This window comes from Mangrovimonas aestuarii, from assembly GCF_028767185.1.
Taxonomy (GTDB): Bacteria; Bacteroidota; Bacteroidia; order Flavobacteriales; family Flavobacteriaceae; genus Mangrovimonas_B; species Mangrovimonas_B aestuarii.
The window spans coordinates 1-115,343 of the sequence record NZ_JARACK010000005.1 but is presented as its reverse complement, the minus strand read 5'-3'; the positions used below and the strand labels follow the sequence as shown (position 1 = coordinate 115,343).

Here is a 115,343-nt window from a genome sequence, read left to right as displayed (position 1 = left end):
ATCCATCAAAGATACACTTTGGAGCATTACGTGTATTGAATGATGATACGATTGCTCCAAATATGGGGTTTGGGGAACATCCTCATGAAAATATGGAAATAATCACTGTACCATTGCAAGGAGTATTAAAACATAGAGATAGTATGCATAATGCTTGGCAAGAGGTAAAGCCAGGAGAAGTGCAGGTCATGTCAGCTGGAACAGGAGTTTATCATTCGGAAATCAATGGATCTCGTGATGAGAGTTTAAAGCTATTTCAAATCTGGATTATCCCAGATAAGCAAGGTGTTGAGCCAAGATATGATCAGAAAGCATTTGAAATCAATGAAAGAGATAACCAATTACAGGTTTTGGTGAGTAGTATGGATGATGGCCATAACGGGAGTTTGAGGATTCATCAGGATGCCATTTTATCTAGAATCAATTTAAGTAAAGACAGCGATTATGATTATCAAATCAAATCGAAAAATCATGGCGTTTATGTTATGGTCATTGATGGGAATATTACTGTTGACAACCAGGATTTAAAAAAACGAGATGCCATTGGAGTTTGGGATGCAGAGAGTTTTAATATTCAAGCTAAAGGGGATTCACAAATATTGTTCATTGAAGTTCCTATGCTAATTTTATAGCAAAATACTGATAATGACTAATTAAACATAAAAGCACCTTTGTGGTGCTTTTTTTATATAAATGTTCGATATTTGTGCTTCAATATAAAAAAGGAAATAAAACCACTTAAACCTATTGAAATTCAATAAACTAAGTAGGTAAAAGAAACAGTGTTATGGCAATGAACAAGAATACAGTACTGGCATGGGCCACATTCATTATGATATTATCAGGTATCGGTTTAATTGCTTTGGGAGCTTTTGTGTATGATGATGTTGCCGGTTGGGGATTTGGAGCAGTTGGTATTGGCTTCTTTGCAAATGCATGGGTGTTTAACGCATTAAAAGGACGTGTATAATGAGCGACGACAAGAAAGTTATTTTTTCAATGTCTGGAGTAACAAAAACCTTTCAAGGTGCTAATACTCCAGTTCTTAAAAACATTTATTTGAGCTTCTTCTATGGAGCTAAGATTGGGATTTTGGGACTTAATGGTTCAGGTAAATCCACATTATTGAAAATCATCGCAGGTGTTGATAAAAACTATCAAGGTGATGTAGTATTTTCTCAAGATTATACTGTTGGGTATCTTGAACAGGAACCAAAACTGGATGACAATAAGACCGTGCTGGAAGTTGTTAAGGAAGGTGCAGCAGAAACAGTAGCTATTCTTGATGAATACAACAAAATAAACGATATGTTTGGTCTTGAAGAAGTTTATTCAGATCCAGATAAAATGCAGAAGTTAATGGATCGTCAGGCCGTACTTCAAGATAAAATTGACGCTAGTAATGCTTGGGAATTAGATACCAAACTTGAAATTGCTATGGATGCTTTAAGAACTCCAGATCCAGATAAGAAGATTGGTGTTCTCTCAGGTGGTGAGCGTCGTCGTGTAGCATTGTGTCGTTTATTGCTTCAGGAACCAGACGTGTTATTGTTGGATGAACCTACAAACCACTTAGATGCCGAGTCGGTACATTGGTTAGAGCATCACTTAGCACAATATAAAGGAACTGTAATTGCTGTAACCCACGACCGTTATTTTTTGGATAATGTAGCGGGTTGGATATTAGAGTTGGATAGAGGTGAAGGTATTCCGTGGAAAGGAAATTACTCATCTTGGTTAGATCAAAAGTCTAAACGTATGGCTTTAGAGCAAAAGCAAGCGAGCAAGAGACAAAAGACATTAGAGCGTGAGTTGGAATGGGTAAGAATGGCACCAAAAGGACGTCAGGCAAAACAAAAAGCCCGTTTGAACAATTACGATAAATTAATGAGCCAAGATCAAAAACAACTCGACGAAAACCTGGAAATCTATATCCCTAATGGACCTCGTTTGGGAACAAATGTTATTGAAGCTGTAGGTGTAAGCAAAGCTTATGATGACAAGTTGCTTTATGAGGATTTGAATTTTAAACTACCTCAAGCTGGAATTGTTGGTGTTATTGGGCCTAACGGAGCAGGTAAGACCACTATTTTCAGAATGATTATGGGAGAGGAAAATCCAGATAAAGGAGAATTTAAAGTAGGAGAGACGGCCAAGATTGCTTATGTAGATCAATCACATTCTAATATAGATCCAGAAAAAACCATTTGGCAAAACTTCAGTGATGAGCAGGAGTTAATTATGATGGGTGGACGCCAGGTAAATTCACGTGCTTATTTAAGTCGTTTTAATTTTTCTGGAAGTGAACAGAACAAAAAGGTTAATTTGTTGTCTGGTGGTGAGCGTAACCGTTTACACTTAGCTATGACACTTAAGGAAGAGGGGAACGTTTTACTTTTGGATGAGCCAACAAATGATCTTGATGTAAATACATTGAGAGCTTTGGAAGAAGGTTTGGAAAACTTTGCTGGATGTGCTGTTGTTATTTCTCACGACCGTTGGTTCCTAGATAGGATTTGTACCCATATTCTAGCTTTTGAAGGAGATTCGCAAGTATATTTCTTTGAAGGTAGTTTTAGTGATTATGAAGAAAACAAGAAAAAGCGTTTGGGAGGTGATTTAATGCCTAAACGAATTAAGTATAAAAAGCTTGTTCGATAGAGTTAAAAAAAATGCCGGGAAATTTACCCGGCATTTTTTATGATTTTTTCTCATACATGTGGTTGCTTCCTAAATCTGGGTGTTTTTCTTTTTCAAAGCCATCCAGAGAGTGTAAATTACTTATACGATTGTTTTCTACTTTGAGCTTGTATGTTTTAATAGCTCCCGAAATAAGCAAGATTAATAAAAAGACTATTGAAATGATAAGCATTGTGGTGATGGCATCAATATCCTTCACAGCAGGATGGGGTTTAACAGTTAGCATTTGGGGGGATTTTAAATGTTAATAACAATTTAAAGATACAGTTTCGCAATTGTTATGCAAGAAAAAACTGTATTATTTTTTTGAATACCAGTCTAATAGAAAAACTTTGATGTCTTTATTGTTATTATTGACAATATCTCTAAATGTATTAACATCACTTAAACCATCAGCTCCTCTGTAATGATATGGGTAAACAACTTTTGGTTTAAATTCCAATACAGCATCTGCAGCCGAATTGACCGTCATTGTATAGGGTAGGTTCATACAAACAAAAGCAATGTCTACATCTTTTAGTCGGCGCATTTCAGGAATATCTTCGGTATCTCCAGAAATGTATATGTTTTGTCCTTTCAAGTGAATCAAATAGCCATTACCACGACCTTTAGAATGAAACTTTAAAGCTTCTTCTCTTAAGTTGTACATTGGTATTGCAGTAATTTCAAATTTGTCATGAATCTTTTTAATATCATCATTATTCATGACTATAATGTTTTCTGAAAAATTTGAAGGTATAAGATCAGCAACTGCTTGTGGCACCATTATTGGAATATTTTCGAGGCTTAAGGCTTTAAGTGTCTCTAAATCATAATGATCACCATGTATGTCAGTTATCAATACTAATGTTGGACGTTTCTGTCCTGAAAAGGCTTCGGTTCCACCTACAGGATCTATGTAAATAACATCGTCTCCTTTCTCTAAAACCATAGTGGCATGGTTAATTGGAAAAATTTTTAAATCAGAATCTTGAGCTATTACATAATTATTAGTGGATTTGTCCTCAAGTTTACCTAAGGAGTTTTTATTTTGTTTGCAGCTAAAACAAATTATGGAAGAAATGATAATAAAACTTAGTAGTCGTCTCATGATAAATTTTTATTTGATGATATACTAAGTTAGTGATTTACAAAAAGCTATTTTAAACTCAACCTCATTTTAATGTTACCTCTTACATATGGTGAATGAGTTTCGATTGGTTCTTCAACGAACCCGTATTTACGATAAATGTATATGGCATTTTTTAGTTTGGTATTTGAATATAGTAAAAGAGAACTGTATCCTTTATCTCTTGAAAAATCTATAGAATACTGCATTAATTGTTGACCTATGTTTAGTCCACGATGCTTTGGAGCTACCGCCATTTTTGTAAGCTCAAGAATTCCAATTTTATTGGTTGGCATTAAAGCAACCGTTCCAACAATTTCTCCGTTATACTCGGCAAAAAAAATGTGACCGCCTTTACTAATAATATGTTTATCAGGATGGCTTAAAATTTCTTTATCAAATGGTTCTACATGAAAATAGCTTTCTAGCCATTCAATGTTCAAATCGTAAAAATCCTGGGCAAAATCACTTTTATAAGGTAAAATTTTAATTTTCATGAGCTCTGATAAAATCGGTTATTAAATATGTTATGAGTTTGCCAACTTGGCTTGAAGTATCTAATGTTGGGGCTGCTTCACAAATATGAAAGTATTTTACGTTTGGATGTTTGCCCATAAAATGGACAAACTGTCTAGCCTTGGTTGAGCTAAATCCACTTGGAGTCATAGCACTGCTAGGTACATTAATAATAGCATCGCAATCTAGTTCAAGGCCGAAGGGAGCATTACATACATGGTCAAGACCTCGGCTTAGTTCTGAATTGAATTTTAGTTCTTCACGTACTTTGATAGCCTCAAAAGTATTGTAAGCAATGGCTTTGACTTTGTCTAATGTTTTAAAAATGGTCTGGGAGGTATAGTTTTCATGAAGTCCAAACATAAAGTATTGCTTTAAAAAACCTTCAGCATATGCATATGAGAAGCCATTTCCACTATGGCGGCCTTCTTCAGCACGAAAATCTGTATGGGCATCAAAATTAATCGCATTAATTGGGCTATTTAGAGCTAATGATGCTCCTTTGATATTTCCATAAGAATTATTGTGGCCTCCACCAACAATAATTGGAATTTTACCAGCCTTTACAATTTGATATATTAGGTGACTTACCTGTTTATCTATTTTTTCAACAAGTTTTCTGGCTTTTTGAAGATCTTTTTTCTTGTTTGCGTCAAGTTCTCCAATTTTTTTAAGGTATTTTTCAAAATTTATATGGCCGAGAATTAGAACTTTTTCAGCATGTGTTAAATGATTATTTTGAATATTTAACAAAACTTTAAGACATGCTTCCCAGGCAGTCGAAGTCCCTGTTTTTCCGAGGTTTGAGAAAACGCCTACATCTTCAGGCAACCCTACGATAACATAGTCGACATCTAAACCTACAAGTTGTTCGTATATATTTGTGACATTGGATAATGTTTTTACTTGTTCCCCAAATTTAGTTTCACCGGGACGTTTGTTGATTAAGGCTTTTAAGTTGCTATTGGTAAGTAATACAAGATTATCCATTTATTATTTAATAATTTTAGTTTAAAAGTACATTATTTAGTTCTGTTACATTTTTAAAATGTAGCTATTTATATGTAAAATTAATAATTAACTCAATCTCTAAAAAACGGAATATTTAAAACTAGTAATTATGGAAAACAGTAAAAGCAACACAGGTTTAAAAGTAGGTTTAGGTATAGCCTTGGCTTTATTTTTAGGAGTGACCTTTTATACCACTTCTCTTTATAACGAAAAGAAGAAAAATGAAGCTAAATTAGTTGCTGAAAAAGAATTGATTTTAAAAGACTTAACTAATTCTTATGATCAATTAAAGAAGGCAAATGATGATAACGAAATAAAAAATGCGAAACTTGAAGAGGCCCAATCAAGAATTCAAGGACTTATAGATTCTTTGAAAATTTCCGAAAATAACGTTCAAAGTTTATGGAAATATAAACAAAAATACATTTCGTTACAGAAAGAGATGAATGCTTTGCTAGATGAAAACGAGACTCTTAAAATAGAAAATTCATATTTGGCAGCTACCTTGGATAGTACCAATATGAATCTTGAAAACCAGAAAATGTTTAACGATTCATTATTGGTACAAAATACAGCTTTGGCAGAAGTCATGGAGAATGCAGCTGTTTTAGGAACAGTTGGGTTAAAAGGTTTTGGCGTTATTGAAAGATCGTCTGGAAAATTGGTGCCTACAGAGCGTGCACGTCGTTCAGATAAGATCCGTGTATGTTTTACCGTAGCAAAAAATAATTTGGTTCAAGCTGGTGAGCAGGAACTCTACGTTCAAGTTATTGATCCAAAGAATAATATTTTAGGTGCTAATGAACAGGTTGCTTTTGATGAAGAGACTTTAAATTATAGTGTCATTAGCAAGTTTAACTATGAGAATGCAAATCTCAATGTTTGTGAATTCGTTACTACACAGGCAGAAGAGTTTGAGAAAGGACGTTACATTGTAAACGTTTTTAATGAAAAGCATTTGGTATCAACTTCCGAATTCACATTGAAGTAAGCCAAATTGATAGATTAAATAAGAATAAATTATCACAACTAAAACCCCGTAAGCATAAAACTTACGGGGTTTTTATATTATATAATTTCACCGTTGATGATAACTTTTTCTAAGTGGTTATCTCCAAAAGCATAAGGTAAGAAGTTGTAACTAGGTATTTCTTTAGTAATTATAACATTTGCTTTTTTTCCTTTTGTAATACTTCCGTAAGTATCACTAAGTCCCATTGCATATGCTCCATTTAAGGTAGCTGCGTTAATTGCTTCCTCTGGTGTTAGCTTCATCTTTATACAAGCGGTGCTTACTACAAAATTCATGTTTCCGCTAGGGGTAGATCCTGGGTTATAGTCTGTTGCTAATGCTAAAGGTAATCCAGCATCTATAAGTTGTCTTCCTGGTGTGTATGGAATGCTTAAAAAGTAAGAGCAGGAGGGAAGAGCTACTGAAATTGTGTTACTTCCTTTTAAGGCTTCTATATCATTAGCGTTCAATTCTTCCAAATGATCAACAGATAAGGCATTATGCTTTACCCCTAATGCAATTCCTCCGAAGGCATTAAATTGGTTTACGTGAATTTTAGGTATCAGTCCATATTGAGCACCAGCTTCCATGATAGCTGCTGTATCTTCTAGGTCGAAATACCCTTTTTCGCAAAACACATCAATATAATTGGCAAGGTTTTCTTCAGCTACTTTAGGTAGCATATCTTCAATGATGTGCTTTATATATGCAGATTTGTCATTTTTGAATTCCTTTGGAACAGCATGGGCACCTAAAAATGTTGCTTTTACAGGAATATTGAAATTCTCTTTTATTCGTTTGATTACACGGAGCATTTTTAATTCGGCTTCAGTGGTAAGGCCGTACCCGGATTTTATCTCCAAAGCGCCTGTTCCCATTTTCATAACCGCTTTTACTCGTCCTATGGATTGCTCATATAAATCATCTTCTGAAGTATTCTGAAGTTTTTCAGCAGAATTCAAAATACCACCACCACGATTGGCTATCTCTTCATACGATAATCCGTTTATACGATCTACAAATTCCTGTTCACGGTTTCCAGCATAAACAATGTGTGTATGGGAATCGCACCAGGTTGGCAGGACTATTTTACCAGATGCATCGATCACTTCGTTTGCCGATTGATTGGTAAGCTCCTCCATCCTTCCATAATCTACAATGGTATCGTTTTCAATTCGCAAGAAGGCATTTTCAATATAGGGAAGGGTTTTCATTTCTTCTCCACTAAGTACTCTTACATTGTTTTCCCTTATTTGTATGAGCTGTTTTATGTTGGTTATAAGTAGTGACAAAATAAAATTGTTTTAAGTTTAAATATTCAACACAAAAGCGCCAACTAAACAAGATGGCGCTTTTTGAAATATATAATCAAGTAAGTTTTAAATCGCTTATTTCAAGCCGCCAACCATATCTTCTGGTTTTACCCACTCGTCATATTGTTCGGCTGTTACATAACCCAATCGAATAGCTTCTTCTTTAAGGGTTGTTCCGTTTTCGTGAGCTGCATTTGCTATTTCTGCCGCTTTGTAGTAACCAATTTTAGTATTTAAAGCCGTAACCAACATTAATGAGTTGTTCAATAATTGTTTGATAACTCCATGATTCGGTTCGATTCCTATTGCACAGTTTTCTTCAAAACTAACACAGGCGTCACCAATCAATTGAGCAGATTGTAACAGGTTAGCGGCCATCATTGGCTTGAACACGTTAAGTTCGTAGTGACCTTGAGTTCCTCCAACAGTTACAGCAACATCGTTACCCATAACTTGAGCACATACCATAGTAAGCGCTTCACATTGAGTTGGGTTTACTTTTCCTGGCATAATAGAACTACCTGGTTCGTTGGCTGGAATAATAATCTCTCCAATACCACTACGAGGACCAGAAGCCATCATACGGATATCGTTAGCGATTTTGTTAAGCGCTACCGCCAATTGCTTTAATGCACCGTGAGTTTCTACAATAGCATCGTGGGCAGCAAGTGCCTCAAATTTATTTTCAGCAGTAATAAATGGTAGCTCTGTAAACTTAGCGATGTACTCAGCCACAAGCTTGTCGTATCCGTTAGGTGTGTTCAATCCAGTACCTACAGCAGTACCTCCAAGAGCCAACTCACTTAAATGAGGTAAAGTGTTTTTCAAGGCTTTTAAACCATGGTCTAATTGAGAAACATAACCAGAAAATTCCTGACCTAAAGTTAAAGGTGTAGCGTCCATCAAATGTGTACGCCCAATTTTAACTACATCTTTAAATTCCTGAGCTTTTTTGTGTAATCTATCTCTAAGCTGCATTACTCCTGGAATGGTCACTTCAACTACTTTTTTATAAGCAGCAATATGCATTCCTGTAGGGAATGTATCGTTAGATGATTGCGATTTGTTTACATCGTCGTTAGGTTGGATGGTTTTTTCTCCTTCACCTATGGTTTTACCGGCTAGTTGATGAGCACGGTTGGCAACCACTTCGTTAACGTTCATGTTACTTTGTGTTCCAGAACCTGTTTGCCAGATAACCAAAGGAAACTGGTCGTCGTGCTTTCCTTCAAGAATTTCATCACAAACTTGTGCAATTAAGTCACGTTTTTCAACTGGTAAAACACCTAATTCACAGTTAGTATAAGCAGCGGCCTTTTTTAAGTAAGCAAAACCGTAAACTACTTCTAAAGGCATAGAAGCAGGAGCTCCTATTTTAAAGTTATTTCTTGAACGTTCGGTTTGAGCTCCCCACAATTTATCTGCAGGAACTTTAACGTCGCCCATAGTGTCTTTTTCTATTCTATAGTCCATATAGTGTTTTTTTTAAAGGAGAGCAAATTTAATGTTTTTAGGGGTCTTAAAAAATCATTAGATAGCCTTTTTAAAATGAAATATTCATTGTTTTTCTAATCAGCCTTAATACTCACGATTTGTTAATCTGTTTATTTTTAAAGTGTAAGGATGGAGAAGGAATACCGTAAATTCTAGTTGTTAACAAATCTTAATTTAGGTGTTGTATAACAGAAAGTATTGCATTATCTTTGACGGCAGTAATAAAAGCAATTACCAATCATGTTTGAATTTGATCAATATTTAGGATTTTTAGCGTTTTTAACCATTTTAACCATCGGATTTTGGTTAATGATTTTCTTGTTAACTTTTGTTGTTCCTTATTGGATAGGTGGAGCACTAATTGAAAGATTTAAGGAAATGCGTGAAGAGCGTAAAGCAAAGCGTCAGCAGGCTTAATTCTAAATTTCATTATATACAAAAGGAAGCTATTATAGCTTCCTTTTTTTGTTTTATAAGTTTATTATTCAATTGGATTTCTAAAGGAATAATTTTAAAAAATAAAAACGGAAACCAATAACGGTTTCCCTTTTTATACTTGTTGGAATAAGGTTTAATTTTATCCGAAGTCCATGTCATCTCCGTTACCTCCTCCATTGTTTTGTCTATCACGACGTCCCTTACCATTTTTAGGCTGGTTGAAGCGGTATATAAATGATAGAGTAAATTGACGTTGTCTCCATTGGAATTCACTATCAGACGAAAAGTCATCTGTTAAAGTATAGGATTGTCTCTTTCGTGTGTTAAACAAATCGCTGACATTTAAAGATAAGGTTCCTTTGTCTTTAATTATATCTTTACTAAACGCCATATTCATGCTGAATATTCCCTCAGATTCTGTTATTGCATTTTTTTGTGGGCCTGAGTAGAATGCTGAAGTCTGCCATTGTACAGAAGCGGGAAGCGTTACTTTAGAGCTGAATCTACCAAACCAACTTGTGTTTTCAGCTCCATAATCCACACCGTTAAATTCTCCGTCGGTTTCAGATCTAAATAAGTTGAAGCTACCATTAAACCTTAATTTCTTTGTAGGGTTGTACATTAAGCTGAACTCACCACCGTAGCGGTTGTTTGTCGAAAGGTTTATAGGAATTGTTCTAATAATTTCAACATCATTGGCATTGAACACACCAGTTCCTTCTTGAATTCTTTCAAATGAATTGGTTTCATGCTGAAAATAAACTGAAGTAGATAGTGTGATTTTTTTCCATTGTTTTAAATAGCCTAAGTCAAAAGCATTAGCATAAGCAGGGTTTAGATTAGGATTTCCTTGCCAAACATTGGTGTTACTTGACCTTGAAGGAAAAGGATTTATATACCATCCACGAGGACGGTTAATACGTCTATTATATCCTAATGAAATGTTTTCTTCTTCACCTAATTCGTAAATCAAGTTTGCAGTAGGGAAAAGACCTAAGTAGTTTTTGTCAAAATCAGATACAACATCAATAGCAAAATCGGCATCATCACTGTAATCCAATTGTCCTTTAAGGTTTGTATTTTCCAATCTTAACCCTAACAAGAAAGAGAATTTACCGATTTTATTTCCGTATTGTGAATATACGGCTGTAATATTCTCATCATAGGTAAATATATTATTGAGGTCAGTATAGGGTAAATATTCGTTTGTGTTAATGTTTAAAGTATCCAAATTGTAATCGGTAACCTCTCTTTCGTAGTTTCCTCTAAAACCAGCTTCAAATTGAGCATCTCCCATTGGGCGAACATAATCGGCTTGAATAAGGTATTCAGTTTGCTTTTCTGTTTCGAAAATTTTCTCGATTGGGAGGATTTGATTTTCAAAACCGGGTTCGTTTGGAATGGAACTAATTATAGTTGGTCTATCTTCTAAGTCGTATGAAAACTGAAAGTCTGCAGTTAATTTATGGCCTTCATTGTTGAAATTGTTGATATAATTTAAAGAAGTCTGATAACTGTTGTCTTTTTCTTTTTCAGTTTGGTTTCTAGGAGTTACTCCTAAATACTCATCCTCAAAATAAGCTTCAGTTTTATTAGTTGTAATATCTTCATCGTCTCCCCAACGCCCAAAAATACTTCCTGTGATTGAAGATTTTTCAGTTAGGTAATATTCCATTCCAAAATTTGTATTGATACCAGTCCTTAACCTGTCATAATCACGATCTTCAATTGTTCTGTCAACAGTCACAGTTTCTCCAAAATATCGATTATCAAAGTGAGCATTACCTAAAAATTTTCTGTAGTATAATCCGGTGGTATTAAAAATATTGAATTTGTCAGTTCTAAGGTTAAGGTTTACAGTAGCAGAGTGATTGTCAGGAATTCCTGTGTTTAGGGATATTGATCCGTTAAACCCTAAAGTTTTTTCTTTTTTTAGAACAATATTAAGTATTCCAGCGGTACCCTCAGCATCGTAACGAGCAGATGGACTAGTAATTACTTCAATTCGTTCAATAGCTTCTGCAGGAATTTGTTGTAATAAATTAGTATCTCCAAAACCAGCCATCGCGGAAGGTTTTCCATTTATCAATATACGTACGTTTTCATTTCCTCGGAGACTTATAGCTCCTTCCACATCAACATTCACAGAAGGTACGTTGGCCAAGGCGTCTGTTACCGAAGCACCTTGGGTGGTGAGGTCTTTACCAATGTTATATATTTTCTTGTCGAGTCTGATGTCTACAGTGGTTCTTTCGGCAACAATTTCAACTTCATCAAGCGACGCTAAGTCTATTTCCAGTTTAACGGCTCCCATTTCATAATCCTTTTGAAGAGAAATATTAGGGAGTTTTAATGTTTTAAAAGATATATATTCCACAGAAATATCGTAGAGACCCATTGGAACCTTGATATTAAACTTACCATTTTCATCTGTAATAGATCCTGTGGTAGTTTTATTTTCTTTTTTATTGAAAAATGCTATGGTAGCATATTCAAGAGGTTGATTGGTTTCTTTATCTAGTACGGTTCCTGATACCGTGACTTGTTTCTGTGCCCATGAAGATAAGCTACAGATTAATAAAGCGAGTAGAGTTAGTTGTTTTAGGTTCATGCAATTTTTTTCAAGTGAGACGCCAAAAATAGAGGATGGTTTATTCCTTCTTGGTTAAAGCTTTGTTAAATAGATGTGGTGTGGGGTTTACTGTGAAATTCCTCTTTTTGTTTTTGAATATTTTAGGACTTATTTTTTTGTAATACAACACATTAGGGTATGCGTAGGAATAGTTTTATATCTTTACCATGTTTAATCAATAATTTCTAAACCAATGGGACAATATGGAAGTAAAATAACGAAACAAGAAGCTAGAGACTTAACTAATAATTGGCTTGGAGGAGGTCATAATCTGACATCAGTGACATTTGATATTAAAAGGCTTATAAACTATCTTTCTGAAATGGAAGAAAAGGGTGCGAATAATGTTATTGTATTCTTTGGAAGGAAAATGCCTAATCAAGGGCCGCCAGAAGAAACTGTTGTTTTTGCGCCTGCCATTGGCAACCCGGAATTATTAGATGCGCCTCCTTACAATGAAGGAGGTGGAGGGAACCTAAAATATAACATATAATACAAGACTTACTTGGTGAATTAAATGTTTAATTTTCCATAGTTAAATAAAAAGCTCCAATTAGGAGCTTTTTTGTTATATAATACTATTTATTTTTTCTGGCGGTCTTCCTATTACGGCTTTTCCTTTGTTTACTACAATAGGCCTTTCAATAAGTTTTGGATTTTCAACCATAGCAGTAATTACTTCTTGGTCGCTTAAATCTTTCCCTTTATAGTTCTCTTTCCAAATAGTCTCGTTTTTTCTAACTAAGTCTATTGGTTTAATGTCAAGTTGTTCAATAATGTTGCTTAATTCATTAACGTCCAATTGAGAGTCTAAATACTTCACAATTTCGAACTCTTTCCCCGATTCTTCTAAAATACTTAATCCTTGACGTGATTTACTGCAACGTGGATTGTGATATATGGTAATCATCTTACTTTATTTTATAAGGTGTTTTCTGTTTCTTTTTGTCCCATCATCATGAGGTATGCCTTCAGGAATTCTTCAATTCCACCGTCCATAACCCCATCAACATTTGCTGATTCATGACTTGTTCTTACATCTTTTACAAGTTTGTAAGGGTGCATAACGTAATTCCTTATTTGGCTTCCCCATTCAATTTTCATTTTCCCAGCTTCAATATCGTCTCGAGCTTCCTGCTGCTTTTTTAACTCTATTTCATAAAGCTGAGAGCGAAGCATTTGCATGGCGCGTTCACGGTTATCATGTTGTGAGCGTGTCTCTGAACATGAAATTTGAATGCCTGTTGGTTTATGGGTTAATTGTACCTTGGTTTCTACTTTGTTTACATTCTGCCCCCCAGCACCGCTTGATCGAGCCGTTGTGATTTCAATGTCGGCAGGGTTGATTTCAATTTCAATAGTATCATCAACCAAAGGATAAACGTATACGGAGGCAAAACTAGTATGACGTTTCGCATTACTATCAAAAGGGGAGATACGCACCAAGCGATGCACACCATTTTCACCTTTTAGCCAGCCAAAAGCAAAGTCGCCTTGTATTTCCAATGTTACGGTTTTTATACCGGCAACATCCCCTTCTTGGTAATTAAGTTCCTTGACTTTGTATCCGTTTTTTTCAGCATACATTAGGTACATACGCATAAGCATACTGGCCCAATCACAGCTTTCTGTACCACCGGCACCTGCAGTAATCTGTAGAACAGCACTCATGTTGTCACCTTCATCAGAAAGCATATTTCTAAACTCAAGGTCCTCAACAAAAACTATGGTTTTTTTATAATGCTCTTCAATTTCTTCTGCTTCTGCATCTCCTTCTTTGTAAAAATCGTAGAGAATTTCAAGCTCATCAATAAAGTTTTTGGCCGTTTTGTAATCGTCTACCCATTTTTTCTTTTCACGTAGACTTCGCATAACTATTTCAGCAGCCTTAGAGTCGTTCCAAAAATCGGGAGCAAAGGTTTTTTCTTCTTCGTTTTGAATTTCGATGGTTTTAGCATCTACGTCAAAGATACCTCCTTAACGCACCAAGGCGTTCAATAAGATCTTTTACTTGATCTGTAGTTATCATAAAGTGTAATTTTTAGCAAAAATAGCATATAAAGACCGCGAATGAAACAATTGTTTCCATAATTTAGGGCTTTAAAATCGTTTGACATGATAATAGATTTAAGGAGTGATACCATAACCAAGCCAACAAAAGGAATGTTGGAAGCGATGATGCAAGCTAAAGTAGGTGATGATGTTTATAAAGAAGATGAAACGGTAAACATTCTAGAAAAGAGAATCGCAAAAATGTTCGGAAAGCCAAAAGCTCTTTTTTTTCCTAGTGGAACTATGGCTAATCAAACAGCCATAAAGCTTCATACAAACCCTGGAGAACAGGTAATATGTGATAAATATGCACATATTTTCAATTATGAGGGAGGAGGAGCTTCGTTTAACAGTGGTGTGTCTTGCAGGTTAATAGATGGTAATCGAGGTATGTTTACGGCTATGCAGGCTGAAGAAGCTATTAATTCACCTGATTTTTACCATAGTCCATTGACGAGTTTAATTGCAGTTGAAAATACTACAAATAAAGGTGGTGGCGCTTGTTGGGATTTGAATGAACTTAAAGCCCTGAAAACTATTTGTGAAAAACATGGTTTAGGGTATCATTTGGATGGTGCGAGATTATGGAACGCTCTGGTGGCTAATGCTGAAAGTGCTAAGCAGTATGGGGAGTTGTTTGATACTGTTTCTGTTTGTCTAAGTAAGGGATTGGGATGCCCTGTAGGATCTGTTTTAGTGGGGAACGAAGATATTATGGAAGGTGCTATCAGGGTTAGAAAAATCTTGGGAGGAGGAATGCGACAGGTAGGATTCTTAGCTGCAGCCGGACTATATGCATTGGATAATCATATTGTTCGTTTGGCAGAAGATCATGGCAAGGCTAAAGACATTGCTGAAGCTTTAAAAAAACTTCCATTTGTAGCTCATATTGATCCTGTTGAAACCAATATAGTTATTTTCAATCTCGATAGCAATTATAATCAACAAGCCTTTTTAAAAATGCTGGATGATAATAAGATAAGAATAAGCAATATGGGGCAGGGAAAATGGCGTGTGGTTACTCATTTAGACTATACAGATGAACAACATCAACAATTTATGGATGTTTTGAGTGGTTTGTAAAAACAAAAAAGAAGCATCATGAGCTTCTCTTTTTGTCTTCTTGTATCTATCGTCCAGAGTCAGCTTACTTAAACATATCCATTCCTGGGATGTTCGGCATTCCCTCCTTAGCTACGGCAGCAATTTCAGTTTCGTTTACTTGAGTTGCTCTTGCAATTGCTTTATTTAATGTAAGAATTAAGTAATCTTCAAGTTGCTCTTTATCTTCTAAAAGTTCGTCACTGATGTTGATTGATCTGATTTGTCGGTTGGCAGTTAAGCTGACTTCCAATAAACCATCGTTGCTTTTTTCATCAATAATTACGGTATCAAGACGTTTTTTTGTTTCTTCTACTTTTTGTTGGGTTTCTTTAATCTTACCCATCATGCCCATAATATCTCCAAACATAATTTTAGGTTTTAATGATTCGGTACAAAACTATTTAATTTTATACTTTTGACGGCATTTAATTCAATTTTAAACAATCAATATTCTTGAAAACTTTGACTCAAATACCAAAGGCGGATAAAAAACCAAAAGTATTACGTGTTCATGATCATGAACGCATAGACAATTACTATTGGTTGAATGATAGGCAGAATCAAGAGGTGATAGACTACCTTAATGAAGAGAACGAGTATACGAAGTCTTGTTTGAAACATACAGAAGAATTACAAAAGTCGCTTTTTGAGGAGATGAAAGGACGTATCAAGGAGGATGATACTTCTGTGCCGTATTTGTTGAATGGATACTGGTATATTACCCGGTATGAAAAAGGAAAAGATTATCCTATTTATTCAAGAAAGAAAGGTAGTTTAGATGCTGAAGAGGAAATTATGTTTGATTGTAATGAAATGGCCAAGGGTCATTCTTATTTCAAACTGGGCGGAATCTCGGTTAGTCCAGATAATACATTGGCTAGTTTTGCAGTTGATACAGTTAGTAGAAGACAGTATACTATTTACATCAAGCACCTTGCTACCGGTGAGGTTTACCCAGATAAAATAGTTAATACAACAGGGAGCACAACGTGGGCGAACGATAATAAAACGCTATTTTACACTAAGAAGGATAGAGTAACTTTACGCTCACATAAAATTTTTAAACATCGTTTAGCAACTGATGCCAAAGACGATGTTTTAGTTTTTCATGAAAAGGATGATACTTTTAATTCTTTTGTTTATAAAACAAAATCAAGAAAGTATATTGTAATAGGTTCTTCGAGTACTTTAACAACAGAATATCGTTTTTTGAATGCCAATACACCTGATGGTAAATTTACAGTTTTTCAGGAGCGTGAAAGAGAGCATGAATATTCTATTGCTCATTTTGAAGACCATTTTTATATTTTAACAAATAAGGATAAGGCAGTTAATTTTAAGTTGCTTAAAACATCAGAAAAACAAACTTCTAAAGAATTTTGGGAGGAAGTTTTACCGCATAGACAGGATGTTTTGTTAGAAGATATTGAAATTTTCAAGAATTATCTTGTAGTTAGTGAACGCGAAAATGGTTTGAATAAAATCCGCATTATGAGTTGGGACGGTAATGAAGATTATTACCTGCCATTTGAAAGTGAAACTTATACAGCTTATACTGGAAATAACCCTGAGTTTAACAGTGATGTGTTGCGATTTAGTTATAACTCTTTAACTACTCCAAGTTCGGTTATTGACTATAATTTTAAGACCAAAACAAAAGACGTTAAGAAGGAACAGGAAGTTCTTGGAGGGAAGTTCGATAAGAATAATTACACTTCTGAGCGTATTTGGGCAACAGCTGCAGATGGTGTTAAAGTACCAATTTCATTGGTTTATAGAAAAGGAGTGAAATTAGATGGTACTGCACCGTTGTTTCTTTATGCCTATGGATCTTATGGGTCGACTATAGATCCCTATTTTTCCAGTATTAGACTTAGTTTACTCGATAGGGGATTTATTTATGCCATAGCTCATATACGAGGCGGAGAATATTTGGGTCGTGATTGGTATGAGAAAGGTAAGTTGTTGGAAAAGATGAATACTTTCACCGATTATATTGATTGTTCGAAGTATCTAATTAATCAAAAATATACATCGGCAGAACATTTGTATGCCTACGGAGGATCTGCAGGAGGGCTTTTAATGGGGGTTGTAGCTAATTTAAGTCCTGAGCTTTACAATGGTATTATTGCTGCTGTTCCCTTTGTTGACGTAGTGACAACAATGTTGGACGATACCATACCATTAACCACAGGAGAGTATGACGAGTGGGGTAATCCAAATGATAAGGAATATTACGATTATATTCTGATGTATTCTCCGTATGACAACGTTAGAAGCGGACCATACCCTAACATGTTAGTTACGACGGGGCTACACGATTCTCAGGTGCAATATTGGGAACCTGCAAAGTGGGTAGCTAAGCTCAGGGAATTTAAAACAGATACAAATAAGCTATTATTTCATATAGATATGGATTCAGGGCATGGCGGAGCATCTGGGCGTTTTGAGAGCCTTAAAGAGGTGGCCATGGAGTATGCCTTTTTGCTAGATTTGGAAGGAATTGATAGCTAATTAAAAAAAATCATTATTTTTGCAAGGTTTTAGTTACTTTTATCTATAGAAGTAAGTACCTCTAAAAAACACTTATGGGACATAACAATCAAGTTTTTGATAACATATTAGATTTAGTGGGAAATACGCCCCTAATCAAACTAAACAAAATTACAGCTCCCTTCAATGGCAACTATTATGCAAAAGTAGAAGCCTTTAATCCGGGACACTCTTCCAAAGACAGAATAGCACTTTACATAATAGAACAAGCCGAAAGGCAGGGTATTATAAAACCTGGTGACACAATCATAGAAACGACTTCTGGAAATACAGGTTTTAGTATTGCTATGGTTAGTATTATTAAAGGTTATGACTGTATTTTGGCGGTAAGCTCGAAGTCTTCGGCAGATAAGATTGATATGTTGAAGACAATGGGTGCTAAAGTATATGTATGTCCTGCACATGTAAGCGCTGATGATCCAAGATCGTATTATCAGGTAGCCAAAAGATTGCATGATGAGATTAAAGGGTCTGTTTATATCAATCAGTACTTCAATCAATTAAATATAGATGCTCACTACAATTCAACCGGACCAGAGATTTGGAAACAAACCGAAGGTAAAATTACTCATTTGGTAGCTTGTAGTGGAACAGGAGGAACTATTTCTGGTACGGCTAAATACTTAAAGGAGCAAAATCCTAATATCAAAGTAATAGGTGTAGATGCTTTTGGATCAGTTATTAAAAAGTATCACGAAACAAGAGAGTTCGACGAAAAAGAAATATACCCATACCGAATTGAGGGTTTAGGTAAAAACTTGATTCCTTCAGCTACTGATTTTGACATGATTGATGAATTTGTAAAAGTTAGTGATGAAGAAAGTGCTCATACAGCTAGGCATATAGCTAAAACAGAAGGTTTGTTTGTTGGCTACACCTCTGGTGCTGCCATGCAGGCGATAAAACAGCTTAATGAGGCTGGCCGTTTTGGTAAGGATGATTTAGTAGTCGTTGTTTTTCCAGATCATGGTTCACGATATATGAGTAAAATTTATAGTGACGAATGGATGAGTGACCAAGGCTTCTTCGATACAGTTAATGCAGAAGCAGCAGAGCGTATTCAGTATATTAACGAGTAATTAAAAACTCTAATGTTCAGGAAGAGGCTTTACGTTTTAATAACGTAAATCCTCTTTTTGTTGTTAATAATAGTACGTTAAAGCATTATGTTAATTAAGATATTTGTATAATTTTGCATCAAATTAAAAAGAATAATAACTTACATGAAAGATTTATTTGAAAAGATATACAGAGATAAAGGACCTTTAGGAAAGTGGGCTTCTCAGGCTGAGGGGTATTTTGTGTTTCCTAAATTAGAAGGTCAAATCTCTAATAGAATGAAGTTTCAAGGAAAAGATGTTATTACCTGGAGTATCAATGATTACTTAGGTTTAGCAAACCACCCTGAAGTACGTAAGGTAGATGCAGAGGCTGCTCAACAATATGGGTCTGCATACCCAATGGGAGCGAGGATGATGTCTGGTCATACTGATCTTCATGAAAAGTTACAAGATGAATTAGCTGATTTTGTTAGTAAGGAAGCAGCTTATTTATTGAACTTTGGTTACCAAGGAATGGTATCTACTATTGATGCTTTGGTTTCTAAAGATGATATTATCGTATACGATGTAGATGCTCATGCTTGTATTATTGACGGTGTGCGTTTGCACATGGGTAAGCGTTTTACTTACAAACACAATGATGTAGATAGTTTAGAAAAAAACTTGGAGCGTGCTACTAAAATGGCTGAGCAAACTGGTGGAGGAATCTTAGTGATTTCTGAAGGTGTATTCGGTATGCGTGGTGAGCAAGGTTGTTTAAAGGAGATTGTTGCTCTTAAGGAGAAATTTAACTTCCGTTTATTGGTTGATGATGCTCACGGTTTTGGTACATTAGGTAAAACTGGTGCTGGAGCAGGTGAGGAGCAAGGAGTACAAGATAAAATTGATGTTTACTTTGCGACTTTTGCTAAATCATTAGCCAGTACTGGTGCTTTTATTGCTGGAGATAAAGAAATTATCGACTATTTAAAATATAATCTACGTTCTCAAATGTTTGCTAAATCATTGCAAATGCAATTGGTTGTTGGAGCATTAAAACGTTTGGAAATGTTGCGTACAATGCCTGAGATTAAAAACAAGCTTTGGGAAAATGTAAATGCATTACAATCTGGTTTAAGAGATCGTGGATTCGATTTAGGAACAACTCAAAGTTGTGTGACTCCAGTTTACTTAAAAGGTAGTATTCCTGAAGCGATGGCTTTGGTTAAGGATTTACGTGAGAATTTCGGAATTTTCTGTTCTATCGTTGTGTATCCTGTAATTCCAAAAGGATTGATCTTGTTAAGAATGATTCCTACTGCTACTCACACAATGGAAGATATTAATGAAACTCTGGACGCATTCTCAGCTATCCGTGAACGTTTGGAAAATGGAACTTATAAGCGTTTATCTGCTGCAGTTGCTGCTGCAATGGGAGAGTAAACATTAGTAAGATATAAAATTAAAAACCCACTTTTTTTAAGTGGGTTTTTTTATGTTTTTGTTTAAATGGATTTCTTATAGGTTCTCCTTCTTTTAGTGATAGGCGAGTTAAAGTTTTTCCATAATTGATGGATTGCCATATTTTCGTCTAATTCTGGAGTGCGTATGCAGCGTTTAACCCCACTTTTCTTGAACGATTTGTAATATTCGTTAAAAATTAATGCAGTTACCCCTTTGTTTTGATACTCTGGTCTTATACCAATAAGGTAAAAAACAGCTTCATCGCTGTGTTTTTTTGCTTTTAACAAGTGATAGAATCCAAAAGGAAATAGTTTTCCGTTTGCTTTTTGCAACGCTTTTGAAAAAGAAGGCAACACTATCGAAAAAGCAATGATATTATCATCTTCATCCAAAACAAACTTGATATATTCTGGATTTACCATAGGGATGTACTTCTTTTTGAAATAGGCCTTTTGGTCATTAGAAATAGGGACAAAAGAAGCAAGTTTGGCATAAGTTTCGTTAAACAGATCGAACATCTTATCCACATACGGAATAACTTCATCTGTACTTGTAAAGTTTAACGGTCTAATGCCGTAACGCTTGGAAATTAATGGCACCATTTTTTTGTATACTTCAGGTTTAACCTGATCTACGTCAAAATAGCCCTCAATGAATTCCTTTTGCTTTACATAACCCAACTTTTCTAAGTGAGTGACATAATATGGGTAGTTATACCAGGTAATCATAGTACTTAATTGATCATACCCTTCAGTTAGCACGCCCACTTTGTCAAGATTAGAAAAGCCCATAGGGCCTTCAATGAATTCTAAATTATGAGCATGACCGTGTTCTATAACTTTATCGAGAAGAGCTTTGGTAACTTCAATGTCGTCTATAACATCAAACCAACCAAAACGCACCTTTGGTTCTTGAGCCTTAACTTCGGTCCAATTAATAATAGCGGCAATACGGCCAACTATTTTATTGTTCTTATAAGCTAAATAAAAGGTAGCTTCTGCGTGTTTAAATACTGGGTTGATATCTGGATCGAAACTATCAATTTCATCCTTAATAATTGGTGGCACCCAGTATTTATTGTTTTTATAAAGTTCAAATTGGAATTTAACAAAAGCTTTAAGCTCTTTTTTTGTGTTTACTTTTTTAATGGTGATCATGAAACAATCTCTACATTAATCTTTTAGCGTTAAAAATCTGTGTTTCTCTGTGGTTGTGGCTCTGTACCGCTTCCACGTTGTTTATTGGCGCGACGCTTAGCTTCTTGGTCGGCCGAAGTATTATTATCTACTTTATCTTTATGAAAATCTAAACGGTATGACACGCCTAGACCTACGTTGAAAACAGATGGTGTGTCCTTTGTATTGAACGTAAGAGAAGTGTCCAATTGTAGGTTTCTATTCCATAGGTAGGCACCTCCTAGACGAAATAAATTATCGGCATAAAAATCGCTTTTAATACCTTGGGTTTCTCCAAACGCTACCCATTTTGCGCTAAACGCTTTGGTAAGTGTGAAAATATACTGGAAGTCAGATTGGTCTGTTCCAATTCTATCCATTACGAGGTTCATAACAAAAACCCATCCACTAGGAAAATTGTTTTGGGTGGCTAACATAATTGTTGGGCTAAAACCTTCAATGCCTGCTGCAGTGTATGGATTGTTTTTTGAATCGAAATTAGCCCCGGCATAAAGGCTGATGGCAGGAATTAAATCTTTCCAATGAAAACTGTGGTTGGCATTCCAGCTGTACAAGTTTGGTTTTTTGTCTTCAAGCCCCTTGTAAGGGTCATAAACCAAATATTTAGCACCTATAAGAAAATGTCTAAAATTAGAACGGTCGTTTTCGAATGGTATTGACGAACTATAAATCGTTTCTGTATCATTTTGATAATTTCCTTCAACGATAATTTCCAGTTGCTCGAATAACAATCCGTAGCGAAGTGCAAAATCCAATCCAAAACCTTTAACTTCTCTTTCAAGCGGAGTATGTTCTTCTTTAAGATACTTGGCCCCAAACTCACCTTGAATGACATTTGTTCCTACAGAATATGCACTTCTAGAAACACCTGGTCTGTTTGAGTTTATAACATCGGTATATTGTCCATATGATATAGTGCAAAACAGGAGGAAGGCCAGTTGCAATAATTTAGTGGATAGCTTCATAATTCAAGTTATGGTTGTTAGCTGGGTAACTATTGGTGTAAATCACTCAATAGGGTTAAGCCCAAAAGGAAATTCAAATATATTGATTTTATATATTTTTTATAATTAATCAGTCTTTTTTAAGAGACGAGAATCGTAATTTTGTCTAAAACAAATTTTCATGCTACAATACGCATCGGTACAAGGTTTAGCAAGAACCATATTAATAGTTTTAGCAATTTATTTTTTGGTGAAAATTTTAGCCAGATTGTTTGCTCCCGTATTGGCTCGATATGTTATTAATAAAGCGGGAGAGAAGTTTGGGCAGCAGTTTCAGCAGCAATACCAACAACACCAATCTCAGAATAATAGCAATGAGGGTGAAGTGACAATAGATAAGATGCCCAACAGCAAATCGTCAAATAAAAATGTAGGGGAATATGTAGATTACGAAGAAATTGACTAATTTTCGCATTCATTTCGTAAAACATTTTCATGCAGTTTTCATTTAAAAGAATACTACCGCACCTACTTGTACTAGTAGGTTTTGTTTTTATTTCATTAGCCTATTTTAGCCCCGTACTTCAAGGGGAATCTATTTTCCAAAGCGATATAGTTCAATATATTGGAATGTCCAAACAGCAAACCGATTTTAGGGTTGACACTGGAGAGGAAACCTATTGGACAAATAGCGCTTTTGGAGGAATGCCAACTTACCAATTAGGGGCAAAATATCCACATAATTATATTAAGAAATTAGACCTAGCGTTAAGGTTTTTACCACGCCCTGCAGACTATCTGTTTCTGTATCTTTTAGGGTTTTATTTATTGATGCTGACCTTAAAGGTAAATTTTAAGTTGTCTGCGTTGGGAGCTGTAGCCTTTGGGTTTTCTACATACTTAATAATTATCTTAGGGGTTGGGCACAATGCCAAGGCACATGCTATTGCATATATGCCTTTGGTTATAAGTGGAATTCTCTTGGTATTTCAAAAACGTTATTTGCTTGGGTTTTTAGTTACAGCTATTGCTATGGGATTAGAGCTATGCGCTAATCACTTCCAAATGACTTACTACTTGTTGCTTCTGGTAATTGTTTTGGGGATAGTTTATTTGATCGATGCTTATAAAAAGAAAGAATTAAATCACTTCTTTAAGAGTGTAGGTGTATTAATAGTTGCAGTGGTTTTGGCACTTGGGATGAACGCTACAAACATTATGGCTACCCAAGAATATGTAAAGGAAAGTACCAGAGGGAAAAGTGAGCTTACTATTAATTCAGATGGCAGCCTTAAAGATGTAACAAATGGCTTAAGTCGAGATTATATTACTGAATACAGTTATGGTATTGTTGAGTCACTAAACTTGTTTATTCCTAGATTTACTGGTGGTGGAAACCATGAGGATGTTGGGAAAGATTCTGAAACGTACCAATTTTATCTAAAACAGGGAGTACCTCCAGTACAGGCTAAAGAGTATGCTAAGCAAACGCCAACATATTGGGGGAATCAGCCCATTGTTGAAGCTCCTGCTTACATAGGTGCAGTAGTACTGTTTCTGTTTGTGCTAGCTCTTTTCCTTGTAAAAGGAAGAACGAAACAGTGGCTTGTAGCAGGAACAATTTTATCATTATTGTTGTCGTACGGTAAGAATCTAGGTTTTTTAACTGATTTGTTTATTGATTACTTCCCTATGTACAATAAGTTTAGGGCAGTGAGTTCCATTCAGGTAATTCTGGAATTGTGTATTCCAGTACTAGCAGTCATGGGGTTGGTGAAACTATTCAGTAAGGAAACATCAGAATCAAATAAAATTAATGCTCTTAAATGGAGCACTATTATAACAGGAGGGGTGGCATTATTGTTTTTGGTGCTTAAATCAGCTCTTTTTGATTTTGTAGGTGGCAACGATGGTTATTACCGTCAGGCTTATGGACCAATGTTTATCGAAGCTCTAAGAGCCGATAGACAAAGTATGTTTACAAGTGATACCATACGTACATTGGCATTTGTTTTGTTCGCAGCTGGGTTGATTTTTGGATACTTAAGAAACAAATTAAAAAGTGAATGGACAATTATAGGGCTTGGTGTTTTAATCTGTATCGATTTGATAGGCGTAGACCGACGTTATGTAAATAATGATGATTTTGTTCCTTCTATTCAAATGAATAAGCCTTACCAAGCTAATGCTGCTGATATACAAATTCAAAAGGATACGACACATTTCAGAGTACTCGATCTAACTTCAGGAGCGGCTAGGGCGTCTTATTTTCATAATTCTCTAGGCGGGTATCATGCGGCTAAAATGAGGCGTTTTAATGAATTAAATGATTTCTATATTTCCAAGAACAAAATAGAAGTCTTGAATATGCTAAACACAAAATACATCATAGCTCAAGAAGAGGATGGAACTGTCTTTCCATATGTTAACGAAGAAGCTAATGGTAATGCATGGTTAGTAGAAAATGTAATTGAGGTGACATCAGCAAATGAAGAGTTATTGGCTTTAGATACACTTCAAACTAAACGTAGCGCAGTTGTTTTTAGAGGTGATAAAACCAAGAATATAGAAAACACTAAATTTAAAGTAGATTCTTCTTCAACTATTGATTTGACCATATATAAGCCTAACTATTTAAAGTATAACTTTAATAGTTTGAATGATGCGTTTGTTGTGTTTTCTGAGAACTATTACGGTCAAGGTTGGCAGGCTTATTTAGACGGAAACCCAGTAGATCATTATCGTGTGGATTATGTACTTAGAGGAATGGAAGTACCTAAAGGCAAACATGAAATAGAGTTTAAGTTTGAAGCTAAAGTTGTGCAAACTGGAAGTACACTTGCGTTAGCAAGTACTGCTATATTTGTTCTTTTAGGAATCGGGTGTGTGTTTTTAATGTTTAAATCAAAAGCCAAGCCTTAGTGCAAAAAAACATTCTCATTATCGCCTATTATTGGCCCCCAGCTGGAGGGCCTGGTGTTCAGCGCTGGCTGAAATTTGTTAAATATCTGCCTGAATTCAATGTAAATCCAATTGTTTGCGTTCCTGAAAATGCAAATTTTCCTTTATTGGACGAAAGTCTGGTTGATGAAATACCTAAAGGCTTAGAGGTGATTAAACGTCCAATTAAAGAACCTTATGGTTTAGCAGGGCTTTTTTCTTCTAAGAAAACTAAAACCATTAGTAAAGGGATCATCAGTGAGGATAAAAAACAAAGTTTCGTAGAAAAACTGATGTTATTCATTCGAGGCAATTTTTTTATTCCAGATGCTCGTATTGGATGGATTAATCCTTCTGTTAAGTTTTTAACTGATTATTTGAATCAGCACCAAGTCGATGCTATAATTACAACTGGACCACCTCATAGTGTCCATCTTATTGGGCTTGGGTTAAAGAAACGATTAGGAATTCACTGGATAGCCGATTTTCGTGATCCGTGGACAACCATTGGATATCATAAAGAGCTAAAGCTTACTAAAGCTTCAGCAGAAAAACATCTGCGTTTAGAAAAGGAAGTCCTTAATTCTGCAGATAGAGTCATTGTAACGAGCTCAGTCACTAAGAGGGAGTTTGAGGCTAAAACAAGTAAGCCTATTTCTGTAATCACTAATGGTTATGATGTTGAAAAGGTTGGTGAAATTAATCGTGATTCTAAATTTTCATTGGCGCACATTGGGTCTTTACTTTCAAAGCGTAACCCTGAGATTTTATGGCGTGTTTTAAGTGACTTGAGAAAAGAAGATGTTTCATTTTCAACTGATCTTGAAATAAATTTAGTTGGAGCCGTAAGCAATGATGTAATTCAAACCTTAAAATCTTATGGATTGATGGATTGCCTGAATGAATTTGGCTATGTAAATCATTCAGAAGCAATAAAATATCAGAGACAATCTCAGGTTTTATTGCTATTAGAAATAGATTCTAAAGATCATCAGCATATTATCCCAGGAAAGCTGTTTGAATATATGGCTTCACACAGACCAATACTTGCATTGGGACCAAAGGGAAGTGATGTTGAGGGGATTCTTAAGTATACAAATACAGGAGCTTATTTCCTATATAATGATTATGATGCTTTAAAATTGAAGGTTTTAGAGTATTATCATGCTTTTAAAAAGGGAGAGTTGGAAACCTATCCAATAGGTGTGCAAAAGTACAGTAGGAGAGCATTGACAAAGGATTTAGTAAATATCATGCCGTGGGTATAGTTATTAAGCAATCCATAAAAAATGCCATTATCACTTATGTTGGCTTCGGTATTGGCGCCATAAATACACTGTTTTTATTTACTAATTTTCTTAGTGATGAATATTTTGGGTTGATAATGTATATACTGTCTACGGCAAATATTTTAATGCCCTTAATGGCATTTGGAATTCATAATACCATAATTAAATTCTATACATCATTTGAAGCCGATGCGGATCGAGGGAAGTTTTTAACACTAATGGTGTTTTTGCCTTTGCTGGTAATCATTCCTTTTGGATTAATAGGAAGTTTTGCTTACAATAGTATTGGTGAATGGTTAGCTAAGGAAAATTCAATGGTCAAGGATTATACTTGGTTGATTTATGTAAGTGCAATAGCTTTAGCATACTTTGAAGTATTTTATGCATGGGCGAAAGTACAGTTACGTAGTGTGTTTGGTAATTTTATGAAAGAGGTCTTTCATAGGATTTTGATTAGCCTACTTTTGATAGCCCTTTATTTAAATTATCTAACACCAGATCAATTAGTTTATGCAATCATGGGGGTGTATGTTTTGCGTACCATTATCATGAAATTGTATGCTTATAAATTGAAGCCTCCTGTTTTTAAGTTGCTGTATACTAAAGCTTTAATCTCAATAATAAAATATTCAGGATTAATAATAATTGCAGGATCGATAGCCAATGTTATTTTGGAGATTGATAAGTTTATGATAGGCCATGTTGCATCCATAGAGAATGTGGCGTATTATGGTGTTGCAATTTATATAGCGACCGTAATTGGTGTTCCTATGCGTTCTATGAATCAAATTATGAATCCACTGACGGCACAATATTTAAATGAAAGAAATAAAACAGCTTTAGTGGATCTTTATAAAAAGAGTGCTCTTAATCTCTTTATTGTAAGCGGACTTATCTTTCTGTTGATTGTCCTTAATGTAAAGGAACTTTACGAGTTAATTCCTGATTCTTTCAGCGGTGGTCTCTTTGTAGTTTTTGTTATTGGGTTAACAAAACTTCTGGATACTTTGATTGGGAATAATAATGCGATTTTATTCAATAGTGATTATTATCGGGTGGTTTTGATTTTTGGTGTCCTTTTGGCAATAATGACAATAATTTTAAATATGATGTTCATTCCGAAATTTGGAATTGATGGTGCTGCCATTGCTACTTTTATTTCGATATTTCTTTATAATGCGATAAAAGTGATTTTTGTGTGGGAAAAATTTAAAATGCAACCATTTACATTGAATACCTTCAAGGTTGTACTTCTTATTATTGGTGTTTTTGCAGTATTTTATTTTTGGGATTTCAACTTTCATCCGATGATTAATATTGCGTTTAAGTCAACATTGTTCAGCTTGCTATTTGTGGTTGTTGTATATAAGTTGAAATTTTCAGAAGATATTACTGAGTTGATAAATAGTTTTCTTAAAAGGTAATGAAAGAGAAAATCCTGTGCTTATAAAATACATAAAGACACAGGGCTTTCCAACTAACCAACCAAAAAACTTTATTCTCTGGATTTTCCATTGTTTTTTGTTGCCCTAATTACAGTTGTTTTATTATTACGTCTAGATGTATTAGATGCTATGGAACTACCAGAATGAGAAGTATTTCTTTTAACATATGTACGGGAATTTCTGTCATTTGGTTTTTTGTAAACTTTACTTTTTTTGTGAGAATTTGAATTTCTTATATCATTACTGTTATTTCTTGTTGATCTATTTTTGTTTACTGTTCTAGTATTATTAACGTTTCGAGTGTTTGTTGTCGTTTGTTGTCTGCTGGAATTGTTTCTAGAACTAATATTGCTACTTCTCGTAGTCTCTCTACTATGGTTTGGGGCCGAAGCATAGCTTCTGTTTCTTGTCACTCTATTACCTCGTCTATTGGCTACTGCAGTTTCTCTACGGTAGTTATTGTGGTAAGGACCATTATATCTATATCTAACAGGTGTGTAATAACGTCTATATGGTTGAGTATATACAACGCAGTAGTTAGGCGAAGGAATTTTATAATGAGCATGCCATGATCTATAAACATAATAGGGATTATAACTGTTTATATAGCCAGAACAGTGGCTAAATATTCTTTTAGGAGTATAATGGACGTAAAGGCCGCCTATTTGTGATATGTAACCAAACGAATTGTAATTGATGAATACATTACCAATTCTTCTAACTCTACCATAATAATCGTAATATATTGGAATATGCTCTACCTGAATAACAGCACCAAATTCATCGTACTGAATGTATGCACCATAATCATAACCTGTGTTGAAACTGAAATAAGAGTTGGAAGTGTTTACATTAACACTCACTTGAGGTCCATAACTCTGCATGTAAAAATCAAATTGCCCGTCTGGAAATATGGCAAATTCAACACCTTGTTCTATAAAGATGAATGAGTTGCCGTACCCCCTAATGCTATTTGAAAAAGTATTGTTTTTGCTATCATCCAAATTAGCAGCTACTAATGACGAAGTTATAATTATTGTGCATAAGTAAAATAATATTATCTTTTTCATAATTTCTTGTTTTAGGGGTTGAACATGTTTATGGATAATCAACTAGCATGCCATAAAATTAACCCTTTGATTTTCAGTGTTATTTTAGAGATTGTTTTCAGTGCTGTTTTTTTATATTTTTATAAAGCACTAACCTTAGCAGAATGAATAACCAAAAGATTAACTGTAAAAACTGTGAAAATTTAATTGATTCTTCATATAAATTTTGTCCTAACTGCGGACAAAAAAATAAAGAAGATCTCACCTTAGGGGTGTTGTTTTATAATACGATTCATAATTACTTTTCTATAGACGCTCGTTTCTTTAAGAGTTTTATTCCGTTAATGACCAAACCAGGTTATGTTGCAAAACAGTTTGTTCAGGGTAAACGAATGCTCTATTTACATCCAGCCCAGTTTTATTTGTTTGTATCGGTGGTGTTTTTCTTTTTGTTTTCCTTTAAAGTTCGAGATCAGCGAATGGCGGTCGATGAAGTTCTTAAACGAACTACGGTTTTCGATTCCATTCACGGAAGTATTAATATGGATAGTTTGGATAATAAAGGAAATGTTAGGTTCACTGTCAATCAAAAGGATAATGAGCTTATAGGGTTAGATTTGAGTGATTTGGATTCATTGGGGGTTCATGGCGATACAGTTCAAAAAGATAATATTGATTTTGGTTTTGATCAATCTAAGGTAGATTCACTGATAGCTATAAATGCTGATGAAAAAGAAATATTCAAAGCTATGGGAATGACGGAGGGAGCGGGGGCTTTTCAGAGAAAACTGTTTTCCCAAATGCTGAAGTTCTATAAGCAGAGAAGCGGTGGAGCTATTTTACAAGCGTTTTATGATAGTATTCCTATAGCACTTTTTGTATTGTTGCCAATTTTTGCCTTAATTCTAAAGTTATTGTTTTACAGAAAAGGAAGGTTTGCGTATCATTTAGTTTTTAGTTTCTATTACTTTGCCTTCTTATTTACAGTTTTTAGTGTTTTACTCCTTGTAAATTTTGTTTGGGATATCCCTGGTTGGTTAGAATGGATTATTATTCTTTCCGTTTTCGCATATTTATTTTTTGCAATTAAAAAGTTTTATGGTCAAGGCTATATAGTATGTTTTATAAAAAGCGGAGTAGCCACATTTTTGTTTTTAATGATAGTATTACCATTAGCTGCTACTATAGTTGGCTTAGCTGCTTTTATGATGTATTAAGAGTTCAACGCATCAATGCAATTCAAAAAAAAATCCAGGCAATTGCCTGGATTTAAATATAAATAACGTACTTTTTATTAAAAGTATTCTTTGAGTTTGCCAAATATACCTTTAGGCTTTATTTTGAATTCATCTTCAAGTTCCTGTAATGACTTGTCTATATCGTTCACAGTGTTGAATATTTGAGCCCGTATCAAATAAATGGTTGGTATTATTACCGCCATTATTGGTATTAGATAAAGGATTTGGTTACTGTCTATGTATTTTACATCATCATTTAATACAGTGAAAATTTGGAAGCAAAACATAGATATAGGGATTATTAGAACATGATACCACCAATGCCTACAAGTAAAGAACCAAATGAATATTAGGAATAACGGAACTATCTTATTCATTAATGTCCAAGCTACAGTAAGTGCGCTTCCATAAAAATTACTCTCATAAGTAAATAAAAAAGTGTCCCAAACCTGTTGGTCAGGGACACTTTCATATAAGTAGAATAAATAAGGAGTTAAAGCTATTGAAGTAGCAATAATGCTACCAATAACTAAACTCTTTTTATCCATGTGTTGGTACTTTAATCTTAGATTTTTCGATTTGTGTGGTTTGTTGTCCATCTAAGTCGATAATATTTGTAGCTTGAGCTGTAAACAACATTCCTCCGAATATCGCAAATGCGATTAAATACTTTTTAGTTTTCATGATTTTAAGGGATTTAATTAATTAATACATCCCAAAAGTAACTAAAGAGAAAACTGAAAAACACTGTAAAATGTTAAAAAAATGTTAAAACAATGGGTTTTTCCAGTTTTAGTTACGGTTTTTACCGTAACTCTAGTTTTAATTCGATGAAAAAGATCGTTTGTACAGCTTAATATTGTTATTGATTATTGTCTATTATTTTAGTATTGAATTCCAAAAGTCTATTTCCGTCATTATCCAAACTAATAGTAATTTCATCTGCACCTAACGGAAGTAAATTTTCTATTTTTTTGGGCCATTCCATTAAAAGCCATCCATCTGAACTTAAATAATCTTCTATTCCAAAGTTGTAGGCCTCCTCTTCATCTTCAATCCTGTAAAAATCAAAATGGAAAATAGCGCCTCTTTTACCAATATATTCATTTACTATTGAAAAAGTAGGGCTGGTTACTTCGTCATTACTACCTAAGGCTTTTACTAAAGCTTTAATGAGAGTTGTTTTTCCGACTCCCATATCTCCATAAAAAAGCAATGTCTTGGATTTAGCATTATCCAATATGTATTTTACAGCCTTATCAATCTCTTTGAGAGTGTATTTCATTAGTTAATTGTGACAGGAACCAATTGCAATTATAAGCATTAATCTTATAATCCCAATGGTTTTTTTGTTAATTTCAGATAGCGGTTTATTTAGGGTTAAATACCGCAAATGGTATGATCATTTCCTCCAAAGAAACCCCACCGTGTTGATAAGTATTCCTGTAATAACTTACATAATGGTTGTAATTGTTGGGGTATGCAAAAAACAGGTCTCCTTTGGCAAATATAAACGAGCTACTCATTGTTAATGACGGTAAATGGAGCTTTTCAGGGGATTTAGCCTCTAAAACATCCTTATTGTCATAAGTAAGACTTCTCCCTGTTTTATACCTTAAATTCAAGCTTGTATCTCTGTCTCCTATAACTTTAGAAGGGTTTTTTACATTTATGGTGCCGTGGTCGGTCGTAATGATAAGTTTGAAACCTAATTGTTGAGCTTTTTGAATTAGCTCCAATAGAGGTGAGTTTTTAAACCAACTAACGGTTAGGGACCTATATGCTTTATCATTAGAAGCCAGTTCTTTAACAACCTCCATTTCTGTTTTGGAATGTGAAAGCATATCAACAAAATTATAAACCACAACTGAGAGATTGTTTTCTTTTAATTTTTTAATGTTGTCAACTAATTTCTTTCCAGATTTTAAGTTGGATATTTTATGATATTCACATTTTAGGTCCGTTCTGCCTAAACGTTTTAGTTGGGCATTAAGAAATTCAGCTTCATAAAGGTTTTTACCGCCTTCATCAGGATCGTTCTTCCATAGGTTTGGATGTAACTTTTCCATATCTGAAGGCATCAACCCAGAGAATATTGCATTTCGCGCGTATTGAGTTGCAGTAGGTAAAATGCTAGAGTAGGCTATTTCTTTTTCTTTTTTATAGTAGTTGTTTACAATAGGTTCGAAAGCTTTCCATTGATCGTATCGCAAGTTATCTATAACAACAAAAAGTGTAGGTTGATCTTCGCTTATTTCTGGTAATACTAGGTCTCTAAAGAGTGTATGGGACATGGTTGGGGTAGGGGTATTGGATTCAAACCATTTGGCGTAAGTTTTATCAATAAACTTTCCAAATTGAGTATTTGCTTCCGTTTTTTGAGATTCCAGTATTTCAATCATTCCTACATCTTCTATGTCTTCTAGCTGTATTTCCCAATAAATTAGCTTTTGATATAAATTAACCCATTCTTCAAAAGAGTTTACCATAGCCAAATCCATAGCAATTTTTCTAAACTCCTGTTGGTAGTTGGAAGTAGTCTTTTCGGAAACTAATCTTGAGTGGTCAAGATTTTTTTTTAAGCTTAGTAATATTTGGTTTGGATTAACAGGCTTTATGAGATAATCGGCTATTTTGTTTCCTATAGCTTCTTCCATAATGTACTCTTCTTCACTTTTAGTAATCATAACTACAGGTAATGCATCTCGTTTTTCCTTTATTTCATTCAAGGTTTCCAAACCTGTTAAACCTGGCATGTTCTCATCAAGGAATACAATGTCAAAATTCGATGTTTCTAAGGCTTCGAGTGCCTCAGTGCCACTGTGGCAGGTAGTAACATTGTAGTTTTTCTTTTCTAAAAAAAGGATATGGGGTTTCAATAAGTCAATTTCATCGTCTACCCATAATATATTGATGTTGTTCATATATGTATATTTGTGATAAATTAATATAGATTTCCGCCTTGAACAAGCTAAAAATATTAAACGACCCAATTTACGGATTTATTACTATTCCCAATCCTTTCATTTTTGATTTAATTGAGCACCGGTATTTTCAACGATTAAGACGCATAACCCAAATGGGTATGTCGTATTTGGTTTATCCTGGTGCGCATCATACAAGATTCCATCATGCTATAGGGTGTATGCATTTAATGCAGAAATCTGTTAATGTATTGAGGTTTAAAGGTGTAGCTATTTCAGGTGAAGAGGAAACAGCGCTTTATGTTGCTATTTTGTTGCATGATATAGGTCATGGCCCTTTTTCACATGCTATGGAGCATAGTATTGTTGAGAGTGTCTCTCACGAACAAATCTCTTTATTGTTTATGGAACAGCTAAATAAAGAGTTTAACGGGAAATTAACACTTGCAATCCGAATTTTTAAAGGAGAGCATCAAAGAAGGTTTCTATGTCAGTTAATATCAAGTCAGTTGGATATGGATCGTTCCGATTACCTAAAAAGGGATAGCTTTTATACAGGTGTTGCAGAAGGAAACATAAATAGTGAACGATTAATCACTATGCTTAATGTTGTAGATGATGAATTGGTAGTTGAAGAGAAAGGTGTTTATTCTGTAGAGAAATTTTTGGTAGCTCGTCGCTTTATGTACTGGCAGGTGTATTTGCACAAAACAGGCGTAGTGGCAGAGCAGTTACTTATAAGAGTGTTGATGAGGGCAAAAGCTTTAACTCAATCAGGCGAAGTTTTAACGACGAGCAAAGCTTTAGGTTTTTTCTTAAAGAATAAAATAAACAATGAAAATTTTGACGAAAATGTACTAAATACATTTTCTCATTTGGATGATTACGATATCATTTCCGCAATGAAAGAGTGGCAATACCATGATGACTTTGTGTTGAGTAATTTGTGTCAAATGATTGTTAATCGTGATCTGTTGAAAATCAGAATTAAGAAGAAAAAAATAAAAGATAGTACATTCAATAAGCATATGGAGGAATTAGTTTGTGAGTTTAATATTACTGAAGATGAGGCTTCCTATTTTGTTTTCACTGGGGAAATATCCAACCAAGCTTATGAGCAAAAGAAGCAAAATATTAATATTTTGAACAAATCGGGTAAGATAGAGGATATTGTTAAAGCTTCCGATCAGTTAAATATCAAGGCACTTTCTAAACCCGTTACTAAATATTATATATGTTATCCTAAGGATAAAGTTTAATTCATTTTTCCTATTTTTGCAAGAATGAAATTTACAGCACAACAAATAGCTGGGATTCTTGAAGGCGATATCGTTGGGAATCCTGAAGTAGAAGTATCTAAACTTTCAAAAATTGAGGAGGGTACAGAAGGATCACTTACTTTTTTGGCAAATCCAAAGTACCAGCCATTTATTTACTCTACTAAAGCATCGATTACAATCGTTAATAAAAGTTTTGAGCCTGAAAATACTCTTAATACAACTCTTATTAAGGTTGAAGATGCTTATAAATCATTTTCCAAATTGCTGGAATATTACAATTTGGTAAAGCTTAATAAGCAAGGAATTGAACAGCCATCTTTTATTTCTGAAACAGCTCAGTATGGTGAACAAATTTACGTTGGAGCCTTTAGTTATATAGGTGAAAATGTAATGATAGGGAATAATGTGAAGATTTTCCCAAATGTATATTTAGGTGACAATGTAAGTATTGGTGATAATTCTGTGCTTTTTGCTGGTGCCAAGGTATATTCTGATTGTGTGATTGGTGAATCTTGTGTTATTAATTCTGGTGCTATTATTGGTGCTGATGGTTTTGGATTTGTTCCTAATGAGCATGGAGAATATTCTAAAGTACCACAGACAGGAAATGTTATTCTTGAGGATAATGTAGATGTAGGAGCAGGAACAACAATTGATCGAGCAACCTTGGGCTCTACAATTATACGACGAGGGGTAAAACTCGACAATCAAATTCAAATAGCCCATAACGTAGAAATAGGTAAAAATACTGTTATTGCTGCTCAAACAGGGGTTGCAGGTTCTACTAAGATTGGAGAAAACTGCCAAATTGGAGGGCAAGTAGGTATTGTTGGGCATATTACTATTGGTAATAACGTAAAAATACAGGCACAGTCTGGAATAGGACGTAATATTAAAGATAATGAAGTGCTACAAGGATCTCCTGCATTGTCTTATGGCGACTATAATAAGTCTTACGTTTACTTTAAGAACTTGCCGAAAATTGTGAAAAATATAATCGAAATAGAAAAAAAAATAGATGGCAATAGTTAATACTGAAGTCAAACAGCGAACTATTAAAGAGGCTGTATCGCTTAAAGGTGTTGGTTTACACACTGGAAAAGATGTTAACTTAACATTTACTCCTGCACCAGAAAATACAGGTTTTGCTTTTAAACGTGTTGATTTGGAGGGAGCTCCTATTATTGAAGCTGACGCAGTGTATGTAACAAATACACAAAGAGGAACCTGTCTGGAGAAAAACGGAGTATCTATTCAAACTTCAGAGCACGTATTAGCTGCCTTGGTAGGTTTGGATATTGATAACGTTATTATTGAATTAGATGCTTCAGAGCCTCCAATAATGGATGGTTCTTCTAAATTTTTTGTGGAAGCCTTGGAATCGGTAGGCATAATTGAACAAGACGCGTTTAGGGAAGAATATGTCGTTACAGATGTGATTTCATATGCCGATGAAGATTCTGGAAGCGAAATTCTTGTAATGCCTTCAGATGAATATCAGGTTACTACTATGGTAGATTTTGGAACCAAAGTATTAGGTACGCAAAATGCCACTTTAAAACACGTTTCAGACTTCAAGGACGAGATTTCAGATTCACGTACATTCAGCTTTCTTCATGAAATTGAAATGTTATTGGAACATGGTTTAATAAAAGGAGGAGACCTAAACAATGCCATTGTTTACGTAGATAAAGAGATTTCCCAAGATACAATTGAAAAACTTAAGGTAGCCTTTAACAAAGATGCTATTGCTGTTAAGCCAAATGGAATTTTAGATAACCTTACTCTTCATCATCCAAACGAAGCTGCAAGACACAAGTTACTAGATGTTATAGGTGATTTAGCATTAGTTAGAACCCGAATTAGAGGTAAGGTAATAGCAAATAAACCAGGTCACTTTGTGAACACCCAATTTGCTAAAAAGCTTTGTAAAATAATTAAGAATGAGCGTCGTAATAATGTACCAAGTGTAGATTTGAATCAAGAGCCTTTAATGGATGTGAATCAAATTATGGCTATGTTACCGCACAGACAGCCGTTCTTGTTATTGGATAAGGTTTTTGAAATAAGTGATTCTCATGTTCTTGGTATCAAAAACGTAACAATGAACGAGCCGTTTTTCGCAGGACACTTCCCTGGTGCACCTGTAATGCCAGGTGTTCTAATTGTTGAGGCTATGGCTCAAACAGGAGGGATATTAGTGTTAAGTACGGTTCCTGATCCAGAAAACTATCTAACTTACTTTATGAAAATAGATAAAGTGAAGTTCAAACAAAAGGTAGTCCCAGGAGACACGCTTATATTTAAATGTGACCTTATAGCGCCAATTCGTCGTGGTATTTGCCATATGCAAGGTTATGCATATGCCAATGGTAAATTATGTGCAGAGGCAGAATTAATGGCCCAAATTTCTAAAGTAAAGTAAGATGAATCAACCTTTAGCATACGTTCATCCAGGAGCAAAAATAGCTAAGAACGTTGTAATAGAACCTTTTGCTACCATCCATAATAATGTTGTAATCGGAGAAGGATCTTGGATAGGAAGCAATGTTACCATTATGGAAGGAGCCAGAATTGGTAAAAATTGTAATATCTTCCCAGGAGCTGTTATATCGGCCGTTCCTCAGGATTTAAAATACAATGATGAAGATACCACTGTAGAGATTGGAGATAATGTAACCATAAGAGAATGTGTTACCATCAACAGAGGGACTACAGACAGAATGAAAACTGTTGTGGGTGATAACTGTTTAATCATGGCATATTGCCACATTGCTCATGACTGTATTGTTGGTAATAACTGTATTTTTTCAAACAACAGTACTTTGGCAGGACATATAAACGTAGGGGATTATGTTGTGTTAGCAGGTATGGCTGCAGTACATCAATTTGTATCTATTGGCAACCATGCTTTTGTTACAGGAGGGTCTTTGGTTCGTAAAGATGTGCCTCCTTTTGTTAAGGCTGCGCGAGAGCCTTTATCGTATGTTGGAATTAATTCAGTTGGATTAAGAAGACGAGGTTTCTCAACAGATAAAATCCGTGAAATTCAGGATATATACAGAATCCTATATCAAAAGAGCTATAACAACTCCCAAGCAGCAGAAATTATCGAAGCTGAAATGGAGGCTACTTCAGAACGAGACGAAATTTTACAATTTATCCGAGATTCTCAACGAGGAATCATGAAAGGATACTTTAAATCAAACTAAATATTATGGCAAGTACTTCAGATATTAGAAACGGATTGTGTATTCGTTACAATCACGACATTTTTAAAATTGTTGAATTTTTACACGTAAAACCAGGAAAAGGTCCAGCTTTCGTGAGAACAAAGCTTAAAAGCGTTACAACAGGAAAGGTTATTGATAATACTTTTTCTGCAGGTCATAAAATCGAAGAAGTACGTGTAGAAACCCATAAATTCCAGTATTTATATAACGAAGGTCAAACATTTCACTTTATGAATACGGATGATTACTCACAAATTGAACTTCAAAAAGCAGTATTGGATGCTCCGGATCTTTTGAAGGAAGGTGAAGTTGTTACTGTATTAATCAATACAGAGGACAATATGCCATTATCTGTAGAGATGCCTGCTAGTGTAATTTTAGAAGTTACACATACTGAGCCAGGAGTAAAGGGTAATACTGCTACAAATGCAACAAAACCAGCTACTGTTGAAACTGGTGCTACTGTAATGGTCCCTTTGTTTATCAATGAAGGAGACAAGATTAAAGTAGAGACAGAAAAAGGTTCGTACAAGGAACGTATTAAGGAATAATAAAGTGAAGTTTCCTAAACCCCATTCGTTACAGCAAATAGCCGATTTAATTGGCTGTACTTTTGTTGGCGATCCTAATTTTGAGGTCTTGGGCATGAACGAAATTCATGTGGTAGAACCTGGAGATATCGTATTTGTGGACCATCCAAAATATTACGATAAAGCTTTAAACTCAGCAGCAACAATTGTTCTTATCAATAAAGAAGTTGATTGTCCAGAAGGGAAAGCTTTATTGATTAGTGATGATCCATTCAGGGATTTTAATAAGCTTACAGCTAAGTTTAAACCATTTGTAGCTGCAAATGCATCTGTATCTGATTCAGCTAAAATAGGGGAGAACACGGTAATTCAGCCTAATTGTTTTATTGGAAACAATGTGATTATTGGCGAAAACTGTGTGATTCATCCCAATGTTACTATTTACGATGATATCATCATTGGTGACAATGTAACCATTCATTCAGGTTGTGTTCTTGGAGCTAATGCTTTCTACTACAAGAAACGTCCAGAAGGGTATGACAGATTACTTTCGGGAGGTCGTGTTATTATTGAGGATAATGTTGATATTGGAGCAGGTTGTACTATAGACCGTGGCGTTACAGGCGATACTACTATAGGAGAGGGCTCTAAGCTCGATAACCAAATTCAGATTGGCCACGATACCTTAATCGGGAAAAAATGCCTTATTGCTTCGCAAGTTGGTATAGCAGGGTGTGTAGTGATAGAAGATGGCGTAACGATTTGGGGACAAGTAGGAATTAAAAGCGGTTTGACAATAGGAAAAGGAGCAGAGTTGTTTGCCCAATCAGGAATAAGCAAAACCTTAGAAGGGGGGAAATCTTATTTCGGATCGCCAGCCAAGGAGTTTAAGGAAATGTTAAAAGAGTATGCTTATATCCGACAAATACCTAGTATTGTTGAACGTTTAAAAGAAAAATAGATGGCACCCAAAGACATTGTAAAGCAATTCTACCAAACAGACTTCTCAAAGTGTATTGAAGAAATATCAGATTTCCTTCACGATGACTGTAAATTACATTGGAGCAGTAGCACAGGATTCAAGATTATGGAAAAAAAAGATATCAAATCGTTTTTTTCAAGCATAAGTAGAGGATATGAAGGGGTTAGATTTCAAATTAGTCATTTACTACAAGATGGTAACTTTGTAACTACAAGATATACACTTTATGCCAATCTTATTGAAGATAGAGAAGATGAGAAACCTATAGCTCATTTTATTACAATTTGGGAACTTAAGGATGGTAAGCTCTATCAAGGTCATGAGATTAGCCAATTGGCCGATGAAAGCATGTCTAGCATCCTTTCTTTTTCTGAAATAAAAGTCTAAAAAATGTTTTTATATACTTGTTAAAACTTTACTTTTGTGAAGTTTTCAAAAAAAATCAACACACATGAGCGTTTTAGTAAATAAAGATTCAAAAATAATTGTACAAGGGTTTACTGGTAGCGAAGGTACTTTCCACGCTGGTCAAATGATTGAATATGGAACAAACGTTGTAGGTGGTGTAACTCCAGGAAAAGGAGGACAAACTCACTTAGACAAGCCTGTATTCAATACTGTAAAAGATGCTGTAGACCAAGTTGGTGCAGATACTACTATCATCTTCGTGCCGCCTGCTTTTGCTGCAGATGCTATTATGGAAGCTGCAGATGCTGGAATTAAAGTAATTATTACTATTACAGAAGGTATTCCAGTTGCAGATATGATTAAAGCTGCTGATTACATTAAAGGTAAAGACTGTCGTTTGATTGGTCCTAACTGTCCAGGTGTAATCACTCCAGAAGAAGCTAAAGTTGGTATTATGCCAGGTTTTGTTTTCAAGAAAGGAAAAGTAGGAATCGTTTCTAAATCTGGTACTTTAACTTACGAAGCCGCAGACCAAGTTGTAAAACAAGGTTTAGGTATTACCACTGCTATTGGAATTGGTGGTGACCCTATCATCGGTACAACTACTAAAGAAGCTGTTGAGTTATTGATCAACGATCCAGAAACTGAATGTGTGGTAATGATTGGAGAAATTGGTGGTCAATTGGAAGCAGATGCTGCTAAGTGGTACAAAGAAAGCGGAAGCAAAAAGCCTGTAGTAGGTTTTATCGCTGGTGAAACAGCTCCTGCTGGACGTACAATGGGACACGCTGGAGCTATTGTTGGAGGAAGTGATGATACTGCTCAAGCTAAAAAAGCTATTATGAGAGAATGTGGAATTCACGTAGTAGATTCTCCTGCTGAAATCGGTAAAAAAGTTGCCGAAGTTATAGGATAAGACAACAAACTTAATTCATAAGAGAACCTTACAGATTTTACCGATTCTCAATTGGTAAATTTGTAAGGTTTTTTCATTCAGTGACAACTGTAATTATTATATTTGACACTTAACTAATCAAGATGTTCAACAGAATCGATCAGTTTAATTTCGCTTTTATCAAAAGAAACTTATCTGACGGATCATCTAAATGTTGAAAAACAATAAAATAACACATGAAATTACTAGAAGGAAAAACAGCTATCATAACAGGTGCTAGCCGTGGTATCGGGAAAGGTATTGCCCAAGTATTTGCTCAACAAGGAGCTAATGTAGCTTTTACATACAGTTCTTCTGTAGAAGCAGCAAAGGAATTAGAGGCAGAATTAATCGCCCTTGGAGTTAAAGCCAAAGGATATCAAAGTAATGCAGCCGATTTTACTCAAGCTCAGGAATTGGCAGACGATGTGGTAAAGGAATTTGGAAGCATTGACATTCTTATCAATAACGCAGGAATTACAAAGGACAATCTTTTAATGCGTATCAGTGAAGAGGATTTCGATAAAGTAATTGAAGTAAACCTTAAGTCTGTATTTAACATGACTAAGGCTGTACAACGTACAATGCTTAAGCAACGCAAAGGATCTATCATTAACATGAGTTCTGTTGTTGGAGTAAAAGGTAACGCTGGGCAAACTAACTATGCGGCTTCTAAAGCTGGTATTATTGGTTTCTCTAAGTCTGTAGCTTTGGAATTAGGTTCTAGAAACATCCGTAGCAACGTGATTGCTCCAGGTTTCATTGAAACTGAAATGACTGCAAAGTTAGATGAAGATACAGTAAAAGGATGGAGAGATGCTATTCCGTTAAAACGTGGAGGAACTCCTGAAGATATTGCAAATGTTTGTGTATTTTTAGCTAGCGATATGTCGGCTTACATTACTGGGCAAACCATTAATGTAGATGGCGGAATGTTAACCTAATACATGCAGACAACCACAGTAATTTATATTGTAATAGCATTTTTGATTGCGCTAACCTTAGCGTATTATCAATATAGATATAAAACAAAAAGCAGGTCTAATAAAGACTTGCTTTTTGCATTTTTACGTTTTGTGTCTTTGTTCACTGTTACCCTGCTCATTATTAATCCTAAACTTGAACAGAATACTTTCATTACCGAAAAACCAAATCTGGTTGTAACTATAGATAACTCCAATTCAGTGGAATATTTAGGGCAATCCGCAAATGTAGAATCTCTTGTTGAAGCTTTAAAAACCAATAAGGATTTAGAAGAAAAGTTTAATATCCGATGGCATGCTTTTGGAAACGAATTAGAAGATTACGATAGTTTAAATTTTACTGATAAACAGAGTAATATTAGTAAAGCGTTTACTCAATTGGGGCAAATTTATAACAATAACTCGTCTCCAACGATATTGTTAAGTGACGGAAACCAGACCCTTGGTAATGATTATCAGTTTTCATATCTAGACTATAAACAACCTGTCTATCCTGTAATTTTAGGCGATACCGTTACCTATACCGATTTAAAGATCGATCAGCTTAATGTGAACAAATATGCTTATTTAAAAAATAAGTTTCCTGTAGAAGCTATAGTTGTTTATAGCGGCAATGAAACCGTTAATACAAAGTTCGAGGTTACTTTAGGACAATCGGTAGTGTATTCAAAGCCAATTACGCTCTCTAAAGAAACCAATTCACAGATTATCAATTTTACTCTTCCTGCTAATCAGGTAGGAGTAAGGACTTATAAGGCGGTAGTTGTTTCGGTAAATACTGAAAAGAATACTGTTAACAATGTCAAGAATTTTGCTGTAGAAGTAATTGACCAAAAAACGGAAGTTGCAATTGTTACTACTATGGTTCACCCTGATTTGGGTGCAATTAAAAAGAGCATTGAAACCAATGAACAACGAAGCGTGAGTTTTGTTTCTCCAAAAGAGTTTGTTGATCGGTTCCGAGATTTTCAAATGGTTGTATTATACCAGCCAAATCGAAGTTTTACAGAGGTAGTCTCCTTATTGGATTCCGAAAATTTGAATCGTTTTGTAGTTACAGGTACTAAAACGGACTGGAACTTTATAAATAGTGTTTCTGGAGCTTACAGCCATATTCAAACAAGACAAAATGAAGATTATCAAGCGATTTTAAATTCTAATTACACAACTTTTATAGTTGATGACTTGGGCTTTGAATCCTTCCCACCAATACAGTCTGATTTTGGAGAAGTAACCTTTAATGTTCCCCACCAAAGTCTATTGTATAAAAAAGTAGGTCGCATTACTACCGAAGAGCCATTACTTGCAACAATGGAAATCAGTAGAAGGCGAGAAGCTATTTTGCTAGGTGAAGGTATTTGGAGATGGCGAGCCCAAAGTTATTTGAATACAAACTCGTTTGAAGAGTTTGATGATTTTATGGGGAAGTTGGTACAATACCTTTCTTCAGACACAAGAAAAAGCCGTTTAAATATCGATTATCAATCGTTTTACGATGGTAGTGACAATGTTGTTGTAAAGGCTCAGTATTTTAATAAAAACTATGAATTCGATATAAGAGAGCCAATAGAAATCACGGTTCAGAATAAAGAAACTAAAGCAGAGAGAACCTTTCCGTTTATTTTAAGGCATAACAACTATCAAGTGGATTTAAGTACGCTTCCTGCTGGTGATTATACCTTTACGGTTAGTGCAATGAAAAGTAACATCTCAAAATCGGGACAGTTTACAATCCTGGAGTTCAATGTCGAACAACAATTTTTGAATGCAGATGTAACGAAATTGCAGAACCTCGCTACAAATAGTAAAGGTTCAAGCTATTTCATTGCTGATTACAACAGCCTTTTCGATGACTTGCTTAATGATGATAGATATGTAGCAGTTCAGAAAAAGCAAAGCAAAATAGTGCCTTTAATAGATTTTAAGTACTTATTAGCGATTATTGCCTTGAGTTTGGCATTTGAATGGTTTTTAAGAAAATATAACGGACTAATATAAATTTAAACTAAACGAAACAAACATTAATTATGGACAAATTGCCTAAAATCGCTTTACCAGTAGCAATAATAGCAATAGCGATAATCATCATCATAGCAAAATCGGCCGTTACAATTGGATCAGGGGAAGCTGGCGTTTTGTATAAAACTTTTGGAGGTGGTGTAGTTACCGATAAGCCGCCATTAGGAGAGGGGTTTCATGTTGTAGCGCCTTGGAACAAGGTTCACATCTATGAGGTACGTCGTCAAGAGATTTTTGAAAAAATGAAGGTATTATCATCTAATGGTTTGGATATCCAATTAGATGCTTCGGCTTGGTATAAACCTCAATACAATGAGTTGGGTAAACTCCACCAGGAAATTGGAGAAGGTTATTTAGACCGAATTATTCTTCCAACAATCAGATCTGCTGCTCGAAGTGTAGTTGGTCGTTACACGCCAGAACAATTGTACTCAAGTAAGCGTGATGCCATCCAAAAGGAGATATTCGATGAAACCAAAAAAATATTGGACAATCAATATATTGTTTTGGATGAAGTTTTGGTACGTGACGTAACCCTTCCATCTACAATTAAAGAGGCAATTGAGCGCAAGCTTAGACAAGAACAGGAGTCTTTGGAATATGAGTTTCGTTTGGAAAAAGCCCAAAAGGAAGCCCAAAGACAGCGTATTGAAGCTCAAGGTAAGGCGGATGCAAACAAAATTTTAAGTGCATCGCTTACAGATAAAATCCTTCAGGATAAAGGAATTGAGGCTACTGTAAAACTATCTGAATCTCAAAATAGTAAAGTAATAGTTATCGGTTCTGGAGATTCCGGAATGCCTATCATTCTAGGTAACCAATAGGATTACCACCAAACAACAAAGAATTTTAAAAGCGTTCCGTTGGGCTGTTTTAACCAGCACAGCGGAGCGTTTTTTGTTTCTAAAAATGTATCTAGTTTTTCCTTGAAAACAGTATAGCTCATCCAATCAATTTGAATTTGTGGTTCTTGTAGCCAATCTTCTTTTATTGGAATGTAGAATTTTGATTTCGAAAACTGCTCTAAATCCTTCCGATAAATATAAAAGCCATATATACAATCGTTGTTGACCAGTTCGAATTGCTTTCCGTAATCTTCATAGGGAACAAATAACTGAGCTTTGAATGAAACCTGTTGTGTAATGTTATCTGGATTTAAGTGAAACTTTTGTAAATAAGGCAGGGTTGTGTCTTTATAGAGCAAAGGAAATTGCTTATCCTTCAGTTTCTCTAACTTTTCAACAAGACTATCCCTTCTATTTGGGCCTATCCAATGTTCTAAGCTTGTATCTCCTACAGAGGGTGCATATAAGTAATATTTAAATACTATTTCAAGGTGAATTGGTTTTCCGTTTTTTAGAAGCAGACAGTCCATTTCGCCAGCCGTTATTTTACCATCTTGTATCTGAATGTTTTCAGCCAAGATATCAAATTCTTTATATTGGCTTAATTCATGAAAAACAAAGTGTTCAACGCGCTTGCCTAATCTTAATCCCTTTGGCATTACACCTGCAAAAGAGTGGGAAGCTTGTTTTGATAGTTGTAATTGTCTTATGTCATATAACTCTGAGTTATGCCAAAGAATAGGAGTGTTAAGGTAACCTTGATATTGTAATTGAAGGGATTTATATTTTTGGTCAGCATCACTCATGTCAATTGTAATAAATAACCGAGTAAACCACCACCTAAAACAATTGACATACTATTTGCTTTTTTAAGACCAAAAAAGGCTATCATTCCAAAAGTGGCTATAGCCATACTTTGCCAATTCACTAAGGTGTCTTTCCCCATGTTAAACAAAACAACAATCATCACCGCAACTGCTGCAATATTTACCGAATCTAGAAAATATCCTAATAATTTTGATTGCCTCATTTTGGGTATTAAAGGATTTAATAGCATTACAAAAAGGAAAGAGGGTATAAAAATACCCAGAGTTGCAGCAACAGCACCCCAAAGTCCATTTAATTGGTAACCAATAAAAGTAGCTGTCGATAATACCGGACCAGGAGTAAATTGACCAACGGCAATAGCATCTATCAACTCCTGACGGGTCAATAAGCCTTTGGAAACCAGTTCGGCATCTAAATAGGCAAACAAAACATATCCACTACCATACAATACAGCTCCAACCTTAAGAAAACTTAGAAATATTTTTGAGGAAGCTATTTGGGTCACACTACTTTTAGTAAAGAGCATGCCAACCAGTGGGACTATGGAATTGAGGTTCCCTTTAGTTTTATTCTTCAAGTAAAAATAAGTAGCTCCTATTATACCACAAATTACGAGCGCCAAGATTTCATTAACGCCCAAAAAGCAAATGATTATAACCAATGCGCCTAGAATACCTAGTTCAATGTTTTTTATCGCTTTCTTTCCGAGTTTGATTATGGCTCCCAATATAATAGCCAAAACAGCAGGTTTTATTCCTTTTATAAAAGGAGAAACTTCTGGTAGCTGACCATATTCTTTGTAGAGCCATGCAAGAAGTCCAGTGATAATAACAGCAGGAAAAATAAAACACACACCTGCTAGAATCAGTCCTAGTTTTCCACCGCGTTCATGCCCACAGTGCATAGTCATTTCGGTAGAATTAGGCCCGGGAATTAAATTGGTTATTCCCATTAGATCCAAAAAGTGCTGGTGATCCATCCATTTGCGTTTGCTCACAATTTCATCTTCCATCATGGCAATGTGCGCAGCAGGTCCACCAAAGGCAATACAGCCCAGTTTAAAAAACACTTTTACTATTTCTGATAACTGGCACGAACGATTCATGAGATGTTCTAAATTTTTCGGATAAGCTTAATAATCACTAAACTACAAATAGCCATAATACCAAGAAGAAGAAATGCTATGCCAAAATCTTTGTAAATAAACTTTCCAATGGCGAATAAGGCACAATAAACACCTATTACACCACTAAAAAAGCACATAATCTTATTTCCAAATCCTTTGAATTTAGAATCTTCTCCAAAAATTAAAGCATTAAACGATTGTAAAGTGTCGTCGTTACTTGGTTTGGTAATTAGGCTAACTATAATCCAACAGATGGTGGTTACCACTACACCAAAAATCAGTTGTTGGTGACCAACCATTTCAACTATTGGACTTTCCATTTTTCCATTAATGAAAAAGAAAATGGCTATAATAAAAGATACAATCATAGCTGTAATTTCACTATATGGATTAATACGGTGCCAAAACCAACGTAGGATAAACAATAGTCCAGTACCAGCTCCTACTTGAAGCATTAAGTTAAAGGCATCTCGCGCTTCTTCTAAAATAGTAGCCAGTAGAGCGGCTAAAATCATCATTACTACTGTTGATATTCTTCCCAATAAAACCTGTTCTTTATCAGTAGCATTAGGCTTTACGAAACGTTTATATACATCGTTTACAACATACGAACTTCCCCAGTTTAAGTGTGTGGAAATGGTACTCATAAAGGCAGCAATTAACGAAGTAATAACAATTCCCAATAATCCTGCTGGCAGATAGGTAAGCATTGCAGGGTAGGAGAGGTCGTCTTTTACATAAATGGCTTCAAGGTCAGGAAAAGCCGCCTGTAAACTCTCTATGTTTGGAAAAATCACTAATGATGCCAATCCAATAAGAATCCATGGCCAAGGTCGTATTGCATAATGTGCTACATTGAAAAATAATGTGGCATAAGTAGCATGTTTTTCATCTTTTGCAGCTAGCATTCGTTGTGCAATATAACCACCGCCACCTGGTTCTGCACCGGGGTACCACACGCTCCACCATTGAACAGCTAAAGGAATAATCAATAAAGGAATCAACATATCTGAGTTACTGAAATCAGGCAGCATCATTGTTTTTGATGATACTATAGGGGAAGAAAATAAGTTATCCAATCCACCTATTTCTGGCATATTTACAATAAAAACAGCAGCCCAAACACTACCCACCATAGCAATAATGAATTGTACAAAGTCTGTTAATAACACCCCTTTAAGTCCACCAAAAGCAGAATAGATTACAGTAACTATTGAAGCAATAAAAAGCGTTTGAAAGGTTGTAAAGCCAAACATAACGTGTCCAATTTTAATAGCTGCCAAACATACATTGGCCATAATAACTATGTTAAAGAATACACCAAGGTAAATGGCCCTAAAACCTCTTAAAAACGCTGCAGATTTTCCACTATAGCGGAGCTCATAAAACTCTAGATCGGTCGTAATACCACTTTTCCGCCACAATTTGGCATAAAAGAACACCGTTAGCATTCCCGTTAGCAGGAAACTCCACCAAATCCAGTTTCCAAATACCCCATCTTGTCTTACAATACCAGCAACAAGGTTGGGAGTATCTGCTGCAAAAGTTGTTGCCACCATACTAACACCAAGTAACCACCATGGCATATTACGCCCGGACAAAAAGAATTCGTTACTATCTTTTCCAGCCCTTTTGGAAACGTAAATACCGATACCGGCAAATAGGATTAGGAAAAATATAATGATTATCCAATCTAAGGTAGAAAGCGTCATGAGGTAGATTCAGTTTTTGTTGGTAAAACAAAACTAACATTATTCAGTAAATAAAAAAGACATCAGTAAAATACCTGATGTCTTTTTCGTTTTTGGTTAGTTAGTTGTTTAGTTAATTAATTAATCCATTGCTTGGCAATGGCTTTATTAGATAGCCATATCAGTAATAAAGCAATTATGGGAATCATAACCACCATGCTTAATACAAAGGAGGAGTCAAAAACCTCAAAATAATTTTTGGTAACAAAAAGGTTATTGCTCATTTGAACAATTACGGCAATTAATGAAATTAGAAATAACGGTTTGGCCCATTTCTTTCTCAGTAACAAACAAATGCAGCCAAGAACCGCTGTGAATACGGCTACTGCAAAAGCTCCCATAGCCCATGCAGGTGTATTGTCTATTATTACTAATTGCTCTTCGTTGTACATGGCTCTGAATTCTGGCGTGTTGTATGCTTGCTGAATGTAGCCGTGAACTCCCAATAGGTTCCAGATAAGCGCTAAAACGCTCACTATCCAGTACCAAACAGGAGGTTTGTTAATAGATTGTATTGTCATTAAGGAGTGATTGGTTAGTTAGTGATGCACAATGTATGAAAAATTTGCCATACCCTTCAAAAAAGTTTATTTTTCGCCGCTGAAAAGCTAATTTCAATTTCTGTGGTTAAAAAGCGTTACTACTACTTAATAAACATTCAGTATTTAGGGTATAGGTTTCATGGTTGGCAAAAGCAGCCTAATCTTAAAACTCTGCATTTAATGATTGATAAAACCTTGAATTATGTTCTAGAGGGAAAACAATTTAAGTCATTAAGCGCCGGCCGGACAGACGCTATGGTTTCGGCCCATGAAGCAGCATTCGAGCTTTTTGTTTACGAACCTATAGAGGATATAAATTCCTTTTTGGAATGGTTTAATTATAATCTACCACAGGATATAAGGGCACTGGGCATTCGTGAGGTAGATGCCGAGTTTAATATCATTAATAGTTCCAAGCTAAAAGAATACGTTTACATTTTTACACATGGTCAAAAGTGTCATCCTTTTTGTGCTCCTATGATGACTACCATTCTCGATCCTCTTGATATTGAAATTATGAAACAGGGAGCTAAGCTCTTCGAGGGAACACATCATTTTAAATCCTATTGCTATAAAGCTACAGATAACGGTGAATATATCAGAGAGATCGAATTGTGCGAGATTACCGAAAATAGGCTTATCAAAGCGAATTTCTTTCCAGAGGAATCTTATATGATGACAATACGGGGAAAAGGGTTTATGCGGAACCAGATTCGTTTGATGATGGGAGCCTTGATTAAGTTAGGTAAAGGAGAAATTTCACTAGATTTTATAGAACATACGTTAAAACCTGATGTTCATGAGCATATGGAGTATATAGCTCCAGCCTCAGGATTAATGCTCAACAAACTAAAGTTTGAATAGTGTACTGACTTTGTAGTTGTGTATATAAACACTAACTTGTTGAACCTTTTAATCAATTCAATCTAATGAGTACAATTTCTCCGAATGTCCTAGGTTTTTTAGCAAAGCTTAAAGAAAATAATAACCGTGACTGGTTCAACGATAATAAATCTGAATACGAAAAAGTCCACAAGGATATTAAAGGTGTTTATAACGATGTTTTACAGGGATTAAGACAGCATGATGACGTTGATAAGCTTAAGTTGTTCCGAATATACAGGGATGTACGTTTCTCTAAGGATAAACAGCCATACAAGACACATTTTGGAGGATCTTTCCATCGTGTAAAACCTGAACTTAGAGGAGGGTATTATCTACATATAGCTCCTAATAACGAATCGTTTATTGCAACTGGGTTTTGGGAACCTAACAAAGATGATTTATTACGTATACGTAAAGAGTTTGAAATGGATGATGATGAAGTACGGGGAATAATGGATAATTCATCTTTTAAATCTGTTTGGGGTAACCTTCAAGGAGATGAAGTTAAAACAGCTCCAAAAGGGTTTAGCCGCGACCATAAAGCAATAGATCTAATCAAGAAAAAACAGCATATATTCACAAAATCGTTTACAGATAAGGAAGTTTTAAGTACAGATTTTCTATCAAAGATTGATGGTGCTTTTAAAACCATCCGCCCTTATTTTGATTATATGAGTAGCGTGCTAACAACAAATTTAAATGGAGAGTCGATAATCTAAAACTATTTTTTCGTTTTTCATTATGGTTCGCTATCTATTAGAGCGATATGTGGTAATTAAGTGTTTTTTTGCTGAATAATTGGTAACTTTATGTATAAATTTAAAAGCTATGAAGACAATTATTTACACCGTTTTATTTTGTTTCACAGTAATGGTGTCTTATGGGCAGAACAAGGTAGATAAAAAAGCTCAAAAAAAAGCAGAAGCTACCAAAGAGTACACAAACACAAAAGCGTTAATTCAATCTGGCACCTATATGTTTGAGGCTATTAATGCGACCCCTATGAGTGGTGGCCTGATAGATATGGTTAATAATCCTAACCATATTAGAGTGAATGAAAAAAATGTTGATGCCTTTTTACCTTTTTATGGAGAACGATATGTGGGGGGGAGCTATAGAAATAATGGAGCTATAGAATTCAATCAAGAAGTTCATGATTACAATGTAAGTTATAATGACGAAAAGCAAATTATTACAATAAGCTTTAGAGCAATTAATGAAAGTGACACAATAAACTTTCGTCTACAAGTAAGCCATGAGGGGTGGGCTACAGTATACATTAGAAGTGTTCAACGTTCACAAATAACTTATTATGGACAGTTATCAGAACTTGAAAATGATGAAAAATAGTAAAATTTGCTTCTTACCTTCTGTCCCTATTAACCCTCACACTAGAAGTTCTATCATTCCATCCCGAACGAGATAAGCAGTCCACACTATTATAAAATGTTTTACTACTTCCTCTAAAATTCTCGTCAGAGTAGAGCGTAATTGAATAGCCTCGAGGAACTCTAAGCGATGAAAGATCGTCGTTTTTAATGCCCAAATCATGAATATTGTGGTCACCGATTCGCAATGTAGAACGGCTTCCTTTGTAATCGCAGTCACTATATAAGGTTACAGCATTATCTGAGTGATGATTATTTCCGCTATAATAGTTGTCTCTGTCACGATCTTCGTGCCTATTATCATGATCTCTATATCCATGATGACTAGATTCTCTATTAACTATAACACTGGATGCTCTGTCATTCCATCCAGATCCATTCAAGCAATCAACATCATCATAATACGTTTTTTTACTTCCTCTATAATCTTCATCAGAAAAAAGAGTAATAGAGTACCCTCTAGGTATCTCTATTGATGATAAATTATCATTTCCAACTCCTAAATCATGAAGATTATGGTGACCTTCATTTAAAGTTGCTCTTTTTCCTCTATAATCACAGTCACTAAATAAAGTTACCCCTCTTTGGCCATAAGAAAATATTGAAATAAAGAGAAAAGCTATAATGCTGATTTTGAGTTTCATTTTTTTTAAGGTGTTGATTAATAGCTTTATAAAGTTACTTTTTTTTGATCAAAATAACAATTTGAGTTAAGATTGGTCTATTTTTATTTTCACTACTTTCTAAACGATTATTTTTGTTTCGTTTTTTATTTGTCGAATAACAAACGAGCTTTGTACGTTTGAAATAATATCCAATTGAGACATCTTTCTCAATATAAACTCTTCATACTCCTTCATATCCTTTAAAAGAATCTTAAGAAGTAAATCGTAGTTTCCAGCAATGTATGATACCTCAAGTATATCATCTAAAGTTTCTATATATTTTTCAAATGTTTTGAAATCAGATTCTTGGTGTTTTCTCAAAGTAACCTGGCAGTAAACAATTAGGTTCTTGTTTACCAATTCCGGATTTACTATGGCCACATACTTTTGGATTATTCCACTTGCTTCTATCTTTTTTAAACGCTCATGAACTGGCGTAATGGATAAGTTTACCTTCTTTGCTAGCTGTTTTATGGATTGTTTACTGTCTTTTTGAAGTTCATTTATTAATATTCTATCCGTATCATCTAATTGTATCATGGTAATTATTTTCGATTACAATATGAATATAACTAAATTCCAGTATAAAATTCTTTTTAATACCTATTTTGTGGTAATAATTTGTTATTGTAAGCTTTTTTAGTATTAAAAAATACTGTTGTACTATCTTTGCGTCAGAAAATAATAGTTTAGTTATGAATGAGATAGAAGCTATTTACAATAGAATTAAAGCCAATACAAATGGTTTTTTGGGTTATCCCTTGGCAAAGGATTTTTCCTTTAGCGACTTTGCACCATTTTTAGACCTGTGTATCAATAATGTTGGTGACCCAGAATCACCTTCAACATTAGCTATAGACACTAAGGATATAGAAAATCAATGTATTTCATTTTTTGCGGATATATTGTCCACCAATACAAATGAGGTTTGGGGGTACATCACTAACGGTGGTACCGAAGGTAATCTTTATGGTTTGTATTTGGCTAGAGAGCGTTATCCAAATGCAGTTGTATATTATAGTGAGTCAACCCATTACAGTGTTAAAAAGAATTTACATCTGCTTAAACTCGATAATATTGTAATTCGAAGCCAAGAAAATGGTGAAATCGATTATCAGGATTTAGAACAATCTGTGATGTTACGTCGTGATAAACCAGCAATATTTTTTCTTAATATAGGAACAACAATGACAGAGGCTGTCGATAAGCTTGATGAGATAAAGCGTATTATCCGTCAGTATGCTATCAAGGACTATTATATCCATTGTGATGCTGCTTTCTTGGGAAGCATTGCCCCTTTTGTTGAACCAAAACCTAAATTTGATTTTTCTGAGGGAGTGGATAGTATTGCTATTTCTGGACATAAATTTCTTGGAGGCCCAATACCTTGTGGTGTAGTAATGGCAAGGCGTCAGCATAGAAACAGAATTGCAAATTCTATTTCGTATGTAGGAACAATGGATACTACTATCACAGGTTCCAGAAATGGATTAACGCCTTTGTTTATGTGGCAACTGATTAAAACATATGGTAAAGAAGGTTTAGCTAATCGTGTTAAAAAATGCCAAGAATTAGCTGCCTATACAGAAAAGGAGTTGAATGACTTAGGAGTAAAGGCTTGGAGAAACAATGAGGCTCTGACGGTTGTAATGGAAAAACCATCGGAAATGCTTTGTAAAAAATATCAATTGGCTTCAGAGGGCGATATTGCTCATATTATTTGTGTGCCAGGATTGCAAAAGGAAAGCATAGATACATTTATAAATGACATAAGACTCCAAAAGACATTAGCCAGTTAAGTATGTTATTACCCAATAATAAGAGCTACCTAAAGTATCAATAGTAAAAATTGATGTTAGGTAGCTCTACCTTTTAAAGGGATCTTCATCAATTGATATTAAAATTGATTTTACTAATGTTTTTCGCGATTTCAATTTTACTTATTATGGAATCGATAATTCTTTCATACAATTTGTCCCCCAGGACCAAATCTTCAACATCAGTATCAATATTAGGATTGTCATTTACTTCAACAACATATATTTTTTCATCAACAAATTTTAAATCAACACCGTAGAGACCGTCTCCGATTAGTGAAGCTGCTTTCAGAGCCGTCTGCAGTACACTACTTGGGACATCTTCCAACGCCAGAGTTTCAGAATCACCAGATTTGTCAGTACTATCGCTGTTCCAATCATATATTTGCCAATGATTTGGAGACATATAGTATTTGCAGGCGTAAAGGGGTTTGTTGTCTAAAATACCTATACGCCAATCGTATTCCGAGTAGAGAAAATCTTGACATATCACCATATCCGATGTTTTAAAGTATCGGTTAAGTTCCTTTAAAGCTTCTTCTTTTGTACTTACTTTGGTTACTCCCAATGAGAAGGCACTATCTGGTTGTTTTAATACCATAGGGTAGTTTAAGTTGTTAAGCAGCTTTTTATCAAATAGATTTTTTGTAAACACTCTAGTGGCTGGTGTTAGTATTTTATGTTTCTTAAAAAGTTCGTTTTGATAAATTTTATTCGAACATTTTAAAATAGACCAAGGATCATCTATTACAACGAGTCCTTCAGCAAATGCTAGTCTTGAAATTTCGTATGTATGATGATTTACATTAGTGGTTTCTCTAATAAATAGAGCATCAAATTCATTGATTTTGTCTATATCAGTCTTAGTTATAAATTCGACATAAACCCCTTTTTGATTGGCTTCTTTTTTTAATTTTTGCAGGGCTTGTATGTTAGAAGGCGGATTTTCCTCTAGCGGGTTTGTCAGTATTGCTAGATCGTATTTAAAATTCGTGAGTTTAGAGACGTTATACCGTTTGCGACTTAGATGATTTGCTGCAAATTCATGCATCTTCTCAATGTCATCTTCTGCTACCTGATTGATGTTGAGAATCTTGATATCCTTGATCAACCATCTGTCTGGTTTAATAAAGTTCACTTTAAACAACGGGGCTTCAAAAAGCAGGTATAACTTTTTTACTAAGGTTTGAAATCCCTTGTTGGGTGTTTGCCCAAAATAAATGTTCAGCGAAAAGGAAGTATCCTTAATACGCTCCAGTTTTTTGTTGATTATATCGTCAACCTCATAAGCAGCAGACTGGATTACATTTAATATCCTTAAATCCCGTATTGTAGTAATGCTTGGTATAACACGTTGCCCCCGAGCCGAAGCCAATAGTGAGACATAATACCCATAACTTTGGTATTTATAGGAACTACAAAGGTTAAATACTCTATAATCTGTACTGTTATGGTAAATGGGGTTATTGATATAGTCCCTAACAGAAACAATTTGTGCATTTATATCGGTTTGGTTCCAACTATAGGGTTTGTTCATTACAATCAGGTTTTGTGTCTTTTTAGATCTAGGAGGTGCTTGTACACTTAATTGCATCTTAAGAGCATCTTCATTGCTGCCATAATAATCCTTTAAGGTATCTGTAACCTGAAACGCTCTGGTCTTGTACCAATTAGTTAATTTTTGGTTTTTGGCGTTGACTTCAAGAATGATTTTTTCAAAATTACCGCGAATGGCATATTCTTTCACATGGTTTAATAAAACCTCTCCAATACCCTTGTTTTGGTGCTCTGGCAAAACAGCAATGGAATAGATTCTTAAACTGTACTTGTATTTGAACAAAATAACAGAACCTATGGACTGTTTCTTTTTATGGCCAGTTTCAACAATTAGCAGTTCTTGAAATTGGCTAACTATACTGTTTTTTATATTCTGTTTGGTGTTTCTCTGAAATTCAGGAAAGGATTTGTTTTCCAAAGCCCATAGGAACTCCAAATCGTCTGTTTTAGCCTTTCTTATAGTGATGTTCATCTCTAATCCTGAAACAGTTCAGTTGTATTGTAATGCATTGTTAATGAGTGTTTTTTTGTTTTTTAATTCTCTAAAACCACATTAGAGATTTCGCTAATAAATATCTGTAAACTATTTTGATATTTATTCTAAATGATTCAAAAAAAAACATATTAAAGTTGAAGAATTTAGAAGGTTTAATTGAAGCGCTTTTTTATAGAAATTGAATGCTTACATTATTTGTACTCTTTTAATAATCAAACTACTTTTGCAGCACGAAATACCTATCCTCAATGGCAATCAAACCAATACAATCTGATATTCATAATACTCTAAAACAATATTTTGGTTACGATACCTTTAGGGCGACACAGCAAGACATTGTAGAGTCGGTTTTAAGTAAAAGTGATTGTTTGGTAATTATGCCAACTGGAGGAGGAAAGTCTATTTGTTTTCAGTTGCCAGCGCTATTGTTTCCTGGAGTCACTGTTGTTATTTCACCTTTGATAGCCTTAATGAAAGATCAGGTGGATGGATTGTTGGCCAACGGTATTCCTGCAGCTTTTTTTAACAGTAGTCAGGATGTAGCAGATCAAGAAAGAGTATTAGATCGTGTAGCACGAGCTGAAATTAAACTACTTTATGTTGCACCAGAGAGTCTTGCTGGGTTGGAAAATGTATTAAAGGAAAGTTATATAAGTTGTTTAGCTATTGATGAGGCACACTGTATTTCGTCATGGGGGCCGGATTTTAGACCATCTTATCAGCAATTAGGGTTTCTTAAAAAGCAATTGCCCAATACGCCTATTATTGCTTTAACAGCTACTGCTGATAAAGCTACGAGACAGGATATTGTCAATCAGCTTAATATTTCCCATGCTAAGCAGTTTATTTCTTCTTTCGATAGGAAGAATATAGAAATAGAAGTACGTCCTGCTGATGGAAGAACTCAACAAATCGTCCGATTTATAAAAAAGCGCCCCAATCAATCTGGGATTGTTTACTGCCTAAGTAGAAAGAATACCGAACAATTGGCTCAAAAACTTTCAGATAATGGTATCCCGGCTAAGGCATATCATGCAGGATTGAGTTTTGAGGAGCGTACCAGAATACAAGAAGACTTTATTTTTGATGACTCACAGGTGATTTGCGCTACCATTGCTTTTGGTATGGGAATAGATAAATCAAATGTGAGATGGGTGATTCACCATAATATGCCAAAGAATATTGAAGGCTATTATCAGGAGATAGGACGTGCAGGTCGGGACGGTCTGCCTTCTTATGCATTGCTATTTCACAGCTATGCTGATGTGATTCAGCTTCAGAAATTTGCTAAAGGGTCATCGAATGAAGCAGTGCAATTGGCCAAATTGGATAGGATGAAGCAGTTTAGCGAGGCTACTACCTGCCGAAGAAAAATTCTGTTAGGGTATTTTGGGGAACTGTTGGAAGAAAATTGTGGTAATTGTGATATCTGTAAAAATCCACCTCAGTTTTTTGATGGAACTATTATAGCCCAAAAAATACTTTCAACAATAGCTAGAGCCAATCAAAATGAAGCTATAGGAACAATAATAGATGTTTTAAGAGGTGCTCGTAATACTAATATAATTGAAAAGGCTTTGGATGGATTGTCAACTTATGGGATTGGACAGGACATTTCATGGAAAGACTGGCAGCACTATATTGTCCAGCTTATTAATCAAGGGTATTGCGAAATTGCTTTTCACGATCATAATAATTTGCAACTTACTCATCTTGCAAATAAGGTTTTGTTTCAAAGTCATAATGTATTGCTAACACATGCTGTACATCAATCAGAAGCTATTGCTAAGCCCAAGAAGCCTAAACCAATTAAACAAGCACAGGATAACAATCTATTTGAGCGTTTGCGGAAACTACGTTATAAAATTGCACAAGAAGAGGATATTCCGCCGTATCTAGTTTTTAATGATGCTACTCTAAAGGAGATGGAACAAGTACGACCAATGAGTGAATCGGAATTCCTTACGATAAGCGGAGTAGGACAGAGGAAGCTGGAAGTTTATGGGGATGAGTTTATAGCAGAGATCATTGATTTTATGGCTTCAAAGCGTAAGAAGCCTAGAAAGAAGGATACGTATTTAGAAACGTTTAAACTTTATGAATCAGGTTGTTCTGTTGAGGAAATTGCTCAAAAAAGAAAATTGAATCAAACAACCATCTATTCTCATATCGCTAAGTTATATCTGGATGGAAAAGAGATTAATATTTACGATTTTGTATCGAAAAGCGAAATACAAGCTGTAAAACAGGCTAAAGTGGAATTGAACAATCCTTCAGTTTTAAAACCGTATTTTGAACACTTTAATGAACAATTGGACTATTTTAAGATTCGTTTGGCGTTAAGTGTTATTGAAAGGGGATAGTTTGTTATCCTTATTCGGCTTCTTCTTTCTCAAAAAAACTAAACACACTTCCACCGTATGATCTTGAATAACTAAAATGGGGTAGTGAAGACAAATTAGTATGCTTAGCATGCTCAACAATCAAAACACCTTCGTTTTCAAGTAAATCATTTTCAAACACAAGAACTGGCACTTTAGCGAATTCGTCATCACCAATATCGTATGGAGGGTCTGCAAAAATGAGTGTGTATTTTTGCTTGCTTTGTTCTAAAAATTTAAAAACATCACTTTTAATAGTACGAATAGGCATGTCAAAACTTTCGGCAGTTTGGTTTATAAACTTTATACAGCCAAAATTTTGATCAACTGCTGTAATTTCTGTGGTTCCTCTCGAGGCAAACTCATAACTTATGTTACCTGTACCAGAAAATAGGTCTAAAACAGAAATTGAGTCGAAATAATACAGGTTATTTACAATGTTGAATAGGGCCTCTTTGGCCATATCCGTAGTAGGGCGTACCGGTAACTTTTTTGGAGCTACAATCTTTCGTCCTTTATATTTTCCGGAAATTATCCGCATGCTTTAAAAACTGTTTAATATAATAAAATTGCTATGGTTGTTTTTTGGAGATTTGGTGAAGTTTAAATTATGAGTATTCTTTCCAAAATTCACCTCTCTAATGTATTTGTAAACCATATTGTAAAGTTCGTCATTTTCGTTAATAGAGCCTACGAGCTTGACCTTAACAGTTTCTGGGTTTAATTCCAGTTGCTCTACTGTAAAAAGTACATAATAAATAAAGTCCTCTTTAGTAGTGAATTCAAATCGATTATAAAATTGAAGCTCTCCAGATTTTATGACTACAATTTCAAAATGAGGATGGTCAACATTTATATACATAACAGATTCGATTGTCTGTTGTTCTTGCTTTAAGACATTCTCAATAAGTATTGTGGCAGAATGCTTGAATGTGAATTCTCCAAATTGATCGTAAATAAAATTGTTTACATTAACGTATGGAACATAAACGTTTTTAGAGCGATTAATATCTATTGTGTCGTAAGATATATAGTCAGATACTAATATCTTAGCATTATATTTAAGATAATCGGCTAAATGGGCTTCATCAAAAAATTTATCGGGGACAAGCGAAGCCAATTCATTAGAATGTATGAGTTGGACTTTCCGAAAAAGCTGACTCAATTCCTCCTCATTATCAAAAGCTTCCTTAATCCAGTCCAATAATTCTATTGGGTTACATTTTTGCTCTTTTTTAAAATGCTTGAGATAGGTAACTGTCAGGGTATCTTTCTGTAGGATACAAAAAGAAAGTCCACTCAAACTGATTTGAATGGACAACTCTTGGTTAGTTAGTTTTGATGGTTTTTTACTCGTTAGAGCCATATACTTTAGGCCAGTTTCCAGATGTGTTTACTTCAGTCATAGATCCCACTTTTAGAGCATCACCATTAACAGCATCAACAGACATCACTTGGTTTTCTTGTACTAAAAGATCCTTGTTTTGGTCGAAAAGAATGATGTCCTTTTTTACAGATGCTTCAAACACTGGAATATTAACATCATTTTGGTTTATTAAACCAGATTCCATTTTAAATTTAGCTCCTTGTTCTCCAACAGGAACATTCATCATTGTTTTATAGCGATCAGAACCTTTAAACAATGAATCCTTTACAGGTACAAAGCCTAAAGTGTCTGTTAGGGTAATATCTTTGAACATATCTACACCGTAGCTCTTTGACGCTTCTACATCTTTAACAGTGGAGTCTCTACGTTGCGTGATAGTAAATTGTGCAGTATCGATAAAAGTAATTAAATCGTCAAAGTTTCCTGCAAACTTTCCTGTAATTTGCTTGTGTGCTAATTGTGCATCTCTAATATCAACTAAACGCTCAATAACTTTCGCATAACGATTATTTTTAAGCTTGTTGAATTTTATAGGTTCATATATGGACATGTAGGTTTGATAACCTAAGAAGCCAATTAAAATCCATAGTCCAATAAGTAGAACAGGCTTAAGTTTGGTAGGCAAAAATTTGTCTACTATCCATACTAAAGCAATTGTTAAAAGAATTACGGCAACTGCAATTAAGAGTATTGTGAACATGACGCGATTTAGTTAAATTTTATTAAAAGGTCTTTCGCAAATCTACAATTTTTTTTTATTCGTAAAAACCAATGCTAGTAAAAATCATTACTATCTTTGATTAAATTTTAACAAGAACAGGCTTTCAATGACCGCTTCCGAATTCTATTCCCTTATAAAACAAGAATTTCCATTTTCCCCCACACTAAAACAGGATATAGTACTTCAACAATTGGCCAATTTTATTTTTAAAGATACTAAAAATGCTGCTTATGTGCTTAAAGGTTACGCTGGAACTGGTAAAACAACTATTGTAAGTACTATAGTAACTCATTTGTGGAAAGCAAGAAAAAGTGCGGTGTTGTTAGCACCAACAGGCCGTGCAGCTAAGGTTATAGCAAATTATTCAGGAAAGGAAGCGTTCACTATTCATAAAAAGATATATTTCCCAAGAAAGGAGCGAGGAGGAGGCGTGAAGTTCGTACTTCAACCCAATAAACATAGAGATACAATTTTTATAGTTGATGAAGCTTCGATGATTTCAGATACACCAGGAGATTCCAAACTTTTTGAAAATGGCTCACTACTTGACGATCTAGTACAATATGTATATTCAGGTCATAAGTGCAAATTGTTATTGATAGGTGATACGGCTCAGCTTCCACCTGTTAAACTGGATTTGAGTCCGGCCTTGAACGAACAAACGTTGGAGTTAAACTATAATAAAGAGGTGTCCAGAATGGAGTTGGATGAAGTTGTTCGACAAGAACAGGAGTCGGGTATTTTATTTAACGCAACTGAAATACGTGAAACTATTCATGATGAATTTTTCGATAGTTTTAAGTTTAATCTAAAGGGGTTTCATGACATTGTTCGTTTGATAGACGGCCACGAAATCATGGATGCTATCAACGATTCCTACAGTACTTTAGGAAACGAGGATTCTGTAATTATAGTAAGGAGTAATAAGAGGGCCAATCTTTATAACAAACAAATACGAAGTCGAATTCTATTCAATGAAAATGAATTGACGGCTGGCGATTATTTAATGGTTGTAAAGAATAACTATTTCTGGGTAAAACCAACAAGTGAAGCAGGCTTTATTGCTAATGGAGATATTGTTGAAGTATTGGAAATTTTTAGCATCAAGGAGTTGTATGGGTTTCGATTTGCAGAAGTTAAAATTCGAATGGTCGATTATCCTAAAATGAAACCTTTTGAAACGGTTTTACTTCTTGACACCATTGAAGCAGAAACCCCTTCGCTTACATATGAAGACTCAAATCGAATGTACCAAGCGGTAATGGAAGACTATCAAAATGAAACAAGTAACTATAAAAAGTTCTTGAGTGTCAAAAACAACAAATTCTTTAATGCTTTACAAGTTAAATTTTCTTATGCCATTACATGTCATAAATCACAAGGAGGGCAATGGGAAACTGTTTTTGTAGAGAGACCTTACCTGCCAAATGGAGTTGATAAGGAATATTTAAGGTGGTTATATACTGCAGTAACCAGGGCTAGGAGTAAACTTTATCTAATAGGGTTTAAAGATGAAGATTTTGTCTCAATGGACTAAAGCTTTGGGGTACAGGCTATCCTAATATTTGAAGTTTTAAAATGATTCGTTTTGCAATAACTTTAAAGTGAAAGCATCTTGAATTCGTGCTTATTTATTTATTTTTGAAACAGAAATGTAGATTATACTTATGAAAATTATTTCTATGATTCCCGCACGTTACGCGGCTTCCCGTTTTCCAGGAAAATTAATGCAGGATTTAGGAGGAAAACCGGTAATTTTAAGAACTTATGAGGCTACCGTGGCCACTAAATTGTTCCATGAAATTTATGTGGTTACCGATAGTGATATAATCTACGATGTTATTACCTCCAATGGTGGTAAGGCCATTATGAGTAAAAAAGAGCATCAATGTGGAAGTGACCGTATTGCAGAAGCTGTAGAGTTCATGGATGTTGATATTGTTGTAAATGTTCAGGGTGATGAACCATTTACAGAAGTATCTTCTTTAAAAAAGCTTATAGAGGTTTTCAACGATGATCACGATAAAAACATTGATTTAGCGTCACTAATGGTTCAAATCACAGATAGGGAGGAGATAGAAAACCCAAATACAGTTAAAGTAATTGTAGATCAAAATAATTTTGCATTGTATTTTTCTCGTTTCCCAATTCCATTTCCCAGAGACCCGGAAGTGGATGTTAAACACTATAAGCACAAAGGCGTTTATGCTTTTCGAAAAGATGCATTGTTGGATTTTTATCGATTGCCAATGCTTAGTTTGGAAGCATCTGAAAAAATTGAATGTATTCGCTATTTAGAATATGGAAAGCGTATAAAAATGATAGAGACTGATGTTCAGGGAGTTGAAATCGATACGCCAGAAGATTTAGAACGAGCCAAAAAGTTATGGAAGTAGATTACAGTAACATAAAAGTAATTGGGTTTGATGCCGATGATACCCTATGGGTAAACGAGACATATTTTAGGGAAGCAGAAGTTGAATTTGCAAAATTGTTTGCAGAATATGAAACCGCTAACAAAATAGATCAAGAGCTCTTTAAGATGGAAATGAAAAACCTATCGCTTTACGGTTATGGGGTGAAAGGCTTTATTTTATCTATGGTAGAAATGGCATTAGAGTTGTCCAATTACAGAACGTCTAATAAAACTATTGAAGCGATTTTGGACATTGGTAAGGATATGATAAATAAGCCAGTGGAGTTATTGGAAGGTGTAGAAGAAGTGCTGGAGCATCTTTCAGAGAAGTATAAGCTAATATTGGTTACAAAAGGAGATTTATTGGATCAGGAAAGGAAACTAGAAAAATCTGGTTTGTTGGACTACTTCCATCATATAGAGGTTCTGAGTGATAAAAAGGAAGCTAACTACAGTAAGCTGCTAAACCATTTAGATATCAAACCCTCGGAATTTTTAATGATTGGAAATTCTTTAAAGTCAGACATTTTACCTTTGGTAAACCTAAAGGCTAAGGCAATACATGTACCTTTTCATACAACTTGGATTCATGAACAAGTTCATGAAAGTGAATCTAACGGAAAGGAATATCAAACAATAAGTAAATTATCAGATGTTTTAAAGTTGATGAATTAATTTTGAACTACAGAATAATTGATATATCGAGTTGGGATAGGAAACAACACTACGAGCATTTTAAGGTTATGTCAGACCCTTATTTTGGTGTAATTATCCCATTCGATGTAACGAAAGCAAACAAATTTTCCAAAGCTAACAATGTTAGTTTTTTTGGACGTTATTTGCACGATTGTATGCGAGCAATTAATGCAGAACAAAATTTTAAATATAGAATTAAAGAGGATGAAGTAGTGGAATTTGATACAATTCATGCTTCCGCTACGATTATGCGTAAGAATAAAACCTTTGGATTTTCGTTTATCGATTTTGATGAAAATCTTAGTCGTTTTTTAGATAATCTTGAGGCTGAAAAGCAGCGTATTTTCGACTCTAGAGAATTATACCCTCCAAAAAACAGTCTGGATTGTATACACTGTTCTGCTTTGCCGTGGGTTAATTTCACAGGTCATAAAGAACCTGTATCAGGTAAGCTGGATTCGGTACCAAAACTTGCTTTTGGAAAGGCTGTAAACATTAATGGAAGTTTAATAATGCAAGTAGCTATCAATGTAAACCATGCATTGGTGGATGGTTACCACCTAAGCCAATTTGCAGAACGCTTTCAGGAATTTTTAAATGAGTAAAAAGAAAGATTAGTAAATGAAATATAAGAATTTTCCAATGGTATCTCGAGTTGTCTTTGGTCGTGGTAGTTTCGATCAAATCGGTGATATCTTGGAACCGAAACGTTTAAATACAAATGCCCCTTTTATCTTTTTTGTAGACGATGTTTTTAAAGGTAACGCTTGGTTAACCTCCAGAATACCTTTAGCCTACAATGATAGGATTATCTATATTTCTACTGAAGAGGAACCCAAAACATCTCAAATAGATGAGTTGGTAGAGCAAATCATTTTAGAGCATAAAGATAGGCCTTCCGGTATTATTGGTATTGGAGGTGGAACAGTAATGGATGTAGCTAAAGCTGTAGCCATTATGTTAACAAATGAAGGAGATGCTAAGGAGTACCAAGGATGGGATTTGGTTAAGCAACCAGCTATTTATCATGTTGGAATACCTACTATTTCTGGTACAGGCGCAGAGGTTTCGCGTACAACAGTATTAACCGGACCAGATAAAAAATTAGGAATTAATTCAGACCATACGCCTTTTGATCAAGTGATTCTGGACCCAGAGCTAACTAAGGATGTTCCAAAAAACCAATGGTTCTATACTGGGATGGATTGTTATATTCACTGTGTAGAATCGCTTAGTGGGACATATTTAAATGCGTTTAGTCAAAGTTATGGGGAAAAAGCATACGAGCTTTGTATGGAGATATTTCTGAATGATACTTTGTCTGAAGAAGAGATGCAAGATAAATTGATGATGGCATCATGGCATGGAGGAATGAGCATAGCTTATTCTCAAGTAGGTGTTGCTCATGCTATGAGTTATGGGCTTTCGTATGTTTTGGGAACAAAACATGGAATTGGAAACTGTATTGTGTTTAATCATCTTGAGGAGTTTTACCCTGAAGGAGTTAAACACTTTAAGGCAATGAAAGAGAAGCACGGTATTGAACTTCCACAAGGTTTGTGTAAAAACCTGCCTGAAGAGCAAATCAATACCATGATCGATGTGGCTTTGGGGTTGGTACCGTTATGGGAAAATGCTTTGGGGGAACAATGGCAGAATACCATTAATAGAGAGAAATTACGTCAACTATATAAGAAAATGTAAAATGCGTTGGTTTGCCAGGTTCATTTATTTTAAACTATTGGGTTGGCAGATTACGGGCAATGTCAATTTCTCCAAGGATAGTATTAAAAAATGTGTTATTATAGGCGCTCCACATACTAGCTGGCATGACTTTTATATTAGTTTATTGTTACGTAAGGTAACTGGTGTAAAAACTAATTTTATTGCTAAAAAAGAGCTTTTTAGGTGGCCTTTTGGATTGTATTTTAAGGCCGTAGGTGGAGCCCCTTTAGACAGAACTCCAGGTCAAAATAAGGTGGGAGCTATAGCCTCGTTGTTTCAAAAGAAAGATGAATTTCGATTGGCTTTAGCTCCAGAAGGTACCCGAAAAAAAGTGATGGAATGGAAAACAGGTTTTTACTATATAGCGAAAGAAGCAAATGTGCCTATTATAATGTTCACACTCGATTTTGCTAATAAAACCAATCATGTATCAGAGCCATTTTATCCAGGAAATGATGCACAAGCAGATATTAAAGCTATTCGTGGTTTTTACCTAGGTGTAATTGGGAAAGTTCCAAAGCACTCCTAAAATCCTTGGAATCTATAATTCAGATTAAGAAGAAACTGACTGCGCTTACCAAACACACCTAATTCTGTTCTAAGCATCCAATGTTTATTAAATTGATATTGTGCTCCGAAAATTAAATTAAAAGGGGCAGTTACCTTTTTATCTAATTTATAATCGACTGTAGCGTTTTCTGAATCAATACCGTTTCCTATATCTTCTAGTTTATTTATAATTTGGTTTGCCACCAAGCGTTGAGCAGGCGGTAAAGTAGAAGCCCAATCTCTTAAGTTTTCTATGGTATTTCCGCTACCTAGATTGGGAAATAGGTCTTTTACAGCAATACTTCCGTTGGTATCATTTTGAATGCTTTGGTAAAATACTCCACCCCAAACAGCGAAGGTTTTTGTAGGCTTGCTTGGGTTCATAAAAAAAGTATGGCCTATTCTAAAGCTAGAGTTAAATGCTGGCACGGGTTCTACAATTGCTTCAATATCTGCAAAATTATAATTGTTATCCCAAGCCAACCAAACAGGACCTACTGCACCAGCAAGAGTAGCTCCAATACCAAATGAACTAGCACCAAAATGTTGATCGGTTTTAAAACCCACTGGTTCTAATAGATTCACATTTGTATCAGTTGTCCCTCCACCAATTATGGCATAAATATTTAAAAAGGGAAAAATCCAAATATCGGGTCTAACCGTGTAGGCGTTTGTTGTGGCTATTGTTGGTCCGAAACTTATGAAATTGCTTAAATCAACTTTTTCTCCACCATTGAATCCAATTAAAGTTCGATCTATAGTAATTTCTTGGCGTTGTGTAAAATAAACAACACTTATTCCCCAAGGAAAGGGCAAGTCGTACCCTTTTTTATAGGCTTTAGCACCCCAAATGGGAAACACTTTATTGTAATTCATTTTCTGTATGCTATCGTAATACGATTGTGCTAGATGACTGTCTAGTTTCGTTGGACTTTGTGCATTACAAATAAATGAGGTAAAAAACAGTACCAAAATAGTTTGTATAGTCCAAATGTTCTTTACTGTTTTCATAATTAGTTTTGTTTTGATTTTTTTCCTGCTCCTATAGGAATACCAGCAAAAAAATAAAACACTTGGTTTCGCTGGTTACCCATTGTATCGTTCTTGGCAATATTTAAAAATCCAGAATAGTATCGTATTCCTAGATTAATCCCTGTACCTTTCATTAATTTATACCCTAAACCTGCTGTGAGGCCTAAATCAAAAGTTTTGTATTCATTACGAACATCATTTTCCAATTCCAAATCCTGACCGTTTACTGTCTCACTTTCAAATGTGTCTCTTGCTTTGTAAAGTAAACCAATCTGAGGGCCAATCTCAAAAAAGAAATCATCAACAAAATTGTATTTAACCGCGACAGGTATGTAAAAGTAATTTAGTTTACGACTTACATTTCCATCTTCAAATAAAGAGTCTATTTCTTGGTCTCCAATTGAATATGTAGATATATCTTTAGCTCCTACAGGAGACTTTACAATTACACCTGTGTGAAGCTTTAACCGCTCTGGTTTTAATTTAAAATCAAAATAAAATCCAAGATTAAAGTTTTGTCTAGCTTTAGCATGATCAATGCCGTTAATGTCACTTATGGCTAGACCTCCATCTAAACCAAACTCAATTTTATCTGAATTAAGTTTGTCTCCAAAAATCAAGGATATGAGAACTTGACTATTCGCATATTCAACCCCAATGAACAAAAACAAAACAGTAAATATGAAAGTTTTTTTTATAGATAGAATACCTTGTCTCATATAAAGTGATGAATTGTTATTTCAGCTAATAATTAAGGGATCTTAATTTCATGTAACCGGGAATGTTAGTTAGTGCTTAAATTTTCAACTGTTCACCAAACGTGTAGCAAATAGATAACGTAGGGCCGTTATACCCCCATTCAAAACTACCTTCCAATCTTTGCTTTTCAACGTCTACTTTAATATCGAGTAAATTGTACCCAGCTTTAATATTCCAGTTATTATGGATATTGTACAGTAGAGCTGCATTAGTGCTTAATACCTTACCACTTACATCTCCTATGCTTAAGGACAGATAATTGATATTTCCATATACTCCAAACTTAGGAGAGAGTTGAATATCTGTCCATAGCCCAATATCAGGAATTGGAGCTACAAAGTCAAAACTGTTGTTCAATTCAGCTTCCGTAGCATTAACCCTAGCTCTTATACCTATGTCTCCCAGCATGATATGCGAACCTATTAAAACCCCAATTTCATACGTGGGTTTATTAATTATAGCATAACTATATGAAAATCGGATTATACTGAAGTTAAAAAATGCCGTTGCTTCAGCATTAATAGGGTAGATTTCATCTCCAAAATCAATTTCTCTTTCTAAGCGCTTGGTAGATTTTCTGTCTAGATAGAAATATTCAAATTCTACACGAGAGCGTTTAGAAAAGCGCCATTGGAACTTTGCCATAAACGAAAAAGTGGTTTTTTCAAAACCTAAATCATCCTCAAGGTCTATTGTAGTTGAGAGATCTCTGTTAGTGGCTCCAACTCTTACTTCGGTATTATTCAGTGGGAAAAATAATCCAGCACTTGCGTTAAATCGCCTTGCACGCCATGGTGGTAATATATAATCGTGCTTCTTTTTCTTTGTATTAAAATCAATATTTAGTTCATCTGTTAAAGTTGTATCATTATTGCTCTCTTGGCCGTAAGACAAAAAAGAGAGAAACATGAGGGGTATCCAGATGATTGCCATTCGAGAGTAATAGTCCTTACGCATTGTAACTGGTATTTCAGGTTAGTCAGAGGTTTTATATTAAATTACCAAAAGAGTTATGCACTTATTAAAGTTAATGAAAAATGAATTATCTTACATTAATTAATTGAATATAAGTTTGTTACATTTTTATCTCAGAGAGCTTTAGACTTTTTTTTGCTTATAAAAGTAAAAGGGTTGTTAATTAATGCTTAACAACCCTTTTTTTAACTTTAGCAAAAATTTAATTTCCCCCAATGGTAGAATTTATTTTTTTCTCAATTGCACTTAAATTAAAGGATCCAGGTGTTTGACTTGGAGGGTATTCCTTCATTGTCATCAGAAAGTTAGTCGCCAATTGTTGAATAGGAACCAATACATAAGCGCGATCTAATAGCCAATCATAATAGATATTGGCATTGTGCTGTGCTTTTTCAAAGGGATCTCTTCTGAGATTAAAAATTAATGGAACTCTTAACTCTTGAAACGGCTCTATCCAAACCCCAAATTGTTGTCCTCGATTTTCCAAGAAGACGACTTTCCAATCATCATAACGAGCTGCTACAATTTGACCGTCATCATTCACGTACCAAAATTCATGTCTTGGAGACTCAGTTGATTTTCCTGAGAGATAGTCATTCAAGTCATATCCATCAATATAGTTTTTGTAAGACCTGCCATTCAAAGAGACACCAGACTTAATTTTATCTTTGATATTTGGAGCTCCCGCAGCAGTTGCAAACGTAGGCAACCAATCTTCATGAGCTACAATTCCATTTAAGGTAACACCTTTTTGCCAGTGGCCAGGCCATTTCACAAAGGTTGGTACTCTATATGCTCCTTCCCAGTTGGAGTTTTTCTCTCCTCTAAATGGTGTGGTGCCAGCATCAGGCCAAGTATTGTAATGAGGCCCATTATCTGTGGAATACATGACAATGGTATTATCTGTAATGCCTAGTTCGTCCAATAGAGTTAAAAATTTGCCAACGTGCATATCATGCTCAATCATCCCATCAGTGTATTCATCATGTCCTTTGTGTCTGCGTTCTTCTTTAACATGGGTTCTGAAATGCATGCGTGTACCGTTCCACCAAACAAAAAATGGCTTTCCTGCATTCACTTGTTTTTTTATAAAAGCAATAGCAGCATCCGATGTTTCGTCATCAATGGTTTCCATACGTTTTTTTGTTAATGGTCCGGTGTCTTCTATTTTACCATTTGCCGTTGAGTGGATAACACCTCTGGGACCAAACTTTTCCCTAAAGGTTTTACCATCTTTTAATTTCATATCTCCGGGGTAATCATAATTTTCAGGTTCTTCTTCTGCGTTTAAGTGATATAGATTCCCTAAAAATTCATCAAATCCATGATTGGTAGGTAAATGAGTGTCCAGATCTCCTTGGTGATTCTTTCCAAATTGACCAGTAGCGTAACCTTGACTCTTTAGTACGGTTGCCATAGTTACATCGCTTTCCTGCCAACCTTGTTCAGCACCTGGCAAACCTACCTTGGTCATTCCGGTTCTTACGGGAACATTTCCACCAATAAAGGCCGCTCTACCAGCTGTACATGATTGTTGCGCATAATAATCTGTAAAAGACACACCTTCTTTGGCAATTTTATCAATGTTTGGTGTTTTGTAACCCATCATACCTCGGTTATTGTGGCTAATGTTCCAGGTTCCAATATCGTCTCCCCAGAGTACCAAAATGTTTGGCTTTTTCTGTGCATGAACAGAAATTGTAAGTATAACAAATAAGCCACATAACAATAGTTGTAGCACTGTTTTTTTCATAATATTAATGGTTAAGTTAAAATATTAATGTCTTTTAAAGTTAATCAAAGAGATTCGTTTGTTTAGTTTAAAAACGCTGAATTACAGTTAATTAAGTTGAATTGTTTTGTGGTTTATGATGATGGTATCTAGTGTTAAGACATCAATAAATGAAGTTCATTTCCACCATTCAAAATCTATAGATTAATAAAAGCCATTAGATTAATTTTTGTTTTAACGATTTTTAAATAATTAAGTAGCAGTGCTAAAAATAGAGCTTAGTAAAGTAGCTACTTAACAATAGTGTTTTCATTTTCATAATGTTTCAATTGTAAATATTAAGATGAAATGGTTATTTTTAATAACATAGAATATCGCTTAATTCATTAATTATGAGAAAAACAGCTTCAATTTTTAGCCTGAGTTCTGTTGTTTTGTTGGTTTTTTTGGTACTGTCCTGTAATCAATTAAATGAGAAAGAAAGCGCGAATCAATTAGATCAATCGATGGCAGAAGACAGAAAAGATAGTTTGATTACAGCCAAAGGAGCTTGTGGGAGTGGATTAAGTAAGCGTAGTATGATTTTGAATGCGTCGAATAAAAATGAACCAAAGGGTATGGTTTTTATACCAGAGGGGGAGTTTATGATGGGTGGAGAACCAGATAAATTGGCTTTAGATAGAGAATTTCCAAAGCATCCGGTACAAGTATCGGCATTTTATATGGATACTCATGAAGTTACTAATGCTCAATTTGCTGAATTTGTAAAGGAAACAGGTTATATTACTTCTGCAGAACGCGATGTGGATTGGGAAGAATTAAAAAAACAGTTGCCACCCAATACACCAAAACCTGCAGATAGCTCATTAAAAGCGGGTTCATTGGTATTTACACCTACGTCAGGTCCAGTCCCTTTAAACGATTTTTCTCAATGGTGGCGTTGGGTTACTGGAGCCAATTGGAAGCATCCGTTTGGACCAGATAGTAGTATTGAGGGAATGGACAACCACCCGGTAGTGCAGGTTAGTATTGAAGATGCTAAAGCTTATGCCACATGGGCAGGCAAACGATTGCCTACAGAGGCTGAGTGGGAGTGGGCCTCCAGAGGAGGTTTAGAACATAGTAAATATCCTTGGGGTGATGAACATGTTGAAGTTGGCGATCCTAAATGTAATTATTGGACAGGAAAGTTTCCTTATGATAATACCGAAGCCGATGGGTTTCGCTATACAGCTCCTGTAGAATCTTATGAACCTAATGGATATGGACTTTATGACATGGCAGGTAATGTTTGGGAGATCTGTACCGATTGGTTTGATGTCGAATATTATAAGAGGATAAATGCTTCCGAAACTTTAATGAATCCCATTGGACCAACAAGAAGCTATAATCCGCCCAATCAGTATGAGCAATTTAAAACACTTAGAGGCGGATCTTTTTTATGTAATGATTCTTACTGCGCCAGTTATAGAGTTTCGGCCAGAATGCCTTTAGAAGTAACTTCAAGCTTGAACCACGTTGGCTTTAGGTGTGTAAAGGATGTTAAATAATATAATTACACAATTGTAACTTCTAACTTGTAAAATTTTAAAATAATAGTTCACCTTTTGCTAAGAAATACCTTACTATAAATGTTAATAATCAGATAAAAATGCGGTTTAAAGGTGTTTTTGTTGGGATTTTAGAGTGATGTTTGTTAAATTTGTATAGAGTTTAGTGAAACATAAAGTAAACAGCCTCTGTCCCTAAAAAGAAACATTACGCTCTACCCCTTGAAAAGCTACTTCAGTACCTTTTTGGTTTGTTGAAGTAGCTTTTTTTATTTTAATTCAGATATATGTTTAGGGAATAACAAGATCTTTATATTCTTTTCAAGTTTCAAGTACATAGAAAATATAACTCCTTTGATTTTAATTACATTTAATGATATGGTAGATAAAGTATGAGTAGCTACTGGTTATTAAATAATACCGATATGTATTACTATAAAGAGTTAATGATATAAAGGTAGAAAAGAAAAACGGCAGAAACTCTCGAATCCGCCGCTATTATTGATTGTTACTCTTGCATGGTGTGGTAAACATTTTGAACGTCATCATCCTCCTCAATCTTTTCAAGAAGCTTTTCAACATCAGCTTGTTGTTCTTCTGTTAGCTCTTTTGTGACTTGAGGTATGCGCTCGAATCCAGAGGATAAAATTTCAATACCTCTCGATTCCAATTCTGCTTGAATAGCTCCAAAGCTTTCAAAAGGAGCATAAATAAGAATGCCATCATCATCAACAAAAACCTCTTCGGCTCCAAAATCTATCATTTCAAGTTCAAGTTCTTCAGCGTCTAAACCATCTCCGTTAATACGGAAGTTACAAGTGTGATCGAACATAAAGACAACCGAGCCAGAAGTACCTAAACTTCCGTCACATTTGTTGAAATAGCTCCTAATATTCGCAACTGTACGTGTATTGTTGTCGGTTGCAGTTTCAACTAGTACGGCAATTCCATGAGGGCCATATCCTTCAAAAATTACTTCTTTATAGTCTCCTTGATTTTTATCAGAAGCACGTTTTATGGCACGTTCAACATTGTCTTTGGGCATGTTAACAGCCTTAGCATTCTGTATTACAGCCCTTAAACGTGCATTGTTATCTGGGTCGGGGCCTCCTTCCTTTACTGCCATTACTATATCCTTACCAATGCGTGTAAAGGCCTTGCTCATTGCTGACCAACGCTTCATTTTTCGTGCTTTACGAAATTCAAAAGCTCTTCCCATAAATATAATGTTTTTACTTGTCTGTTAAAATTCTCAACAAATTTAAAAAATTCCTTTTAGTCGTTAGGAATGTGTTTATCTAAAAATTTCTCGTTGGCTGCATTCAAATTATTAAGCATTTCCTGACGTTTTGCGTTTAACTGAGAATTGGTTTTATTAAATGTGTTAACCCCTTTGTTAACTTCGTTTACTTTTTTGTTGTAATCGGCTACCTGTTCCTTTGTACGCTTATTTTCTGGCGTGTTTTGTAAAGACTCATTAATAGCCTGGAAATTTTCACTAAGCATTAAGAAGTCCAAAAGAATAGGCATTTTATTGTCTGCTTCGTCTATGTAGAATTCAAAAGCTTTTTTAGTAGCTTCAATTAGAGATTTATCGTTGTTATATGGTGCTACTTTTTGTAATTCTAACAGACCCTCCTTGGCACTTGTACTAAGGGCATTGGTGCTTTGCTGAATAGCAGATATGTCGCTAATGTTTAAAGCATCCATAAGGTATATTTCATTAACATATACCTTAAAGTAGATAAGATAAAGTTTGTTATAATATTTGAATACCGCATTTGAGGTTTCCATTTTCTTGGCAAGATCGGTTTCATTCTCAATAATTTCAATGTTGTGTTTATCTGCAAAGGCATGGAAATTTCTTTCGTAAGTCTCTTGAGCTTCTTCCATTTTTTTATCTGTCATCTCTTGCGCAATGATATAGGCTTCCATTAAGTCGTAAGATTGTTCTGCTACAGCTTTCATGTCTATAATCTTGGCATAATCCTCTTTTAAAAGACTTTCATTGAACTTTAAATGATCTAGAACCTGATTTTTAAACTCATTACCATCATAACCATCTGCTTTCTCAATCTTTTTAATGGAACGTTCTACAGTTTTAATAAGGGTTTCACGTTTGTTATTTATGCTTCGGTCACTTTTGTTATGGGCTACCGCTTTGGTATATTTCCACATGCTTTTTGAAATATTTTCGTGTTCTTCTGATACAAATTCTAAATATTCATTGGCATTTTTAAAACTTTGGGAAAATACACGGTGAGTGTTTAGTAACAAGCAGGCAAACCCCGCAACTAAAATTAATTTTTTCATTTTTGGTTATATAATTTGTGTTTTAATAGTTGTTTAATAATTGAATGTAATCGTGAAGGATTTCCTTAGACTCATTGATGTAAATGTCTTTCGATATAACTTCCAAAATTATTTGGTTTTCTTCCTGTCTTACAAGGTCGTATTTTAAAAGTTCATCCATTGCTCTGGTATTTTTGACTTTGCAGAGCGGTTTTAGAGAATCATTGCTTTTCTCTAGTGATTGCCATATTTGATTATAAGAATGGTGATCGTTAAATACATTCTCTAAAGTTAACGTGTATTCAATGTTTTTATTGATATAGTTTTCCACTAAATCATGATTGAACTTCTCTATGGTTTTAAATTGATTATTAACTTTAAGTCTTGTTTTATTTTGAGTTCTCAATACTTCTAATGGAAGAGGAGCATATGGAATTGGAGTTAAAGTAATATCTATGGTGTCGGCAACTAATGCATAGCGTTTAGCATTTTCTTTTTCACTAAACCCGTCATAAATAGAAGGTAGAATAATATCAGGAGTTACACCATTCCCCTGATGGCTTTTACCTGTAACCCGATAGAATTTCTCAACGGTTAATTTAGAATAGCCTAGAGTTTCTGCGTCATCAAGAGGAAGAATAACTTGAGCTGTTGATTTTCCAAAAGTAGAGCTACCTACAAGAATTGCTCGGTTATAATCTTGCATAGCGGCTGCAAAAAACTCCGAAGCTGAAGCGCTATAGTTGTTTGTTAAAATAATTAAGGGTTTATTGAAAACTGTACCGCGGTTTGAATCTCTCATAGTAAAGGTTTCCCCGTCACTATATTTTAAAATGGACAGAGGTCCTTTGTTTATGAACATTCCAACTAGATCGGCGGCTTCTTTCATCGATCCTCCAGCATTGAATCTTAAATCCAAAATCAAGCCATCAATATTGTCCTTTTCTAATTTATAGATTTGTTTGGCAACATCGTTGGCAACACCTAAACCATTGGGAGACTCAAAATCTGTATAGAATAAAGGAATTTCAATATATCCAAAACGCTCTTCATCACCTATTATGTAACCATCAATTGTATTGTCTTCTACTTTGCTTAAAGTTTTTGTAAGCTCTATGGCAGCTAATGTTCCGTTTTTCTTTTGAAGTGTAAATGTTACTGAATTATGATCATTATTACTCATAAATCCTTGTACATCTGCATTAGAGACACAATAGGTCTCTAATGTATCGTTTTCGGATTGAAGAGATTTAATAACGTCATTTATTTCTATATTACCGTTATTAAAAGCTGGACTTCCGGGGCTAATGTAGCTTACTACAATTTCTCCTGAGTTGTTTTTGTCTGTAGTTATTCCGAAAGATAATTGATCGTTAGAGAGATAATTTTCATATATAGTTTTATCGGTAGGATTAAAAAAAGTAGAATGTGGGTCTTGGTATTTAACGTAAGCGTTTAATAAAGCTTCCTCAACAAATTCAGAAATACCTCCATTTTGGTTCATCAATTCATTGAGTACGCAAATTTGCTTCTGGATGATTTGAGGCTTTATTTTTCTTTCAAGTGTTTTAAAGTCCTTTTGTAATTGATTTAAACTTGAGTCAATTTCAACAATTTTCGAAAGTATTTCGTATCGTATTTTTTTGTTCCAATACCGTTTAATGTCGTTTTCATTCCTCAAATACTTAACAACATCCTTAGAGTAGAAGTAAATAGTGTCTTTACCACTATAGTTTAATGTTTCCGTTTCAAGTTGTTTTAGAACATTTTGTGAATATTCTATTCGAGCAGATAAAGTCGTGATGTATGGATTTATAAAATCACAGGATTTGTTTTGAATATAATCGTCAAGCAAAAGGGAATCTTTGCCAAGTTTTTTTAGATCTTCTTCTGTTAAAAATCGATTATTGTCATCTATTCCTTCTAGGAATAGTTTATAAACAGAAACCGACATGGTATCATCTATGGGCTTTGGCTTGAAATGTGATGTGGCAACAAGTTTGGTCAAGGCATCAACTTGGTTGCAAAACAGACTTCTATCTTGAGATTGAGCCTTAAATAGAAATAAAAAAGATACGAAAACGCAACTGAAGTTAAGCTTCATTAAATGAAATTTGGTTTAGTTGCGAAAAGTAATAAAAAATAATTATACGGAAAGGATTACTCCTGAACTTCAACAATAGCTTCAATAGCCTCGGCAAGTTTAAAGTCCTTTTCAGTTACACCTCCAGCATCGTGAGTGTAAATGGTTATGTTTAATACGTTGTATACATTAGACCAATTGGGGTGATGGTTAAGCGCTTCGCACTCAAAAGCAATTCGACTCATTGCGCTAAAGCAATCCTTGAAATTGTCGAACTCAAATTCTGCATGGATAGCATTATCGAAATATTCCCAATCAGGTAGCTTTAACAATCTTTTTTCAATGTCTTCTTCCGATAGTCGTTTCATGGTATGAATAGATTTAGAATTATTACCCTTAAATGTAACCATAATTGAGTTTAATGGCAAAGTTTAAAGTGCCAATTCAGAAACTATTTCGTCGCTTTTTAACTGTAGATGTTTTGGTAGGCGATTATCTTTTGGCAATACAGCGAGGTACCGCTCATCGTTTGTTGTATAAACCTGTTTATAAATTGGTTTTTTATTGCCTAACCCAGCAATCAGTTCCTTTGTAAAATCGTCATGGTGCACAAGGTCTTCACTTCCTAAGTGATAAATTCCGGAGCAATTACGATTAATAATATAATGAACCTGCTGACTCAGTTTTGAGTCTGTTGTAACGTTCATTATCAAGTTTGGAAAAACTTCAATAGGTTCTCCTTCATCTAGAAACATTTTTAATTCTTCAATACGTGGAGAGGATTTACCAAAAACCATTGGCAATCGTAAAATAGCCCATTTATGTCGCTGTAATCGCATGAGCATATTCTCAATTTTCACTTTGAAATGCCCATAAACGCTATGGCTTAGGGTTTTGTCATATTCGTAACTGGGGTATTTACTATAGGCATCAAAAACGTTGGCAGATGATAAAAACAGTAACTTACAGCGATGACTTTTAATATACTCTACAATATGTTGGTGGGCGGTTAGTTGGGTAGCAAAATTACCGCGAATGGCTGATATAATAATGCTTGGTCGTACTTTCTCTAAAATAGGGTGAATGTCATCTTCTTGATGATTATAGTAGTAGAAGTGTTGGTTATACTTTAATGCTCTTGTAGCAGTAGAGTAGGTGCCATATGTATTAAAATAGGAGCAAAGTTCTTTGTAAAGGGATCCCCCTAAAAAGCCACTTGCTCCTATTATTAATATTTTATGTTTACAGCTCTCTTTCATTATTACCTTTCACCCAAGCTATTACTAGCTTTTGTAAAAAGGCAATTTAACTACGGTAGCAGGAATAACCTTTTTACGTATTTGGATGTTTATTTTACTATCTACTGAACTTAGTTCTGTTGGCACATAACCTAGACCAATACCTTTACCCATTGATGGTGACATGGTTCCAGAGGTTACATTACCTATTACTTCACCTTCTCCGTTAACGATTTCGTATCCTTGACGAGGAATACCTTTCCCTTCAACCTCAAAAGCAACTAATTTTCTGCTTGGTCCAGCTTCTTTTTCTGCTTTTAGAGCTTCGTGATTAGTGAATGGCTTAGTGAATTTGGTAATCCATCCTAATCCAGCTTCAATTGGAGATGTAGTATCATCTATATCATTTCCATATAGGCAGTAACCCATTTCCAAACGCAGCGTATCACGAGCGGCTAAACCAATAGGTTTAATACCAAAATCAGCACCAGCTTCAAGAACTTTATCCCAAACGGTTTGAACTTGATCATTTTTACAATAAATTTCAAATCCACCACTTCCGGTATATCCAGTTGCTGAGATAATGATGTCGTCAAACCCTGCAAAATCGCCTACTACGAAGTTGTAAAACTTAATGGCTCCCAAATCATGGCTTGAAAGCGATTGCATAGCTTCAACAGCTTTTGGACCTTGTATAGCTAATAACGAATATTCATCCGATAAATTTTTCATTTCGGCACCAACATCGTTTTTAGATGAAATCCAGTTCCAGTCTTTTTCAATATTACTGGCATTTACAACCAACAAATAAGTTTCTTCAGCCATTCTGTAAACAATTAAATCGTCTACAACCCCTCCATTATCATTTGGCAAACAGCTATACTGAGCCTTTCCTACAGTGAGTTTTGAAGCATCATTACTACATACCTTTTGAATTAATTCTAAAGCATGAGGCCCTTCAATAAAAAATTCTCCCATATGGCTTACATCAAAAACTCCAACGGCATTTCTTACTGTTTCGTGTTCGATGTTAACCCCTTCATATTGTACTGGCATGTTGTATCCTGCAAAAGGAACCATTTTAGCTCCTAAAGCGATATGTGTATCAGTTAAAGCTGTATTTTTCATTGTTTTGTTTTGATAATTAGAGTTGCGCAAATGTACCTAAAATTATTGAGTTGGGCAGGCATAATACAGTGGATTTAGCTTCATTGTAATCATACAAATAAATACGGTAATCCCCACTTTTTATACTAATTTTAAGGGTAATCAAAAATCATAAAAATAGTAATGAAAATATTTTCCAAAGAACAGATATATGAAGGAGATCAGCTCACAGCAAAAAAGCAAGGTATTTCATCAACCGAATTGATGGAGCGGGCGGCAACTCAGATTTTTAATTGGTTGCACGCCAAATTACAAGGAACACAAATCCCCATTCATGTGTTTTGCGGAATAGGTAATAATGGGGGAGATGGACTGGTGTTATCAAGACACCTAATTACCCATGGCTATAATGTGAAAACATATATTGTAAATTATAGTGATAAACGAAGCAAGGATTTTTTAATCAATTACGATAGAATTAAACAGGTTAGTAAAGATTGGCCTGTTTTAATGGGGGGAGAAGATGATTTTCCAGATATAAAACCCGAAGATATTATTGTTGATGCCATTTTTGGTATTGGGCTAAACAGACCAGCTTCTGACTGGGTTAAAAAATTATTTCAACATTTTAAGTTATCTAAAGCGTTTACATTGGCTATTGATATGCCTTCTGGATTATATGCTGATAAGGTTCCTGAAGATGAGAATGGTGTAGTTTGGGCCAATTACACTTTAAGTTTTCAAGCACCGAAATTGGCGTTCTTTTTACCTGATACTTCAAAATATACTCAGAATTGGGAAGTTTTGGATATAGGTATTGATCGGGAGTTTTTACAAAAAACAGTAACCCAAGCAAACTTGATTGGAAAAAATGAAGTGTTAACTTTTTATAGACCTCGGGATAAGTTTTCTCATAAAGGAACATTTGGTCATAGTTTAGTTATTGGAGGGAGTTATGGGAAAATAGGTGCCGCTACCCTAGCTAGTAGGGCAGCTTTACAAGTGGGGTCTGGGTTGGTAACGGCTTTTATTCCTAAGTGTGGTTATCAGGTCCTTCAAACTGCAATTCCAGAGGTTATGGTAGTAACGGATAATGAAGAACTGGAGATTACCAAGATAGGGTATAGTGTTGAACCTACTGTCATTGGTTTAGGACCGGGAATAGGAACTAGTGATGCTACAGAAGCAGCATTGAATTCATTTTTTGAAAGCAATAAAATCCCATTAGTAATTGATGCAGACGGATTAAACCAATTGTCAAAAAACAAAGATTGGTTTAAGCTCTTACCAAAAAATACTGTTTTAACTCCACATCCAAAAGAATTGGAGCGATTAATAGGAAAGTGGAAGGACGATTTTGATAAGTTGGATAAGGTAAGTTCCCTTTCTAAAAAACACGATTTAATAATAATTATTAAGGGTGCCAATACCATTACGGTTTCTGGGGATAAGTACTATATAAATGTTACTGGAAATCCAGGGTTGGCTACAGGAGGGACGGGAGACGTTTTAACAGGAATTATTACGGGGTTGATTGCACAAGGGTATAATGCATTGGAAGCTTCTTTGTTCGGGGTATATATACACGGTAAATCTGCCGATATTGCTGTAGAGGATTATGGTTATCAAAGTTTGATAGCTTCACATGTTATTGAATATTTAGGAGAAGCCTTTTTGGATTTGTTCAAACAACCTGAGCCCGTTGAACAAAATAAACAAGAAGACAAGAAGAATTGACGTTAAAAAGAAAAAGCCGCTTATTAAGCGGCTTTTCTATTATATTTCTAAACTATTAAATAGTTCTTTTATTTGATTACTTGATGGCCTAGGAGCATCTGGTGTAACTATATTTCCTTCTGGATCTACAAGAATGAATCTTGGAATACCTTTTATTTGATAATCCTGAACAAACTGCGATTGCCACCCTTTTGGTGCAAATAACTGTATACCTTCCAATTCCTTATCCTTTACCATTGCTTTCCAATCAGCGTTGGCTTGTTCCCAAGAGCCTTTGTGAGTACGATCGTCATCAATAGAGATACTTACAAAAGAAATGTTTTTGTCATGATATTCTTTATCAAGTTCTTTTAATGCAGGGATTTCACGTTTACAAGGGCCACACCACGTAGCCCAAACATCAATATAAACATACTTTCCCTTAAGGTCTGCAAGTGATGTTTTAGTGCCATCTATGTTTTCATAATCAGTAAAAACTGGAGAAGCAGAGCCTTTAGGCATAGCCTCTAATAATGCTAATTTAGATTGGATGTATCCTTGGTATGATCTTAAGGTTTTTTCAAGGTTGCTTTTCTCTTTGTTAGTTAACGATGAATCTATGGTTGGATATTCTTTTAATAAAGCATCAAAATCAGAATTCAGGTTTTCTGTTGCTGTGTTGAAAGTTTCCATGTTTGGAGTTTCAAACAGCTCATCGCTTAAATGCTTTTGTCTCAAAAGCGTTGATTTGATAAAGAAGTTATTGATGTCTGATGCATCCCCGGAAAAAGTTAGAGACTCGTCAAAAGATTTCGTGTCTAGTGTAAACGCTGTTTCATTATCGTTTTTAAGATAGAGTTCTCCATATTCAGTACCATCAAAAAACATATACTTTCCCTCTTCAACTTTTAAAGTGTCCTTAAAAGTCCCGTCGTCATTGATAGGAATAAGTTTTTCGTATTCCTTTCCTTTAAATATTTTAAGTGTTTTATCCGGGTGTGGATTGGTTATTTTACCAGATAGGGTTGCATAGTCTTTGGGCTCTTCTTTACATGCTATTATAGCCAAAGCACTAAGAAGAATAAGTGTTTTTTTCATCTAAATAGGTTTTTGTTCATCCAAAAATAAACTTTTCTATCATTATCAAAAGGTAAATTATTTAATTATTAACATATGTTTGGATAATTTGATATGAATATGGATTTTTGCGACACTTAAACTCAGAACATGGAAAACTTTCATTATATATCGACCGATACAATTGATTTACAGGTCGTTCAATCGGTAATTTTAGAAAACAAAAAAATAAAACTTTCAGAGGAAAGTATTGAAAATATTACTGCTTGTAGAAATTATCTTGACGAAAAGATGAAAGCTCAAGATGAGCCTATTTATGGAATCAATACGGGTTTTGGATCGTTATATAATGTAAAGATTACTAAGGATAAATTAACGCAACTTCAGGAGAACCTGGTGATGTCACATGCCTGTGGCACAGGGGAGATTGTTCCTAATGAAGTTGTTAAGTTAATGTTGTTCCTAAAAATCCAGTCATTAAGTTATGGTCATAGTGGTGTTCAGTTAGAAACTGTAAACCGCCTGGTTGACTTTTTTAACCATGATATACTACCGGTAATTTATACTCAGGGTTCGTTAGGAGCGTCAGGAGATTTAGCTCCTTTAGCACACTTGTCACTTCCTTTAATTGGTAAGGGAGAGGTTTGGTATAAAGGAGAAATTATTTCTGGAGAAGACCTATTGAAAGCGTTTAAATGGGAACCAATACAATTGCGCTCCAAGGAAGGTCTTGCTTTGTTAAATGGTACTCAATTTATGAGCGCCTATGGTGTACACTTGTTATTAAAATCTTTAAAATTATCATATTTAGCAGATTTGATTGGATGTGTTTCCTTGGAAGGCTTTGATGGAAGAATCGAGCCGTTCAATGAGTTAGTGCACATAGTTCGTCCACACAATGGACAATTAAAAACCGCCGAACGTGTTCGCGAATTTTTAGATGGTAGTGAATTGATAAAACAAGCTAAGCAACATGTTCAAGACCCATATTCATTTAGATGTATGCCTCAAGTTCATGGAGCGAGCAAGGATACTTTAGCATTTGTGGAAAAAACATTCTTGACTGAAATAAATTCTGTGACAGATAACCCAAATGTGTTTTCTAAGGAGGATGAAATTATCTCAGGAGGTAATTTCCATGGTCAACCGTTAGCTCTAGCGTTGGATTATTTGAAGATTGCTATGGCAGAATTGGGTAATATCTCAGAGAGAAGAACATATCAGCTAATTTCAGGATTACGTGGATTACCAGCATTTCTTGTTGATAATCCAGGGCTTAACTCTGGGTTCATGATTCCTCAATATACTGCAGCGAGTATTGTAAGTGCAAACAAGCAGTTAGCTAGTCCTGCTAGTGTAGATTCTATTGTTTCTTCAAACGGACAGGAAGACCATGTAAGTATGGGCGCAAATGCAGCAACTCAGGCGTTCAGGTTGGTTTATAATGTAGAACGTGTATTGGCAATAGAATTATTTAATGCATCTCAAGCATTGGAATTCCGTAGACCATTACAATCATCAGCTTTTATAGAGTCTTTTGTGCAGTCGTTTAAAACAGAAGTTCCTTTTGTTTCAGACGATCGTGTTTTACACGATGATATTCAGACTGCTATTTCATTCGTAAGTAATTTGGAAGTAGAGTTCGATTTATTGTAGAGCATCAAATGTTGATATAAAAAAAGCATTGCAAATTAGTTTGTAATGCTTTTTTTTTTTTGATTAAATATGATGCTGTACAAGCAATTCTTTGGCCCATTGTTTAGCTTTTTCTATTGTAGTAAATGCTTGAAAAGGCTTATCCATAAATAGCTTTTCTAATTGAGTGTTGCTTAATACAATCTGCGTTTCTGATACAACAGCAAAACCAATTAGGTTGTCAATATGCGATGTTCTCAGGTAGGTAGAAGGGTCTATAGAATAAGAGTTTGTTCTATTGGATATATAAACAAATGGTTTGTCTTTAAAATATTTATTGGCTATTCGCTCTAATTCGTTATTGTGTTCAGAAACAATTGTTATTCCTTCATTCATGGTTGCAATAACTAAATCTTCATCAATAATTACTGTAGCAAATCTGTATTTAATGGTTTTAGTCATGTTTAAAATCAGTTATATATTTATCTCTAGATAATAAAAAAACCCTGTCGAAGATAGACAGAGTTTATTTATTCAAATGACAATAGAAGTTAAATTTATCCTTCGGTAGGCTTTTCAGTATGTTGAATGTTTACTGTAAGTTCATCAGATTTTTCATCCAAATCCATTACAATAGTGTCGCCCTCTTGAACTTTTGAAGCGATAATTTCCTCAGCCAATGCGTCTTCTACATACTTTTGTATAGCACGTTTTAAAGGTCGAGCTCCATATTGTTTGTCAAATCCTTTATTTGCAATGAACCCCTTGGCTTTAGTGCTTAGTTTTAAGGTGTAACCTAAATCTTTGATTCTAGTGAAAAGTTTAGCTAATTCTATATCTATAATCTTATCAATATCTTCTTTTTCAAGAGTGTTAAAGACTACCACATCATCTATTCTGTTTAGGAATTCAGGTGCAAATGCCTTTTTAAGGGCATTTTCAATAACACTTCTTGCATTGGCATCTTCTTGTGCTTTTTGGGCTGCTGTCCCAAAACCAACTCCTGTACCAAAATCCTTAAGTTTTCTGGCTCCAATGTTAGAAGTCATGATAATTATTGTATTTCTAAAATCTATCTTACGACCTAAGCTATCCGTAAGGTAACCATCATCAAGAACCTGAAGTAACATATTGAATACATCTGGATGAGCCTTCTCGATTTCATCTAAAAGAATTACGGCATAAGGTTTACGTCTTACCTTTTCGGTCAGTTGGCCTCCTTCTTCATACCCTACGTATCCTGGAGGTGCACCAACCAGTCTCGAAATGGCAAATTTCTCCATGTATTCACTCATGTCTATTCTTACCAAAGAATCATCACTGTCAAATAATTCTCTGGAAAGAACCTTTGCCAACTGGGTTTTACCAACACCTGTTTGTCCAAGGAAAATAAATGATCCAATAGGTTTATTCGGGTCTTTTAAACCAGCACGATTACGCTGAATAGCTTTAACGACTTTAACAACTGCTTCATCCTGACCAATTACCTTACCTTTAATAAGTTCTGGTAATTTAGCGAGTTTATTACTTTCGGTTTGAGCGATTCGGTTAACAGGAATACCTGTCATCATAGAAACAACATCTGCCACATTGTCCTCTGTGACAACTTCACGGTGTAATTTGGTTTCTTCCTCCCATTTTTCCTGTGCTAGAAGTAATTCCTTTTCAATACGTTTCTCGTCATCTCTTAACTTAGCGGCTTCTTCGTATTTTTGCTTTTTAACCACTGTGGTTTTTAGCTCCTTAACTTCCTCAAGTTGCTTTTCAAGCTCAAGAATTTGTTTGGGTACATCAATATTGGTAATGTGAACGCGTGAGCCAGCCTCATCTAAGGCATCAATTGCCTTGTCTGGCAGAAAGCGATCAGTCATGTACCTATTTGTGAGCTTTACACAAGCTTCAATAGCTTCAGGAGTGTAATCAACATTATGGTGGTTTTCGTATTTTTCCTTTATGTTATTGAGGATTTCGATGGTTTCCTCTACTGTAGTAGGTTCAATTATAACCTTTTGGAAACGACGTTCCAATGCTCCATCTTTTTCAATATACTGACGGTATTCGTCTAAAGTTGTAGCACCTATACATTGAATTTCTCCCCTTGCTAGAGCAGGTTTGAACATGTTAGAGGCATCTAAACTTCCTGTTGCACCTCCTGCACCTACAATTGTATGAATTTCATCAATGAAAAGGATGATATCATCATTCTTTTCAAGTTCGTTCATCACCGCTTTCATACGTTCTTCAAACTGTCCGCGATATTTAGTTCCTGCAACAAGACTGGCCAGATCTAATGTAACTACTCGTTTATTGAAAAGAATTCGAGATACTTTTCGTTTAACAATACGATTAGCTAATCCTTCTGCAATGGCACTTTTACCAACACCAGGTTCACCAATTAATAATGGGTTGTTCTTTTTTCGACGGCTTAGTATTTGGGAAACACGTTCAATTTCTTTCTCTCGGCCTACTACGGGGTCTAGTTTCCCTTCCTCTGCCATAGCGGTTAAATCTCTTCCAAAGTTATCTAAAACAGGAGTTTTTGACTTCTTGGTGCTTTTACCTGATGGAGAGTTGAAAATATTTTCCTTGCTATCGTCGTCTCGTGTATCGTCATCTTGAAACGATTCCGCTTTTGGTTCTATATAGTCATCATCGTTTGTAATCATATACTTAAATTGTTCTTTTGCACTGTCGTAATCAACATGCAGTTTATTCAAAAGTTTAGTAGTCGGGTCATTTTCATTGCGTAAAATGCAAAGAAGTAAATGTGCGGTATTAATTGAGCTGCTTTGGAATAGTTTAGCCTCCAAAAAAGTAGTCTTAAGAGCACGTTCTGCTTGTCGGGATAGGTGTAGGTTTTTCTTTTCGTTTGAGGCTACTGCAATATTAGGGTTAGCAGGACTTAGTATTTCTACTTTACGTCTTAAGTGATTAAGGTCTATATCCAGTGCGTTCAATATATCAATAGCTTTGCCATTACCATCTCTAAGCAAGCCGAGCATAAGATGTTCGGTGCCAATAAAATCATGGCCTAAGCGTAATGCTTCTTCTTTACTATATGCTATTACGTCTTTTACTCTTGGTGAAAAATTATCATCCATAAATTAGGTTCCTTTCTGCATTAAAAATACTAAATCATATTACCAAAGGCAAAAACTATACCTTAAATTATATGCGTTTAGCTAATAGACAAAAAAAGTCCATAAATTCAAAAAAAATGCAGTCATATTTATCAACCACAGCGAGGAGATAAATTGTTAATAAAAAATGTTAAAAAACACAGTATGTAAGGGCGTCGTGACATTTGAAATGGTTATATTAGCACGATTTGAAAAACTGAAGAAACTAATTAATTTTATATATGGCAGAAGGAGAAAAACTCATTCCTATTAACATAGAAGATGAAATGAAGTCGGCTTACATCGACTATTCGATGTCGGTGATTGTGTCAAGAGCCCTTCCTGATGTAAGAGATGGATTGAAACCTGTTCACCGTCGTGTGTTGTTTGGAATGCACGAATTGGGTGTTAAGGCTAATTCAGCGTATAAAAAATCGGCAAGAATAGTAGGGGAAGTACTCGGTAAGTACCACCCACACGGAGATACTTCCGTATACGATACGATGGTACGTATGGCCCAAGATTGGAGCCTACGTTACATGCTGGTTGATGGTCAAGGGAACTTTGGATCGATTGATGGTGATAGTCCTGCTGCAATGCGTTATACAGAAGCTCGTATGCGTAAGATATCAGAGGATATGCTTGCCGATATCGACAAAGAAACTGTAGATCATAAATTGAACTTCGACGATACCTTAAAAGAGCCTACAGTATTGCCAACTAGAATTCCTGGCCTATTGGTTAATGGAGCATCTGGTATAGCAGTAGGTATGGCGACAAATATGCCACCACATAACCTTAGTGAAGTTGTTGATGGTATCACTGCCTATATTGATAATCATGATATTGAAATCGATGAGTTGATTACCCATGTCAAAGCTCCAGATTTTCCTACGGGAGGAACTATTTATGGTTATGATGGTGTGAAGGAAGCCTTTAAAACAGGAAGAGGCCGTATTGTTTTAAGAGGGAAAGCCAATATAGAGGAAGTAAATGGTAGGGAATGTATTATTGTTACAGAGATTCCTTATCAGGTTAACAAAGCCGAAATGATTAAGAAAACGGCCGATCTTGTTAACGAAAAGAAAATCGACGGTATTTCTACTATCAGAGACGAGTCTGATAGAAAAGGAATGCGAGTTGTTTACGTTCTAAAGCGTGATGCTATTCCTAATATTGTACTTAACAAATTATACAAGTATACTGCATTACAATCGTCTTTTAGTGTTAACAATATTGCATTGGTTAATGGACGACCTCAATTACTCAATTTAAAAGACCTTATCCATCATTTTGTTGAGCACCGTCATGAAGTTGTAGTGCGTCGTACAGAATATGAATTGAGAAAAGCTGAAGAACGTGCCCACATTCTTGAAGGTTTGATCATTGCTTCTGATAATATTGATGAAGTTATAGCTCTAATCAGAGCATCATCTAATGCAGATGAAGCTCGTGAGAAGTTGATGGAGCGTTTCAAACTCACCGAAATTCAAGCGCGTGCAATTGTAGAAATGCGTCTTCGTCAATTAACTGGACTAGAGCAAGATAAACTACGGGTTGAGTACGAAGAATTGATAAAGACCATTGAAGATCTTAAAGATATCCTTCAAAAGAAGGATCGTAGAATGGAGATCATTAAAAATGAACTCCTAGAGGTCAAAGATAAATATGGAGATGCTAGACGTTCTGTGATTGAGTACGCTGGTGGAGATTTGAGCATTGAAGATATGATCCCTAATGAGAAAGTGGTTATCACAATCTCGCATGCTGGATATATCAAACGTACATCTCTTACTGAGTATAAAACCCAAAATAGAGGTGGAGTAGGGCAAAAGGCTTCAAATACGAGGAATGAAGACTTCCTAGAGCATTTGTTTGTTGGAACAAATCATCAGTATATGTTGTTCTTCACTCAAAAGGGTAAATGTTTTTGGATGCGTGTTTACGAAATTCCAGAAGGAAGCAGAAGTTCTAAAGGACGAGCTATCCAAAACCTTATCAATATAGAGCAAGACGATAAAGTAAAAGCCTTTATCTGTACCCAGGATCTTAAAGATGAAGATTACATCAACAACCATTATGTGATTATGGCGACCAAAAAAGGTCAGGTAAAGAAAACATCTTTAGAGCAATATTCCCGTCCAAGAACTAATGGTATTAATGCAATTACTATTAAGGACGGTGATGAGTTATTAGAAGCTAAATTAACCACTGGTGAAAGCCAAGTAATGCTGGCTCTTAAATCTGGTAAGGCAATTCGATTTGAAGAAGCTAAAACCAGACCTATGGGAAGAAGTGCTTCAGGGGTTAGAGGAATTACTTTAGCACATGACGATGATGAAGTTGTAGGAATGATTGCTGTAGATGACATGGAGAGTAATATTTTGGTAGTTTCTGAAAACGGTTATGGTAAACGGTCTAGTCTTGATGACTATAGAATTACAAACCGTGGAGGAAAAGGAGTGAAAACCATTTCTATTACAGAAAAAACAGGTAACTTAGTTGCTATCAAGAATGTAACTGATAATGATGATTTAATGATTATCAATAAATCAGGTATAGCTATTAGGTTAGCAGTAATGGATTTACGTGTTATGGGACGGGCAACACAAGGGGTCCGTTTAATTAACCTTAAAGGAAAAGACTCCATTGCTGCGGTTGCCAAAGTTATGCATGACGAAGAGGATGTAAATGGAGAGGAGAATCTAGATGCGATGGTGAATGAGGAAAACGGCACAACAATTGATAACCCTCAGGACACAGAAAACAACTAACATAATAAGTAAAGACAAACTACAATGAAAAAACAAGTTATCGTTGCTTTAGCACTATCTGTTTCAGCTTTCTCATTTGCTCAAAAAAAAGAGCTAAAAACAGCAGAGAAGGCATTAAAGAAAAATAACTATGCTGAAGCTAAAACCGCTTTAGGGCAAGTAGAGGGTATGTTATCTTCTATGGATGACAAATACAAGGAACAATATTATTACTTGAATGCAGAAGCTTTATATGCCAATGGAGCGGGATCTGATGCAGATATAGATATGGCTTTAAAGAGCCTAAGCAATGTCAACAGTAAAGAGGCTGATGAATTAAAGCAGGCTATGTTACAATCTTTTTTAACAAAAGGAAATGATGCTTATGAAAAAAAGGATTTAGGAAATGCTTCCATTTATTTTGAAAAAGCCTATCGTGCATCGACTAAAGACACTACATATTTGTACTATTCTGCATCTGCAGCTGTGCAAGGACAAGATTTTGATCGCGCACTTCCGATTTATGAAGAGTTAAGAGATTTAGGGTATACTGGTATTCAAACCGAATACTTTGCCGCTAATAAAGAAACAGGGGTTGAAGAGTCATTCCCAAATAAAGAGTTGAGGGATGCTTCAGTTAAGTCTGGAACTCATATTAAACCTTCAGATCGACAATCTCAATCAAGAAGAGCCGAAATAGTAAAGAACATAGCTTTGATTTATGTCGGACAAGGAAATGATCAAAAAGCTATTGAGGCTATGGATGAAGCTCGTAAAGCTAATCCAGAAGATATAAGTTTATTGATAACAGAAGCTAATATTAACTTTAAAATGGGGAATACGGCCGAGTTTAAGAGATTGCTTGAAGAGGCTACCCAAAAAGATCCAAATAATGCGGAGCTGCAATATAACTTAGGGGTTGTGTCGGCTGAAACGGGAGATGTTGAATCTGCTAAGAAATTCTACCAGAAAGCTATTTCGTTAGATCCTTCTTATGTTAATGCACAAATCAATATGGCTGCATTGATTTTAGGCGAGGAGCAAAAAATAGTAAGTGAAATGAATAATTTGGGGACTTCGGCTGCTGATAACAAACGTTATGATGAATTAAAGGAAGAGCGAATGAATTTGTATAGAGAAGCTATTCCTTACCTTGAAGGTGCTTTAAAAGTAGATCCTACTAATTTACAAGCTGCCAAAACATTATTAAATATCTATGTGGCTATAGGTGATACCCAAAATGAAAATAAAATGAAAGCTAAGGTTGCAGAACTTGAAGCTGGGAACTAAACTTTAATCACATATAATAAAAAAGCCGCTTTCAAAGCGGCTTTTTTTATTATATAAATAACTTAAACAATCTTTTTGATAACCCTTAGCTTATGGGTGTGGATACCTTTGTCTACGTTATAAATTCCGGAATGGTCCAATCGGTCTATACGTACCTTTCCGTGTGCATGTATAATATAGTTGTCCCTCATGATAATCCCTACATGAACAATTTGTCCCTCGCTGTTATCGAAAAAAGCCAAGTCACCAGGCTCACTTTCTTCAATAAAACTCAAGGGTTCACCTTGGGTGGCCTGTTGTGAGGCATCACGTAAGACTTTATAACCATTAAGCTTGTAAACCATTTGGGTAAAACCAGAACAATCAATTCCAAAGCTAGTACGGCCCCCCCATAAATAAGGAGCGTTCAAATACATAAATGCTGTTTTAATTAATTGCTCTTTAGGCTGTACACCACTAATACTATTACCATCATGATAATGATTTAGAAGAGAAAGCGCATTTAAGTTAGAGCCTAAGGGAATAGGGTATAAATGTTTTTCTTTGTCTTCTACAAACTCCACCAAGTCCGAAGATAAACGGGTAGGAGAGTTGTTCAACATCTCATAATTCTCCTTTGTAATTTCCAGATACTGTTTATTATCAATCCATCCTTCATATTTGTCAAAGGAAAGTCTAATCTTACTCCAATATTTACGTTGTTCCAATATCTTAAAATGTTCACCATACAACAATTGCGAAACCAGTTCGCTTTTATCAGAAGGATCCAATCTTAAGGGGACAATGCTTAAGTTACAAAGGCCGTATTGCATTCAATTAGGTTAAGTGGGTCAGTTAATCCAATGTCAAATTACTAATTAGCGCTCAATTACAATAGCTGATGCACCTCCACCACCATTACAAATAGCAGCAGCTCCAATTTTGGCGTTGTTTTGTTCCAATACATTTAACAAGGTAATGATAATTCTAACACCAGAACAACCCAGTGGATGACCTAAAGAGACAGCTCCACCATTTACGTTTACTTTATCCTCACTAAGATCTAAAATCTTCATGTTAGCAAGACCAACAACAGAAAAAGCCTCATTAAATTCGAAGTAGTCAACGTCGTTAATCGAAATGCCTGCTTTGTCAAGAGCTTTAGGTAGAGCTTTGGCAGGAGCAGTGGTAAACCATTTTGGTTCTTGGGCAGCATCGGCATAACTCTTAATCGTAGCCAAAGGTTCAAGTCCTAGTTCTTCCGCTTTCTGTCTGCTCATTAAAACAACAGCGCCTGCACCATCATTAATTGTCGATGCATTGGCTGCAGTTACAGTTCCTTCTTTTGTGAAGGCTGGGCGTAAAGCACCAATCTTTTCCATTTTGAAATGGGTATACTCCTCATCTTTATTTACAACTATTGGTTCGCCTCGACGTTGAGGAACTTCAACTGGTACAACTTCATTGTCAAATTTTCCAGCATTCCAAGCAGCAGCAGATCTTTGGTAAGACTGTGTAGCAAAGTTGTCTTGATCTTCTCTTGAGAAATTGTATTCAGTTGCACATGCATCTGCACAAACCCCCATGGCAACTTGATCGTAAGCATCAACTAGACCATCTTTTTGCATACCATCTTCCATGGTCACTGGGCCAAATTTAGCAGCAGTTCTTGCATGGTAATAATGAGGAATCAAACTCATGTTTTCCATACCGCCGGCTACAACTATATCAGCGTCTCCCAATGCAATAGCCTGAGCTCCCTGCATAACGGCTTTCATCCCGGAAGCACAAACCTTATTAACCGTAGTACAAGGTACAGTATTCGAAAGACCAGCATAAATGGCTGCTTGTCTTGCAGGAGCTTGTCCTGTTCCCGCCTGAACTACATTACCCATAATTACTTCTTGTACCAATTCTGGGTTAAGGTTGATTTTTTCAAGGGCTCCTTTAATGGCAATTGCTCCTAACTTAGGAGCTGGTATTGTTGAAAGAGACCCCATAAAGCTTCCTATTGGAGTTCTAGCAGCCGAAACAATAACAACTTCTTTATTCATCTTTTAAATGTGTTTTATTTTAACTGTCGCGAATTTAATCAATTTTTACTAGAAAAGGGAGTCAGCACGCCTTCTTTATAAATCGTTAAAGGCACTCATATTTTTATTACATTTGAAAACCTTAACGTTTTTTATGAAAGACTTCATAAACATGATATATAGAAACCATTCCTTGGTTTATAAAGTATTATTGTATATCGCCACCACTGTGTTAATTGTATATCTTTTCCCAAAAAGTGGACGCTTTAGATATAATTTTGAACGAGGTAAACCTTGGCAATCCGAAAACCTTTATGCACCTTTTAATTTTGCAATCAAAAAAACTGATGCAGAGCTTGAGGTCGAAAAAGAACAGATACAACAACAGGCAACACGTTATTTCGATAGGGATGTTCAAGTGAAAACCAAAGTAGTAAAAGCTTTTGAAGATGAATTTCCAAATATTTTTGGAGATAGTATAAACAAAAGAGAGTTAAATCATATTCACAAAACTGGCATAACAATTTTAGATAACCTCTACCAGTTTGGTGTATTGGAGGAGAATTATAATTTCAATCCTGAAACTCATGTTGTTTTACTTGAAGATAGAAAGGAGGCAGTTAATATAGATTATGGAAAATTAATAGTACAAGACAGTATTACTTCCATAATAAATAACTCATTAGTAAGTAATCTGGATAAGGCTCTGACAATCCCTCTTACAGCTTTGTTTTTTGATGTTATAGAGCCTAATTTAAAGTATAACAAGACCTTTACAGATCAAGCGATTCAAGAAGCTTTGGGTAAAATATCTTTCACTAGAGGGAGTGTAGAGAAAGAAACACTGATAATCTCGAAGGGAGAGGTTGTTGAAGGTGATAAATTCCAAATATTGAAATCTCTTGAAGCCGAGTATGAGTCACAAGTTTGGACCGATTCCAACTATAATTGGATAGTATTTGCATACACTCTACTGGTAGCTTTAGCTCTATTAATGTTACTGCTGTTCCTCAGAAAATACAGACCGGATGTTTTTGAGAATAATACCAAAGTGACATTTATATTTTTTAATATTCTAACAATTGTTCTCATTACTACTTTGGTTGTCAATTTCAATGCTAAGTACATTTATGTAGTTCCCATATGTGTCCTACCGTTGGTGTTGAAAGCTTTTTTCGATGCTCGTCTAGGGCTCTTTTCGCATGTGGTTACCGTATTGTTGTTGGGGTCTATTGTTCCTAACAGTTATGAGTATATGTTTCTGCAGATTATTGCAGGAATAGTTACAATTCTCACCGTGTCTGAGCTTTATAAGCGCGCTAATCTTTTTATTTCGGTTGGACAGATTACATTGATTTATATTATCGCCTATTTCGCTTTTTTTGTTATACATGAAGGAAGTGTTGAAACGATTAAATGGCAAACCTTCGGATTATTTATACTTAATGGTTTGGCCACCTTGTTTGTGCAACCATTGATTTATGCCTACGAAAAATTGTTCGGTTTGGTGTCAGATGTATCGTTATTGGAGTTATCAGATACTAACTCAAAGCTTTTAAAAGAATTGGCCAATAAAGCACCTGGAACATTTCACCATTCATTAAATGTTGCTAACCTAGCAGAAGCATCTGCCAATGAAATAGGGGCAAATGCGATGCTGGTTAGGGTAGGGGCCTTATATCACGATATAGGGAAGATGAAGAACCCAACCTACTTTACCGAAAACCAATCTACGGGCTTAAACCCTCATGATGAGTTATCTCCTAAGGAAAGTGCTTCGATAATCATTGATCATGTTCTGAATGGTATTGAAATGGCTCGAAAGCATAAGTTGCCAGATCGTGTTATCGATTTCATTAGAACACATCACGGTACCACAACAGTTTATTATTTCTATAGAATGGCTCAGGCTACAGATCAAGATTTTGATGAAGTTGACTATACTTATCCAGGTCCGAAACCATTTAGTAAGGAAACGGCTATTTTAATGATGTGCGATAGTGTGGAGGCGGCCTCTAAAAGTTTAAAGGAACCAACATCAACAAAAATTGATGTTTTTGTGGAAAATATTATTAATAAGCAGATGGATGTTGGACAGTTTTTAAATGCGAATATTACTTTCAAAGAAATTCAAGCGATTAAAAAAGTGCTAAAACACAAGCTTGCAAATATTTACCATTTAAGGATAGAATATCCCGAATAATTTTTTTAAAAAATTAGATAAAATAGTTGCGTGATTAAGCGCCATACCCTACATTTGCAACCGCAAAAACAAAGAAACGTTCACAATAATATTGAATAAAGGAGAGGTGCCAGAGTGGTAATGGAGCAGATTGCTAATCTGTCAACGCGTAAGTGTTGCCAGGGTTCGAATCCCTGTCTCTCCGCAACCGGAGAACAAAATATTGTTCTATCGGGGTGTAGCGTAGCCCGGTTATCGCGCCTGCTTTGGGAGCAGGAGGTCGCAGGTTCGAATCCTGCCACCCCGACTTTTTTGTTTATATTCAGGAGTAATCCTTGAAGGGTCGCGTAGCTCAGCTGGATAGAGCATCTGCCTTCTAAGCAGACGGTCACAGGTTCGAATCCTGTCGCGATCACAGTAATAGCAAGGGTTTCGAGAAATCGAGACCCTTTTATTTTTGCCAATGTGCACAAAATGTGCACAAAAATCTCTTCTTACGGACAGCAAATTTTTACAGTTTTTACTCTTTATCGATGCATTTTTAGGTGGTTTTTCACCTTTTTTTTGACTGAAATTTGTGATTTTTTAGAGTGTTAATGGTTTGTTAATTCTACACATATTCAAATTTGACATTTGAATCAATCAATCCTCAAGGAATCTTCATTATAATCTTTTTTCTATTTTGATTTCATTTGGTTTGTTAAGTCTAAGCCAAGTAGTATATTCGTATTTCGCGATTCGCGAAATGCAAATTAACGGCTATGAAAAAGCACAATGGTATGCGTCCCCATGACATCGTTATTTTACTTAAAATAGTATCCAAAGGAGATGAAAATTGGCTAATGAAAGATATAGCTAATGAACTCTTTATTTCCAACAGCGAAGTGAGTGAATCCCTAAATAGAAGTGTCATGGCTGGCTTAATTGGGAGTGACAAAAAGAGAATAATGAAAACAGCTTTGTTGGAATTTATTTCTTCAGGGCTTAAATACGTCTATCCACAAAAACCAAGTGCTATGGATAGGGGCGTGGCCACTGCTCATAGTGCACCACCTCTGAATCAACATATTCAAAGTAACAAAGCCATTGTTTGGCCCTTTGCAGAAGGGAATGAAAGAGGTTTTTCAATAGAGCCCCTTCATCCCAATGTGCCTAAAGCTGTTCAGGAGGATGAAAAACTCCATGAGCTGTTGGCATTGGTAGATGCTATCAGACTTGGTAATGTAAGAGAGCAAAAAATGGCCATTGACGAACTCGAAAAACGATTTTAAGTGAATAATACAACTGCAAACTATAAACTAATTAAAAGAGTAGTCCATCCTTTTGGAGAACTTAATAAAAAGGTTATTTGTGTGGTGGGAGGTCCGGTAAGCTTGTATATTAATGACTCAGCTAATACATAACTTGTAAAACCCTAAATTATGGCAAATAGCACCCATGCTCATTTAAGATACAATATTCTGGATTATTGTTTTCGTAATAGGGAGTTTAGATTTGAAGAGTTATTAAGATATGTAAATGAAGGGATTGATAGGCAATATCGTGGAGAGGGCATATCCGTTAGAACATTACGTGACGACCTTAAGGTTTTTAGGGATAAAGTCAACGGTTTTGGAGCACCATTACCAGAAAAGGTAAGGGTTTTAAAGTATTCAGACCCCAATTTCTCTATTGCTCAACGACCATTGCTTGAATACGAACAATATTTAATTGATGCTGCACAACAATTATTGGAGCGATTTGAGAACCATCCTAAATACAACAGACTGGCCGAAGCCTTAATTAAATTTCAAGATGAAGAAGAGCAAGACGACGACTCTAGAATTTTATTTTATGACCACAATGAGGAGTATAGGGGTATAGTTCACTTAAAGCCGTTATACCTGGCAATAAAGAAAAAACAGGTTCTTCAGGTTACTTTCAAAGGGTTTAAAGATGAATCGCCTGTAGTGTATCAATTCCATCCGCATATACTTAAGCAATATAACAGAAGGTGGTTTGTGTTTGGATATAATGCAACTAAAGACGTTAAAGAATGGAGTATTCCGTTAGATGAAAGGCTTATTGATTTTGATTTAGTAGACGATGTCGATTACATCGAATCAGATACTGCTTGGGATGCATTCTTCAGAACTATGGTAGGGGTGGTGAGACCCAGAGATGCAAAAGTTGAAAAAGTAGTACTAAAGTTTTATAATGGGAGAGAGTATTATTTCAAAACAAAACCTTTTCAACCAGATTATGAGGAGTTTTTTGAAGATGATAAACAAGATCAAGTGTGGTTCGAAACAATTATCAATAAGGAGCTAGTACAGCAACTATTATCTTTTGGTCAGGATTTAGAAGTGCTCGAGCCAGAGCATTTAATTTATCAGATGAGAGAACATGCTAACGCAATGCATCAATATTACAATAAATAACTGTGCGGTAACTCTGCATATTTTTATTGTTTATTTGCAGAGTTGAATTTAATCATATTTATGAGGGAAGATAAAATCAAGTCAGATTTAGTAGTTAATCAACTTACCGAGCAAGTTTGGAAATGTACTGACGTGTTACATAAAACACGTTTAAGGGATAGAGTAGATATTTTGCTATTTCTTATTACAGCACTTAGGGACAATTGGGATATATCTTGGACAGAATTAAGATATGTTGATAAAATAGATTCATATTCCAATAACATTCAATCACAAAATTTGAATGAGCTGGATAGGAGAATTTTTGATATTTATTCACCTCTTTTTACAAAGTTGCCATCCTATGTAATTGTTGATTTGTCATTATGTATTACTAATATAGATACTCATGCACTTAGAACACATTTTGCCGAGGTATTTGAAAATATACTACAAAGGGTTATAGAAATTAAGGGTAAAAGTTCAGGTGAATCAGTATTACCTAAAGAAGTAACTAGGTTAATTATTGATCTTGCTCAATTAGATAGTAATGCATCTGTTTATAACCCATTTGCAGGGTTAGCATCATTTGGTGTTAATCTTAATGAAGGGCAAACATATTTTGGCCAAGAAATAAATTCTATCGTTTGGGCTATTGGTCAATTAAGGTTAAAGGCTCATAACAGAGAGCATTCTTCTGAATATGTGATTGGTGATTCTATTGAATATTGGTACGATTTTCAGAAGTACGATCTTATCGTGTCTGCGCCTCCATTAAAATTACCTATTCCAAAGGAGTTTCATTCAAATTTAACTGGAGATAGTTATGGTGATGTAGAAAGTTTCTTAATTGATAAAGGAATTCATTCCATAAAAGCAGACGGTCAATTTATTGGTGTATTTTCTTTATCTTTTCTGTTCGGTGGTGGTCGTCAAAAAAGACTTAGACATAATTTAATAGAAAACTGCTTAATTGACACTATAATCAACTTGCCCGCAGGATTGCTTTCTAATACGGCTATACCACTTTGTATAGTGGTTTTTAAGGTTACTTCCAGAAGACCAGGGTATATTAAATTAGTTGATGGTTCTACTTTTTTTAGAAAAGAAGGGAGTCGTAAAAAAGTATTAAATGAAAAGGAACTTAAAGACCTTATTAATACTGATGTTGAAAATGAGTTTCTAAGATATGTGAGTGATGAGGAGATTTATGCAAATGATCTCGACTTATCGGTTGGAAGGTATTTTTTGAAAAGTATTGATGGTTTTAAATTACATGCTTTTTCTAGAATTATCAAAGGCGAAAAGGCGCCTCTTAGTACAAGGATGAAGCAGGTCCAAATCAGAGATCTTAAAAAAGATGTTTTCGACTGTGTTTTGAATACTTATGAACTAGAGTCTTCATTAGTATCTAGAAATAGTTTTAGAATAATAAGTGAATCATGTTTGCTTTTAGCTACTAAATGGAATACCCTAAAACCAACATATTTTGAGTATTCCGGTGAGCCAATTGTTGTTTCTTCAGCTATAGTAGCCTTAAAACTTGATGAAGATGAGGTTGATCCAATATTCTTGATAAATGAGTTTTCCGCAGATTATGTGGAAGACCAATTAAACAAATATAGGGTTGGATCTGTACAGCCTATGCTGCGTAACAATGATCTTATTAAGATTGTTATTAAGTTACCTTCAATACAGGAACAAAGAGCAAAAGTTAAAGGAATTCTCGAATTATCTGAAAAATTCAAAATACTTCAAGAAGAAAGGAATAGATTAGCTCATGGAGAACAAGTGTCCAGTTTTGATGAGTTCGCTTCGCTAAAGCATTCGTTGGGTACGCCTAGACAAAACATTTTGTCCAATGCGAAAAGTTTAATTCGTTTTTTTGAAAATAATGATTCTTCAGCTTTTAGTGAAGTTAAAGATTTATATAATGAGCGATATAATACAAATCTGATTGACGATTTAGTTCAAATTAAAAATGATGTTAATCACATCTCTACAATATTAGAAAAAGGTGAAAATGGATTAGTTATGAGTGACTATGAGCTCAGTGCTATTTCTATAAAAGATTTAAACCAACTTTTAAATAAGCTAAAAAAGGTAAGAGAGAATTACACTTTTCATTATGAAAGAGCATTAGCTGAAGAGATGAAAAATAAAGCCATTCGGGCTAACCTTACTTTATTCCAGATACTCTTAGATAACATCCTTTCTAATGCTAACAAATATGCGTTTAGAGAAAAAAGTGGGTTGAATCTTTTAGTCGTAGAATTAAAGGTTACAGAAGAGGTCATGCAACTGGAAATTCGAAATAATGGTTTACCATTTCCAAATAATTTTAACAGAGATAAGTTTATATCTAAATTTTCAACTTCTAATGAAGATAATGGCTCAGGGTTAGGGGGATATGATATAAATAGAATAGCAAAATATTTTAATAATCCAGACTGGGAACTAATATTAGATGAAAACAGTGTTTTTCCAGTGATTTTTAGGTTTAATTTTCCTGTAATACCAATATTAAATGAGTAAAAAATACAATGTACTTTGGATAGATGATCAGCATGAGTCTTTGGAAGCGGTTCATAAAACGGCAATAGACTACAATATCCAATTTTGGCCATTCAAATCAATGAATGGTGGTTGTAAAGAACTAGAAGTTAATCTTTCAAAATATGATGCAGTATTATTAGATGCTAAATTCTTTGAAAATGAAACGGATGTTCCTGGGTCAGAAGACACTAAATGGGTACATCAGGCAAAAGACAGGATAAGGGATTTGGATAGAACTTTAGCCTACTTTGTTTTGACAGGGCAAGCCAAAACCTATGCATCAGAAGAGTTTAATAATGCCTTCCCGAATGTATTTGAAAAAGGAAAGGATGAAGATGAGGATAAACTTTTTAATATGCTTGTTGAGGCTTGTAAGAATCGAGAATTAACAAAATTAAAGCATAAGTATTCCAATCAATTTGAAATATGTACTGAAGCTTATTTAGGCAAAAAGCATTTCGATAGGTTGCATCATTTGGTTTTGGATATTGAAAACCCAAATCAGATTAAAATAGCTCAAGATTCATTAACTGGAATAAGAAAAATTATTGAAGCACTCTTCAGAAAGCTTAATGAAATTGGATGTATACCAGATGAAATTATCGAGGATAAAGGTTGGATTAATGGATCAGGAGCCTTTTTATCAAATCGTCATAGTGGATACGTTCATAACCAAGAGATAATTCACTCTGTAATTGCTTTTAATATTTATAAAATTTTGATGGTTACACAGGATGGATCCCACGATAATGGAAGTAAATTAGGGGTTGATTCATACATGGCTTCAGTCTCAAATACGTTTCTATACCAAAGTACGGTGCTTCTTTTATTTGATGTACTAGATTATTTCAAAACATTTATTGATAGTAATTTGGTTAAAGAAAGAAATCTATCAAAATGGGAGAAAAAACAAGTTGAATCAGAAGTTTCGGGTGAATGGATTGCTGGCAAATTAATTAGAGTCGCCGGTAATAACTTTGGAACGTTTCGGTCTTCGGATGGCGTTATTGAATTAACAATATTGCCAAAAATAATGGATGAATTTTCATTCCGCGAGGGGGACAATATTGAAGTTACAACAAAACCTAGCCCTTGTGGAACGAAAACTTTTATTGATTTGATAAAACGAGCCAATTAATCTATGCAATCACCCTGCACACTTCAACCCTACATTTGTAATGTTATTAATTTTTAAAGATTCAAGTTATGAGTGAGAATACAAAAGTAAAATGCCCAAACTGTAAAGAAGTTTTTAAAGTTGACGACTCTGTTTACAATGATATCGTTAAGCAAGTAAGGGATCAGCAGTTTCAAACAGAAATAAACAGCCGATTAGAGGTTGCTGAAAAAGAAAAGCAATCGGCTGTAGAACTCACCGAATCTAAAATTAAAAGTTTTTACCAGGATCTAATAGCTAAAAAAAATCAGGAGATCAGTAATCTAAAGTTAAAAAGTAAGGAAGAGCTGGTTGATGAGGTGTCTAAGAAAGATGAGCTTATTCGCGATTTACAGTCAAAATTGGAAAAAGCTGAAACGGTAAAAACACTTGAAGTGTCCACGGCTGTTAACCAGATTGAAAAAGAAAGAGACCAACTCGTTAACGATTTAAAAAACAAGGATAGTGAAAGACAATTGTTGGAAAGCTCTTTGAAGGAGAAGTTTGCCAGTCAATTAAGTGCTAAAGATGAATTAATCAAATTCCGTGACCAGGAAATAGAACGTCTTCAGGATTACAAGCAAAAGCTATCTACTAAAATGGTGGGGGAAACTCTAGAGCAGCATTGCGAAACAGAGTTTAACAAACTAAGGGCTACAGCTTTTCAAGGGGCTTATTTCGAAAAAGACAACGATGCTTCCGGTGGTACCAAAGGAGATTATATCTACAGAGAAACCGATCATGAAGGCAATGAAATTGTATCCATCATGTTCGAGATGAAAAACGAAAATGACCATACGGCGACCAAGAAGAAAAACGAAGATTTCTTTGCAAAACTTGACAAAGACCGTAGGGATAAAGGATGTGAATATGCTGTACTGGTGTCTTTACTCGAATCAGATAACGAGTTTTACAATACCGGTATTGTAGATGTGTCTTATAAATATGATAAAATGTATGTTATCCGCCCGCAGTTTTTTATTCCAATTATTACATTGCTAAAAAATGCTGGAATGAAATCATTACAGTATAAATCAGAATTGAATGTAATGAGAAACCAGAACATCGACATTACTAATTTTGAAGAAAAAATTAACGAGTTTAAACATGGTTTTGCTAGAAACTACGATTTGGCAAGTCGTCAATTTAAAACGGCAATTGATGAGATCGATAAAACAATGAATCACTTACAAAAAACCAAGGATGCACTGCTTTCATCGGTAAACAATTTGCGATTGGCAAACAACAAAGCGGAAGATCTGACGATCAAAAAGCTTACCTACAACAATCCAACTATGAAAGAAAAATTTAACGGCTTAAACAACAATTAAGCGTAAAATACAGCTATGATTACAGGAGAATTAAAATCACAAATAGATCAAATATGGAATACTTTCTGGACGGGAGGTATTTCAAACACCATCACCATCGTTGAGCAGTTAACCTACCTCATTTTTATAAAAGATTTAGATGAGACCGAAACGCGTAATGAGCGTAAGGCAAAACGATTGAATAAAGAGTTCAATCCAATTTTCGGTCCCGACCAACAAGACTTTCGTTGGAAGAACTTGAAAGAAATGGACGTTAATCCACGTCATGCGATATTTTCTAATACTGTAGATGGTATATTTCCTTTTATTCGTTCATTGGGGAGTGAAAAAAGCTTGTTCAGTACCTACATGAGTGGTGCTACCTTTGGTATTTCCAAACCCGCAGTATTGGACCAGGTAATGGAAAAGTTAGAGCGTATCGATATGACCAATCAAGATACCAAAGGAGATATATACGAATATCTTTTGTCTAAATTGGAAGGTGGTGGTACCGCAGGACAGTTCAGAACCCCACGCCACATTATTAAGCTTATGGTGGAGTTAATGCAGCCAACCCTAGAGGATGTAATCTGTGATCCTTCGGTGGGTACTGCTGGCTTTTTGGTGGCGGCCAAGGAATATATCGACAAGCATTACGATGTTACTGAATTGGATAAAAACAGCGATCATATCAATAAAACCATGTTTAATGGTACGGAGTTCGATGCCACGATGTTACGTATTGCCTCTATGAACCTTTACCTACATGGAGTGGAAGAGCCTAATATTGTAGATGTCAATGCGGTGAGCAAGGATAATGAAATAAGTAATGCTCATACTTTAATTTTGGCAAATCCCCCGTTTACAGGCAAGATTGATAAAGCTAGTATTGCTCCTAGTCTTGTAAACGTAACAAACACCACCAAAACCGAACTGCTGTTTTTGGCACTTATGTTACGCCAGTTAAAAATTGGTGGAAGAGCAGCTGTTATAGTGCCAGATGGAGTGTTATTTGGTAGCGGTAAAGCCCATAAAAGTATTCGTCAGGAAATTGTGGAGAACAATAAACTGGAAGCCATTATTTCTATGCCTAGTGGGGTGTTTAAACCTTATACAGGGGTAAGTACCGCCATAATGATATTCACCAAAACAGGAAGTGGAGGTACAGATAATGTTTGGTTTTACGATATGCAAGCCGATGGCAAAAGTCTCGATGATAAACGAAACTTATTGGTAGATGAGGAGTTGTTTAATGATTTTGCTTTTGCAGAAGATTTAACAAAAGAAAAGTTGGCAGAACTTTCCAAGGTGCACAACAATTTTAATTTACCGCAAGTGTTAGACCACTACCGTTATTTAAAAAGTGAGTATTTTGGGATGATGCACGATAACGAAGGAAACCTACTTCACGTAAACAATGTGCCTCAAAACTTAGGATTCGATAAGTTTTTGGATGGTACCTGCACCCACAATTTTGCAGACCGTACTTCTCAAAGTTTCCTGGTTCCATTTAAGGAAATTAAGGAAAACGACTGGGACCTCTCAATTAACCGTTACAAGGAAATCGTTTATGAAGAAGTGAAGTACGACGCACCTTCAGAAATATTAGGAAAGATTAATTTTCTGAATAAAGAACGAATGGAAATAAATGAGAAATTATCTAAACTTTTATAGTTAATGACTTTTTTAAAAGATATTATTGAAAAACCTATTACTGGAGAATGGGGTGATGAAGGAGAAGATGTGAAGGTTTTAAGAACCACCAATTTTACCAATTTAGGCGTGCTTGACTTGTCCGAAGTAGTTAAAAGAAATATTTCGAGTAAAAAAGTTGAACAAAAGAAGTTGTTGAAAGGTGATATTATTATTGAAAAATCGGGAGGTAGTCCAAAACAGCCTGTAGGTCGTGTCGTTTTTTTCAACGAAGAAGGTGTTTATTTATGTAATAATTTCACTTCTATTCTTAGACCTAAAAAAGATAAAGTATTCCCAAGATATTTACATTATTTACTTTACGGCAGTCACCGTTTTGGAGTTACAGGAATGTTTCAAAATAAGACAACAGGCATTATAAATTTACAGTTACCGCGTTATATAAATAAGTTAGAAATCCCACTCCCAGACCTCGACACCCAAAAACGTATCGCTCAAATCCTCGACGATGCCGCTGCACTGCGCGATAAAACCAAACAGCTGCTCGAAGAGTATGATAAACTCGCACAGTCCATTTTCTTGGATATGTTTGGGGATCCGGTTATCAATCCCAAGGGATGGCAAGAGCAAAAAATGAAAGTTTTAACTTCAAAAATAGGAAGTGGGTCAACGCCTAAAGGAGGTAAAGATGCATATAAAATGGAAGGGATTTCATTGATAAGAAGTTTGAATATTCATGATAATTGTTTTAAGAATAAAGATTTAGCTTTTATAGATGATGCTCAGGCGGCTAAGTTAAAGAATGTGATTATTGAAGAAAATGATGTGTTATTAAATATAACAGGGGCTTCTGTGGCTAGATGTGCAATAGTTCCAAAGGAAATCTTACCAGCTAGGGTAAATCAACACGTTTCAATTTTAAGAGTAAAAAGAGAAGAATTGAACCCGGTTTTTCTATTACATCTTGTTATTTCTCCAAATGTTAAAGTTAAATTATTGGGTATTGGAACAAGGAATGGGGCTACTAGAGAAGCAATAACAAAAGAACAACTTCAAAATTTTGAAATACCGATTCCGCCTATTGATCTTCAAAACCAATTTGCGGATAAAATAGCCTTGATAGAGCAACAAAAGGAATTGGCCAAACAAGAGCTTAAGGAAGCAGAAGATTTGTTTAACTGCTTACTGCAAAAAGCGTTTAAAGGGGAGTTGGTATAATGAATAGACATTTAAATACATTTAGGTTTTTTAGCCAAAACTTGTCAGCAGAAAATATAGAAGATAATTTAAGCAGGGCTTTTGTAATCTGCTTAAAAAATGATCCCTTATTACTGTATGAGTTTTTGAAAAGTGTTTTTAAAGAAAGTAGTCAAGAGAAGATTTTCGATAATCTTTTTGCCGATATAACCGATAAGGATAATTGGCAAATCGATATTCAGGTAGAAACTACAGATGTGCAAGGTGAGTTTTCTAAGGTTTTTGCAATAGCAATGAGTGGACTACCTATGGGCCTTGCAGGTTTCTTTAATCACTCACCAAACATCAATAAAAAACATATCACCGATATTTTTATCACTATCAATGATATTGCATTTTGTATAGAGGTAAAAAGAGATAATACAGATTGTACAAAACAATTGCACCAACAGGTAGCAGCACTTTTAGGGACTGTTGCTGTAAGTAAGGAAAATGTGTTCCCTGTTGATTATAACTGGGAAAAGTTAATGTTGTTAGTGAATCGTATCAATGGATTCCATAGCTTAATGAATACACCTTCAGTGCTACTGGAAGATTTTATTGGCTTGGTGCAAAGCCATAATCCAAATTGGATTCCTATCGCTCCTTTGGCTAGCTTATCTAACAGTATTACAGAAAAACATAAAATATATCAACGTCTTGTAGCTGCTTTAAAGTTCATAGATTCAGAGGAACATCCTATTCTCGAATATAACGATCGAATTGGCTTGCAATTGGATTTTGGTTGGGCTCGCGAAATCCTGCTCTATTTATCTAAAGGTGGTGACGGCAAGTTAAATCTTATTTTTGGAATTTGGCCAGGTAATACAAAAGGACAGGGCACTGTACTTTTAAATCTTTTAAAAAAGAACAAGGGGTGGTCGCCTCCCCACAGTATTCAAGTTAATTCACACTCATTCGACGTAGATGCTGGCTATGAATTAAAATTTTGCCATTTCAATAAATACATCTGTAATATACTCCTTAGTGATGAAGAAATTAAAGAAGGTAAGGAGTTAATTTCATCATATGTGCATTGGCATCATACAGGGAAATACAACCGGGATGAGTGGGGCAAACTAAAAGACTTCTTGGAGGAATATACTATCGATGGTTACGACTGGAAAACAAAGATGAATTGGGAGGGTAATTTCGAAAACACCAATAGAAATTATTTAACCATGTCTGCAGGCTATTTTATAGAAACTACAGTGCCATTAAGTTACTTGCAACAAATAGATACAACAATGGATAATATAAAGCCATTGGCCGATTTTATATTAGCTATGAAAATGAGCTATAAAAATTTGTTTCTACCAAAATGAATTATAGAAAAGAACCTTATCCAAAAAGTTTAGAACAGTTGCTATTGGAAGCACATGAATTGGCAATAGAGTTAAAAGATAAACTATCTCATGATTCTACCCCAATACTTAACGATTTATATAAGGTGGTCAATGATAAAGTTTGGAGACAAACAAAGCTTTTCGAAAGTTTAGGTTATTTTCCCAATAATAAGTCGGGAAAATCTAGTACAGAGAACGAATTAAAGGGGATTTATGTTTTTGGTGAACAACAAGGAGATAAGGTTGTTCCTGTATATGTTGGAATAAGCCGTACAATATTCAGAAGACTGCGTCAGCACGGCTGGGGCAAATTACATAACGAATGTTCCTTGGCTTATTTACTTTCTAATCATGAAGATCCAAACATAACAAGAGCCAATGTTACAAATGAAATTTTGAACACCTCTAAAGAACAACTCAGAAACTATAAGGTTGTATTACATGCTGTAGAAGAAGATTATAACCTGTATTTTTTAGAAGTTGCTTTGGCAGGAATCTTTAGGGCTAAATGGAATAGTTTTAGAACACATTAGTATATTAGAGCTATGAATACAAATTTCCAGTTTCTTCAAAGCGAGTTTGCAACCTTTTTCGATAGGGCAGTAAATGCAGAAAAATTAGTGATTACAGACCCTCGAGCATCGCTCTTTTATGCCCGTATGGCACTCGAAGTTGCTGTAAATTGGATGTATGTCAATGATGATGAGCTCGAATTACCTAATGATAAGACTTTAAATAGCTTAATGGTTCAAGCGAGCTTTAAGGAGCAGTTTAATCATAAACTGTACAATGAGCTACACCTTATTAAAAAAACGGGGAATTTAGCAGCGCATAATAAATCGGTTAATGATGTAGATTCCCATAATACCATAGAATATTTATTCTATTTCGCAAAATGGTTTGCTAAATCATACGCTCAAAGTCCAGTTGATGATCCTGGTCTGTTTAACTTCGAAGTTATTCCAGAAAAGGGTGGCGTTACACTTTCTAAAAAAGAAATACAAGCGCTTGAAAAATCCCTTGATGATAAGTTGTCTTCTTTTCAGCAAGAAATTAAAAAACAAGAGGAGGAGAAGCAAGCACTGGCAGCCGAAAATGAATTGTTAAAGCGCCAATTGCAATTAAAACAGCAAGCCTTTGAAACAAACAAGCAGCTCGCCAATGCTCAGGATGAGGTGGTACATCCTCGAAATGAATACGAAACCCGTAAGTATATTATTGATATAAACTTACGTGAGGCTGGTTGGGATTTACAGGGAGTTAATGATAAGGAATTTGGAGTTAAGTATATGCCAATTTCCACAAACCCTTCAGGTCTTGGTTCTGTAGATTATGTACTATGGGATGACGATGGTCTGCCTTTGGCTTTGGTTGAAGCTAAAAAAACGATGGAAAGTGTTACCAAAGGAGAAAACCAAGCACAGTTGTATGCAGACTGTTTGGAGAAAATGTTTGGTCGTCGCCCAGTAATGTATTATAGCAATGGTTACGAAATCTATCTTTGGGACGACCAGTTTTATAAACAATCCAGACCAGTACATGGCTTTTATACAAAAGCCGAACTACAGACTTTAATGTTTCGTCGCTCACATCGACAGGATATTAGAACTGCTCCCATAGATGACTTTATTGCTGGACGTATTTATCAAATGCGTTCCATAAAAAGTATTGCAGAGCATATAGCGGGAACAGATAAAAGCAATGGGAAATTAATAGGTACCCATCGCGGGGCCTTGTTGGTTTTGGCTACAGGTACAGGGAAAACAAGAACATCTATAGCATTTTCAAAATTAATGTTGGAATGCAATTGGGCAAAACGGATATTGTTTTTGGCAGATCGAATAAGCTTGGTAGATCAGGCAAAGCGAAACTTCGTAAAGCATTTGCCTGAACACGCTTGCGTAAATTTATTGGAAGAAAAGGATAATCCCGATGCCCGTATTGCCTTTTCTACTTATAAAACCATGATGGGGTTAATAGACGGTAGCCGTGATGGTGAAGCTCGTTTTTATGGTGTTGGTCATTTTGATCTTGTTATTGTTGATGAAGCACACCGCTCCATTTACAAAAAGTATCAGGCCATTTTTGAGTATTTCGATGCGATCTTTCTAGGGTTGACAGCTACCCCTAAAAATAGTATTGATAAAAATACATACCATGTGTTTGGCTTAGCCGATAAATCACCTACAGATGCCTATACCTTTGATGAAGCTGTGTCTAATAAGCATCTAGTACCCTATAAATCTATTGAGGTTCCAACAAAATTCTTGAGGGAAGGTATTAAGTATAGTGAACTTTCAGATGAAGAAAAGGAACAGTTTGAAGAAGAGATATTAGATGGGGAGGAAGCTACAGGTAATGAATGGATTTCCTCTTCAGAAATGAATACCTGGCTTTTCAACAAGCCTACAGCTATTAAAACCTTACGTTTCATTTTAAAGCATGGTATCAAAAAACGAGGAGGTGATGAACTGGGTAAAACCATTATTTTCGCTAAAAACAGAAAACATGCCCAGTTCTTGAAGGATACCTTTATGGAACTGGATAAAGAGCAGTTTGGAAACGACTATGTTAAAGTTATCACACATAGTGAACCTAAAGCTAAAGAGTTCATCAATCGTTTTTGCGATGAGGAAAAAGACCGCTTACCACAAATAGCGATTTCTGTAGATATGATGGATACGGGTATAGACGCTCCAAGTTGTGTGAATCTGGTATTCTATAAACAAGTGAAGTCCTATACTAAATTTTGGCAAATGATAGGTAGAGGATCCCGTTTACGACCAGATTTGTTTGGCCCCGATGAGGATAAAACACATTTCTTGATTTTCGATCTATGTGGTAATTTCGAGTTTTTTGAAGAAAATCCTGAGGGAATTGAAACAAGTTCTCAAAAAGGGTTGACTGAAATAATATTCGGTTTACGCCTTCGCCTTGCCGAATACTTGAGAAGTGACCAATTTAAGGATAACGACCAATTGCAATTGTTTAGAACAGAATTATTGGATGGTTTACATAATGATATTGCAACCTTGGATTTGGAACGATTTGATGTGAAAATGAATCTACAGATCGTTCACGAGTTTGGTAACGATAATAGAGAGCTTTGGAGCCATTTGTCTAAACGAGATGTCAAACGAATTGAAGATAAGTTGGCACCTTTGGTCAAACCACAAAAAGGAGACACAGATATGGCACGATATTATGATAAACTCCTTTATAATTTAATTGCCAAACGACTTGAAACCCCAAACACCGAAAACTATTTAAATAGTTTTATGGTTCCTATTTCTAAGGTGGCTACTACTTCTCAAAAATTATTGAAGAAAACCTCAGTGCCCGAAGTTAAATCCAAAGAGGAGCTAATAAAAATGCCTTTACAGGAAAACTTTTGGAAGATTGAAGGAATCGCCCACTTGGAAAAATTAAGAAAGGGAGTCAGGGAGTTGGTAAAGTATATCGATCCAGTAGACCAAAGATACGTAACAACCGATTTTGCGGATTATATTATTGAGGATGATATTAAGCATGGAGACATGGTGAATGGATCGATGAATAATAATGGATCTCCATTCCAAAACAATCTTCATCGTTTGGAAAAGATCATTAGAGAAAATGAAAACCACATAACCATAAATCGTATTCGTAAGGGTGAGGCCATTACCAAAGAGGAGCTGTTGGCACTGGAAAGCATGCTTTTCGATAATGGCATAGATAAACAAGCTATTGAAAAGGAGTTGGGCACTCAATTTAATATTGTCCAATTTGTAATATCCTTAATGGGATTAAGCCCCGAAAAAGTGGATGCTGCTTTTGCGCAATTCATTAACGACTACCACTTAAATGCGATTCAAATTCAGTTTTTAGATACCATTAAAAAATTCTTGACCACTAATGGTAAGATAGAGCCAAGCAAACTATACGAAGCACCTTTTAAAAATTATCACAGCATGGGCATAGACGGTGTGTTCACAACTCAACAGGCAGATGCTATTTTTAAAATTGTAGAAGATTTTAACCAGGCTAATTAGAATAAGCTACTATAAGCTTATAAGCATAGTGCCAATATTTAGGGATCTATGTTAAATGTAGTGGTTAAAATAAATAGTCCTGTCCCTTTCTGTGATAGCCCTCTAAAGTGGAAATTAATTAACGGCTGGGTTTTGATTAGTAGTTATATGGTCATAACTATAGATTTATCCCCCGACGGGGCGCAGAAATAGCCCGAGAAGGGACGAAAGTGCGGTGCACAGCACAACGCATGAAGTCCCTAAAGCGGGCGGTGCGTAGCAATTTCCTTGGCCCGTCTTGATTTTTTGTTTCGTTTTTCATCAAGGAAAAATGAAAGAAATCAAATTATTAAATAAGAGCTCTACCTATACTAATCAGCATAGTACATTATTAAGCATAGCAGGTGACCATCATTGCAACATAGTTTTTAATACTGATGTTATTAATAGCCCTAATCAAATTAAGGACTCAGTCAATCCATTGCCTTTTCAAAGTTTACAGAGAAGTATCCTTTGTGGTCCTTTTACAATCAAGGCTATATCATAATAGTTTCTCTAATTAGTCTACTAGAGTTATTGACCTTTATGCAGTGGTGTATATATCCATTCTACAATACCGTTTTATTACTTTTTTAGTAGAAAAATAAACTATGCAATTACGCTGCATAGTTTTGTTGTAATATTGCATCAGATATAAATATATAATGATGTGAAATTATGACAGTCCTCAAAAAACACCCAAAATTACAGTTTAACGAAGTAAGAAAACCTTTAATCTATTATTGCGCCATTTCTGATAATTCTGCATGACATCTTGCCTCTTTTAAGAATGTCTTAACAATCTTGGAATGGTGATTGACTAACAGTTAGGCATAAAAAAAGTCCCAACAGTCCCTCGAAAGGGCTTTTTATATTCAAAGTGAGTAGTATAATGTAAAGGATACTGCTCCATATTTTGTAGGTGTTAAATAACACTAGAATCTTCTCTACAAAATATTCCGAATTTCTTTCACGGTTTATTGGATAGTGTCCGTAATCACTGTTGTAATTAATTAATACCATTATAATAATGAAAAATTATCATTTAGTACACGACGATGGTGTGTACAAACTCAAACAGGAGAATGCGCAACGCGCTTCTAAAATTATCGACGCCAATAAGCCTGAGGCTATAAAGGCGGCAAAAGAATTTATTCTAAACCAAGGAGGAGGTTCTTTGAAAATCCACAAAAACAGTGGTGGTTTTCAAGAAGAACGTACTTACCCGAAATCTATTGACCCAAAACAATCTAAAGGATAGAGTATGGAGAAAGATTACTTAAAATATTACCACCCTAATGTGTTAATAGGTATGGTTATAATTGCATTTGTATTAATTTATTTAACCAAAGAATCGTTTGGTTTATCAATTTCTGTTTTTAGTGTTCTAACTCTTGTAATAGTTGTGATTACTAAGTATCTATGGAATATTAAGCCTTTTTCTTGGATGTTTTGGTTTGATGATTTTTCCGGTCGATACGAAGGTAAGATCGTCTATCAATATTTGGATGAAAATGGATTATTGCAAACTGGTGAATTGGATCATATAAAGATTGTAGCTCAAACAGGAAGTAGAATAAATATCACCTCTTTTACCAAAAAGGCTGATGGTAGCTTATCATCTCCTTCTGTAAATAAAGGCATGTATGTTGAAGCTACCCATGATAATCAGCATTTTAATATGATTTATAACTATTTAAATGAAGGAAGCCATGAGCAAGGGTTTCCTCCTCATTATGGTACTGAGGTAGTTAAGTTCATTAAGGATGGTGATGAAAAACGGCTCTCTGGTGGATATTACACGAATAGAGCTCCTTTTCAAACCAAAGGGGAGTTCAAGGATCTGAAATGGGTTAGTAACAGTAAAAAACATGACTTTTAACAATGGCAGTATTACATAAAGAATTTATCAAATTCGATAAGGAGATTAAATTAAATAGTAGTCGTAAAGCATCCTTGGCTACTAGCAGGAAAGAGATTAGGAAGAAAATCAGAAAATGGTTTAAGGATAATAAATCTGATGAAATTCAGCCTAAGTTCCATGGTCAAGGATCATATGAAATGAATACCGCTATTAATCCAATTGTTGAGCATGATGCAGATGGCAATATTCTAAGAAAATATGACTTGGACTATGGTGTTTATTTTATTGAGAAAGATGGCGAAGATAAAAAGCAACCTATTAATACTTGGCATAATTGGGTTTATAAAGCTGTTGAAAATCATAGCAATAAAAACCCAATAAGAAAGACCACTTGTGTTAGAGTTGTATTTAGTGATGGTAGGCATATAGATCTGCCAATTTACTATAAACAAGACGATACAATAAAACTAGCACATAAGTCTAAAGATTGGCTTCTTAGTGATCCTAAGGCGTTTTATGAGTGGTTTAATGAGGAGAAAAGAACTAAGCCCAGATTGGAGGCCATTGTAAGATGTTTAAAAGCGTGGAAGAATTATAGGGAAAACAATAATACTGGACTTAAACTGCCAAGTGGATTTGAATTGACAATTTTAGCTACTGTTCATTATGTAGATGCAGATAATCTTGATGAAGCCTTTAGAGAAACGGTTATAGCAATAGATTCAGCACTTAATAAAACTAACGGATTCAAATGCCTTAGGCCTACAACACCAAAGAACGAAGATGTGTTTTTAGATTATAGTGATACGCGTAGGACAGGTTTTCTTAATGCTCTGAATAGTTTAAAGATTGATTGCGAAAAAGCTTCCCAAGAAAACAACTATGAAAAGGCTTCTGAAATCTTAAGATCAAAGCAATTTGGCGAACGATTTCCTAAAGGAGAAAATAAGGATGAGTCAGTAAGAAGCCATGCTTTAGGTGCTTCTATGGCTGCAGCTAAAATTACACCTAAACCATATGCAGATTAGTGCTCAAATAGAAGAAGTGCTTCAAAAGCATCAGGGGTTATCATATAAATCAATAAATAACACTTTGGAGGGGGAGTTGTTATTGCCTGATGGAGATAGCTACAATGTTTTTATAGAGCTTGATCCTTATCCAAGTTTTTTTCCAACTGTATATGAAACCGATGGAAGGATACCTCATAAAATGGATAGACATATTTATCCTGATTCAGGCTCTTGTTGTTTTACAACAAGAGCTAAGTCTCAGGTATTGTTGAAAACTGTTATTAAAACGTTACTTCAATTTATTGATGAAATAGCTGTAAGATATTTTGAAAACAACTCATATTATGAAATTAACAAGAAGTATTTTTCCGATGAATATTCTCATGGGGGTAACGGTATAATAGAAGCATACAAAGACATTTTAGATATCGACAACACTATAAACACAGCAAGAGCTATTGTGCTGGCTCATAAAAACAGCAAGCTAAATGTTCATCAAAACTGTTATTGTGGTTCTGGTCGTAGATTAAGAAAATGCAGTAACCGTAAACATCTTACCAATTTGAGGAAATTGTACTTGATTGATAAGGAAGTGTTGAGGAGTGATTTAGAAGCTTTTAACGAGGAAATTGAAAAGTACCTTGATAAATCTAAAAAGGACTAAGTCTTCCATATTATTTATAGATAAAAGAACTTATAGTTCCAGTATAATATTATAAAAACAAAACCAAGACTTGCTCTTGGTTTTGTTTTTAATGACTAATACAAAGTATTAATACATTATAGGTCTTCTCATTGAAGTTTTTCCATGTGATTTTCTTCCCGTCTGATGACAAAAACTTTCAGGATAGTCCGGGTCACCAAATTGGTTCCACACTTTCCAAGACTCATACGTCATGGGTTGATTTGGGTTATATGGTATCTCAACTCCGGTTCTTATACAATACCCTGACTTTGAAAAGCGCGCTTTTTCCTTTTTCTTTTCTTCAACTTCTCGTTTAGGTCGATCTACAGGAGTTGTTCCTAAAAGTAATTCCTGAGGAAAGTCGCTTAATTTTTGTGCTTCTTTGCCTTTGCTTTTAAATACCCCGTAGAATTTTTTTGTTGAATCAAACAAAACATCTGATTTAACATAATTCTTACCAAGGTTGATAATTACTTTTTTGTTTTCGAACACAGGTCTTTTTATAAAAACCACTTCATTTTCATGGGCAATTTCCATGCATTCATTCCAAGCGTCATTATCTGGAGATTGTTTAAACTTGTCCATAAGGCTTTGTTCGGAAAATACTCCAAATTCAATATTATTCTTAAAGGAATAGTCATATAGGTTGATTGAAGTTATTACTCCTTGTTTTTCGTTACCATAATATTTTGCATGTAGATTTGGTACATAGATAATGCTGACATTCAAAAATTTCTTAAAGAAGTCAAAATCATCGCGGCTTAAACTTCGTCTAACTGCTTTTTCGTTTTTTCCAAAAACAATAATAATATGTAGTTTGGGATTGTTTTCGTGATTATTGAATAGCTTTTTAAAATAATCGTCTAACTTAATAAATGGTGAAACAATTAATAGAGTTCTCTCAGCTTTCCAAATAATATCACAGATGGCATTATCTAAGTTCTCACCTGTAAGGAATTTGCTCATAATAGATGGTTGTATTTTTAATTAATTATAAGGTAGATAGTGAATATAAACTAAACTACATTTTTAGTCAAAATCGCAATAATTGAAGTTTAAATACTAATAAGGAAGTTTTCATTAATATGGTGTACATAGCATGCCAATTATTTGATTAAACCTGGATTCAAATAAACAACCTCATTTGTCTCAATATCAAAATATGGGTATGAGCCATTTCTAGGTTGAAAGTTTTTCACTAAATGATATCTAGATAGAATTGTACTTTTTAGATCGGCAAGATCACCTTTTGTTGCAGGTCTATTTTTTTCTGCTGTAAAAATGTGTTTTGCTGCATCGGCGGCCAATGTACCAAAGGCCGAATTACCAACCCCTGCTAAAGTAACTTGTTCTACTTTTTGTTTTTGAGGAGATAGAGTAGGAGTACTTTCCTTTTTCTTATCCTCTTTATTTTTTCTTGCATGATGTGCTTTTACACGGCAACTATCAGAACAGTACTTTTGAACGCGTCTGCGTTTGGGTTCAAATTCTTTATGACAGTATTCGCAGATATATGTTGGTGAATCCATTTAGCGTTAAATTAACGTACGTTTTACGTATAATTAGTGTTTTTTATTGTTTTATGAATACATATGTAATCATATAGTTAGTATGTATTTGTTAAATACAGGCTCAATTTAATTGTAATCCCGGATACTGGAAACAGTTTTTAGGGAAATATCTCCAAACATTATCAAAAAAGATACAATGGTAACCAAAATGCCGTGTAGTCTAGTTGATTTGACTACGAACGTAGTCAAATCAACGGTGTTGCAACGGTGAGTCATGTTCTCGCAACGGTGTTGCAACGGTGAGTCATGTTCTCGCAACGGTGTTGCAACGGTGAGTCATGTTCTCGCAACGGTGTTGCAACGGTGAGTCATGTTCTCGCAACGGTGTTGCAACGGTGAGTCATGTTCTC

At 35.1% G+C, this 115,343-nt stretch carries 101 protein-coding genes and 3 tRNA genes (1 of these 104 running past the window's edge); 60 read left to right on the top strand and 44 right to left on the bottom strand.

Going from position 1 to position 115,343, the window contains the following annotated elements; all coding sequences use genetic code 11:
* From PWU04_RS08045 to ettA, 3 genes are all read left to right on the top strand, one after another.
* Positions 1-632, top strand: partial view of a pirin family protein gene (locus tag PWU04_RS08045; protein ID WP_274475500.1) — the 3' portion only. 94 nt of this gene lie to the left of the window's left edge; only the last 632 of its 726 coding nucleotides appear in the window; its start codon lies off the left edge, out of view; it ends in the stop codon at positions 630-632.
* A gap of 155 nt (positions 633-787) precedes the next feature.
* Complete coding sequence (locus PWU04_RS08040; protein ID WP_274475499.1) at positions 788-970, top strand: CAL67264 family membrane protein; 183 nt, start codon at positions 788-790, stop codon at positions 968-970.
* Positions 970-2,661 (top strand): energy-dependent translational throttle protein EttA, encoded by a 1,692-nt coding sequence (ettA, locus tag PWU04_RS08035; protein WP_274475498.1) that lies wholly within the window; start codon positions 970-972, stop codon positions 2,659-2,661. The genes PWU04_RS08040 and ettA overlap by 1 nt, the downstream gene beginning before the upstream one ends.
* 37 nt (positions 2,662-2,698) lie before the next feature.
* Here ettA and PWU04_RS08030 read toward each other — a convergent pair whose 3' ends face one another.
* The 4 genes from PWU04_RS08030 to PWU04_RS08015 all read right to left on the bottom strand — a co-directional run bounded on the left by PWU04_RS08030 (position 2,699) and on the right by PWU04_RS08015 (position 5,314).
* Positions 2,699-2,926: a hypothetical protein gene (locus PWU04_RS08030; protein ID WP_274475497.1), complete on the bottom strand. Its 228-nt coding sequence runs from the start codon at positions 2,924-2,926 to the stop codon at positions 2,699-2,701.
* 72 nt (positions 2,927-2,998) lie between these two features.
* A complete protein-coding gene (locus tag PWU04_RS08025) occupies positions 2,999-3,790 on the bottom strand; it encodes an MBL fold metallo-hydrolase (protein WP_274475495.1) in 792 nt (263 codons plus the stop codon).
* A gap of 47 nt (positions 3,791-3,837) precedes the next feature.
* Positions 3,838-4,305, bottom strand: a complete 468-nt coding sequence (locus PWU04_RS08020) for a GNAT family N-acetyltransferase (protein WP_274475494.1) — start codon at positions 4,303-4,305, stop codon at positions 3,838-3,840.
* Complete coding sequence (locus tag PWU04_RS08015) at positions 4,295-5,314, bottom strand: formimidoylglutamase (RefSeq protein WP_274475492.1); 1,020 nt, start codon at positions 5,312-5,314, stop codon at positions 4,295-4,297. Before PWU04_RS08015 ends, PWU04_RS08020 begins: the two co-directional genes overlap by 11 nt.
* Before the next feature lie 130 nt (positions 5,315-5,444).
* Here PWU04_RS08015 and PWU04_RS08010 point away from each other — a divergent pair, with 130 nt between their 5' ends.
* On the top strand, positions 5,445-6,326 hold the full coding sequence (locus PWU04_RS08010; protein ID WP_274475491.1) for a chromosome partitioning protein ParA: 882 nt from the start codon (positions 5,445-5,447) through the stop codon (positions 6,324-6,326).
* A gap of 77 nt (positions 6,327-6,403) precedes the next feature.
* Here the strand turns inward: PWU04_RS08010 and hutI are convergent, their stop codons facing one another.
* Positions 6,404-7,639: an imidazolonepropionase gene (gene hutI, locus PWU04_RS08005; protein ID WP_274475490.1), complete on the bottom strand. Its 1,236-nt coding sequence runs from the start codon at positions 7,637-7,639 to the stop codon at positions 6,404-6,406.
* A gap of 96 nt (positions 7,640-7,735) precedes the next feature.
* Complete coding sequence (fumC, locus tag PWU04_RS08000; RefSeq protein ID WP_274475489.1) at positions 7,736-9,133, bottom strand: class II fumarate hydratase; 1,398 nt, start codon at positions 9,131-9,133, stop codon at positions 7,736-7,738.
* A gap of 261 nt (positions 9,134-9,394) precedes the next feature.
* Between fumC and PWU04_RS07995 the strand changes: the two genes are divergently transcribed.
* Positions 9,395-9,571 carry a hypothetical protein gene (locus PWU04_RS07995; protein WP_274475488.1) on the top strand — a complete coding sequence of 59 codons (177 nt, stop codon included), beginning with the start codon at positions 9,395-9,397 and terminating at the stop codon, positions 9,569-9,571.
* A gap of 160 nt (positions 9,572-9,731) precedes the next feature.
* On the opposite strand, the gene PWU04_RS07990 is transcribed toward PWU04_RS07995, so the two are convergent.
* Positions 9,732-12,203, bottom strand: a complete 2,472-nt coding sequence (locus tag PWU04_RS07990) for a TonB-dependent receptor domain-containing protein (protein ID WP_274475487.1) — start codon at positions 12,201-12,203, stop codon at positions 9,732-9,734.
* Between the two features lie 214 nt (positions 12,204-12,417).
* Here PWU04_RS07990 and PWU04_RS07985 point away from each other — a divergent pair, with 214 nt between their 5' ends.
* Positions 12,418-12,717, top strand: coding sequence for a hypothetical protein (locus PWU04_RS07985; RefSeq protein ID WP_274475486.1), 300 nt, complete (start codon positions 12,418-12,420; stop codon positions 12,715-12,717).
* Between the two features lie 75 nt (positions 12,718-12,792).
* Here the strand turns inward: PWU04_RS07985 and arsC are convergent, their stop codons facing one another.
* Positions 12,793-13,134: an arsenate reductase (glutaredoxin) gene (gene arsC / locus PWU04_RS07980; RefSeq protein WP_274475485.1), complete on the bottom strand. Its 342-nt coding sequence runs from the start codon at positions 13,132-13,134 to the stop codon at positions 12,793-12,795.
* 11 nt (positions 13,135-13,145) lie between these two features.
* Positions 13,146-14,253, bottom strand: a protein-coding gene (gene prfB / locus PWU04_RS07975; protein WP_274475484.1) for a peptide chain release factor 2 whose coding sequence is annotated in 2 segments (ribosomal slippage) — positions 13,146-14,189 and positions 14,191-14,253 — 1,107 coding nt in all. Because the reading frame shifts where the segments join, the coding sequence is not laid out codon by codon here.
* Between the two features lie 86 nt (positions 14,254-14,339).
* Between prfB and PWU04_RS07970 the strand changes: the two genes are divergently transcribed.
* Positions 14,340-15,359, top strand: a complete 1,020-nt coding sequence (locus PWU04_RS07970) for a threonine aldolase family protein (RefSeq protein WP_274475483.1) — start codon at positions 14,340-14,342, stop codon at positions 15,357-15,359.
* 64 nt (positions 15,360-15,423) lie between these two features.
* Here the strand turns inward: PWU04_RS07970 and PWU04_RS07965 are convergent, their stop codons facing one another.
* Positions 15,424-15,747: a YbaB/EbfC family nucleoid-associated protein gene (locus PWU04_RS07965; RefSeq protein ID WP_274475482.1), complete on the bottom strand. Its 324-nt coding sequence runs from the start codon at positions 15,745-15,747 to the stop codon at positions 15,424-15,426.
* A gap of 86 nt (positions 15,748-15,833) precedes the next feature.
* On the opposite strand from PWU04_RS07965, the gene PWU04_RS07960 reads away from it, so the two are divergent.
* The 3 genes from PWU04_RS07960 (at position 15,834) to PWU04_RS07950 (ending at position 20,416) form a co-directional block, all read left to right on the top strand.
* Positions 15,834-17,894 carry a S9 family peptidase gene (locus PWU04_RS07960; RefSeq protein ID WP_406600948.1) on the top strand — a complete coding sequence of 687 codons (2,061 nt, stop codon included), beginning with the start codon at positions 15,834-15,836 and terminating at the stop codon, positions 17,892-17,894.
* A 74-nt stretch (positions 17,895-17,968) separates the two neighbouring features.
* Entirely contained in the window at positions 17,969-19,012 is a 1,044-nt protein-coding gene (locus tag PWU04_RS07955) for a PLP-dependent cysteine synthase family protein (RefSeq protein ID WP_274475481.1), read from the top strand.
* A gap of 144 nt (positions 19,013-19,156) precedes the next feature.
* The gene (locus tag PWU04_RS07950; RefSeq protein WP_274475480.1) at positions 19,157-20,416 is read left to right on the top strand and encodes an aminotransferase class I/II-fold pyridoxal phosphate-dependent enzyme; all 1,260 of its coding nucleotides are present in this window, start codon (positions 19,157-19,159) and stop codon (positions 20,414-20,416) included.
* Positions 20,417-20,478: 62 nt separating this feature from the next.
* On the opposite strand, the gene PWU04_RS07945 is transcribed toward PWU04_RS07950, so the two are convergent.
* On the bottom strand, positions 20,479-21,594 hold the full coding sequence (locus tag PWU04_RS07945) for a GTP cyclohydrolase (RefSeq protein WP_274475479.1): 1,116 nt from the start codon (positions 21,592-21,594) through the stop codon (positions 20,479-20,481).
* Positions 21,595-21,623: 29 nt separating this feature from the next.
* Positions 21,624-22,598 carry a transporter gene (locus tag PWU04_RS07940; protein ID WP_274475478.1) on the bottom strand — a complete coding sequence of 325 codons (975 nt, stop codon included), beginning with the start codon at positions 22,596-22,598 and terminating at the stop codon, positions 21,624-21,626.
* A gap of 160 nt (positions 22,599-22,758) precedes the next feature.
* On the opposite strand from PWU04_RS07940, the gene PWU04_RS07935 reads away from it, so the two are divergent.
* The 4 genes from PWU04_RS07935 to PWU04_RS07920 are packed head-to-tail and all read left to right on the top strand — an operon-like array spanning position 22,759 to position 28,230.
* On the top strand, positions 22,759-23,043 hold the full coding sequence (locus PWU04_RS07935) for a DUF4834 family protein (RefSeq protein WP_274475477.1): 285 nt from the start codon (positions 22,759-22,761) through the stop codon (positions 23,041-23,043).
* 29 nt (positions 23,044-23,072) lie between these two features.
* The gene (locus tag PWU04_RS07930; RefSeq protein ID WP_274475476.1) at positions 23,073-25,499 is read left to right on the top strand and encodes a YfhO family protein; all 2,427 of its coding nucleotides are present in this window, start codon (positions 23,073-23,075) and stop codon (positions 25,497-25,499) included.
* The gene (locus PWU04_RS07925; RefSeq protein WP_274475475.1) at positions 25,499-26,785 is read left to right on the top strand and encodes a glycosyltransferase family 4 protein; all 1,287 of its coding nucleotides are present in this window, start codon (positions 25,499-25,501) and stop codon (positions 26,783-26,785) included. Before PWU04_RS07930 ends, PWU04_RS07925 begins: the two co-directional genes overlap by 1 nt.
* The gene (locus PWU04_RS07920) at positions 26,776-28,230 is read left to right on the top strand and encodes a lipopolysaccharide biosynthesis protein (protein ID WP_274475474.1); all 1,455 of its coding nucleotides are present in this window, start codon (positions 26,776-26,778) and stop codon (positions 28,228-28,230) included. The genes PWU04_RS07925 and PWU04_RS07920 overlap by 10 nt, the downstream gene beginning before the upstream one ends.
* A 71-nt stretch (positions 28,231-28,301) precedes the next feature.
* Here the strand turns inward: PWU04_RS07920 and PWU04_RS07915 are convergent, their stop codons facing one another.
* A complete protein-coding gene (locus PWU04_RS07915; RefSeq protein ID WP_274475472.1) occupies positions 28,302-29,321 on the bottom strand; it encodes a hypothetical protein in 1,020 nt (339 codons plus the stop codon).
* Between the two features lie 143 nt (positions 29,322-29,464).
* On the opposite strand from PWU04_RS07915, the gene PWU04_RS07910 reads away from it, so the two are divergent.
* A complete protein-coding gene (locus PWU04_RS07910; protein ID WP_274475471.1) occupies positions 29,465-30,517 on the top strand; it encodes a DUF3667 domain-containing protein in 1,053 nt (350 codons plus the stop codon).
* A gap of 77 nt (positions 30,518-30,594) precedes the next feature.
* Here the strand turns inward: PWU04_RS07910 and PWU04_RS07905 are convergent, their stop codons facing one another.
* From PWU04_RS07905 to porX, 4 genes are all read right to left on the bottom strand, one after another.
* Positions 30,595-31,086 (bottom strand): hypothetical protein, encoded by a 492-nt coding sequence (locus PWU04_RS07905; protein WP_274475470.1) that lies wholly within the window; start codon positions 31,084-31,086, stop codon positions 30,595-30,597.
* A complete protein-coding gene (locus PWU04_RS07900; protein WP_274475468.1) occupies positions 31,079-31,222 on the bottom strand; it encodes a hypothetical protein in 144 nt (47 codons plus the stop codon). The genes PWU04_RS07905 and PWU04_RS07900 overlap by 8 nt, the downstream gene beginning before the upstream one ends.
* Positions 31,223-31,400: 178 nt before the next feature.
* Positions 31,401-31,823, bottom strand: coding sequence for a tRNA (adenosine(37)-N6)-threonylcarbamoyltransferase complex ATPase subunit type 1 TsaE (tsaE, locus tag PWU04_RS07895; RefSeq protein ID WP_274475467.1), 423 nt, complete (start codon positions 31,821-31,823; stop codon positions 31,401-31,403).
* A gap of 85 nt (positions 31,824-31,908) precedes the next feature.
* Positions 31,909-33,462, bottom strand: coding sequence for a T9SS response regulator signal transducer PorX (gene porX, locus PWU04_RS07890; protein ID WP_274475466.1), 1,554 nt, complete (start codon positions 33,460-33,462; stop codon positions 31,909-31,911).
* A gap of 29 nt (positions 33,463-33,491) precedes the next feature.
* Between porX and PWU04_RS07885 the strand changes: the two genes are divergently transcribed.
* From PWU04_RS07885 to PWU04_RS07835, 11 genes are all read left to right on the top strand, one after another.
* On the top strand, positions 33,492-34,721 hold the full coding sequence (locus tag PWU04_RS07885; protein WP_274475653.1) for an HD domain-containing protein: 1,230 nt from the start codon (positions 33,492-33,494) through the stop codon (positions 34,719-34,721).
* 24 nt (positions 34,722-34,745) lie between these two features.
* Positions 34,746-35,774: a UDP-3-O-(3-hydroxymyristoyl)glucosamine N-acyltransferase gene (gene lpxD / locus PWU04_RS07880; protein WP_274475465.1), complete on the top strand. Its 1,029-nt coding sequence runs from the start codon at positions 34,746-34,748 to the stop codon at positions 35,772-35,774.
* Positions 35,761-37,167, top strand: coding sequence for a bifunctional UDP-3-O-[3-hydroxymyristoyl] N-acetylglucosamine deacetylase/3-hydroxyacyl-ACP dehydratase (locus PWU04_RS07875; protein ID WP_274475463.1), 1,407 nt, complete (start codon positions 35,761-35,763; stop codon positions 37,165-37,167). Before lpxD ends, PWU04_RS07875 begins: the two co-directional genes overlap by 14 nt.
* Before the next feature lies 1 nt (position 37,168).
* Positions 37,169-37,954 carry an acyl-ACP--UDP-N-acetylglucosamine O-acyltransferase gene (gene lpxA / locus PWU04_RS07870; protein WP_274475461.1) on the top strand — a complete coding sequence of 262 codons (786 nt, stop codon included), beginning with the start codon at positions 37,169-37,171 and terminating at the stop codon, positions 37,952-37,954.
* A gap of 5 nt (positions 37,955-37,959) precedes the next feature.
* Complete coding sequence (gene efp / locus PWU04_RS07865) at positions 37,960-38,526, top strand: elongation factor P (protein WP_274475460.1); 567 nt, start codon at positions 37,960-37,962, stop codon at positions 38,524-38,526.
* Between the two features lie 4 nt (positions 38,527-38,530).
* Entirely contained in the window at positions 38,531-39,466 is a 936-nt protein-coding gene (locus PWU04_RS07860) for a UDP-3-O-(3-hydroxymyristoyl)glucosamine N-acyltransferase (RefSeq protein ID WP_274475459.1), read from the top strand.
* The gene (locus PWU04_RS07855; RefSeq protein WP_274475457.1) at positions 39,467-39,874 is read left to right on the top strand and encodes a nuclear transport factor 2 family protein; all 408 of its coding nucleotides are present in this window, start codon (positions 39,467-39,469) and stop codon (positions 39,872-39,874) included.
* A gap of 64 nt (positions 39,875-39,938) precedes the next feature.
* Positions 39,939-40,811, top strand: coding sequence for a succinate--CoA ligase subunit alpha (gene sucD / locus PWU04_RS07850; RefSeq protein WP_274475456.1), 873 nt, complete (start codon positions 39,939-39,941; stop codon positions 40,809-40,811).
* 215 nt (positions 40,812-41,026) lie between these two features.
* The gene (fabG, locus tag PWU04_RS07845) at positions 41,027-41,773 is read left to right on the top strand and encodes a 3-oxoacyl-[acyl-carrier-protein] reductase (RefSeq protein ID WP_274475455.1); all 747 of its coding nucleotides are present in this window, start codon (positions 41,027-41,029) and stop codon (positions 41,771-41,773) included.
* Positions 41,774-41,776: 3 nt separating this feature from the next.
* The gene (locus tag PWU04_RS07840) at positions 41,777-43,810 is read left to right on the top strand and encodes a VWA domain-containing protein (RefSeq protein ID WP_274475453.1); all 2,034 of its coding nucleotides are present in this window, start codon (positions 41,777-41,779) and stop codon (positions 43,808-43,810) included.
* A 29-nt stretch (positions 43,811-43,839) separates the two neighbouring features.
* On the top strand, positions 43,840-44,655 hold the full coding sequence (locus PWU04_RS07835) for a prohibitin family protein (protein WP_274475451.1): 816 nt from the start codon (positions 43,840-43,842) through the stop codon (positions 44,653-44,655).
* Between the two features lie 2 nt (positions 44,656-44,657).
* On the opposite strand, the gene PWU04_RS07830 is transcribed toward PWU04_RS07835, so the two are convergent.
* The 4 genes from PWU04_RS07830 to PWU04_RS07815 all read right to left on the bottom strand — a co-directional run bounded on the left by PWU04_RS07830 (position 44,658) and on the right by PWU04_RS07815 (position 48,902).
* Entirely contained in the window at positions 44,658-45,482 is an 825-nt protein-coding gene (locus PWU04_RS07830; RefSeq protein WP_274475449.1) for a DUF1853 family protein, read from the bottom strand.
* A complete protein-coding gene (gene chrA / locus PWU04_RS07825) occupies positions 45,479-46,609 on the bottom strand; it encodes a chromate efflux transporter (protein WP_274475448.1) in 1,131 nt (376 codons plus the stop codon). Before chrA ends, PWU04_RS07830 begins: the two co-directional genes overlap by 4 nt.
* Positions 46,610-46,617: 8 nt before the next feature.
* Complete coding sequence (locus PWU04_RS07820) at positions 46,618-48,342, bottom strand: sodium:solute symporter family protein (protein ID WP_274475447.1); 1,725 nt, start codon at positions 48,340-48,342, stop codon at positions 46,618-46,620.
* Positions 48,343-48,458: 116 nt separating this feature from the next.
* Complete coding sequence (locus tag PWU04_RS07815; protein WP_274475446.1) at positions 48,459-48,902, bottom strand: hypothetical protein; 444 nt, start codon at positions 48,900-48,902, stop codon at positions 48,459-48,461.
* A gap of 102 nt (positions 48,903-49,004) precedes the next feature.
* Between PWU04_RS07815 and truA the strand changes: the two genes are divergently transcribed.
* The 3 genes from truA to PWU04_RS07800 all read left to right on the top strand — a co-directional run bounded on the left by truA (position 49,005) and on the right by PWU04_RS07800 (position 51,158).
* On the top strand, positions 49,005-49,787 hold the full coding sequence (truA, locus tag PWU04_RS07810; protein WP_274475445.1) for a tRNA pseudouridine(38-40) synthase TruA: 783 nt from the start codon (positions 49,005-49,007) through the stop codon (positions 49,785-49,787).
* 65 nt (positions 49,788-49,852) lie between these two features.
* Positions 49,853-50,527: a DUF2461 domain-containing protein gene (locus PWU04_RS07805; protein ID WP_274475444.1), complete on the top strand. Its 675-nt coding sequence runs from the start codon at positions 49,853-49,855 to the stop codon at positions 50,525-50,527.
* A 109-nt stretch (positions 50,528-50,636) separates the two neighbouring features.
* Complete coding sequence (locus tag PWU04_RS07800; protein WP_274475442.1) at positions 50,637-51,158, top strand: DUF4251 domain-containing protein; 522 nt, start codon at positions 50,637-50,639, stop codon at positions 51,156-51,158.
* Between the two features lie 13 nt (positions 51,159-51,171).
* Here the strand turns inward: PWU04_RS07800 and PWU04_RS07795 are convergent, their stop codons facing one another.
* Positions 51,172-51,840, bottom strand: coding sequence for a peptidase inhibitor family I36 protein (locus PWU04_RS07795; RefSeq protein WP_274475441.1), 669 nt, complete (start codon positions 51,838-51,840; stop codon positions 51,172-51,174).
* Positions 51,841-51,939: 99 nt separating this feature from the next.
* The gene (locus PWU04_RS07790; RefSeq protein ID WP_274475439.1) at positions 51,940-52,401 is read right to left on the bottom strand and encodes an Lrp/AsnC family transcriptional regulator; all 462 of its coding nucleotides are present in this window, start codon (positions 52,399-52,401) and stop codon (positions 51,940-51,942) included.
* 155 nt (positions 52,402-52,556) lie between these two features.
* On the opposite strand from PWU04_RS07790, the gene PWU04_RS07785 reads away from it, so the two are divergent.
* Positions 52,557-53,660, top strand: a complete 1,104-nt coding sequence (locus tag PWU04_RS07785) for a histidine decarboxylase (protein WP_274475437.1) — start codon at positions 52,557-52,559, stop codon at positions 53,658-53,660.
* A gap of 88 nt (positions 53,661-53,748) precedes the next feature.
* On the opposite strand, the gene PWU04_RS07780 is transcribed toward PWU04_RS07785, so the two are convergent.
* Positions 53,749-55,707 carry a GNAT family N-acetyltransferase gene (locus tag PWU04_RS07780; RefSeq protein ID WP_274475436.1) on the bottom strand — a complete coding sequence of 653 codons (1,959 nt, stop codon included), beginning with the start codon at positions 55,705-55,707 and terminating at the stop codon, positions 53,749-53,751.
* Positions 55,708-55,979: 272 nt separating this feature from the next.
* Between PWU04_RS07780 and recQ the strand changes: the two genes are divergently transcribed.
* Positions 55,980-58,094: a DNA helicase RecQ gene (recQ, locus tag PWU04_RS07775; RefSeq protein ID WP_274475434.1), complete on the top strand. Its 2,115-nt coding sequence runs from the start codon at positions 55,980-55,982 to the stop codon at positions 58,092-58,094.
* A gap of 10 nt (positions 58,095-58,104) precedes the next feature.
* Here the strand turns inward: recQ and PWU04_RS07770 are convergent, their stop codons facing one another.
* The 3 genes from PWU04_RS07770 to PWU04_RS07760 are packed head-to-tail and all read right to left on the bottom strand — an operon-like array spanning position 58,105 to position 60,199.
* The gene (locus PWU04_RS07770; protein WP_274475433.1) at positions 58,105-58,653 is read right to left on the bottom strand and encodes an RsmD family RNA methyltransferase; all 549 of its coding nucleotides are present in this window, start codon (positions 58,651-58,653) and stop codon (positions 58,105-58,107) included.
* A 3-nt stretch (positions 58,654-58,656) separates the two neighbouring features.
* Positions 58,657-59,478, bottom strand: a complete 822-nt coding sequence (locus tag PWU04_RS07765) for a DUF3822 family protein (protein ID WP_274475432.1) — start codon at positions 59,476-59,478, stop codon at positions 58,657-58,659.
* On the bottom strand, positions 59,462-60,199 hold the full coding sequence (locus PWU04_RS07760; protein WP_274475431.1) for a hypothetical protein: 738 nt from the start codon (positions 60,197-60,199) through the stop codon (positions 59,462-59,464). The genes PWU04_RS07765 and PWU04_RS07760 overlap by 17 nt, the downstream gene beginning before the upstream one ends.
* Before the next feature lie 127 nt (positions 60,200-60,326).
* Here PWU04_RS07760 and PWU04_RS07755 point away from each other — a divergent pair, with 127 nt between their 5' ends.
* The 6 genes from PWU04_RS07755 to PWU04_RS07730 all read left to right on the top strand — a co-directional run bounded on the left by PWU04_RS07755 (position 60,327) and on the right by PWU04_RS07730 (position 65,586).
* Entirely contained in the window at positions 60,327-61,757 is a 1,431-nt protein-coding gene (locus PWU04_RS07755; protein ID WP_274475430.1) for an ATP-dependent DNA helicase, read from the top strand.
* Positions 61,758-61,887: 130 nt separating this feature from the next.
* The gene (gene kdsB / locus PWU04_RS07750) at positions 61,888-62,616 is read left to right on the top strand and encodes a 3-deoxy-manno-octulosonate cytidylyltransferase (RefSeq protein ID WP_274475429.1); all 729 of its coding nucleotides are present in this window, start codon (positions 61,888-61,890) and stop codon (positions 62,614-62,616) included.
* Complete coding sequence (locus PWU04_RS07745) at positions 62,607-63,311, top strand: HAD family hydrolase (RefSeq protein WP_274475428.1); 705 nt, start codon at positions 62,607-62,609, stop codon at positions 63,309-63,311. Before kdsB ends, PWU04_RS07745 begins: the two co-directional genes overlap by 10 nt.
* 2 nt (positions 63,312-63,313) lie before the next feature.
* Complete coding sequence (locus PWU04_RS07740; RefSeq protein ID WP_274475427.1) at positions 63,314-63,937, top strand: CatA-like O-acetyltransferase; 624 nt, start codon at positions 63,314-63,316, stop codon at positions 63,935-63,937.
* A gap of 16 nt (positions 63,938-63,953) precedes the next feature.
* Positions 63,954-65,036 (top strand): iron-containing alcohol dehydrogenase family protein, encoded by a 1,083-nt coding sequence (locus PWU04_RS07735; protein ID WP_274475425.1) that lies wholly within the window; start codon positions 63,954-63,956, stop codon positions 65,034-65,036.
* A gap of 1 nt (position 65,037) precedes the next feature.
* A complete protein-coding gene (locus tag PWU04_RS07730; RefSeq protein WP_274475424.1) occupies positions 65,038-65,586 on the top strand; it encodes a 1-acyl-sn-glycerol-3-phosphate acyltransferase in 549 nt (182 codons plus the stop codon).
* Here PWU04_RS07730 and PWU04_RS07725 read toward each other — a convergent pair.
* From PWU04_RS07725 to PWU04_RS07710, 4 genes are all read right to left on the bottom strand, one after another.
* Positions 65,583-66,617 (bottom strand): hypothetical protein, encoded by a 1,035-nt coding sequence (locus tag PWU04_RS07725; RefSeq protein ID WP_274475423.1) that lies wholly within the window; start codon positions 66,615-66,617, stop codon positions 65,583-65,585. The genes PWU04_RS07730 and PWU04_RS07725 overlap by 4 nt on opposite strands.
* 2 nt (positions 66,618-66,619) lie before the next feature.
* A complete protein-coding gene (locus PWU04_RS07720; protein WP_274475422.1) occupies positions 66,620-67,357 on the bottom strand; it encodes a porin family protein in 738 nt (245 codons plus the stop codon).
* Positions 67,358-67,433: 76 nt separating this feature from the next.
* A complete protein-coding gene (locus PWU04_RS07715; protein ID WP_274475421.1) occupies positions 67,434-68,354 on the bottom strand; it encodes a TonB-dependent receptor in 921 nt (306 codons plus the stop codon).
* Between the two features lie 220 nt (positions 68,355-68,574).
* Complete coding sequence (locus tag PWU04_RS07710; protein ID WP_274475419.1) at positions 68,575-70,125, bottom strand: arylsulfatase; 1,551 nt, start codon at positions 70,123-70,125, stop codon at positions 68,575-68,577.
* Positions 70,126-70,496: 371 nt separating this feature from the next.
* Between PWU04_RS07710 and PWU04_RS07705 the strand changes: the two genes are divergently transcribed.
* A complete protein-coding gene (locus PWU04_RS07705) occupies positions 70,497-71,654 on the top strand; it encodes a formylglycine-generating enzyme family protein (RefSeq protein WP_274475418.1) in 1,158 nt (385 codons plus the stop codon).
* Between the two features lie 508 nt (positions 71,655-72,162).
* Here PWU04_RS07705 and PWU04_RS07700 read toward each other — a convergent pair.
* The 6 genes from PWU04_RS07700 to gcvT form a co-directional block, all read right to left on the bottom strand.
* Positions 72,163-72,873, bottom strand: coding sequence for a YebC/PmpR family DNA-binding transcriptional regulator (locus PWU04_RS07700; RefSeq protein WP_274475416.1), 711 nt, complete (start codon positions 72,871-72,873; stop codon positions 72,163-72,165).
* Positions 72,874-72,929: 56 nt separating this feature from the next.
* Positions 72,930-73,967: an LIC11966 family surface protein gene (locus tag PWU04_RS07695; protein ID WP_274475415.1), complete on the bottom strand. Its 1,038-nt coding sequence runs from the start codon at positions 73,965-73,967 to the stop codon at positions 72,930-72,932.
* 22 nt (positions 73,968-73,989) lie between these two features.
* Positions 73,990-76,050, bottom strand: coding sequence for a S41 family peptidase (locus tag PWU04_RS07690; RefSeq protein ID WP_274475414.1), 2,061 nt, complete (start codon positions 76,048-76,050; stop codon positions 73,990-73,992).
* A gap of 56 nt (positions 76,051-76,106) precedes the next feature.
* The gene (locus PWU04_RS07685) at positions 76,107-76,397 is read right to left on the bottom strand and encodes a 4a-hydroxytetrahydrobiopterin dehydratase (RefSeq protein WP_274475413.1); all 291 of its coding nucleotides are present in this window, start codon (positions 76,395-76,397) and stop codon (positions 76,107-76,109) included.
* A 63-nt stretch (positions 76,398-76,460) separates the two neighbouring features.
* Positions 76,461-77,288 (bottom strand): sugar nucleotide-binding protein, encoded by an 828-nt coding sequence (locus PWU04_RS07680; RefSeq protein ID WP_274475412.1) that lies wholly within the window; start codon positions 77,286-77,288, stop codon positions 76,461-76,463.
* Between the two features lie 24 nt (positions 77,289-77,312).
* The gene (gene gcvT, locus PWU04_RS07675) at positions 77,313-78,395 is read right to left on the bottom strand and encodes a glycine cleavage system aminomethyltransferase GcvT (RefSeq protein ID WP_274475411.1); all 1,083 of its coding nucleotides are present in this window, start codon (positions 78,393-78,395) and stop codon (positions 77,313-77,315) included.
* Between the two features lie 162 nt (positions 78,396-78,557).
* Between gcvT and PWU04_RS07670 the strand changes: the two genes are divergently transcribed.
* The gene (locus PWU04_RS07670) at positions 78,558-80,111 is read left to right on the top strand and encodes an NAD(P)H-hydrate dehydratase (RefSeq protein WP_274475410.1); all 1,554 of its coding nucleotides are present in this window, start codon (positions 78,558-78,560) and stop codon (positions 80,109-80,111) included.
* 39 nt (positions 80,112-80,150) lie between these two features.
* On the opposite strand, the gene PWU04_RS07665 is transcribed toward PWU04_RS07670, so the two are convergent.
* Complete coding sequence (locus PWU04_RS07665; RefSeq protein WP_274475409.1) at positions 80,151-81,188, bottom strand: TlpA family protein disulfide reductase; 1,038 nt, start codon at positions 81,186-81,188, stop codon at positions 80,151-80,153.
* Positions 81,189-81,317: 129 nt separating this feature from the next.
* On the opposite strand from PWU04_RS07665, the gene hutH reads away from it, so the two are divergent.
* A complete protein-coding gene (gene hutH, locus PWU04_RS07660) occupies positions 81,318-82,823 on the top strand; it encodes a histidine ammonia-lyase (protein ID WP_274475408.1) in 1,506 nt (501 codons plus the stop codon).
* Positions 82,824-82,886: 63 nt separating this feature from the next.
* Here the strand turns inward: hutH and PWU04_RS07655 are convergent, their stop codons facing one another.
* Both PWU04_RS07655 and PWU04_RS07650 read right to left on the bottom strand, forming a co-directional pair.
* Entirely contained in the window at positions 82,887-83,264 is a 378-nt protein-coding gene (locus PWU04_RS07655; RefSeq protein ID WP_274475407.1) for a hypothetical protein, read from the bottom strand.
* Between the two features lie 95 nt (positions 83,265-83,359).
* Positions 83,360-85,903, bottom strand: a complete 2,544-nt coding sequence (locus PWU04_RS07650; protein ID WP_274475406.1) for an ATP-dependent Clp protease ATP-binding subunit — start codon at positions 85,901-85,903, stop codon at positions 83,360-83,362.
* Between the two features lie 260 nt (positions 85,904-86,163).
* On the opposite strand from PWU04_RS07650, the gene gyrA reads away from it, so the two are divergent.
* A complete protein-coding gene (gene gyrA / locus PWU04_RS07645; RefSeq protein WP_274475405.1) occupies positions 86,164-88,695 on the top strand; it encodes a DNA gyrase subunit A in 2,532 nt (843 codons plus the stop codon).
* Positions 88,696-88,719: 24 nt separating this feature from the next.
* Positions 88,720-89,964 carry a tetratricopeptide repeat protein gene (locus PWU04_RS07640; RefSeq protein WP_274475403.1) on the top strand — a complete coding sequence of 415 codons (1,245 nt, stop codon included), beginning with the start codon at positions 88,720-88,722 and terminating at the stop codon, positions 89,962-89,964.
* A gap of 62 nt (positions 89,965-90,026) precedes the next feature.
* On the opposite strand, the gene PWU04_RS07635 is transcribed toward PWU04_RS07640, so the two are convergent.
* Together PWU04_RS07635 and PWU04_RS07630 are read right to left on the bottom strand one after the other, a co-directional pair.
* Positions 90,027-90,776 (bottom strand): C40 family peptidase, encoded by a 750-nt coding sequence (locus PWU04_RS07635; RefSeq protein WP_274475401.1) that lies wholly within the window; start codon positions 90,774-90,776, stop codon positions 90,027-90,029.
* 45 nt (positions 90,777-90,821) lie between these two features.
* Positions 90,822-91,997 (bottom strand): acetyl-CoA C-acyltransferase, encoded by a 1,176-nt coding sequence (locus PWU04_RS07630; protein WP_274475400.1) that lies wholly within the window; start codon positions 91,995-91,997, stop codon positions 90,822-90,824.
* A gap of 133 nt (positions 91,998-92,130) precedes the next feature.
* Here PWU04_RS07630 and PWU04_RS07625 point away from each other — a divergent pair, with 133 nt between their 5' ends.
* From PWU04_RS07625 to PWU04_RS07540, 18 genes are all read left to right on the top strand, one after another.
* On the top strand, positions 92,131-94,179 hold the full coding sequence (locus PWU04_RS07625) for an HD family phosphohydrolase (RefSeq protein WP_274475399.1): 2,049 nt from the start codon (positions 92,131-92,133) through the stop codon (positions 94,177-94,179).
* A gap of 100 nt (positions 94,180-94,279) precedes the next feature.
* Positions 94,280-94,363: transfer RNA gene (locus PWU04_RS07620), tRNA-Ser, on the top strand.
* 27 nt (positions 94,364-94,390) lie between these two features.
* Positions 94,391-94,465, top strand: a tRNA-Pro gene (locus PWU04_RS07615).
* A gap of 34 nt (positions 94,466-94,499) precedes the next feature.
* Positions 94,500-94,573: transfer RNA gene (locus PWU04_RS07610), tRNA-Arg, on the top strand.
* A gap of 346 nt (positions 94,574-94,919) precedes the next feature.
* Positions 94,920-95,429 (top strand): hypothetical protein, encoded by a 510-nt coding sequence (locus PWU04_RS07605; protein WP_274475398.1) that lies wholly within the window; start codon positions 94,920-94,922, stop codon positions 95,427-95,429.
* 150 nt (positions 95,430-95,579) lie between these two features.
* Positions 95,580-96,578: a helix-turn-helix transcriptional regulator gene (locus PWU04_RS07600; protein ID WP_274475396.1), complete on the top strand. Its 999-nt coding sequence runs from the start codon at positions 95,580-95,582 to the stop codon at positions 96,576-96,578.
* Positions 96,579-96,638: 60 nt separating this feature from the next.
* Positions 96,639-99,092: an N-6 DNA methylase gene (locus PWU04_RS07595; RefSeq protein ID WP_274475394.1), complete on the top strand. Its 2,454-nt coding sequence runs from the start codon at positions 96,639-96,641 to the stop codon at positions 99,090-99,092.
* A complete protein-coding gene (locus PWU04_RS07590; RefSeq protein WP_274475393.1) occupies positions 99,085-100,251 on the top strand; it encodes a hypothetical protein in 1,167 nt (388 codons plus the stop codon). The genes PWU04_RS07595 and PWU04_RS07590 overlap by 8 nt, the downstream gene beginning before the upstream one ends.
* Positions 100,252-100,319: 68 nt before the next feature.
* Positions 100,320-101,600 (top strand): DUF2130 domain-containing protein, encoded by a 1,281-nt coding sequence (locus tag PWU04_RS07585; protein ID WP_274475392.1) that lies wholly within the window; start codon positions 100,320-100,322, stop codon positions 101,598-101,600.
* A gap of 15 nt (positions 101,601-101,615) precedes the next feature.
* Positions 101,616-103,253 carry a type I restriction-modification system subunit M gene (locus PWU04_RS07580; RefSeq protein WP_274475391.1) on the top strand — a complete coding sequence of 546 codons (1,638 nt, stop codon included), beginning with the start codon at positions 101,616-101,618 and terminating at the stop codon, positions 103,251-103,253.
* A 3-nt stretch (positions 103,254-103,256) separates the two neighbouring features.
* Positions 103,257-104,450: a restriction endonuclease subunit S gene (locus tag PWU04_RS07575; RefSeq protein WP_274475390.1), complete on the top strand. Its 1,194-nt coding sequence runs from the start codon at positions 103,257-103,259 to the stop codon at positions 104,448-104,450.
* Positions 104,450-105,793 (top strand): hypothetical protein, encoded by a 1,344-nt coding sequence (locus PWU04_RS07570; protein WP_274475389.1) that lies wholly within the window; start codon positions 104,450-104,452, stop codon positions 105,791-105,793. Before PWU04_RS07575 ends, PWU04_RS07570 begins: the two co-directional genes overlap by 1 nt.
* Positions 105,790-106,347, top strand: a complete 558-nt coding sequence (locus PWU04_RS07565; protein ID WP_274475387.1) for a GIY-YIG nuclease family protein — start codon at positions 105,790-105,792, stop codon at positions 106,345-106,347. Before PWU04_RS07570 ends, PWU04_RS07565 begins: the two co-directional genes overlap by 4 nt.
* Before the next feature lie 12 nt (positions 106,348-106,359).
* Entirely contained in the window at positions 106,360-109,845 is a 3,486-nt protein-coding gene (locus PWU04_RS07560) for a DEAD/DEAH box helicase family protein (RefSeq protein ID WP_274475386.1), read from the top strand.
* 1,048 nt (positions 109,846-110,893) lie between these two features.
* Positions 110,894-111,124 carry a DUF2188 domain-containing protein gene (locus PWU04_RS07555; protein ID WP_274475385.1) on the top strand — a complete coding sequence of 77 codons (231 nt, stop codon included), beginning with the start codon at positions 110,894-110,896 and terminating at the stop codon, positions 111,122-111,124.
* Between the two features lie 3 nt (positions 111,125-111,127).
* Positions 111,128-111,745: a Cap15 family cyclic dinucleotide receptor domain-containing protein gene (locus tag PWU04_RS07550; RefSeq protein ID WP_274475384.1), complete on the top strand. Its 618-nt coding sequence runs from the start codon at positions 111,128-111,130 to the stop codon at positions 111,743-111,745.
* Between the two features lie 2 nt (positions 111,746-111,747).
* A complete protein-coding gene (locus PWU04_RS07545; RefSeq protein WP_274475383.1) occupies positions 111,748-112,755 on the top strand; it encodes a cyclic GMP-AMP synthase DncV-like nucleotidyltransferase in 1,008 nt (335 codons plus the stop codon).
* Entirely contained in the window at positions 112,745-113,401 is a 657-nt protein-coding gene (locus PWU04_RS07540) for a hypothetical protein (RefSeq protein WP_274475382.1), read from the top strand. Before PWU04_RS07545 ends, PWU04_RS07540 begins: the two co-directional genes overlap by 11 nt.
* A gap of 108 nt (positions 113,402-113,509) precedes the next feature.
* On the opposite strand, the gene PWU04_RS07535 is transcribed toward PWU04_RS07540, so the two are convergent.
* Complete coding sequence (locus tag PWU04_RS07535) at positions 113,510-114,388, bottom strand: phospholipase D family protein (protein WP_274475381.1); 879 nt, start codon at positions 114,386-114,388, stop codon at positions 113,510-113,512.
* Positions 114,389-114,528: 140 nt separating this feature from the next.
* Positions 114,529-114,951, bottom strand: a complete 423-nt coding sequence (locus tag PWU04_RS07530; protein WP_274475380.1) for a hypothetical protein — start codon at positions 114,949-114,951, stop codon at positions 114,529-114,531.
* Between the last annotated feature and the right edge of the window lie 392 nt (positions 114,952-115,343).

Coding starts and splice junctions, on each gene's coding strand:
- PWU04_RS07575 (WP_274475390.1), top strand. CDS start 103,257: ATGACTTTTTTAAAAGATATTATTGAAAAACCTATTACTGGAGAATGG.
- PWU04_RS07725 (WP_274475423.1), bottom strand. CDS start 66,617: ATGAAAACAGTAAAGAACATTTGGACTATACAAACTATTTTGGTACTG.
- PWU04_RS07840 (WP_274475453.1), top strand. CDS start 41,777: ATGCAGACAACCACAGTAATTTATATTGTAATAGCATTTTTGATTGCG.
- PWU04_RS08025 (WP_274475495.1), bottom strand. CDS start 3,790: ATGAGACGACTACTAAGTTTTATTATCATTTCTTCCATAATTTGTTTT.
- porX (WP_274475466.1), bottom strand. CDS start 33,462: ATGAACAACATCAATATATTATGGGTAGACGATGAAATTGACTTATTG.
- PWU04_RS07700 (WP_274475416.1), bottom strand. CDS start 72,873: ATGGGAAGAGCTTTTGAATTTCGTAAAGCACGAAAAATGAAGCGTTGG.
- PWU04_RS07595 (WP_274475394.1), top strand. CDS start 96,639: ATGAGGGAAGATAAAATCAAGTCAGATTTAGTAGTTAATCAACTTACC.
- efp (WP_274475460.1), top strand. CDS start 37,960: ATGGCAAGTACTTCAGATATTAGAAACGGATTGTGTATTCGTTACAAT.
- PWU04_RS07930 (WP_274475476.1), top strand. CDS start 23,073: ATGCAGTTTTCATTTAAAAGAATACTACCGCACCTACTTGTACTAGTA.
- PWU04_RS07635 (WP_274475401.1), bottom strand. CDS start 90,776: ATGCAATACGGCCTTTGTAACTTAAGCATTGTCCCCTTAAGATTGGAT.
- PWU04_RS07640 (WP_274475403.1), top strand. CDS start 88,720: ATGAAAAAACAAGTTATCGTTGCTTTAGCACTATCTGTTTCAGCTTTC.
- PWU04_RS07765 (WP_274475432.1), bottom strand. CDS start 59,478: ATGGCTCTAACGAGTAAAAAACCATCAAAACTAACTAACCAAGAGTTG.
- PWU04_RS07565 (WP_274475387.1), top strand. CDS start 105,790: ATGAATTATAGAAAAGAACCTTATCCAAAAAGTTTAGAACAGTTGCTA.
- PWU04_RS07705 (WP_274475418.1), top strand. CDS start 70,497: ATGAGAAAAACAGCTTCAATTTTTAGCCTGAGTTCTGTTGTTTTGTTG.
- gyrA (WP_274475405.1), top strand. CDS start 86,164: ATGGCAGAAGGAGAAAAACTCATTCCTATTAACATAGAAGATGAAATG.
- PWU04_RS07815 (WP_274475446.1), bottom strand. CDS start 48,902: ATGACAATACAATCTATTAACAAACCTCCTGTTTGGTACTGGATAGTG.
- PWU04_RS07735 (WP_274475425.1), top strand. CDS start 63,954: ATGAAATATAAGAATTTTCCAATGGTATCTCGAGTTGTCTTTGGTCGT.
- PWU04_RS07990 (WP_274475487.1), bottom strand. CDS start 12,203: ATGAACCTAAAACAACTAACTCTACTCGCTTTATTAATCTGTAGCTTA.
- PWU04_RS07685 (WP_274475413.1), bottom strand. CDS start 76,397: ATGAAACGACTATCGGAAGAAGACATTGAAAAAAGATTGTTAAAGCTA.
- PWU04_RS07985 (WP_274475486.1), top strand. CDS start 12,418: ATGGGACAATATGGAAGTAAAATAACGAAACAAGAAGCTAGAGACTTA.
- recQ (WP_274475434.1), top strand. CDS start 55,980: ATGGCAATCAAACCAATACAATCTGATATTCATAATACTCTAAAACAA.
- PWU04_RS07545 (WP_274475383.1), top strand. CDS start 111,748: ATGGCAGTATTACATAAAGAATTTATCAAATTCGATAAGGAGATTAAA.
- PWU04_RS07655 (WP_274475407.1), bottom strand. CDS start 83,264: ATGACTAAAACCATTAAATACAGATTTGCTACAGTAATTATTGATGAA.
- PWU04_RS07695 (WP_274475415.1), bottom strand. CDS start 73,967: ATGAAAAAATTAATTTTAGTTGCGGGGTTTGCCTGCTTGTTACTAAAC.
- PWU04_RS07715 (WP_274475421.1), bottom strand. CDS start 68,354: ATGCGTAAGGACTATTACTCTCGAATGGCAATCATCTGGATACCCCTC.
- PWU04_RS07760 (WP_274475431.1), bottom strand. CDS start 60,199: ATGTTCACAATACTCTTAATTGCAGTTGCCGTAATTCTTTTAACAATT.
- PWU04_RS07720 (WP_274475422.1), bottom strand. CDS start 67,357: ATGAGACAAGGTATTCTATCTATAAAAAAAACTTTCATATTTACTGTT.
- PWU04_RS07780 (WP_274475436.1), bottom strand. CDS start 55,707: ATGAACATCACTATAAGAAAGGCTAAAACAGACGATTTGGAGTTCCTA.
- PWU04_RS07900 (WP_274475468.1), bottom strand. CDS start 31,222: ATGAAAACTAAAAAGTATTTAATCGCATTTGCGATATTCGGAGGAATG.
- PWU04_RS07540 (WP_274475382.1), top strand. CDS start 112,745: ATGCAGATTAGTGCTCAAATAGAAGAAGTGCTTCAAAAGCATCAGGGG.
- tsaE (WP_274475467.1), bottom strand. CDS start 31,823: ATGAAATACACTCTCAAAGAGATTGATAAGGCTGTAAAATACATATTG.
- PWU04_RS07785 (WP_274475437.1), top strand. CDS start 52,557: ATGAATGAGATAGAAGCTATTTACAATAGAATTAAAGCCAATACAAAT.
- PWU04_RS07940 (WP_274475478.1), bottom strand. CDS start 22,598: ATGAAGCTATCCACTAAATTATTGCAACTGGCCTTCCTCCTGTTTTGC.
- PWU04_RS07910 (WP_274475471.1), top strand. CDS start 29,465: ATGAATAACCAAAAGATTAACTGTAAAAACTGTGAAAATTTAATTGAT.
- arsC (WP_274475485.1), bottom strand. CDS start 13,134: ATGATTACCATATATCACAATCCACGTTGCAGTAAATCACGTCAAGGA.
- PWU04_RS07835 (WP_274475451.1), top strand. CDS start 43,840: ATGGACAAATTGCCTAAAATCGCTTTACCAGTAGCAATAATAGCAATA.
- PWU04_RS08015 (WP_274475492.1), bottom strand. CDS start 5,314: ATGGATAATCTTGTATTACTTACCAATAGCAACTTAAAAGCCTTAATC.
- PWU04_RS07625 (WP_274475399.1), top strand. CDS start 92,131: ATGAAAGACTTCATAAACATGATATATAGAAACCATTCCTTGGTTTAT.
- sucD (WP_274475456.1), top strand. CDS start 39,939: ATGAGCGTTTTAGTAAATAAAGATTCAAAAATAATTGTACAAGGGTTT.
- PWU04_RS07965 (WP_274475482.1), bottom strand. CDS start 15,747: ATGTTTGGAGATATTATGGGCATGATGGGTAAGATTAAAGAAACCCAA.
- PWU04_RS07905 (WP_274475470.1), bottom strand. CDS start 31,086: ATGGATAAAAAGAGTTTAGTTATTGGTAGCATTATTGCTACTTCAATA.
- PWU04_RS07875 (WP_274475463.1), top strand. CDS start 35,761: ATGGCAATAGTTAATACTGAAGTCAAACAGCGAACTATTAAAGAGGCT.
- PWU04_RS08030 (WP_274475497.1), bottom strand. CDS start 2,926: ATGCTAACTGTTAAACCCCATCCTGCTGTGAAGGATATTGATGCCATC.
- PWU04_RS07935 (WP_274475477.1), top strand. CDS start 22,759: ATGCTACAATACGCATCGGTACAAGGTTTAGCAAGAACCATATTAATA.
- PWU04_RS07535 (WP_274475381.1), bottom strand. CDS start 114,388: ATGAGCAAATTCCTTACAGGTGAGAACTTAGATAATGCCATCTGTGAT.
- PWU04_RS07770 (WP_274475433.1), bottom strand. CDS start 58,653: ATGCGGATAATTTCCGGAAAATATAAAGGACGAAAGATTGTAGCTCCA.
- PWU04_RS08010 (WP_274475491.1), top strand. CDS start 5,445: ATGGAAAACAGTAAAAGCAACACAGGTTTAAAAGTAGGTTTAGGTATA.
- PWU04_RS07630 (WP_274475400.1), bottom strand. CDS start 91,997: ATGAATAAAGAAGTTGTTATTGTTTCGGCTGCTAGAACTCCAATAGGA.
- PWU04_RS07795 (WP_274475441.1), bottom strand. CDS start 51,840: ATGAAACTCAAAATCAGCATTATAGCTTTTCTCTTTATTTCAATATTT.
- PWU04_RS07560 (WP_274475386.1), top strand. CDS start 106,360: ATGAATACAAATTTCCAGTTTCTTCAAAGCGAGTTTGCAACCTTTTTC.
- PWU04_RS07590 (WP_274475393.1), top strand. CDS start 99,085: ATGAGTAAAAAATACAATGTACTTTGGATAGATGATCAGCATGAGTCT.
- PWU04_RS08020 (WP_274475494.1), bottom strand. CDS start 4,305: ATGAAAATTAAAATTTTACCTTATAAAAGTGATTTTGCCCAGGATTTT.
- PWU04_RS07805 (WP_274475444.1), top strand. CDS start 49,853: ATGAGTACAATTTCTCCGAATGTCCTAGGTTTTTTAGCAAAGCTTAAA.
- PWU04_RS07690 (WP_274475414.1), bottom strand. CDS start 76,050: ATGAAGCTTAACTTCAGTTGCGTTTTCGTATCTTTTTTATTTCTATTT.
- PWU04_RS07550 (WP_274475384.1), top strand. CDS start 111,128: ATGGAGAAAGATTACTTAAAATATTACCACCCTAATGTGTTAATAGGT.
- PWU04_RS07955 (WP_274475481.1), top strand. CDS start 17,969: ATGGGACATAACAATCAAGTTTTTGATAACATATTAGATTTAGTGGGA.
- PWU04_RS07605 (WP_274475398.1), top strand. CDS start 94,920: ATGAAAAAGCACAATGGTATGCGTCCCCATGACATCGTTATTTTACTT.
- PWU04_RS07680 (WP_274475412.1), bottom strand. CDS start 77,288: ATGAAAGAGAGCTGTAAACATAAAATATTAATAATAGGAGCAAGTGGC.
- fabG (WP_274475455.1), top strand. CDS start 41,027: ATGAAATTACTAGAAGGAAAAACAGCTATCATAACAGGTGCTAGCCGT.
- PWU04_RS07745 (WP_274475428.1), top strand. CDS start 62,607: ATGGAAGTAGATTACAGTAACATAAAAGTAATTGGGTTTGATGCCGAT.
- PWU04_RS07730 (WP_274475424.1), top strand. CDS start 65,038: ATGCGTTGGTTTGCCAGGTTCATTTATTTTAAACTATTGGGTTGGCAG.
- PWU04_RS07820 (WP_274475447.1), bottom strand. CDS start 48,342: ATGACGCTTTCTACCTTAGATTGGATAATCATTATATTTTTCCTAATC.
- PWU04_RS07945 (WP_274475479.1), bottom strand. CDS start 21,594: ATGATCACCATTAAAAAAGTAAACACAAAAAAAGAGCTTAAAGCTTTT.
- PWU04_RS07950 (WP_274475480.1), top strand. CDS start 19,157: ATGAAAGATTTATTTGAAAAGATATACAGAGATAAAGGACCTTTAGGA.
- PWU04_RS07580 (WP_274475391.1), top strand. CDS start 101,616: ATGATTACAGGAGAATTAAAATCACAAATAGATCAAATATGGAATACT.
- PWU04_RS07710 (WP_274475419.1), bottom strand. CDS start 70,125: ATGAAAAAAACAGTGCTACAACTATTGTTATGTGGCTTATTTGTTATA.
- PWU04_RS07585 (WP_274475392.1), top strand. CDS start 100,320: ATGAGTGAGAATACAAAAGTAAAATGCCCAAACTGTAAAGAAGTTTTT.
- fumC (WP_274475489.1), bottom strand. CDS start 9,133: ATGGACTATAGAATAGAAAAAGACACTATGGGCGACGTTAAAGTTCCT.
- PWU04_RS07670 (WP_274475410.1), top strand. CDS start 78,558: ATGAAAATATTTTCCAAAGAACAGATATATGAAGGAGATCAGCTCACA.
- hutH (WP_274475408.1), top strand. CDS start 81,318: ATGGAAAACTTTCATTATATATCGACCGATACAATTGATTTACAGGTC.
- PWU04_RS07650 (WP_274475406.1), bottom strand. CDS start 85,903: ATGGATGATAATTTTTCACCAAGAGTAAAAGACGTAATAGCATATAGT.
- PWU04_RS07790 (WP_274475439.1), bottom strand. CDS start 52,401: ATGATACAATTAGATGATACGGATAGAATATTAATAAATGAACTTCAA.
- gcvT (WP_274475411.1), bottom strand. CDS start 78,395: ATGAAAAATACAGCTTTAACTGATACACATATCGCTTTAGGAGCTAAA.
- PWU04_RS07665 (WP_274475409.1), bottom strand. CDS start 81,188: ATGAAAAAAACACTTATTCTTCTTAGTGCTTTGGCTATAATAGCATGT.
- PWU04_RS07555 (WP_274475385.1), top strand. CDS start 110,894: ATGAAAAATTATCATTTAGTACACGACGATGGTGTGTACAAACTCAAA.
- PWU04_RS07970 (WP_274475483.1), top strand. CDS start 14,340: ATGATAATAGATTTAAGGAGTGATACCATAACCAAGCCAACAAAAGGA.
- PWU04_RS07530 (WP_274475380.1), bottom strand. CDS start 114,951: ATGGATTCACCAACATATATCTGCGAATACTGTCATAAAGAATTTGAA.
- PWU04_RS07830 (WP_274475449.1), bottom strand. CDS start 45,482: ATGAGTGATGCTGACCAAAAATATAAATCCCTTCAATTACAATATCAA.
- lpxD (WP_274475465.1), top strand. CDS start 34,746: ATGAAATTTACAGCACAACAAATAGCTGGGATTCTTGAAGGCGATATC.
- PWU04_RS07915 (WP_274475472.1), bottom strand. CDS start 29,321: ATGAAAAAGATAATATTATTTTACTTATGCACAATAATTATAACTTCG.
- PWU04_RS08040 (WP_274475499.1), top strand. CDS start 788: ATGGCAATGAACAAGAATACAGTACTGGCATGGGCCACATTCATTATG.
- PWU04_RS07600 (WP_274475396.1), top strand. CDS start 95,580: ATGGCAAATAGCACCCATGCTCATTTAAGATACAATATTCTGGATTAT.
- PWU04_RS07800 (WP_274475442.1), top strand. CDS start 50,637: ATGAAGACAATTATTTACACCGTTTTATTTTGTTTCACAGTAATGGTG.
- ettA (WP_274475498.1), top strand. CDS start 970: ATGAGCGACGACAAGAAAGTTATTTTTTCAATGTCTGGAGTAACAAAA.
- lpxA (WP_274475461.1), top strand. CDS start 37,169: ATGAATCAACCTTTAGCATACGTTCATCCAGGAGCAAAAATAGCTAAG.
- kdsB (WP_274475429.1), top strand. CDS start 61,888: ATGAAAATTATTTCTATGATTCCCGCACGTTACGCGGCTTCCCGTTTT.
- PWU04_RS07570 (WP_274475389.1), top strand. CDS start 104,450: ATGAATAGACATTTAAATACATTTAGGTTTTTTAGCCAAAACTTGTCA.
- PWU04_RS07755 (WP_274475430.1), top strand. CDS start 60,327: ATGACCGCTTCCGAATTCTATTCCCTTATAAAACAAGAATTTCCATTT.
- PWU04_RS07855 (WP_274475457.1), top strand. CDS start 39,467: ATGGCACCCAAAGACATTGTAAAGCAATTCTACCAAACAGACTTCTCA.
- PWU04_RS07995 (WP_274475488.1), top strand. CDS start 9,395: ATGTTTGAATTTGATCAATATTTAGGATTTTTAGCGTTTTTAACCATT.
- chrA (WP_274475448.1), bottom strand. CDS start 46,609: ATGAATCGTTCGTGCCAGTTATCAGAAATAGTAAAAGTGTTTTTTAAA.